The sequence below is a fragment of the Frigidibacter sp. MR17.24 genome (assembly GCF_037095655.1).
Classification (GTDB): Bacteria; Pseudomonadota; Alphaproteobacteria; order Rhodobacterales; family Rhodobacteraceae; genus Frigidibacter.
On record NZ_JBAWKE010000001.1, the window covers coordinates 1,370,686 to 1,479,104 of the forward strand.

The following is a 108,419-nucleotide window of genomic DNA, read 5'->3' on the forward strand; positions in this document are numbered from 1 at the left end:
AGGCTGGCAGCCACACCGGTCGAGCTGACGCCGAGCGCCGTGATAATCGCGCCGGAGATAGGGTCGCGGAGGATGCGCGCGTTTGGCGACAGCATGGTCGTGCCGCGCAGCATCTTCATCATCGGCGTCATTCGGCCACCCAGGCTGCAGTGATGTCTTCGACCGGCAAGAAAACCAGCCCATGGAGGCCGGGGTGCGCCGCGTGAGAGCCGACGCAGATCCCAAAGGACGCGCCAAGGATCCAGCGTGCCTCGACAGATCCCGGAGAAAGGACCAGCGCCCCGCGCGGCGGCACCGAGGTACAACGGCATAGGCGGGCATCAACCGCGGGTTCGACAGCATCGAAGCCGAACGCCTTGCGCAGCTCGTCAGCGCGCAGGAGCCGCCCGCGAGGGCCGAGGTATCGCCCAAGCCAGTCGTCGGCCCACCCGCGCCCGTGCAGCCGCAGCCAAGCGGCGTTACTAAAGGTCAGACAGTCGTGCTCGCCCGCGCGGAACGGCGTGTGACGAACTTCGCGCAGGTAGGCCTGCAATGCGTCCAGATTCACCCCGAACGCCCCCAGACAATGCTCTTGGCCTGCAGGTCGGCGACGTAGCTGAAGAAGGTGTCGCCGGGATACCGCGCCTGCTGGCTCTCGTGCGTGTAGCGACGCTCGCGTGCGCGTTGCAGCTCGACGAGCTTGCTGTCGACCACGAGCTCGATCGTGCTGGTCTCGCCCGCGTCCTGGATGGTCATCGTGTTCATCAGCCCCGAAAAGAGCGTGACGACATCGGGGACCGATATCTCGCCGAACATGATCCGGCAGCGGCGCCGCTGATACGGCTCGGCAAGCGCCAGCGCCACGATCTCGGAGGAGATCCCGGAAAGCGTGAGCGTCGAAGACTGCGCCGAGAGGTCACTGACCTCCTGCATGTCCCCGATCCCGAGGAGCGAACCCGCGCCGACGTAGTTCTGGCCTTGGATCTGTCGATCGCCGAATCCCGTCCAGATCCGGACGGGAGCCGTGTCGAAAAGCATCTCGACCGCGTGGTAGATCTGCACGGTCGGTTGGGTCAGCGCCGCGAGCAGCGTCCCGGTGATCGCGCGCGCCATCAGATCACTTCCATGGCAGTGAAGCTGATCGTGTCGAAGTGACGGGCAACGCCTTCCTGTGAGGACTGCGCGAGCCGGAAGTTACCTTGCGGGCGATCCAGCACGACAGTCGCGCCGGAAACCGAGCGGCGTAGGGCTGGCCAGATGTCGAGCTGGCCACTGCCGTCGCGGGACGCAAGAACGCGGTGCAGTGTCGCCGCGGCACCGAGACCAATCTGGATCATGTCCCCTGCCAGCAGCGTCCCCGTCATTGTGATCGTCGGCGTGGCGCTCTGTGCTGCTCCGGTCACTGTCGCAGCACTTGCACTGCCGCGCTTGATCCTGCCGCGCAGGCCGAGCAAGAAAGTGCCCGCCGGACCACAAAGCGCAGTGCGCCACGCCTCCCATTCCTGGAACTGCGCAATCGTCTTCGGATAGACGGTCACGTCTAGCTCCCAGCTCTGCGCAGGCCAGCGAAGGACCTGCTGCGCGCCAGTGAAGAGCGACCGGCTCACGACGACAGCATTGATCTCACGCGGCAAGGTCGTAACCACCCGGCAGACGTCGGGCATGGCGAGAGGATAGGTGATTGCCATTAGAGCCCCGGGGTTCCGCGCTTCTTCGCTTCGATCACGCCTGCGATGGTCTGCTGCTTGATCGTATTCGCCTGTTTCGCCATCTCGCGCCGGATGAACTCGTCACCATTGCCCTGCACGACGAAGGTCTGGTGAATCGTCGTGCTTCCGGCAGACCCGCCGCCCTGCGCCTGCACGCCGAGCTTGCCGTTTGCGGCCCGCGCTAGCGGCAGGATCGCCTCCGGCCCCGCCTCGCCCATCAGGCCCGTGCCATTGGCGAAGGGGAACAGCGTCGGCCTGCTGACCACCCGGCCCGAATAGGCCGAGATACCCGGGCCGCTCTGCACACCGCCCTTGGCATATGGCTTTGCAGCCCCCCCCCCGAAGATGCTGCCGAACAGCCCACCGAGGAGCCCCTTGCCCGAACCGCTGGCGAAGATGCCCTCGTTGAAGAAGGCGGCCTGCAGCGCGGCGCGGGCCAGCGACTGCGCGACGTTCTCCATGGCGCCGGCAAAACCGTCGCCAGCCACGATCCCATCGATCAGGCCACTCTTCAGGTCAGACTGGAACTGCGTCAGCATCTGAGCCCGATCAGCGGCCTTCTCCTGCGCCACGGCCATGTCGCCGATCTTCTGAGCCTGCGCTTCGATCTGCGCGTTGAGCGCATCGCCCACGGTCAGCCCCTTGGCCTTGGCCTCGTCGAGAAGCTTCCATTTCGCCTCAAGGAAAGCGACTTGCTCGCTGGTCTTTCCGATCAGCTCGATCTGACGCGTGAAGCGCTGGATCTCCTGCTCATAGACGCTGTCGGTCTCGCGCTTGGAGCGACCGCCGCCACGTTGGGAACTGCGGCCCCCGTCGAGGAAATCACCGAAGCTGTTCACATCGGGGCGCTGCGGACGAATGCTCCGGGAGGGTGCCGCCCCGGGCGTCGGGCGAGGCCCGAAGACGACGCTGGCGTCGCCGACGCCCTCTGCGCGGCCGGGCGCATACGCGCTGCCACTGTTCATGCTGCCGATCTGCACGCCGGCCTGCCGCTGCGCCTCAGCGACGGCTGCGGCGTTTCGGGCCGCAGCAGCGAAGTTGCTCGCGGCGAGATTGGCCGCGGCGGCGAGGCCGTTCGCGCCATCCGTCGAGGCCGCGAGCGCGGGCGGAATGAGGTTGACCGCAGCCAGGATCCCGTCAGCTCCCTCGGCGACCTTCGCCATTGGCTCCTGCATCGACGCCGCCGCTCCGGAGGCCTGAAGCATGGCCTCCTTCTGATCGACCATTTTCTGCAGGGCTTCGGTGATCTTGGTGATGATCGCGTCTTCTTCGGCCGAGATCCCATCCTTGGCCTCGGCGAGGGAGATCGTGACCGAGAGCAGTGCCTGCGTCGCCGCGATCTGGGCGTCGACATCACCGGTCGCGCCGGCAATCGCATCCTGCTGCCTGACGAACTCGCTGGTCAGCTGGCGCGCCTCGGCCCGCGCCTCCTTCTGCGCCGCCGTGAACGCGAACCCGATGTTCTGGTCGAAGAAGCCAGCGATGCCTTGGCGCAGGTCGCCGTCGCCCGCCGTTCCCATCATGCTGGCCAGAGAGCCCGCCAAGCCGTCGATCGCGCGTTGCGCCTGCTCGGCGCGGATCGACTGGATCTCTTTCGCGATCGCACTAACGCCCTTCGCCGCGACGCCGAAGCGCTTCTCCATTTCCTCGGTCGAGGTGTTGGCGAAATCGGTCGCCGCGCGGTAGTCGCTCAGGGCCTGTTCGACGCTCTTGATGGCGCCGTCCAGCGTCTTCGCCGCATCCTCTGATCCGCCCATGGCAGACGCCAGCGGCAAGAGGACAGCGGCAGCCACGCCAGCCAGCGCGCCGAAAGTCCCAAGGGGGCCAAGAATTTGGGGCAGCTGCTGCCCGAGAGCACGGAGCACACTGGTTCCGGACCCGATCTGAACGGCAAGGTCAGCGAACTGATAGCTCGTGTTCTGGATGATCTGCTGCTGACGAGCCGTGACCTGACCGAAGCGAGCCATGGACGTGCCGGCATCAGACAGGCCGGCCGTGACCTTGGCATTGGAATTGGAGAACTCCCGCGTGATCGTCGCATGAGTTTGCGCGACGACCTGCTGGGCCTTCTTCGCGCTCTGCTCCAGCTGCATGATGTTCGCCGTCATGGCGTAGGAGAGACTCTCAGCCATCCGTGAACCCTTCGATCCCGAGCTCGCGCAGGTGCTCATCGCTCATTTCGGTCGCGCGCGCGGGCGGCTTGCCGGTGTGGAACTCGGCGAAGCCTTCCAGGCATGCGGTGAATTCCCAGATCGTCATCTCATCGACCTGGCGGGGCGAGAACCCCATCTTCGCGCCGGTCCGGTAGAACTGGCTGAAGGTCAGCTTTCCGGGGGCGGCGTCATCGTCGCCCCCTCCGGCTCCCCCACGGGGTCGCCCTCCACACCGACGACAGCGGCGGCGAGGACATACTGCGCCGGGACCACGAACCGGCCGATCGGATGCGCCGAGAACATCCGGTCGACCAGCTCGCGCGCGGCCTTGGCGTCCATGCCGCCGCCGATCAGCCCGTGCCGAAGAACGGACATGGGCATATCCACGCGCCAGCTCCCGTAGGCGAGCGCGTTGATGATCTCCATCGGCCCGGCATCGCACTCGGACTGAATGGCGCGCAGCTCCCCGATCCGGAGATCGAAATCGTGCTCACCACCCACCCAGGTCAGCGTCGTCTTCATCAGGGTGCCACCTTCGCGGTGCGGGTCGGCGTGCCGTCGAACTGGATCGAGACGGTGGCCGTGATTTTCTGGCCCTTCGTCCGCTGGTGATCCAGCTGCGTCAGCAGTGCCGCGCCCGCCTCGTATTCGGTATCGCCGACCGCCGCGTTCACATGCTGGATGCGGATGTTCTTCGTCGAGGACGAGTAGAACCAGTCCATCATCGCCTGATGCGATTGCTGGGCCCAAACCGCCGAAACGTTCGTGAGCTGGACATCGAGCGCGCGCACCGACCGCTCGGTCTGGTACGGCAGGCTCTCATCGTCGCAGTCTTGGGGGGTCTCGACCGTGTCCACCTGCGAGGCGCGCGAGATGGTGAAGTCCATCAGGCCGCACATCTTTGCATAGGTGCCGGGGGTTTCGGTTTCGATCTCAAGCACCAAGTGCTCGAACTTTGCCGTGACGGGTGCGGCCATTTCACTTCTCCATGTCAAGAGGGCCGCTGATGGCGGCTGATGTCGTCTGCGCTGAGGGAAGCCTCAGCCCTTGTCGTCGGTGGCGACCAACGTCGCCGCGCCCGCCTTCACCGCCGCTTGGATGAAATCCTCGGGGAACTGCTGCGGCTCCGGCTTGGCCTTCGCCCCGAAGCCCAACGGGCTGTGCGGGCGCTTCCAGTGGAACTCGCGGGTGAAGATCGCTTTCGTCTGGCGGTTAGCCATTCCATGCCTCCTTGACGGCTTTCTGGACTGCTCTGTTCATGCGGATCCGGAAGGTCCGCGCCTTGGCCTGGATGGCCGGACGGAAGAACGGGTTGGCTCGCATCTTCGAGGTCCCGAACTCTTGGTAGAAGGCGTTGTTGCTGTCGTAGTCGCCGCCCCGACGCATGTCCCTCCGCCGGGTCCCTGACGACCGAGCCTGCCGTCGGGCCGTCGCCGAGTTGCCCGCGTAGATTGTGATCGTCATGTCGGCGAGCTCGGCAGTCTTCATGGACCCAAAGACCATCGCCCCCTTCGGCGGAGTGCCCCAGGTCCATCGGATCGAGTCGGCTAGATCGCCCGTATCCTTGGGCACTCGCTTGACCATTTCGCGGACCAAGTCTCGGGCGTTTTGCTCCATCACCCGCCGGGCTGTTTCGCGGACAACCTTCGGCAGGTTCCGCAATCTGGCTTGCAGCCTTGAGTGCTGATCCGCCATGCTTCCCCAACCTTCTTAGGAGCCAGAAATGACCGCCCTTCGGATCATCGCCTGTGTCTGCTTCGCTGCCGCCGTCGGGAACCTTGTGCTGCTCTACGGCGCCGAAGAACTGTTCTTCCTCGGGGCAGCGATGATCTCCGCTATTGCCGGCGTCTTCATCCTTGCGGCCGATCGCGCGCTCGTGCTTCTGGCTGGCATTCACGGGGCACTGGTCGTGAAACCCGAAATTGCGATCGATGAAGGCCTGCCGCGAGACGCACAGAACACCGCCTTCAGCCTCGCCGATCTCGAACGGAAGATCTCTGCCGCGAAGGCAAAGCAGGCCTAGCTCTCGGTTTGCGCCTCGACCTCGATGATCCCATGCGCCACGCCGTCGCTTGGATCCGGGATCGCCCGGCACAAGCCCACGGTGAGGCTGACCAGCGCCTCGGTCCCGGGCATCGAAAGCTCGGCGCCGTGAAGCGCGGACGCGACCGCAGCCATGATCACCTTGCAGCCGCGCTGACTGCCGCTGTCCTGCGTCCATACGTCGATCTGGATGTCGTGGACCTCGGCGTCGATGCAATCCGCGTCATCCTCGATCGAGCCGCTGGGGCCGAGGCTGATGTAGGGATAGGCCACTCCCACAGGCGCATTGTCATAGATCCGCGCGCCTACCAGCGCCCACACCGCCGCATCAGCCTCCAGCGTCGCGACGATCAGATCCTGCAGGGCGACTGCCGCACTCACGTCTCGTTCCCTCCCTGGACGGTCAGCCAGACCCACTGCCGGTCCGAGACCGTGTCCGCTTCGACAATCGCGTAGTCGATGGACTGGCGCACGTCGCGCAGGCGCCAGTCGGTGGTGACGGCCCGGGCAGCCGCGCAGGACCGCAGCTTGACCTTGAACGTCGGCCGACCCTCCAGCCGTGCCGCCTCGACCGCTTCGGATCCACGGGCATAGATGAACTGTGCGCCAGAGCGATACCGCTCGGTTGGGACGGTGGTCGTCACGCCACCCGGACCGCGCGCCTCGACAGGCTCGAGGAGCGCGACGCGGTGTTGCATTGTGCCGGCACCCATCCTCGACATCAGAGGCTCCACCAGCGGACGGGATTAATCAGCGCCTCGAAGGCGAGCGGCGCGCTAGCCTGGCCCGAGGCGACCACTGCCTCTCTGTTCATGTACCAGTGCGCGACCAGCAGCTTGATCGCCATCACGATCACGGGCCTCATCCCATCTGACATCGCGCAGGTGAAGTCGATACGAAACGGACCTTCACCGGCGACATCCACGTAGGTGCCGAGACCATCGATCCCGGTGACGAAGTCGGACATAGGCGCTCCCGACTCGTCGCTAACCTCAATCGATACGACGTCAGGAAACGGCGATCGCACACAGCCAGCGTTATCGAGCGAAATTCGCCAGGTCTGCTCATTGATGCAGCGGCCGAGAATCCCGGTCCACGCATCAAGGTGCGCCACGGCCGCCCCCTCATACGCCACGATCAGCGCGTCATCGTCGCTGAAGTCAACGTTGAGGTGCGCCTTCAGCTCGTCGAGCGGAACGACGGGCGTAGCGGGAGCCGCGACGCAAACAGGGGTCATCAATTCGCGGCCTTCTTCTTCGCCGCTTCGACCGTCAGCTTCTCGGCCTCGGCCTTCGTGGCCTCGGCGGCGCGCGCCGCCTCGCCGGCCTTGCGCTGCTCGACGGCCTCCTGCGCGGCCTTGGCCTGCGGCGTCAGGCCACGCACCCAGTGCTTGCTCTTTTCAAGCTTCTTGGCCGTCGCCTCGTCCACCTGGACCGGAACGTGGGCCATGGCCCGCCCGTAGTCGCCGGTCTGCGACCGGGTCGGCGTCATCGTCACGAGTTTCGACATGATCGAGATCTCCTCAGGGGGAAGGACCGGCGCAGCCAGTGCCGCGCCGGCCGGGGATCAGGCGAAGGTGAAGTCGCCGTGGATCAACGCGGCCGGGCGCTTCACCGCCAGCGCCAGGCGCTTCTCGGCGCGCACCGTCAGCATGTTCTTGACGAAGTTGTCGCGGTCCTCGCTCGAGATCAGCACCTCGGTGTCCATCCGGTCGTAGATGGTCGCGGCCGCGCGGAACGCGCCGGCGAGGAACTCGTTCGCGGCGATCCCGAGGGTGGGCACCACCGAACGGCCCCAGAGCGTCGGACCGGCGATCTGCAGCGGGTTGGCCATGATGTACCAGCCGGCCGTGTCCTTCGTGGTCTCGATCTGCGCCCAGTCGATCTCGTTCATCACGATGCCATCGGCCGGGTAGAGCGCGAGGCTCGCTTCGAGCAGCGCGAAGCGGATCCGGTCGATGCGGGTCGCGCCGGCCGGTTCATAGGTGCCGCCATAGGCCGAGGCCTCGGTGATCAGGCCCGACAGGTGCGAGCCCGTGCCGTCGCCGGTCAGGATCTCGGCCTCCTCGGCGAGGTCGAGGCCATAGACCAGCTCGTTGTCGATCTCGCCCTGCAGCTGCGGCGCGTCGTCGAGCGCCTGGCGCGCCACCGGGATCCAGTGGGCGATCGTGCGGACCATCGCGTCGGCCTGCTCCCAGGTCAGGTTGCTTTCCGGCTTCAGCGCGCCTTCATCGACGATCGCCGCATTCAGCACCCGCGACGCCATCCGGGCGTATTCGACCGCGTTCGAAGTCGTGGTCGAGCGCGACAGCAGGTCACGGACGAACACCTTGCGGCGCGGCAGCGCGACGATCTCGGTCTCACGCTGGGGCACGATCAGGCTGCCGGCCGAGGTCGAGCCGGAGGTGATCGCATTCTGCACCGTCATCGTCATGGTGCCCTTGCCATTGAAGGCCTTCACCTGGTCACTGGCCGCGATCATCTGGCCCAGCGACTGGCGCGCCCCCTCGCCCGGCCGGCGCCCGGCGATGCGCTGCTCGACCTCGAGGCTGCGCGAATCCATCTCCTCGATCCGCTGCTGCAGCTTTTCGACCGAGCCCTGCAGCGCATGCTGCGTGGTCAGCAGCTCGTCGGCGCGCGTCTTGGTCTCGTCCGAGAGCGTGCCGGCGCGCTTGGCCTCCTGCATCGCGGTCTCGGCGGTCTTGTTCACATCCGAGCTGATCCGGGTCAGCTCGGATTTCACCTGCTTGAGCAGGTCTTCGATGTTGCCGGTCCCGCCTTCGGCGCGGACGGTGCCGCGAACGGCGGACGGCATGGAGCAGGCCAGTGCCGCGAGCGACACGACCGGCATTGCGAGGCGTTTCATGGTGATCTCCGATCAGATGGATCTTGCGAAGGAAAGGAGGCTCTGAACCCCCGCGGTGACCGCAGCGTCCTGCATGCTGGTCGGGGCAGCGCCTCGCGTGCCCTTGAGCGCCGCGAGCAGTTCGCGGCCCTCGGATCTGGACATGCCGGCCCGCTGGGCCAGAACGTCGAACTTCTTCTCGGCCCGCGCCGAGGCGGTCCGGGCGTCGGTCGCCTCCGCCTCGCTCAGCTCGTCCGCGGCGAGGAGCGCGTCGGCGAAGCCCTGCTCCACCGCCGCACTGCCCGCGATCCAGGTCTCGCGGTCCAGCATCTTGCCGATGTCAGCGACCGGGAGCCCGCTGCGCGCGGCGTAGATTTCCTGCGAGACGCTGTCGAAGGGCTCGAGCCAGTCGGCCACCTCGCGCAGCGCGTGCCGGTCGCCGACCGCGAGCACCCAGGTGTTGTGGATCATCAGGAAGCCGGCGCGTGCGATGCGTACCTCGTCCCCCGCCATCGCGATGACCGAGGCGGCCGATGCCGCGACCCCGAGCACGCGCACGCTGACCTTGGCCTTGTGCTCGCGCAGGGCGTTGTAGATGGCGAGCCCTTCGAAGAAGTCCCCGCCGGGGCTGTTGATGTTCACCACCACGTCGCGCTGGCCGATCGCGCGCAGCGCCGCCGTGACTCGCTTGGCGGTGACGCCCTCGCCCCAGTAATCCTGGCCGATCACGTCGAGGATCGAGATCGAGGCGTCGGCCTCGCCATCGGCTGCCCGGACGTCGGGGTTCCAGCGCTGCAGCGCCTTCGTGCTCACGTCGCTGCGCACGCCGCCGCGCGCGGTCACGTCCGCCTTCGGCAGGGACCGGATCGTCATTGCTGTCGCTCCTTGCTGAGATCCCCGAGCGGGGCCATGGCCGTCTGGGCCGTCAGGTCGTCGGCGTCTTCGCGCCGCGCCAGGTTGAGCTTCTCGCGCGCCTCGTTGCGCGAGATGATGCCGTTCGAGACCAGCTTGGTGAGGAACTCGGCCTTGGCCTTGCTGTCCATCTGCAGGATGCCCTCGCGGTTGAACTCGACATAGCGGCCCACGCGCTGGCCCGGCGGCAGCAGGTCCTTGCGGACCCGCGCCTCGATCCGGCGCAGGAGCGGGTTCAGCCCGAGGTTCATCCAGGCCAGCAGGATCTGCTCGACGCCCGTCCCCCACATGGTCTGGCCATCGCCCGCGTGTCCGATCACGATCGGCGGGACACCGAACCAGCGGCAGATGTCCTCGATCGCGAAGCGGCGCGTCTCAAGCATCTGCGCGTCCTCGGGGTTGAGGGCCAGCGGCTGGAAGTCGAGCCCCGCCTCGAGGACCATCACCTTCCAGGCCGCTTCCGACGACTGGTAGTTCTGCAGCATCTCGCGCACCTGCTGGCGCTGCACCGGGTTCAGCGTCTGGCCCGCCTTCAGAACGCCCGAGATCTGCATGCCGTTGGAGAAGAGCTTCCCGGCGGATTCTTCTGCCGAGAGCGCGGTGCCGAGACTGTCGATCCCGAACCGGACCGCCGACAGGCCAGCGTCGCCGCCAAACCCGAAGCCCTTGACGTGGAAGATCTTGTCCCGGGGCAGCACCTCCGGCTTGCCGCGGTCCATCACCTCGTACATCAGCTCGTTGTCGCTCTTGCGGCGGATCGGCGTGACGCAGTTCGCCGCGATCGGCGACAGCGCCGACAGCCGTGCCCCGGTCATGGTCCGCTCGGCGTAGCAGTTGCCGTTGACCAGAAGCCAGGCGACCTGCCCCTCCCAATGCTCCATCGCGGTCTGGTCGGCGTTCGGCGAGACGGTCAGGACCTCGGCGAAGGCGTCGCTGATCACTTCGCGCGAACCATTCGAGCGCTTCTCGTAGGTCGCGAGCGGCAGCGCCGAGATCACCTGCGCCGTCTGCCTCACGCAGGCCCAAACCGCCGAGAGCTGCATGGCGCTGTCGACGGTCACGCGCTTGCCCGACGCGGCGGAGCGTCCGAAAAGGCGCGACCACGCCGAGCCGTCGGAAAGCTCGAGCCGCTTTTCCTTCTCGGCATCGTAGACGGCATTGCGGACACGCGCCGGGAGCCGGGCCGCGAGGCGGGAGGCCATCGACATCAGCAGACCACGATCGGGTCGGAGAGGAAGGCGTCGAGGCTCTCGCGCGCCTGCGGATTGAGGAACATCAGCATGGCAGCGTTGAAGGCGGCCATCAGCGGGTCGATCTTCGCGGCACCCGAGGCCTGCTTGGTCACCATGTAGTTGCTCCCTACCAGCTCCTGCCGGGCATTCCCGACGGCCCAGTTCATGATCGGCTGATTGCCGTGCAGCAGGCGGCGCCCTTCGAGCTGCAGCGGCATGGTCGAGATCGCGGTCTGAAGCGCCCAGCCCTGCTTGACCGCCGTCACAAGCGGCTGGGTCATGCCCCGCTGTTCGAGCGCGTCCATCAGCAGCGCGATCGCGGCGCTGTCGAGGCCGATGCCGTTCTGCTCAGGCAAAAGACCGCTGCCCATGACCTGCGCGCAGAGTTCCGCGGCCTCGGCCGCCTGGTCTTCCCCCGTCGCCACCACCCGCAGGTCGCCAGCGCGTTCGAAGTCCCGCAGCTGAGGCACTATCTGCTTGCGCGCCTCGAACACGCTCGGGCGGGCCCAGGCTCGTCCCCATAGCAGCCAAGCGCGGTCAGTGCGGCGGCGCCCAATGACCGCCAAGGCCGCCAAGTCGTCAGCGCCGCCCCAGTCGCCGCCGATCGTGCAGACCTCGCACTGGTCCAGCAGCGATTGCAGCGTCAGCCCGGGCTCGACCGCCTTCTCCCAGTGCGGCGCGCCCGACCAGCTGTCGCTGTTGAAGCCGACGCCCATCTCGACGTTCAGGTGCTGCGACGCGAAGAGCGCAACCGCATCCGGCCCCGCGACCTCCGCCTCGGCGAGCTTCTCGCGCAGGTAGTCGATCGAGACCGACCGCTCCAGGTTCGGGTTCACCAGCCCCCATGTTTCCTCTTCGCGCCAGTCGCCCGACTGCTGCATCGACGCCGGCAGCTCGTAGAGCACCGGCAGGATCGGCAGAGCGATCTTGCCGTCACGCACGCCGCGCGCCAGCGCCAGCCGACGCTTGAACTCGCCATGCGGCTGCATCTTCGACTGCGTCGTGATCTCGAGCAGGAAGCCCTCGGGCCGGGCCGCGAGGCCGCCTTCGAGTTCGAGATAGACGCCGGGTGCCTTCGCCTTGTGGCCGAGGACGTGGGTCTCGTCGACAAGCACATAGGCCGCCTTCGAACCGGTCACGACGTCGCCATCGGCCGACAGGATCCGGATCGTGGCGCCGGTGTTCATGTGCACGATCGTCTTCGAATGCGACTTCACGTCGAAGATGCCGCCGCTCTCCTTGTCGAGCCGCGGGTCGAGCTTGATGATCCCGGCCGCCTGGCTGAAGGCGATCTCGGCAATCTTCTGGGTCTCGGCGATCAGGATCGCCTCGGCGTTCGGCCGCTCGTTCAGGATGGCCGCGGTCACGATGATCGCGGCCGAGATCGACGACTTTCCGTTCTTCTTCGGGATCATCACGAAGAACTGCCGGATCATCCGGCGCCGGGTGGTCGGATCGTAGGCGCCGAAGACCGCCCGCACCAGGTCGAAGATCCACTCTTCGCAGACCTCGCCCAGCGTCGGCGTCCCGATCATGTCGGGCACGCGCAGGCTCTTGAACACCCGCAGCGCCTTGTCGGCGACCGGCGTGAAGAGCGGCAGATCCGGAATCAGCGACCGCCCCTCGACGATCCGCTGTTCCCAGTCGGGGCATGCCGTCGACCACGGTCCGGCGTCGAGCGCCATCAGTGCCAGACCCCGGGTGTCAGATCCGGGTCGCCGTCGGCCTGCTCGGCCGCGGCGCGCCGTGCGGCTTCCTTCTTCCCGATCGGCTCTTCCGGCTTCTTGCCTTCGCCGCCCAGCAGACGCTGCTCGGCGAGATGGCGGTCCCGCTTCTCGAGGATCTTCCCGAGTTCCTTCAGCGCGCCGACGTTGCCGCGGTTCGCTTCATCGGCCAGGACCTTCGCCCGCCAAAGCTCGAACCGCGTCCGCTGCATCGGCGCCGCCTGCAGCTCGGAAAAATAATACTTCCGCAGCGTGGGCAGCGAGATGTGCAGCCCCTGCGCGATCTCCTCGGGCTTGTAGCCCATCGCCAAGCCCATGATGACCTTGTCTGCGTTCGATTTGGACCAGCAGTGAGAGGGCCGCCCACGGCGCCCGGAGGGCAGCGTGACGACATCACCGAAGAGGTCTGTAGTCAGATTTTCGCTACCCAAAGAAAAAAATCTCCGCGTGAGGGGGACGCGGGTCTAGGCCGGAAGGGGTCCCGGACTTTTGACCCACCCCCCCCGGTTGGTGGTCGACACCGTCCGCCCCGGTGCCGGGGTGCAGCCGCCGCTCCGGCCGCCGCTTCGGGGCGTCGCACCGTCCGTCGCGGTTCAGGCGACGTCAGGCACGGGCGGACCCGCTCGGTACTTCATTTCTTTGGCGGCACCTCGGGCGCGGGAGCGCCGCAGCCGACGCAGGTGCTGCCGCCGGTCGCCGACCGGCCGCAGTACCGACACGGCAGGGCCAGGGCCGGAGGCGACGCACTCGGTTGCCGAAGGCCGAGGCTCATCGGCGCTTCTCCTCGCGCTGCTTGTCCCGGTCGTGGCACGGCTTGCACAGGCACTGCAGGTTGCCCGCGTCCCAGAACAGCGCCTCGTCGCCCCGGTGCGCGACCGTGTGGTCGGCGACCAGTTGCGAGGTCACTCCCTCGAGCTTGCCGCAGCGCTGGCAGGTGAACTGGTCGCGCACGAGGATCGACCAGCGCAGCTTCTGCCAGCGCGATGTCTTGTACCAAGCGCGCCAGCGCTGCTCGGCATCCCGCCGCGCGTGACGCTCCCGCTCGGTGGTCGGGCTGGGCGCGGCCAAGCGGGACCGTGCTGGCGCCAGCCGCGACGGCATGCTGCGCAGTCGGCCCATCAGGTCACCATTTTCAGGAGGATCAAAGCAGAACGCCCGCCGGTCTGATGACCTGCGGGCGCACCTGTAGATGATGGCAAGAGTTGTGCCAGCGGCTGAACTAAGCGTCAATCCATAATCGGTCACGCATCATCGCGGTAGCCCTGCATTCGATCCAGAGCTGCGCGCAGAGCCGCCCGAAGCACCTCGAGGTTCTTCGAAGCCACCGACCAGCCATGCTGCTTCAGCACCCACGACAGCGGCTTCTCACCGAGGCACACGCTGTCGACCAGCACACGGCTGGTGATGATCGTGGCACCGGGCCGCGCCCGCATCGAACGTGTCGACGGCCGGACCCGCCTGACGGCCATCGCGGTGCCACCACCGATCCGCCGGTGCAGCGCATCGAGCACCCGTCCCTCCTGCACGTATGCGTCGATGAACTCGCCACCCTTGCCCCCAGAGGCGCGGGCCTGCGCCTCGAGCGAGCTGCAGCGCACACCGCCGGCAGCGTGCCGCTCGGTCAGGTCGCGGTAGAAGCGCCCCATCGAGACCTGGGCATGCGTGAACGGCGCCTCAATCGGCGCACCGCGGGCAGCGCGCAACGCCTGGCGCTCCATTTCGTCCCAGACGTCGGCCCGGCGCACCGCATCGCGGCCGAGCCAGTTGAGCGAGCGGCGCTCGTAATCCTCGGGGCGCTTCGGCTCGGCGACCGAGGCCTTGGGGACGAGCACCTCCTCCCGGAAGAGACGCATCGTGCCACGGGCCGGCGCCGCGATGATCTCGGGGCCGCAGGCCTCGGGCGGCGTCGCCCGGGCGATCATGTCGCGCAAAAGCTTTTGCTCGCGCGCCACGCTGCTCGCCGACTGCAGTGCCGACCACTCGACATAGCGCCGCCAGAGGTCGGCGACCGGATCGAACCCCACCTGTGCTGTCATGGCCATGGTCATGCTGCGCTGCCCTCTCGTTTCTTGTTTCCGGCCTCGACGATCTCCCGAGCGACCGCCTCGTCGCGCCGGTAGGCCGCGAGCCAGGCGGTCTCTTCGGGTGACGGCTCGACGCGCTCGCGGATCAGCTGGATCCGGCGGGTGTTCTGCCCGGCCCGCTCCGCGATCGCCCGGCGATCGGTCGGCCCGGGCGGCACGCCCCTTTGCACCAGGAAGCGGTACAGCTCGACCAGAGTGCCGTCGGCCACGGCCTTCGGGCCCTCGATCGAGGCAAGCCAGCTGTTGAAGATCCGGGACTCGCGCGCCGGCGGCGCCTGCAGCCCATGCGCCATGTGCCGCACCACGACCTCGGCCGGCCAGAGCCCGTCCTTCGCCACGCCCATCAGCAGCTCGGCCAGCGTCACCAGGTTCTCGGCATCCATGTAGGCCAGCCCCTCGGCCAGCCGCTTCTTCGTCGCCTCGTGCACCTCGCTCGTCACACGGCGGGGCCGCTGCAGCCCGGCCTCGTCCAGCCGGTCGATCAGCAGCTCGCGCACCAGCGTCTTCCCGCTCTTCGCCTCACCGTCCATGGTACCGCCCCTTTTCTCAGCCTGTTCCCGCGCCGCGTTTGCCGCCCTGCGGGGGTTGAAAGGTGTTCTGTGTTGTCCGGTCCTGTGTTGTCCTGTCCTGTAGGGCAATTGCAGTTCCGGGCCTGAAATTGCGGTGAAATGCGACTGAAACTTGCTGCAAGCTTGCTGCAATATTTCAGCCGATTTCACCGCCCGTGCGCGTGGCTTCCACCGTCCGTCCCGCCGACGATCCGCGGCACGCCGATCATCTCGAGCGCTGCCATGACGTTCTCGTCGGTGATGTAGAGATTGCTCGTGTCGAGCCAGTCCGCGACCGAGGCGATCACCTCGCGGTTGCCCGCCAGGCGCTTCTGCCCGAGGGCGGCCAGCTTCTTCTTCACCCGGCTGCGCGTGACCGCGAGCTTCGCCGCCTCGCGCCCCTGCTCGCGCCCCGACTTGCGCTTCCACATCCGCTCGACGATCGGGATGATGAAGGGATGGCCGAGCCGGTCCTGGGCGCGGTCCTCGTCGTCGCCGACATGGACCGGCACCCAGCCGTGCAGCGCCCAGCGCTTGGCCTGTTCCCAGCCTGCGGCGTCGCCGGAGTACCGGGCGAGATCCATCAGCTCGAGGTCGTCGCTCGGCAGCGTGCCCGCGGGGTCCTGGACGAAGCTCTCGGTCCAGAGCAGCAGCGCGGTCGCGATGTCCTCGCGCCGGCCCTCGCGGATCGCGCCCGCGACGAGCCGCGACTTCAGCAGCCGGTGGATGTGAAGCTCGAACCACTCGTGGTTCGACAGAGTCTCGCCCCAGCTCAGCGGATAGAAGATCGTGGTGAAGCTAGTCGTCGTGCCCGTCATGCTGCCCCTTCCCTCTCGCATCGCGCTCTCTGCGGAGCGCTTCCATGGTCAATCCGCACCGCGCCGCCTCGGCCTTCACGCCGTGCAGCACCGTCGTGTGGTCGCGCTTGAGCGCCCGTCCGATGACCGCGTACGGAAACCCGAGCATCCAGGCGCGGAACATGACCCGCTGCCGCACGCGCGCGACGACCGCCTCGCGGCGCTGGCCGATGATCCAGTCCGCCGGGAAGCCGGTCTCGGCCGCGAAGGCGTCGATCACGAGCCGCACGCCAAGCTCGGGCACGGCTGCGACCAGGGCCGCGCGATCCTCGTCGGTAAAGAGCGTGGCGCCGTTCATCGGGCCACCTCGGAGCGGTGCAGGCCCCGTTCGCGCAGTCGCCGTGCGATCGCCGACAGCTCGGCCGCCATCTGGGGCGGCACGGGGCCGCTAGCAAACGGCCGACCGGGTCCCCCCGGCACCTCGCGATTGCGCAGCGCGAAGAAGGTCACGCCGGCGGTTTCGCTGAGTTCGAGGTCGACGGGACCAAGGCGGAATCGCTCTTTCATGCCGCCGCCTTTCGCCGCGCCCACCAGCGCCGGGGCATGCCACCGTCGCGGTTCTCGGGCTTGCGGCACAGGCACGGCTGATCATCCGCGCGCAGGCGGTTCAGCGCACCGATCACCGCGTTGCGCGAGCGGCCGAGGCGATTGCCGATCGCCTGCATGCTCGCGCCGTCCTCGCGCCATTCCAGCATCTGCAGCAGCTGCTGATCCGTGAACGCCTGGCCCGCCATCACCGCGGCCCTCCCACGAAATCGTAGATCACCGCCTGGCACCCAAGCTCCCATGACCGGTGTTCGAGCCACTGTCGGGCCTCGCCCCACTCGCCCTTGTCCAGCAGCTGCGGCGCGACCTGCCGGACGTGGGCGAAGGCCGCCAGCCGGTCGGCCAGCTGCAGCCACGCGGCATCCGCGCGCGTCAGCAGCGGCGCGACGCACAGCTCGCGCAGCGCCTCGGCCTCGACCTCGGCATGGGCCCCGGCGATTTCTGGATGCGCCTCCTTGAACGGCGCCGGCAGGTCACCGACGAAGGGCTCGCCGCAGTCGTGATGCGCCGCGGCGCGGATCAGGTCCAGCGAGGGATCGGGATGGATTGCCAGCAGGATCTGCACGACCCGGCCATGATGCTCGGCCAGCGTCTCGCGGATATGGGCAAGGTCGGGGTTTGCGTGCCAGCGCGTGCAGTAGCCGCCGCGCAGGATCGTTTCGAGGCGCTCGGCAGGGGTCATGAGCGCCCCCCAACAAACAGTGGGCGCCTACGACCCCTTGACGCAACGGAACACAGCGTCTGTTTATATGGTGTCCGGGCAGGGAGATTCATCTCCCCGCCCGGTCGGCGAAACCGCTCCGTTTCTCCCAGAGCGGATCCTCCCGCGGAACGCAGGGCTGCAACCCTCGAACCGCACATAGCCACGAAAGGAGTTTTCCGATGGCTACTCGTCACCCTGTGACAGGGGTACTTCTTAACCTGCGAGAGATCAGTCGCAAGAGCCTCAGCGAACGCGAGGCCCTGACCGCGAAGCTTCTCCGCGCGGACGGTCACAAGATCCAGGACATTGCCGGAATGTTGGGCACGAACCAGGGTCGCGTGGCCGAAGCGCTTCAGCTCGGGCGCAATGCGCCGCCCGGTCAGGGAACGCTGATCTGACCCGACCAGCGATCGGGGATGTCTGGACGACCACGGGCGGCCGGCTGCCAGGGCCGCCCGTGTTTTATTCTGGCCTGCCGAGGAAAGCGCGCGCGAGCCGAAGCCCGTGCGCCAGTCCAACAGGGAGGTCTTCGGGGCCCGGCCGGCGCGCGACAACGAGGGATCGCAGCTGCGCACCGACCGGCTGGCCGCTTGATCATCACCCCGAACGGCCAGTTCGAGACCCGCGCACCCGGCGCGGGAAGAAAGGCCCCCGGCGGCGAGGAGACCGCCGGGGGAGTTGGCGTCCGAGGCAGTCTCGGCGCGAACCAAAAGCTTTTGCGCGAGGGTCGGCATCACACCTCCCCCATCATGTGCGCGGTGAAGGCCGGGCCCCAGAGCGACACCGCCATCAGCACCGTCTCGCCCGCCGGTCGGTGCAGACCGTCGAACCAGTTGCGGGCGCATTGGTGGGTGACGCCGAAGGCGACCGCTGCCTCTTCCGGGCGGCGGAACTGGCGCCGGACCCACGCACCCCAGCGCTCAGCCATGACCGCCCGCAGATCGAACGGATCGAGGTCGAGCGTCAGCCCGGGCGCGCGGGCGAAGCCGTGCGCGGCGCGGGCCGAGGCGCGGGACCGGCCGCGACCGTCAAGCGGGTTTGGCCGGATGCTTGCCCTGCCAGTTTCGCGCACAGCTGGCGAAGACGGGTGCAGAGCAACAGCGGAGGTGCGGAGTGAACGGGTCATTGACGACCTTCCTCGACGGAATCAGAACGGAACATCGCCGCGAGATCGGGGCGAAGCTCTTCGGGGTTCACGCCGAGCACCCTCGAGAAGACGGACAGCTTGTCGGCGGCGATGCGACGTTTGCCGCCTTCGATCAGGCTCAACATGGATCGAGAAATGCCGACGGCGGCGCAGATCTCCGCCCGGCTGAGGTCATGGTCGCTGATGTGCTTGGCGAGGTTCATTGCCCCGCCAGTTTTACACTATGTGAATTTTACATCAAGTGAATTTTCACTCTATGTCTCTGGACCCGCCAGTGAGCCATTGGCACCCCAAGCCTATGAGATTCCGGCTCCGTCAGTTCCGTGACGCCAATGGCTTCACCCAAGAGCAAGTCGCCGAAATGCTGGACATTTCGGTGTCGCTCTACAACGGCCTCGAGAACGGCAAGCGCCGGATGAACGCCGACTACATCGAGGGCGCGGCCCGCATCTATCATGTGCGGCCGAGCGATTTGATCGACGAGGATCCCGAGACTGTCGCTGTACCAGGCAAGGTCGGCGCCGGCGCTCAGGTCTACGCCATCGACGACCACGCCAAAGGCGAAGGCCTCTACCGCGTCGCCTGCCCACCGCAGCTTTCGCCGCACGGCATCGTTGCGGTTGAGGTGGAGGGTGACAGCATGCTGCCAGTCTACGCGCCCGGTGACGTGCTCTTCTACACCCGCGACACGGTCGGCGTACCTACCGAAGCGCTGGGGCGCATCTGCGTGGCCGAGGACGACCAAGGCCGCACCTGGGTGAAGCAGGTCAAGCTCGGTAGCGCGCCGGGGTGCTTCAACTTGGTGTCGATCAACCCATTCATCGGCACGAACATGCATGACGTGGCGCTCAACTGGGCCGCACCGGTCCGCCTTCACCTACCTAAAGACCTCGTGAGAAAGATCTGAAAATCAGTACCGCGCGGCACGTTTCATTTGTTTACTGTAAGGAAGCATATATCTTGGCAAAGACACCAGATCACGAGGCCGCTCGACGCGCTCGCGAGCTTCAAGAACAAGCGCGACAGCGGCTGGTTCGAGAGCAGATCGAGCGCCGAACCCACATTGGAAATTCGAAGGGATCCGGATTTGATGAAGTGTCAAGGACCCGACCAGCCCCAAGGAAAGCCGAGGGTGGAGGCGGCGAGCAAGATTGATCACGTATATGAGATGCGGTGCGATGCAGCGCGGTCGGCGCGGTATCACCGTGCTCGGGAAAGGTTCTTTCAGGACTGGTCCAATCGCTTTGCATTCATATCGTTGATAAGCGGAACCGCCGTTGCAGGGTCGCTCTTAAGCCAATCCCCGACATGGCTTTCCCTGATGTTCGCGTTCCTCGTCGCGTCCGCGCAGGGCATCGATCTGATCGCCCAAACCGGCCCGAAGGCTCGGATCCACAACGGCCTGGCTTCCGAATTCATTGGCTTGGAGAAGTTGTTGATCACAAACCCTGATATGAGCCCTGACGCTTGCAGGTCCATAGAGGCCGAGATGAAGCAAATTGAAGCCAGAGAACCCCCGATCAAGCGCTATCTGGACCTGATTTGCCACAACCAAGTAGCCCGCTCTCTTGGGTCTGACGACATCGAGAAGCTCTCATGGGCGCAACGTCGCTTCGCTCACTACCTCAAGGGAGACGGCGCCTTGCAAAGCTAAGCCTAGGAACCACGCACCTCTCTTCCGCCCCGCCTTGTGCGGGGCTTTTTCATGCGCCGCAGGGAGCGCCCGACGGTACAACATAGGTAATTTCACTTTATGTGAACAAGGATCTTGATTTAGGTTTTACACTATGTAAATCTCGCCCCGTCACCCTGATGGAGGCCCCCAGCCCATGACCGACAATGACAACCGTCCGCCCAGCAACAAGGTCGCCGCGGCGCGAGCCCTGCTGACCGGACCCTACTGCCCCACCCAGGCCGGCGTCGAAGCCCGCGCCCGCGCCATCCGCACCCTGCAGGCGGCCCGTCGCCCCGACATGCCGCGGTTCCGGATCCCGCCGTCGCGGGGGGACGCGGCATGAGCTGGGCGCACCCCATCGACCAACGCGGCCGGGTGATCCCGGCCGCCGGCCGCTCCGCAGCCGCGCTCGCCTCGCTCAGCGTCCAGCGCGCGCCGCGCCCGATGCCGCAGACGATCATCCTGATGGTCACGCTGGCCGCGGCGCTGTTCCTTGGCGTCGCGATCGCCGAGGGCACCACCGCCACCTTCACCGCCGTGAACGCGGCCCGGCTGGAGGCACGCTGATGCTGCGCCGCCTGATGGATCGCCTCCGCGACTGCGACACCGATGCGCTCGAGGACATCGAGACCGCTTGCCTCGTGCTGCTGATCATCCTCGGCGGCGTGGCGCTCTACCTCGGCAAGCTGCTGCTGACCGCACCGATCACCTTGCCCTGACCATTCCAACCCGGCGCCTCCCCGCGCCGGCGCCCGCGGCCCCTCCCGACATCCCAGCCGCGGGCGACTTATCCGGCCCGGAACCCCTCCCCCCGGGCCGCACCACCCCGGCGGCCGCGTGAGGCAGCAGCGGACCGCCGGGGCTCCAAAAGCTTTTGCGCAGAGCCGCCACCACCGGCAGGCCGCGCCCCGTCACACGAACTCGGCGCGCTGGGCGCCGACGCCCGCGGCTGGATAGCGCCAGCCTGTCGCCGGAAGGCGCGCCGCGGGCTCAACCTCTTCGACCGGGAGATCCCGATGACCGCACCCGCCCGCATTGGCGAACAGAAGGAGCGCCGCCTCATGGCCCGCCAGGAGATCAACTTCCTCGAGTTCATCCAGACGTTCCGCCGCGGCGAGCTGCTGGCCGAGGGCGACAAGATCCTCAACGAGATGATCGACGCCATCCGCGAAACCGGCGGCAATGGTTCGATCACCATCAAGCTGCCGTTCAAGGTGAACAAGGCCGGCCAGATCGAGTGCGATCCCGCCTTCACCGTCACCAAGCCGCGCCGCCCGCTTGGCACCGGCATCTACTACGCGACCGACGACGGCCGCCTGACCCGCCGAGATCCGAACCAGAAGGACTGGGTCGACGATCTCGATGATCGCCGCTCGGGCCGCGACGACTGACCCCTTACCGGCAACAGGAGACCCTCATGCCCCCCCGCCAGATCGACCAACAGGCCGCCGAGCCCGACCTCTCCCCGATCCACGCGCTCGACGCGGCGATCGATGCCGCGCGCAAGGCGCAGCCGCTCGTTTCGACCGCCGACGGCCGCGAGTTCGCCCTGATCCATGACCGTCATGAGCTTCGGGAAATCCAGAACCCCCACCGCCTGCCCCCGTTCGTGAACCAACGCGTGACGTTGGATACCCGCCGTGCGCTGGTCGACTACGCGAACCGCTTCCGCGATGGGCGCTCGATCATCGTTGCCGACTACACCGCAGGCAAGATCCACGCCTATCTCGACTGGCACCGCCCCGGCGATGAAAGTGACGTCGGCGCAAAGCCCGAGGCCTGCAAGCACGTCGCGACGCTGGCGATCCTGCCGTCCGAGGAGTGGACGCGCTGGGACAAGATGGAAGGGGCCCTGCACCCGCAGGCGACTTTCGCCGCCTTCCTCGATGAGAACTCGGTCGACATCGCGTTCCCGGAAGCCGCGACCATGGTCGAGATCAGCAGGGATCTGGAGGCCACCACCGGGCAGTCCTTCAAGTCGTCGACCCGCTTGGAGAACGGGGACCGGGCCTTCCGCTTCGAGACCGAAACGCGGGTGACCAACCAGGTGACCGTCCCGACGGTCTTCATGCTGAACATCCCTCTCTACGAGGGGGAAGGGCCGATGGAGCTGCGCGCGGCCTTCCGCTACCGGCCGACGCCGGAAGGCCTGCTGCTCGGCTTCGAGTGGCGGCGCGTCGAGTACCAGCGCCGCGCCCACTTCGCCGAGATCGCGACGAAGGCGGCGGAAGATACCGGCCTGCCCGTGTTCCTCGGCCGCGCCACCTGACCGGAGCGCCGGCGGCACACCCCGCCGCCGGCCAAATCGCAGCGCCGCAATGCGCAACCGCCCCACCGCTGGTTCCTGGCTCATCCCGGCCCTCGCCGCCGGCCTGACCCTCTGGGCCGTCTTCCTTATCTGGATCCTGACATGACCCGCACCACTCCAACCGATTTCGAGATCAATCAGGACCGGGCGAAGCTCGCGAAGGCGCGCAAGGCCGACTGGATCGGCGGCGTGCCGACCTCCCGCGACCTCCTCGCGATCGACCGGCAGATCGCGCATGAGCGCGGCATGACGCTGGCCGAGGTTCAGGCGGTGCCGAGCATGCTCGTGGCGGTGGACTGATCATGCCTTCGACATCCCCCTTCGACGTCCGCGACCTGAAGTTCGGCGAGAAGCTGAAGGCCCGCCTCGAGGCGGATGCCGAGGCGATCCTCGAGCAGACCCTGCACCGCACCCGCTGGCTCGTGAAGGACCGCGACGCGCTGGCGGATGAGCTGCGGCGCATCGTGTGGCGCGAACTGCGCCAGGACAGGAGCGAGATCGATGCTTGACGCCACCGCGTTTGACCCACGCCCGATGATCATCGACAGCTTTGCCGGCGGCGGTGGGGCCAGCACCGGCATCGAGCTTGCCCTCGGCCGCAGCCCCGACGTGGCGATCAACCACTCGGCCGCTGCGCTGGCGCTGCACGAGGCGAACCACCCCGAGACGATCCACCTCGACAGCAACATCTGGGACGTCGAGCCGCGCGAAGTTGTCGGGGGCCGCCGCGTCGGCCTCCTGTGGGCCAGCCCGGACTGCAAGCACTTCTCGAAGGCCAAGGGTGGCGCCGTCCGTGACCGCAACATCCGCGATCTCGCGTGGGTGGTCGTCGACTGGGCCGAGAAGGTGCAGCCCGAGGTGATCCTGATGGAGAACGTCGAGGAGTTTCAGACCTGGGGCCCGCTGGGCGAGGACGGGCAGCCGATCCGCGAGTTCGCCGGGATCACCTTCATGGACTGGATCAAGCGGCTGAAGCGCGCGGGCTACAAGGTGCAGCACCGCGAGCTGCGCGCCTGTGACTTCGGCGCGCCGACGATCCGCAAGCGCTGGTTCCTCATCGCCCGGCGGGACGGCCGACCGATCGTCTGGCCTAAGCCCACGCACGGCGACCCGAAGTGCGCGGCGGTGAAGCGCGGCAAGCTGCTGCCCTGGCGCACCGCCGCCGAATGCATCGACTGGTCTCTGCCCTGCCCGAGCATCTTCGACAGCAAGGCCGAGGTCTGGGCGAAGCACGCGCTGCGCGCCGTCCGGCCGCTGGCCGCCAACACGCAGGCCCGCGTCGCCCGGGGCGTCGCCCGCTATGTGCTCGGGGCCGACCGGCCGTTCCTCGTCAACCTGACGCATGGCGGCCGGGTCGAGGACGTCGCAGAGGCGTTCAGGACCATCACCGGAGCGCACCGCGGCGAGAAGGCCGTCGTGGCGCCCGCACTGGCGACCTACTATGGTCACGGCGGCCAGCGCGGCACGCGGGCGGCAGACCTCGCGGACCCGCTGCGAACCGTCACCGTCGAGAACCGGCACGCACTCATTGCGCCGAGCCTCACCCGCTTCAACGGCGGCGCGACGGGCAGCGATCTGCGCGACCCGGCCCCGACCGTCACCGCGAACAGCTGGATCAAGCGCCCAGGCGGCGCGGCCCCGCTTGGGATCCTCGCGCCCAGCCTTCTGAGCCTGAAGGGCACCGACCGCCGCGACAGCGCCGCCATGGCGCCGCACCCGACCGTGCTGGCCGGCGGCGGGCACTCGGCCGTCCTCGCGCCGGTCCTGACCTATGCCCAGCAGGGCGGCGCCAACCGCGCCGCCGACGCGCCGAGCCACACGATCTGCGCCAGCACCAAGGATCAGAACGCGGTGATCGTCCCGTTGATGGTCCAGACCGGCTACGGCGAGCGCCAAAGGCAGGCTCCGCGCGCGCTGGATCCGCACCAGCCGCTCGGCACGGTCGTCGCAGGCGGGGTGAAGCACGCGGCCTGCGCCGCCTTCCTCGCCCAGCACAACAACGACAGCCGGCGGATCGGCGGCGTGAACCCCGGCCGGGCCGCCGACGAGCCGATGGCCACGATCACGGCGAGCGGCAGCCACCAGATGCCGATCGCGGCCTTCTTCGCGAAATACTACGGCACCGGCGACGGGGCCCGCATGGACGAGCCCGCGCACACCGTCACGGTCCGCGACCGGTTTGCCCATGTCGAGGCCGCGCTCAGCGCACCGCCCTTCACCGCCGTGCACGAGGCCCGGGCCCGCGAGGTGGCCGAATTCCTCCGCGCGCACGACGCTTGGGATGGCGGCGAGTTCGTCACGCTCGAGATCGACGGCGCGACCTTGGTCATCGTCGACATCGGCATGCGCATGCTCACCCCGCGCGAGCTTTTCAACGCTCAGGGCTTCCCGCCGGACTACGTGATCGATGGCGCGTGGAAGGAAGACGAGTCGTGCCAGTGGTCGTTCACCGGCTTCCCGAAGGACGTGCAGATCAGCTGCTGCGGCAACAGCGTCTGCCCGCCGCTGGCACGCGCCATCGTCGCGGCCAATTGCGGGCATCTGGCCGAAGAGGCGGTGGCGGCATGACCTGTCCGACGCGCCCCGCCCTGCGATGGCACGGCGGGAAATGGCGCCTAGCGCCTTGGATCATCGCGCACCTTCCGCCGCACCGAACCTACGTCGAGCCCTTTGGCGGCGCGGCTTCTGTGCTGCTGCGCAAATCTCGGAGCTACGCCGAGGTCTACAACGATCTGGACGACGAGCCGGTGACCCTGTTCCGGGTCCTGCGGGATCCGGCGTCGGCCGAGCTGCTGCGTGAGCAGCTGCGCATCACCCCGTTCGCGCGGGCCGAGTTCATGGGGGCCTACGAGCCGACCGACGATCCGATCGAGAAGTCGCGCCGCTTGATCATCCGCAGCTTCATGGGCTTCGGGTCAAATGCACATGCCAGCGCCGAGAAGGGCCATCGCTCGACCGGCTTCCGCGCCAGCAGTTCGCGCAGCGGCACGACGCCGGCTCATGACTGGGTCAACTATGCCGAGGCGCTGCCGGCTTTGATCGCCAGGCTGCGGGGCGTTGTCATAGAATCTCGGCCGGCGATCGACGTCATGCGCCAGCACGATCGGGTGGACACGCTGCACTATGTCGACCCGCCCTATCTCCACAGCACCCGGGCGCAGGGGAACAAGTACGACCTCGGCTGGCGGATGTACCGGCACGAGATGACCAACGATCAGCACGCCGAGCTGCTGGCGTTCCTCACGGCAGCCGAGGGGATGGTGGTCCTCTCGGGCTATCCCGCGCCACTTTACGACCAGCGCCTCGAGGGCTGGCGGCAAGTGGAAACGGCCGCTCGCGCTGATGGCGCTCTGGCGCGGACCGAGGTGCTCTGGATCAACCCGCGCGCGGCCGAGGCCCTCGACGCTGAAGCGCTGCCGCTGTTGGCTGGGGGTGCCGCATGACCCACTGGCGCACCCGCCCCATCCCACCCGCCGACAACCGCGCGCGGATACGCTTCAACCAGCCCGCGCTGCAGCGGATCGTGGCCGAGGCGATGGCTGCGAGGATGCCCGAGCTGGTCTTCGACCCGACCGACGTGACCTTCGAGGCGCTCGAGAGCGGCTCGATCATCACGACAGCCGTCGGCAGGTCCGGGCTGCGCCAGCCCCAGGAGTGCAGCAGCGATGGCTGACGGGCCTCTGATCCTGACCTGCACGAAGACGGGCCGCTGGTGGCCCTGCGCCAGCCAAGAAGCCGCGGCGCGGGCCGCAAGGCGCCTCGGGCTGAAAGACTACGAGATCTCGGGAGGGACAGCATGAAGATCAAAGCCGAGATGGGCCACCGGTCCAGCGTCGTCGGGAACACAGTCCACCTGCTCGCCGAGAGCGGGCAATTCGCCGGCCAGGTGCTGATCATGGGGCAGATGGACGAGCTGCGGACGGTCGCCGTTCAGGAGCGCCTGTTGCGCGTGATCTGCGAGGCGATCAATGCGGATCGCGGGCGCGACGAGGCGCTCCGCGCGGCAATCGACTGCATTCGCGCGCACACGCCGGGCGAGCCCTGGAAGGGCGAGGACATCGCAGACGAGAATCCAGTCGAGCCGATCGACGAGGCCATCGCGCGCGTGCTGAATGCGGTGGTAAAGGGCGAGCCGGTCTTTGCCACCCTCACGCGACGATCGCCGCCGCGGCCACCTTCTCGGGTGATGGGAGACCAACCGTTCGTCGACGGCGCTCGCGCGCAAACCATGCTGCGGGACTTCAACCGCCTCCGCGCCGCCATCCGCCGCCACGACAGCTTCGCGGCCGAGGCGGCATGGGACAATTGCGAGCGTTGGGTGGACCAGCTGCGGCCCGTCACCGGTGCCGCCGGGCCGAAGGAGGTCTGACATGGGCCGCCAGCGGCACGAGATGACCTTTGCGCCACGCCTGCTGCCGTCGCCCATTGCGGCGGCCTACCTGGGCGTGTCCGAGAGCCTGCTGCGGACGCTCGACATCCCGCGCGTGACCCTCAACAGCAAGCGGCTCTACGATCGCCTTGACCTCGACGACTTCGCCAGCAACCTGCCGAAGGAAGGGGAAGCCGAACAGCGGGGCGAGAACACATGCGACGCGGTGCTGCGCAAGCTCACGGGTCGCTCGTGAGGCTCAAGCATATCAAGACGATCCGCAAGCCGAGCGGGCTCGTCCTGCGCTATCTGGCAGTGCCAGGGAAGAAGCTGGTGCGCCTGCCAGATTCGCCGCTCGACAGCCCCGAGTTCCTCGACGCCTACGCCCGCGCCATGCGGGATGCCAAGCCGGCGCAGAAGGGCCGCCCGGTCGCCTCCGGATCGATCGCCGCCGCCATCATCGCCTACCAAAAGAGCGACGCTTTCCTTGCGCTCTCCAAGGCGACCCGCGACGACCGCCGACGGATCCTGTCGAAGATCGCCGATCTCTGGGGGGAGACGCGGCTGGCGGACCTGCGGCCAGACCACGTGGAAGGCGACTTGTCGGTCCTCGCGCCCTTCGCCTCGAACAACCGGTTGAAGGCGTGGCGCGGCCTGACGAAGTGGTGCAAGGCAAAAGGCCTCTGCCAGCTCGACGCTGGTCTCAACGCCGAGCGCCGCACGATGCCGAAGACAGACGGGCACGTGGTCTGGACAGCAGCCGATGTCGAGGCCTTCCGAAGGCATTGGGCGATCGAGACGGCACAGCGTCTGGCGATGGAGCTGATTTACTGGACCGCTGCCCGATCGTCCGACGCGGTCAGGCTCGGCCCTGGGATGGTCGACTACAAGGGATGGCTTGTCTTTCGGCAGCAGAAGACCGGCGGCGAGGTGGCGGTACCATTCGACCGCGCCCTCCCGCCCTTTGCCGCGGACTCGGCCCACGACCTCGACAGGCTCAAGGCCTGCATCGACGCCGCGCCCCGCCACATGACGTGGATCATCACCGAGCGCGGGGCGGCCAGATCTGTGAAGGCCTTCAGCCAGTGGTTCGCCGCCGCGGCAAGGAAGGCCGGCGTCTCCGAGAAGACCGCCCACGGTCTGCGGAAGGCACGCGCCACGTACCTCGCAGAAGCCGGCGCAACGACGCACCAGATCGCCGCCTGGACCGGGCACGATACGCTCTCCGAAGTCGAGCGATATTCGAAGGCAGCCGAGCGGCGCAGGCTGCTTTCTGGACCGGAAGAGGAACAGAAATTGGAAACCGAAGCGCGCCGGTTGCCAAAAATCGGCAAATAATCCAACAAAATCAGTGGACGTTTTGGTGAATGGCGAGCCGTGGAGGACTCGAACCCCCGGCCGGCCGCTTAGAAGGCGGCTGCTCTATCCAGCTGAGCTAACGGCCCATTCCTGGCGAAGGTGTATCATGCAGAGGGCAAGTGCAAGTCAATGCACCTTCTCGCCACCCGTCCCGGCCCGCCGGCGGCCGCGCCCAAGCCTCCGGCGCCCGAGGGTCCGACGCCAGAGTGTCCGGCAGGCGGGCGCGGCCCGGGCGGGCGCGGCGCTCAGACCTCCATCGTCGCGCGCACGGCGCGTCCCCAGCGGGCGTAGCGCGCGGCGCGGGTCGGCGCGTCCATCGCCGGCGTGAAGCGCCGCTCGAGCTTCCAGGCGCGGGCGAATTCCTCGGGCCCGGGATAGAGCCCCGCCGCCATGCCCGCGACCCAGGCCGCGCCCAGCGCCGTGGTCTCGATCACCTCGGGCCGGTCGACATCGGCGCCAAGGATGTCGGACAGGAACTGCATCGCGTAATCCGAGGCGACCATGCCGCCATCGACCCGCAGCACGTCCCCCGCCCGGCGCGCCTGGCCGGTGGCGGCGATGTCGCGGTTCATCGCCTCGAGCAGGTCGCGCGTCTGGTAGCCCACGCTTTCCAGCGCCGCCTTCGCCAGCTCGGCCGGGCCCGAATTGCGCGTCAGCCCGAAGACCGCACCCCGCGCCTGCGGTGCCCACCAAGGCGCGCCGAGGCCGGTGAAGGCCGGCACCAGCACCAGGTCCTGCTCGGGATCGGCGGCCTCGGCCAGCGCCTGCGTCTCGCGCGCCTCGCGGATCGAGCGCAGGCCGTCGCGCAGCCACTGCACCACGGCGCCGGCGATGAAGATCGACCCTTCGAGCGCGTAGGTCGGCGTGCCGTCAAGCTGGTAGGCGATCGTCGTCAGCAGCCGGTTCGACGAGGTCACGCGCTCGGGCCCGGTGTTGAGCAGCGCGAAGCAGCCGGTGCCATAGGTCGATTTCAGCATCCCGGGCCGGAAGCAGGCCTGCCCCAGCGTCGCCGCCTGCTGGTCGCCGGCCACGCCCCGGATCGGGATCGGCCGGCCGAAGAGATCGGGCCGCGTGGTGCCGAAATCGCCGTTGGTGTCGCGGACCTCGGGCAGCATCGACATCGGGATCCCCAGCCGGTCGCAGATCGTGCGCGACCAGCGGTGATGCGAGATATCGTACAGCATCGTGCGGCAGGCATTGGTGGCATCGGTCGCATGCACCCGGCCGCCGGTCATCCGCCAGATCAGGTAGCTGTCGACCGTGCCGAAGGCGAGCTTGCCCGCGCGGGCCCGGTCGCGCGCCCCCTCGACCGTGTCGAGGATCCACGCCAGCTTGGTGGCCGAGAAATAGGGGTCGAGCAGCAGCCCGGTCTTGTCGCGCACCACCTCCTCGAACCCCTCGCCGGCCAGGCGCGCGCACAGATCGGCCGTGCGGCGGTCCTGCCAGACGATGGCATTGGCGACCGGGCGGCCGGTCTCGCGGTCCCAGACCACGGTGGTCTCGCGCTGGTTGGTGATGCCGATCGCGGCGATGCCCTCGGGGTCGATGCCCGCGCGCTCGATCGCGGCGCGGCAGCTGCCGGCGACGGTCGACCACAGGTCGGCGGGGTCGTGCTCGACCCAGCCCGAGCGCGGGTAGATCTGCGGGAATTCCTCCTGCGCCGAGGCGACGACCTGCATCGTCTCGTCGAAGATCATCGCGCGCGACGAGGTCGTGCCCTGGTCGATGGCTAGGATATGCGGCATCTGTCCTCCCTCGTGCCCTCGGTGCGCCCGCCCCTGCGCCGGGCGCGCACCGACCCAGCGCCCGGCGGACGGATCAGGTTCCCTTCGGCCGTCCGTGTCCATCGGCGGCGGACGGGGTCGCCTCCTGCGGCCCTGCCCCGCCTGGCCCCGCCCCGCCAAGCCCGGCTTCGGCGGCGGCGGCAAGGGCGGCCTTGCCCGCGGCCTCCGCCTCGATCGCGGCCAGCCGCTCGGCGATGAAGCCGCGCAGCACGTCGACCTGCAGAGGCGACAGCCGCAGCCCCAGCTTGGTGCGCCGCCAGATCACGTCCTCGGCGGCGCGGGCCCATTCGCGGGTGATCAGCCAGTCGACCTCGGCCTCGGTCAGCGTCGCGCCGAAATCGCGGCCCAGGTCCTCGGCCGCCGTCGCGGTGCCCAGGATCGCCCGCGCCTCGGTGCCGTAATGGCGCACCAGCCGCTCGGCCCAGGGCTCGGTCAGGAACGGATAGTCGCTGCGCAGGCGCGAGATCACCGCGGGCTGCTCGGCCGGGCCGAAATCGCCGCCCGGCAGGGTGACGCGCGCGGTCCAGGCCGGGCCCATGGTGAAGAAGGGCGCGAACTTGTCGACGGCGCGTTCCGCCAGCCGCCGGAAGGTGGTGATCTTGCCGCCGAAGACGTTCAGCACCGGCGCCCCGCCATCGGTCGCGTCAAGGCTGAGCACATAGTCGCGCGTCGCCGCCGTCGCCGACATCGCGTGGTCGTCGTAAAGCGGGCGCACCCCGGAATAGGTCCAGACCACGTCCTCGGCCGTGACCGGCCGGCGGAAGTACTGCGAGGCGAAGGCGCAGAGATAGTCGCGTTCCTCGGGGGTGCAGACCGGGCTGCCGGGGGCGCCGGTGTGGTCCTTGTCGGTGGTGCCGATCAGGGTGAAGTCCTGCTCGTAGGGGATGGCGAAGATGATCCGCCCGTCCTCGCCCTGGAAGAAATAGCACTTGTCGTGGCCGAACAGCCGGCGGGTGACGATGTGGCTGCCGCGCACCAGCCGCACGCCCTCGGACGAGGGGGTGTGGATGCGGTCCTTGAGCACCTTCTCGACCCAGGGACCCGCGGCATTGACGAGCGCGCGCGCCATGTGGCGCCGCCGCCCGCCGGGGCCGACCGTGGTCACGGCCCACAGGTCGCCGACGCGCCGCGCCTCGGTCACCTCGGTGCGCACGAGGATCTCGGCGCCGCGCGCCGCCGCGTCGCGGGCGTTCAGCACGACAAGGCGCGCATCCTGCACCCAGCAGTCGGAATATTCGAAGGCGCGGGCAAAGCGCGGCTGCAGCGCCATCCCGGCCGGATCGGCGCGCAGGTCCAGCACGCGCGTCCCCGGCAGCGTCGCCCGCGGCGCCAGCCGGTCGTAAAGCGCAAGGCCCAGCCGGATCAGCCAGGCCGGGCGCCGGCCCTTCATCCAGGGCATGATCCGCGACAGCAGCCGCGAGGTGGGCGTGTCGCTGTCGAACCGCATCTCGGGCGAGAGCGGCAGCACGAAGCGCATCGGCCAGCTGATGTGCGGCATCGCCGCCAGCAGCGTCTCGCGCTCCTCCAGCGCCTCGCGCACCAGGCGGAACTCGAAATACTCAAGATAGCGCAGCCCGCCGTGGAACAGCTTGGTCGAGGCCGACGAGGTCGCCTGCGCCAGGTCGCCCTGTTCGGCCAGCCGCACCGACAGGCCGCGCCCGGCGGCATCGCGCGCGATGCCGGTGCCGTTCACGCCGCCGCCGATCACGAACAGATCGACCGGCGCCTCGGTCTCGGGTCCGGTCCCGGTTCCGGCGACCGTTCCGGCGGCTGTCCCGGGCATGGGTCCGGGCGCGCTCCGGGGCTCGGTCCGGGTCCCGGGGTCTGGCTGTGTCATCTCGGCACTCCTTGGGCCCCCCTCCCTTTGACCGGAGGCGCGCCGGAATGTCAAAGCCTCGCCGGGTGCGGCGCCGCGTCACCCTGTCACGAGGTCGAGCGTCATCCAGTGCCCGGGCGCGAACATCTGCGCGACATGGGTGATGGCGCGGCCCTCGCGCCAGGTCGTGCGCTCGACCGCCAGCAGCGCCGTGCCCTCGGGCACGCCGAGCTGGCGCGCGGCATCCGCCGGCGCGGGCAGCGCCGCGATGCGCATGTCGCCCTCCGAGAAGGGCATGTTCTCGACCAGCCACTCGTTGGCGCTGACCTCGGCGAAATCGACGGCCAGGATCGCGGGCACCACCTCGGGGTCGATCCAGCGATCCTCGAAGGCGAAGGGCGCGTCGTCGGCCAGGTGCAGCGAGACCGCGTGCAGCGCCGTCGCCTGCGCCCGCAGGCCCATGCGCGCGGCGATGGCGGCGGGCGGGCGGCAGACCTCGCGCAGGATCAGCCGGTGGCCATAGCGGCGCCCGGCCTCGACCACGTCGCGGTGCAGCACCGGGATCTTCATCCCCGCCCGCCCCACCGGCGCCAGCGCAACGCGGGTGCCGGCGCGGCGGCGCCGCTCCAGCACGCCGGCCTGCGCCAGCTCGCGCAGCGCCCGGTTCACCGTCGCGCGGGCGCAGCCGAATTCGACCGCGAGGTCGGCCTCGTTCGGGATCGGGTCGCCCGGGCGCCAGGCACGGTCGCGGATGCGCCGCAGCACCTCGTCGCGGATCGCCTGCCACGAGGCCAGCACCCGCTCGGGCGCCGGGCTGTCGGCCGCCCCGCTCAGAGCAGCCCCCTCAGCCGGGTGACCAGCGCGCCGTAGCGCGCGGTGATCGGCGCATGGGCGACGTGGCGGCCGCCGGTGACGATGTGGCGCCCGGCCGACCACAGGTCGCTGACCAGCCGGTCGTCGCCCTGGAAGGCGAAGCTGTCGAGAAGACGGTCCCCCGACAGGCCCAGCAGTTCTCCCGCCCCGGTGTCGAGCGCCACGAGATCGGCCCAGAGCCCCGGCGCGATCGCGCCCGAGGCGCGCCCGGCGGCCTGCGCGCCGCCCGCCGCCACCGCCTCCCACAGCCGCCGGCCGGTGGAGCGTTCGGGCGTGGCCAGCACCGCCCGCGCCCGGTCGCGCAGCCGCTGCGAATATTCCAGCGTCCGCAGCTCCTCGGACAGCGAGATCCGGATGTTGCTGTCCGACCCGATCCCGATCGCACCGCCCGCGCCCAGGAACCGGACGCCGTCGAAGATCCCGTCGCCAAGGCTCGATTCGGTGATCGGGCACAGCCCCGCCACCGCGCCCGAGGCCGCCATCGCCAGCGTCTCCTCTGCCACCATCTGCGTGGCATGGATCAGGCACCAGCGCGCGTCGACCGGCGCGTTCGCCAGCAACCACTCGACCGGGCGCGCGCCGCGGTGCGCGATCAGCTCGTCGACCTCGGCCTGCTGCTCGGCCACGTGGATATGCACCGGCCCGTCCCCGGCCAGCGGCAGCACCGCCGCAAGCCCCGCCGGGTCGGCCGCGCGCAGCGAATGCGGCGCGATGCCCAGCCGGGCGTCGGGCGGCAGCGCGGCCAGCGCGCGGGCGGCGCCGTCATGCAGCGCGGCGAAGGTCTCGGGCGTGTTGAAGAACCGGTCCTGCCCGGGCGCGAGCGGGCGCAGGTCGCAGCCGCCGTACTGGTAGAACACCGGCAGCAGCGTCAGACCCAGCCCGGTCTCGGCCGCCGCGGCGGCGATGCGCCCCGACAGCTCGGCCCGGTCGGCATAGGCGCCACCCCCGGGCGCGTTGTGCAGATAGTGGAACTCTCCGACCGCGGCATAACCGGCCTCGGCCATCTGCATCTGCACATAGGCCGCGATCACCTGCACCTCGTCGGGGCCCAGCTGATCGAGGAAGCGGTACATCAGCCGCCGCCAGGTCCAGAAGCTGTCCGCGGGATCGGGGCCGCGCGCCTCGGTCAGCCCGGCCATGGCGCGCTGGAAGGCGTGGGAATGCAGGTTCACCGGCGCGGGCAGCAGCGCGCCGCGCCGCGCCGCGCCCGCCGGCGCCTCGGCCCCCGGGGTCACCGCGGCGATCCGCCCGGCGTCGTCCAGCCGCACCAGCACGTCGGCGGCCCAGCCCCCGGGCAGCAGCGCGGTCTCGGCCCAGATCTCGGTCATGTCGTCACGGCCTCCAGCCGGATCAGAAGGCAGGCGCCGGGGCCGGTCGCGACCTCGTCGCCCGGGTCGAGCATCAGCGTGTCGAAGCGCCCCAGCATCACCCCGTCGACCTGCATCGGCTCAAGCGCGAAGACCGCGCCGGGGCCCTGCAGCGCCGCGGGGTCGCGGGCGGGCGTCACCGAATGGGCGAAGGCGCCGCGCCGGGTCATCACGTTCAGGTCGGTGATCGGCCCCTCGATCAGCGCGGCATGGGTGGGCACGTCGCCGGGAAAGGCGAAGGGCCGGCCCGGCAGCAGCACCTCGGCCTCGTCGGTGCCGATCGCCAGCACCAGCCCCGCGCCCTCGATCACCGTCAGCGTGCGGTCGATGCCCGGGAAGGTCGAGAACGGCCCCGTGGCCATGACCGGCGCCATCGACAGCCGCCAGTCGAAGGGCGCGGCCGGTTCGGGCGAGGCGGCGCGCGCGATCTCGCGCGTGACGCCGCCGCCGTTGACCCAGGGCTGCTCGGCATAGCCGTCGGCGGGCAGATGTCTCATGCACGCCCTCCGGTCGGGGCTGCGGGGCGGTGGCGATGGAACATCTGGCACATCCTTCGGGAGGGCGGAGGGGGCGGGCCCCCTCCGGAAAGGAGTTGATCGCGCGTCAGTTCCCGAGGATCCCGGGCAGGCGCAGCCCGTGTTCGATGGCACAGTCGCGCGCGATGTCATAGCCCGCATCGGCATGGCGCATCACCCCGGTGGCCGGATCGTTCCACAGCACCCGGCCGATCCGCCGCGCCGCCGCCTCGGTTCCGTCGCAGCAGATCACCATGCCCGCGTGCTGGGAAAAGCCCATGCCGACGCCGCCGCCATGGTGCAGCGACACCCAGGTCGCGCCGCTCGCGCAGTTCAGCAGCGCGTTCAGCAGCGGCCAGTCGCTGACCGCGTCCGACCCGTCGCGCATCGCCTCGGTCTCGCGGTTGGGGCTGGCGACCGAGCCGCTGTCGAGATGGTCGCGGCCGATGACGACCGGGGCCTTCAGCTCGCCCTTCGCCACCATCTCGTTGAACGCGAGGCCCAGCCGGTGCCGGTCGCCGAGGCCGACCCAGCAGATCCGCGCCGGCAGGCCCTGGAAGGCAATGCGCTCGCGCGCCATGTCCAGCCAGTTGTGCAGGTGCGGGTTGTCGGGGATCAGCTCCTTCACCTTCTGGTCGGTCTTCCAGATGTCCTCGGGATCGCCCGAGAGCGCGGCCCAGCGGAACGGCCCGATGCCCTTGCAAAACAGCGGCCGGATGCAGGCCGGCACGAAGCCCGGGAAGGCGAAGGCACGCTCGAACCCTTCCTCCAGCGCGATCTGGCGGATGTTGTTGCCATAGTCGATCGTGGGCACGCCCGCATCGTGGAAGCCGACCATCGCCTCGACATGGGTGCGCATCGCCGCGCGGGCGGCGCGGTTGACCTCGTCCGGCGCGGTCTCCTGCTTCGCGCGCCAGTCGCCCAGCGACCAGCCCAGCGGCAGGTAGCCGTGGATCGGATCGTGGGCCGAGGTCTGGTCGGTGACGATCGCCGGGCGCGGACCGCCCTGCTTCATCCGCGCCAGAAGCTCGGGGAAGATCTCGGCGGCATTGCCCAGAAGGCCCACCGACTTCGCCTCGCCCTTGGCCGACCACTCTTCGATCAACGCCAGAGCTTCGTCGAGAGTGCGTGCCTTTTCATCGACATAGCGGGTACGCAGGCGAAAATCGATCCGGCTCTCGTCGCATTCGACGGCCAGGCAGCTGGCCCCCGCCATCACCGCCGCCAGCGGCTGCGCGCCGCCCATGCCGCCCAGGCCCCCGGTCAGGATCCACTTGCCCTTCAGATCGCCGCCATAATGCTGCCGGCCGGCCTCGACGAAGGTCTCGTAGGTGCCCTGCACGATGCCCTGCGCGCCGATGTAGATCCAGGACCCGGCGGTCATCTGGCCGTACATCATCAGCCCCTTGCGATCGAGCTCGTTGAAATGCTCCCAGTTGGCCCATTTCGGCACGAGGTTCGAATTCGCGATCAGCACCCGCGGCGCGTCGGCATGGGTGCGGAACACGCCCACGGGCTTGCCGGACTGCACCAGCAGCGTCTCGTCATCCTCCAGCGTCTTCAGCGTCTCGACGATCTTGTCGAAATCGGCCCAGCTGCGCGCGGCGCGGCCGATGCCGCCATAGACCACCAGGTCGTGCGGCCGCTCGGCGACGTCGGGATGCAGGTTGTTCATCAGCATCCGCATCGGCGCCTCGGTCAGCCAGCTTTTGGCGGTGATCTCGGGGCCGGTGGCGGGGAAGATGTCGCGGGCGTTGTGGCGCGGATCGGTCATTGTGCACGTCCTTTGGCAAGCGCGGGGGCCAGCCCGGCAATGGCTTCGAGAAGGTCTTTCAGGACCGGCCGCAGCTTGGCGGCCTTGGCGGGGTCGTAGGCGAAGGGCTGGGTCTCCGAGACGAGATGCGTCGACTGCGCAAGCTCCATCTGGATCGCGTGGAAGCCCTCGGCGGGGCGGCCCCAGTGGCGCGTGGTCCAGCCGCCGACGAACCGGCCGTTCAGCACGTGGTCGGTGCCGCCGACCGCCTGCATCGCCGCGGCCTCGATCTCGGGCGCGCAGGTGGTGCCATGGGCGGTGCCCACATTAAGATCGGGCAGCTTGCCGTTGAACAGGAACGGAATATGGCTGCGGATCGAATGGCAGTCATACAGGATCGCCACCCCGTGCCGGTCACGCACGCGGTGCATCTCGGCCGCCAGCGCGGCATGGTAGGGGGCGTGGAACAGCTGGCGGCGGCGCTCGATCTCGGCGGAGTCGGGGGCGCGGGTCCAGATCGGGTTCGCGTCGAAATCGGTCAGCGGCACGAGCCCGGTGGTGTTCTGCCCCGGATAAAGGCTTTCGCCCGTGGGATCGCGGTTCGCGTCGATGCCATAGCGGTGGAACCCCGCCCGCACCACCGTCGCGGCGGGCAGCAGGCCCGCGTAGAGACGCTCGATGTGCCAGTCGGTGTCGTCGAGACCGCGGCCGCGGTCGTTCAGATCGGCGAGGATCTCGGGCGGCAGCCAGGTGCCGACATGCGGCATCCCCAGCACCAGCGGGCCATCGCCCCGCTCGACGGTGACAACCTGTGTCATTCAGCCCTCCAGCCCGGGCAGGAGATCGGCGACCGCGGCGATGATCTCGCCACTCGATACCATCACTTTTGCAACATTCAGGTCGGGCGCCATGAAGCGGTCCTCGGTCAGGCTGTCGATTTTCGAACGGATCGCCGCGATCACCGCCTGAAGCCCCGGCGAGGTGGCGAGCGGGGCGCGGAACTCGATGCCCTGCGCGGCCGACAGCGCCTCGATCCCCAGGATGCCCTCGAGGTTGGCGACCATCGGGCCCAGCCGGCGGGCGCCGTGGCAGGCCATCGAGACATGGTCCTCCTGGTTGGCCGAGGTCGGCGTCGAATCGATCGAGGCCGGGTGCGCGCGCTGGCGGTTCTCGCTCATCAGCGCGGCCGAGGTGACCTCGGCGATCATCAGGCCCGAGTTCAGCCCCGGTTTCGCCGCCAGGAAGGCCGGCAGGCCGAAGCTGAGCGCGGGATCGACCAGAAGCGCCACGCGACGCTGCGCGATCGAGCCGATCTCGGCGATCGCGAGCGCGAGGATGTCAGCGGCGAAGGCCACCGGCTCGGCATGGAAGTTGCCGCCCGACACGACCGAGCCGTCCGACAGCACCAGCGGGTTGTCGGTGACGGCATTCGCCTCGGCCTCCAGCGTGCGGGCGCAGTGGCGGATCAGGTCAAGCGCGGCGCCGTCGACCTGCGGCTGGCAGCGGATGCAGTAGGGATCCTGCACGCGCTCGTCGCCGTCGGCATGGCTGGCGCGGATCTGGCTGCCGTCCAGAAGCGCGGCAAGGCTGGCCGCGGTGGCGATCTGGCCGGCATGGCCGCGCAGGGTGTGGATTTCGGGATGGAACGGCGCGGTCGAGCCCATCGCGGCATCGGTCGACAACGCGCCGGTGACCAGCGCCGTCTGCAGGCAGCGATGCGCGCCGAACAGCCCCGCCAGCGCCAGCGCGGTCGAGGTCTGGGTGCCGTTGATCAGCGCCAGCCCTTCCTTCGCGGCCAGCGTCACCGGCGAAAGCCCCGCGCGCCCGAGCGCCGCGCGCGCCGGCAGGCGCTGGCCGTCGACATCGGCCTCGCCCTCGCCCAGCATCGCCGCGGCCATGTGCGCCAGCGGCGCGAGATCGCCCGAGGCGCCGACCGACCCCTGTTCCGGGATCACCGGCATCACCCCGCGCGCCAGCATCGCCTCCAGCAGCGCAGTCACCTCGGGGCGCACGCCCGAGGCGCCGCGGCCCAGCGAGATCAGCTTGAGCGCCATGATCAGCCGCACCTCGGCGTGGCCCAGCGGCGCGCCGACGCCGCAGCAATGCGACAGGATCAGGTTGCGCTGCAGCGTCGCCACGTCGGCCGCGTCGATGCGGATCGAGGCGAGTTTGCCAAAGCCGGTGTTGATGCCATAGACAGCCTCGGTCCCGGCGGCGATCTCGGCGATGCGGGCGGCGCCGCGGGCGATGGCCGGCGCGGTCGAGGGGCACAGCCGCGCAGGCGCCGCGTCGCGCCAGATGGCTTCCAGCTGCGCCAGCGTGACGCTGCCGGGGGTCAGGGTGATCATGCGATCTCTCCGCGGAAGATGCGGGTATGGGCGGGGCGGAAGCCGATCCAGTAGACCAGTTCCGCCGGGCTGCCGATGTCCCACAGGGTGAAGTCGGCGCTCTTGCCGGGCTCGATCGTGCCGGTCTCGGGCAGGAGACCGGCGGCACGGGCGGCCTCGCGCGTGGTGGCGGCAAGGCATTCGGCCACGGTCAGGCGAAAGAGCGTGGCCCCGAGGTTCATCGTCAGCAAGAGCGAGGCGAGCGGCGACGAGCCGGGGTTGAGGTCGGTCGCGAGCGCCATCGGCACGCCGGCCGCGCGCAGGGCGGCGACCGGCGGGTGTTGGGTTTCGCGGATCGCGTAGGTGGCGCCGGGCAGCAGCACCGCGACCGTGCCCGAGGCCCGGATCGCCGCGACGCCGTCCGCATCGAGATATTCGATATGGTCAACGCTGAGCGCGCCATACCCGGCGGCAAAGGCCGATCCGTTCGAATTCGACAATTGTTCCGCATGCAGCTTCACCGGCAGGCCCAGGCTGCGGGCGCGGTCGAAGAGTGGGCGAAGCTCGTCGGGGGTGAAGGCGATGCGCTCGCAGAAGGCGTCGACCGCATCGACGAGCCCGGCGGCATGCGCGGCCTCGAGCCCCGGGATCGCGACCTCGGCGATGTAGTCGGCGTTGCGGCCCTTGTAGGCGGGCGGCGTCGCATGGGCGGCGAGCCAGCTTGTCGTGATGCGCACCGGCCGCAGCCCCGCGAGGCGGCGGGCCGCGCGCAGCATCGCGATCTCGGCCTCGATCGACAGGCCGTAGCCGGACTTGATCTCGATGCTCGAGGTGCCCTCGGACAGCAGCGCGTCCAGCCGCGGCAGCGCCTCGGCCACCAGCTGGTCCTCGGTGGCGGCGGCGGTGTTCCTCACCGTCGAGGCGATGCCGCCCCCTGCCCGCGCGATCTCTTCGTAGCTGGCCCCGTCGAGGCGCATCTCGAACTCGCGCGCGCGGTTGCCGGCGAAGACGAGGTGGGTGTGGCAGTCGACGAACGAGGGCAGCAGCCAGCGGCCCTGGCAGTCGGTCACGGGCAGGTCGCTGAAATCGGGCGGCAGGTCGGCCTCGGCACCGACCCAGGCGATGCGGCCGCGCTCGACCGCGACGGCGCCCGCGGCGATCGGTTCGGCTCCCTCGGCCATGGTCAGGATCCGCGCATTGGTCCAGACGCCGGATGTCATGATGCCCCCTGCAATATGTATATACATATTGATGCGGATTCGCCTGCCCCCGTCAAGGGGGCACGCGGGATGTCAGGCCATGGCGGCGGCGATCGCCTCGGCGCGCAGCTCTTCGGTCAGCTTGAGCCGCAGCTCCGAGAATTCGGGGGCGGATTTCAGCGTGTAGGTGCGCGGATGGGCGAAGGGCACCGGGGTGATCGACTTGATGCGCCCGGGCCGGGCCGACATCGTCACGACGCGGCCGGCCATGAACACGGCCTCTTCGATGTCGTGGGTGACGAAGATCACGGTCTTCTTCTCGCGCTCCCAGATGCCCAGCAGCAGTTCCTGCATCAGCGATCGGGTCTGGTTGTCGAGCGCGCCGAACGGCTCGTCGAGCAGCAGCACGCGGGGCTGGTTGGCCAGCGCCCGCGCGATGGCGCAGCGCTGCTGCATGCCGCCCGACAGGTGCCGGGGCCAGTGGTTCTCGAAGCCGCGCAGGCCGACGCGGTCGATGTAGGTCTCGACGATCTGGCGGGTCTTGGCGGCGGGCAGGCCCTTTTCGCGCAGCCCGAAGCCGATGTTCTGGCGCACGGTGAGCCAGGGGAACAGCGTGTAGCTTTGAAACACCATGCCGCGGTCGGCGCCGGGGCCGGTGACCGGCTTGCCGTCCAGCGTGATCGTGCCCGTGGTCGGCGTGTCGAGCCCCGCGACCATGCGCAGCAGCGTGGACTTGCCGCAGCCCGAGGGCCCGAGGATGGTGACGAAGTCGTTTTCGTCCAGCGCGAGATCGGTGGGTTGCAGCGCGGTGACCGGCGCGCCGCCGCGCACGCCGGGAAAGACGCGGCTGACGCCGCGGATGTCCAGAAGGCTCATGCGTATCTCCAGGCGAAGGCCCAAAGGTTCAGGCGGCGGAAGACGAGGTCGGTGATCAGGCCGATGACGCCGATGACGATGATGCCGAAGATCATCTGCCCCGTGGCCATCAGCGCCTGGGCGTTGATGATCATGTAGCCGATGCCCGACGAGGCGCCGATCAGCTCGGCCACGATGACGTAGGTCCAGGCCCAGCCCAGCACCAGCCGCAGCGTCTCGGCGATCTCGGGCGCGGCGGCGGGCAGGACCACGCGGCGCAGGATGCCCGACTGGCGCGCGCCGAGCGTGTAGGCGGCCTCGACCAGGTCGCGGCGGGTGCCGGCGACGATGACCGAGATCATCAGGATCAGCTGGAACACCGAGCCGATGAAGATCACCAGAAGCTTCTGCGTCTCGCCGATGCCGGCCCACAGGATCAGGAGCGGCACGAAGGCCGAGGCCGGCAGGTAGCGGGCGAAGGAGATGAAGGGTTCGAACAGCGCCTCGATCGGCTTGTAGGCGCCCATGGCGATGCCCAGCGGCACCGCGACCACGGCGGCCATGCCGAAGCCGCCGAAGACCCGCCAGGCGGTCATGCCGATGTCCTCGGCGAAGCCGCGCCTGGACAGCAGCCACCAGCCGTCCGCCAGCATCTTCTGCGGCGAGGCCAGGAAGGTCGGCGTGACGATGCCCGTGGCGGTGACGAACCACCAGGCGGCGATGAAGAGGATGAAGAACAGAAGGCCCAGCGCCACGCGGCGGCGCGGATGGATCGGGTCGAGCGGTTTCATGCGGGGGGTCCGGTGATGCCCCCGGGTGCGGACCCGGGGGACGATCCTGTCAGTCGAGATACTGGGTGTCGACCAGGGTCGAGACGTCGGGCGCGGTCTGGATCAGCCCGGTCTTGACCAGCAGGTCGGCGGCCTCGGTCGCGAAGGTGACGTATTCGTCGGCGAAGAAGGTCTTCGCGGCGTCGAGCGACTGCCATTCGAGATAGCCGGCCGAGGCGCCGAACTGCTCGGCGGTCTGGTTCACGTCGGCGCCCATGATCCCGAAGGCCTTGTCCTTGTCCGAGGCGATCATGGCGAGCGCGTCGGCATAGGAGGCGGCGATGGCCTTGGCGGCCTCGGGGTGGTCCGACAGGAAGTCGGGGGTGCAGCCGAAGGTGTCCATCACCGCCGGGTAGTCGAGCGTGGTGGCGATGATCTTGCCGGCGTCCTTGGCCTCGCGCACCGAGGACAGGTAGGGCTCGTAGGTCATGGCGGCGTCGTTCTGGCCGGCGATGAAGGCCTGCGCGGCGGGACCGGGTTCGAGGTTGACCACGGTCACGTCGTCGATCGACATGCCGTTCTTGGCCAGGATCCAGTTCAGGTAGAAATAGGGCGAGGTGCCGGGGGCCGAGGCGGCGACGGTCTTGCCCTTGAGGTCGGCGATGGTGGCGATGTCGTTCCGGACGACCATGCCGTCGGCGCCGTGCGACTTGTCGAGCTGGAAGATCTGCGTGGCCTTCACGTTGTTTGCGTCCCAGATCAGCCAGGTCTCGACCGTGGTCGCGGCGCACTGGATGTCGCCCGAGGCGAGCGCGAGCCCGCGCGAGGCCTGCGGGATCTTGGTCAGGGTGACGTTCAGCCCGTGCTTCTCGAAGATGCCGGTCTCCTTGGCCAGCGTCAGCGGCGCGAAGCCGGTCCAGCCCGACAGGCCGATCGACACGTCGGTCATGTCCTGCGCCGCCGCGGGCAGCGCCGCGGAGAAGGCGGTCAGGGCGGCAAGGCCGGCAGGGGCCAGCAGTCTGGTGGCGGTCATGGTCCGAATCCCCGTTGTCGTTTCCGATGGGAATGCAACCAACCGCTGCCGGTTTTGTCTATACAAAAGCCCCCGCCACCGGCGCTGACGGTGCGCGCCTGCCCGGATCATGGGCGGGCTGCGGCGTCAGGTGGCGCCCGGGATGCGCGACCAGCGCAGCTTGGGGGTGGCCAGCGCGGCATTCGGCACGCCCGGCCCCTGCAGCAGTTCCTTGGCCAGCGGCCCCTGCCCGCGCGGGATCACCCCGGCCGACATCGCCAGCGACAGCATCCCGCCCGCGATCGCCGTCGCCGCCGAGGTGCCCGAGAAATGGCAATAGTAGGACCGGTAGTCGAGCACCGCCCCCGCCTCGGTCGCGAGCCCGGTGAAGGCCGAGCCGTTGTAGCCGGCCCGCCCCGGCACGTCGGTCGTCACGATTTCCAGCGGCGAGTAGGTGCTGGCCGAGATGTCCCGGGTCGTCGGCACGCTGTCGATCGCCCCGGCATAGCCGCTGCCCTGCTCCCAGGCGCGGAAGCCGGCGCTGTTGGGGTCGAGCCGCGCGATCCGCTCGTCCAGCCGCTCGCCGTCGCCCGAGGGGGCGAAGACGGTGACCGGCGTCCCGGTGCCACCGGCGCTGAAGGCCGAGGGCTGACCGGTCGAGGCATGGGCGCCGACGGCGATGATGCCGTTGCCGGGCGCGGCGAGGCTTGCGGGATAGGCCATGCGCTCCTCGCCGGAATTGCCGGCCGCGCACAGGATCGGGATCGTCTTCGAGATCTCGAGGATCAGCGCCTCGAGCACCTGCCAGCCGACGATCTCGGCGGCGGCGAGCCCGACGCCGAGCCGGGCCGAGAGCCGCTCGCGCAGGTCGGCGGGCTCGCCCGGCAAGGGCGGAGTGACCGCGGCCGGGGCCGGCACCTCGCGCGCGAGCACGATCAGGTCGGCGCGGATCATCCAGGCGTAGAGCAGCGCGAGGATCAGCTGCTCGGGCTCGGGGTCAAAATGGGTCGAGACCGGCACGATCCGGCAGTAGGGATCGACGCCGGCATAGGCGAAGCCAAGCCCCCCGGCCGGCGCCGGCAGCGCGAGCGGGGTGCCGCCGGGCAGGTCCATGAGCGTCGGGCCGACCATCGGCACCTCGGCCGCGGCGCGCGGGCGGGCGCCGATCAGCCCGGCCATCGCCGTGCCATGCGCCGAGAAGCTGGCGCGCGTGGCCGGAAACACGGTGCCCGGCCGCGGCGCCGGGTCCTGCCCCGCGGCATGGGCCGCGCGCAGCCCCTCGGCAAGCCGGTCGAGATAGGGCTGCGCGGCCGCGATCGGCGCCGGGCGCGCGGCCGCGGGCGCAAGCTCGGGCGGCAGCGCCGGGCCGGGGCGCGGGAAGGCGCCGTGGCGGGCCGAGAACAGGTCGAGCGCGAGCCCGCCCTCGATCGCCGGGGCGAGGTTGGGGTGGTCCATCGCGACCGAGGTGTCGATCAGCGCGACCCGGGTCGGGGGCGGCGCGCCGGGCGCGGCCCGCGCCGTCTCGACCTTGACCCAGGCCGGGGCGGCGAAGGTCGCCGGATCCTCGATCACCCCGATCTCGAACAGGTGCCACAGCGCGTGGTAGGCCGGGTAGCGCCCCGATCCGCGGGTGCCCGGGCTGGGCGCGTCGAGTTCCGCCATCACCGTCTCCTAGAGCCATTCCGCGCGGGCGCGCAGCATCTGTTCTTCCAGCACGATCTCGTAGACCGGCACCATCATCCGCGCGAGATCGTGGCCCGCGCGGCTGTCCGACGGGTAGTGCACCCCCGCCCATTCGCGGTTCTCGGCGATGCGGCGGGCCGAGTGGAACAGGGCCGAGATCCCGGGATGCTCGGGGATCACCCGCGCCATCACGAAGGCGATCGAATAGGACTGGAACGAGTGGTTCGACGGGTAGGAGGCATGGCCCGGCACCGCCACGAAGGGCTTGAGCTGGGGATTGACCTCGGAGGGCCGCGGGGCGTCGTAGCGGGCCTTGTAGCGCAGCCCCACCGTCTCGGCGAGCCAGACCACCGTCAGCATCAGCGCCGTCGTCTCGGGCATGGCATCGTCGCTTTCGATCCCGAGCGGACGCAGGTAGCCCGACAGCTCGAGATCGACCTGGCCCAGGATCTCGTCGCGCCGCGCGGCCTCGGCCAGGGTGTCGAGCAGGGCGCGGCGCGCGAGCAGGTCGAGCGTCTCGGCCATCAGGCCCGAGGGCGCGGGCGGCAGCGCGAGCGGCAGGTCGATCCAGGCGGGCGCGAGCCGGTGCAGCATCTCCAGCTCGCGCCAGGGGGCGAGGATCTGCGCGCCGCCGAAGCCGCCGCCCTGCCCGGTCCGGCTGCCGCCCAGCACGCGGTTGCGATTGCGGTTCCTGTTGCGATTGCGGTTTCGGTTGCGGTTCAGCGCCCCGGCCGCGCCGCTGCCGCCCGCCGCGATCGCCGCGACCTCGGTCACGTCCGAGGGCGCCGGGCCCGCGGGCGGCGACGGGGCGACGGCGCCGGCCGGGCTCACCAGCTCGAAGCTGTCGCCCACCGACAGCAGCCAGGTCGCCGCGAGAAGGTCGCTGAAGTATGGCATGTCCCGGTCTCTCCGTTCAGATCCCCGCCCCAGATCGCACCTCAGATCCCACCTCAGATTCCGGCCCGCGCGAGGCCCGCGCGCAGAAGCTGGCGCGCCTCGGGCACGACGATCGACATCCGGGTCTGGTCGGCCCAGTCGGTCGAGAAGCTGGGATCAAGCCGGCGCACCTTGCCCAGCAGCGCCTTGGCCGCGTCGGTCTGGCCGCCATGCGCGAGGCTGACGGCGGTGTAGCGCATCACCGGCGGATAGTCGGGCCGCTGCGCCAGCACCGACTGGCCGATGGCCGCGGCCCCGTCGAAATCGCCCTGCAGCGTGGCGATCATGCATTGCGTGGTCTCGTAGCTGAAGCGGATCGGGCTGCCGCCGCCCAGCCGCACCGCGCGCGCCGCCGCCTCCTGCGCGGCGGTGAACCGCCCGGCATAGGCGCGGTGCAGCGCGAGGTGATCCCAGGCGAAGGCCGAGCGCGGCGACAGCTTCAGCGCCCGCGTGAGCCAGTCGTCGGCCCCGTCGCGATCGTGCAGGATGAAGCCCGTCGCATGGCCCGCCAGCGCGCAGGCCAGCCCGTTGCGCGTCGTGCGCATCGGGTCTGCGGCGATCAGCTCCAGCGTCTCGGTGCGCAGGTCCTCGTCGAACCGTCCCCAGCTTTCGGCCACGCGGAAGGTGTTGAGATAGGCCGCGAGCGACAGGTAGATCGCGTCCCCCGTCCGGTCCCAGCTTTCGTCGATCTGGCGCCGCAGCCCCTCGAGCGCGCCGTGGTCGCACTGGAACATGACCGTCATCGCGTGGAACGGGCTGACGGTCGCGCCGCCGTCCGCGCGGGCGCGCAGCTGCTCGATCGTGTCCGCCGCCTGCACCACGACATCGGCGAAGAAGCCCGCCGCCGTCTCGCCGATCGGGCCCGCGAAGGCGCCGTCAAGCTGCACCTCGCTCGACCAGGCCATCTCGCGGCAGCCCTGCCCCAGCGCGACGATGCGGATCGAGCACCAGTCGCCCTCCTGGTAGAGATGCAGCCGCAGGTACAGCGCCGGCTCCTCGATCGGGCCGGCCATCTCGATCTCGCCGCCCAGCTCGCGGTAGTCGAAGATCACCGCGCCAAGATCGTCGCGCAGGCTCAGCGCCAGCCGGTCGAGCACCGCGTCCGCGAGGAACCGTGCCCGCACGCCCCCGCCCTGCAGCACCGGCAGCAGCAGCCCCAGGATCGGCCGGTCGGGATCGCGCTCGCCCGGCATCAGCAGCAGCGGCTCGGCCGCGGGGGCCGGGCGCGGCGCGGGCGCGGGCTCGCTCAGCCGGGTCTCGATCCGGTCGCACCAGTAGCTGCGCTGGCTGCGCAGCCAGTCCTCGAATTCCTCCGCCGCCCCGCCCAGCCGCGGGTTCAGCCCCTCGAGCACATCGGGGATCTCGCCGCGCAGGGCGAAGGGCAAGGGCCCGCCACGCTCGAGCGTCAGCAGGTCGACGACCAGCGCGTCGAGCGACAGCGTGACCGAGGTCTCGTCCGTGGCCAGCAGCGAGGGCGAGAGCGCGCCGAGGCTGCGGCGCAGGCCGTGCAGCGCGGTGCGCAGGCTTTGCGCGGCAAGGCTCGGGTCCTTCTCGGCCCAGAACAGGTCCTGAAGGCGGACGCGGGTGACGGTGCCATGGGGCGCAAGGGCAAGCACCGCGAGAATCGCGCGCTGCAGGCCCGGGCCGGGGGTGACGTCGCGCCCCTCGGCATCGACAAGGCGCAGGGGACCCAGCAGGAAAAGGCGCAAACCGCCCCCTGCGAGCCCGCTCTGGGTTCGCCCGCCACCACTCATCCCGTACACCCTGACACCAAGGCAATTCACCGAACGAGGGTATGCTAACGGACTTCCGAGCCCGCGCAAAGCGGGCTCGGATGCCGGGGAGAGCGATCCCTGTCTGGGTAAGGACAGAGCTGTTTTCGAAATCACAGGGACGCTCCGGAAAATGTCTTTGGTCTAAATCCTGGCCTTGCAAAAAGCCGCCCCGGGGCAAGAGGCCCCCCGGGGCGACAGAGAGGGAGCAGGGAAATCTCCCTTTAACAGGCGCAACGGCGGGCCGAGGGCAGCGTCAACATGCCGGGGTGCCGCCGACACCGGCCCCCCGACAAGACCGGGGTTTGCAGACCGGCACCCGCACGTGCCGCCCCTCCGCCCCGGTCCGGAACTCGTCACCACACTGCGGTGCCACCCTCGGTTCCGTTTCGCCCCATCACCCTGTCCCGGGGCCGTGAGCGCAGCGTTAGGGAGCGGCCGGTCCACGGCGCAAAACGCGAAATTTTTAACAACCGACTGTTCGAACACCTAAGTTTTTTTCAGCATCCCCCGACGTGTCGCCGCCCGCGGCCCCCGCCCGCTCACGCCTGCTCACGCCCGGTCGCGGTCCGCTCACGCCGTACCCGGCGCCGCTCACGCCGGGATCGGGCCCGCTCACGCCCGGGCCGCCCCGATCCCGCGGGCCGCGGCCCGGCGCGACTCTGGCCGAATCGGCGCTTGGCGAGGCGGGGCGAACAGGGGCGGTCGCACGCGGGGGCGACCCGGGCCATGCGGGGCCGTCGCAATTCCGTTTCATCCCGGCCCTAGGCTTTGGCACGGGTGCCGCCACCATCCCCCGGCGGCACCGTTCCGGGCCGGGGTCGCATGCCCCCAGTGCCGCGTCGCGTCCCCGCCACGACGCCCCGGCCCGGTCCGCCCCGCCCTCCCGCCCGCGCCGGTACCGGCCAGACCCACCCCGTCACCCGCCGGCGGGGCTGGACCGCCCCCGCCGGCGCCCCTAAGGTCGCGCCCGCAACCGGCACGGCCGCTGCCCGGCCGGGGCACGGGCCCCGCGCGCGACGACCGACCTTCACGAGGATCCGACACATGGCATTTGGCACCAACATCCGCACCTTCTTCGACGGCCGCTGGCACGAGGGCGACATCGCGGTGATGAAGGCCGCCGACCACGGGATCTGGCAGGGGTCTTCGGTCTTCGACGGCGCACGCTATTTCGAGGGGATCGCGCCCGATCTCGACGCGCATTGCGCCCGCCTCAACCGCTCGGCCGAGGCGCTGATGATCGAGCCGTCGATGGCCGCGGACGAGATCACCGCCATCGTGCGCGAGGGGCTGAAAGCCTATGGCAAGGACCAGCCGGTCTACATCCGGCCGATGTACTGGGCGATCCACGGCTCTGACCTGGGCGTGGCCCCGGCCGCGGGCGCGACCGGCTTCGCCATCAGCCTCGAGGAGGTGGCGATGCCGCCGGCCGAGAAGGCGACGACCCTGACCACGACCAGCTTCCGCCGCCCGGTGCTGGCCGACAACGTCTGCAACGCCAAGGCCGGCTGCCTTTATCCCAACAACGCGCGGATGCTGGTCGAGGCGCAGCGCAAGGGCTTCGGCAACGCGCTGGTGCAGGACGCGATGGGCAATGTCGCCGAAAGCGCGACCGCGAACGTGTTCATGGTGCGCGACGGCGTCGTCTTCACGCCGATCGCCAACGGCACCTTCCTGTCGGGCCTGACGCGGGCGCGCCACATCGCCAACCTGCGCGCCGACGGGGTCGAGGTGGTCGAGGCGGTGCTGACGCTCGAGGATTTCCGCGCCGCCGACGAGGTGTTCCTGTCGGGCAACTTCGCCAAGGTCACGCCGGTCTCGGCCTTCGACGACCGCCGCTATGGCGACAACCCGGTGACGAAGCGGGTCCGTGCGCTCTACTGGGACTGGGCGCATTCAGCCGAGGCCCGCGCCGCGGCCGCCGCCTGAGAACCTGACAGACCGAAAGCCTGACGGCCCGGCCGCTGCGCGCGCCCGGGCCGGCTGCGCTGGACCGCAGGGCACGGCGCCGGACGGCCCGTGCCCGGTGCATGCGCCAGGCAGTGTCTCGGGCCGGGCGGCGACACCGGGGCCGCAACCTGCCCGCAGGGGCAAGGTGCCGACCGAACAGCCCGTTGCCCCACCTTCACCGGCAACGATGGCTGCGGCGCGCTTGCGCCGCCGGAACCGTCCTCCCGCCCGAACCGGGCGGGCGACGGCCGCGGCCGTGGACGGCACGGCGGCCATGTGACGAAGCAGACCGGCAGCATGGACCGGCGACGCGACCCCGTGCCCGCCCGCGCCTGCCCCGCGCCGGGGCGACCGGTGCGAGCGGGTTTGCACGCCCGCCGCAGGCTCGTATACTGCGCCCAGAATGACCCTACGAGAAGCCGTCTCGCAGAGGGACGGCAGGGAGACCCCCCGATCATGCGCAAATTCCTCGTCGTGCTCGACGACACCCGCGAATGCCTGAACGCCATGCGCTTCGCGGCGATGCGCGCGGCCCATTCCGGCGGCGGCGTCGTGATCCTCGCGGTGATCCCGCCCGAGGAATACGGCCACTGGATGGGCGTGGCCGAGATCATGCGCGCCGAGGCGCGCGAGCGGATCGAGGCGCATTTCGAGGTCTTCGCGAAATGGATGCGCGACCGGCAGGGCATCGACCCCAGCCTGATCGTGCGCGAGGGCGAGGCGGTGACCGAGATTCTCGCCACCATCGCCGAGGACCCCGAGATCGGCATCCTCGTGCTGGGGGCGGGCACCGACAAGTCGGGCCCGGGCCCGCTGGTGACGCAGATGTCGCGCAACTCGGGCTCGCTGCCCTGCCCGATGACGGTGGTGCCGGGCGACATGTCGAAAGAGCGGCTCGAGGCGATCACCTGAGCCGCGGATCGGCGAGGGGCCGGCCGGGGCCGTGACGCGGGCGGCGGTTGCGCGACTGCCGCGACGGACCCGTGCGAAAGCGATCCGCTGACGGCCCCGAAGCGCCCTGCGGGTCACGGCCGGCGACGGGCGATGTCACTCTGCCAAGAGGGCGGCGCGCGGGGATGCCGGTCCGCCACGTTGGGGCCGGCCGGACGCGACAGCCCGGCCGGGGCCGCGCCGCGCGGGGGCGTCGTGCGGCGCGGCGCATCCTGCGCTGGCGGGGCGCCGGACCGAGGGCGCGCCGCCCCTCAGCCCAGCGCCGCGCGCAGCCGTGCCCGCAGCGGCGCGACATGGGCATTGCCCTCGAGGATCGCCGCGACCAGCTCGGGCGGGTCGTCGCGCACCATCGCCAGCGCCGCGGCCAGCGCCTCGTAGCTGCGCGTGGCCAAGGGCGTGCCGCCCTCGATCCCGCCCAGCATCCGCGCGACCATATGCACCACGCCCTGCGTCAGCGCGACCTCGCGGTCATGCGCCTCGGGCGTGCGCCGGATCGCCCGCAGCCCCAGCCCGCGCAGCGCCCGCGCCACGCCGCGCCACTCGCCCCGGACCGGGCACAGCACCACCCGCCCGCCGCGCAGGCCGGCCCCGAGGCTCGCCGGGCCGAACAGCGGATGCGTCGCCAGCACCGACACCCCGGGCGGCAGGATCGCCGCCATCAACCGCGCCGGCCCCTCCTTGACCGAGCCGACATCGGCCACCAGCGCCCCCGGCCGCACCAGCCCCGCGATCGCGCGCAGGCAGTCCTCGAGCGCGGCGACCGGCACCGCCAGCACCACGATCGGGCAGCCCGCGACCTCGGCGGCATCGCCGAGCGCGAAGCCGTCGGCCGCCGCCCGCGCCGCGGCCGCGGGCGCGGGGTCGTGCACCACGATGCGCGCCCGGTCGCGCAGGCCAAGCGCCACCAGCCGCCCGAAGGCGCCATAGCCGAACAGCCCCAGCCGGGGTGCGGGATCGTCGAAGGCGGTGTGGTCCATGATCGGCGGGTCCTATCAGGGGCCGCCCGCCGGGGCCGGGCCCGGGGGGCCCACCCTCCCGTCACGCCGCCGCCGGACCGGGCAGCGGGGGGTGCAATGGTCCACCGCTGCGACTAGCGCAGCGCGTAATAGCTCGAAACGGGCATGGACCGGGTGTTCATGGCGCAGCCCTAGCGCCCCGGCCGCGCGCGGTCAACGCCGCGCTGCGCCCCCTGCCCGCCCCGCCGCCGCCCCGCCCTGCCGCCTTAGAACGGTTCCAAACCTTGACCCGCGCCCGGCAAGGGCGCATATCGGGGGCCAACCCGGAGGGCTTGCCGATGTTCATCCAGACCGAATCCACCCCGAACCCCGCGACGCTGAAGTTCCTGCCCGGCCAGACCGTGCTGGATCTTGGCACCGCCGATTTCCCCTCGGCCGAGGCGGCGCAGAAATCGCCGCTGGCGCGCCGGCTGTTCGCGGTCGAGGGCGTGACGGGCGTGTTCTTCGGCACCGATTTCGTCACCGTGACCAAGGCCGAGACGCTGGCCTGGGACCACCTCAAGCCCGCGCTTCTCGGCGCGATCATGGAGCATTTCCAGTCCGGCGCCCCGGTGATCGAGGGCGAGGGCGCGCCCTCGGGCGGGCATGCGATGCATGACGAGGCCGACGAGGAGATCGTGACCCAGATCAAGGAGCTGCTGGACACCCGCGTCCGCCCGGCGGTGGCGCAGGACGGCGGCGACATCACCTTCCACGGCTTCGACCGCGGCGTGGTCTACCTGCACATGCAGGGCGCCTGCGCGGGCTGCCCTTCGTCGACGCTGACGCTGAAGATGGGCATCGAGAACCTGCTGCGCCACTACATCCCCGAGGTGCTGGAAGTCCGCCCCGTCGCGGCCTGATCGCCCGCCGCCCCGGTGCGGGCGACCCCGGTGCGGGCAAGCGGCGGACCAATGACCGGCGCTGCAAAGACCCGCGCGCCAGCAGTCGGCGCGCCCAAGACCCGAGCCCCCAGCAGATGACGCCCCCCCTGATCCTGTCCTTCGACACCTCGGCCGCGCATTGCGCGGCCGCGCTGCTGGAGGGCGACCGGCTGGTCGCGCTGCGCACCGAGGAGATGGCCAAGGGCCAGGCCGAACGCCTGATGCCGCTTCTGGCCGAGATCCTCGCCGAGGCCGGGCGCGACTGGCACGATCTCGCGGCGATCGGCGTCGGCATCGGGCCGGGCAACTTCACCGGCATCCGGATCTCGGTCGCCGCCGCGCGCGGGCTGGCGCTGTCGCTGGGGATCCCGGCGATCGGGGTCTCGACGCTTCAGGCGCTGGCCGAGGCCGGGCCGCGGCCGATGCGCGCCGCGATCGATGCCCGGCGCGGCCACCTCTACCTGCAGGGGTTCGGCTGCGCGCCCGCCGCGCCGCTGATGACGGCCGAGCCGCCGGCCGCGGACGCGCCGCTGATCGGGCTCGACACCGCGCCGGCCCTGCCCCTGCCCGAGGCCGTCGCCCGCATCGCCGCGCGCCGCCTCGCCGACGGCGACCCCGGCCCCCGCCCCGCGCCCCTCTACCTGCGCGAGGCCGATGCCGCCCCCGGCGCGCCGCCGCCGCAGCTGATCGGATGACGCCCGAGGCGCTGGCGCGCGCCCATGCCGAAAGCTTCACCGCCCCCCCGCCCTGGAGCGCGGCGGCCTTCGCCGGGCTGCTCGACGATCCGGCCTGCTTCCTGCTGGCCGAGGGCACGGCCTTCGTGCTGGGCCGGGCCGCCGCCGGCGAGGCCGAGCTGCTGACCATCGCCGTGCCCCCCGCCCTGCGCCGGCAGGGCATCGCCGGGCGGCTGGTCGCGCAGTTTCTCGCCGCGGCGCGGGCGCGGGGCGCCGGGACCGCCTTTCTCGAGGTCGCGGCGGGCAATGCGGCCGCGCGCGCGCTCTACCTGCGGGCGGGCTTCGCCGAGGCCGGGCGGCGGCCGCGCTACTATCGCCACCCCGACGGCCGGACCGAGGACGCGCTGGTGATGTCGCGGCCGCTGGATGGCGGGGCTTTGCCCACAAGTGGTTGACGCGACTGCCGCGCCGCGGAATCCGGCTTGACCGGTCCGGGGCTTCCGGCTCTGATCCCGGGCATGTCCAGAGGCCGCCACCGCAGCAACAAGGCCGGCCCGACCAGAGACAACGGGAGAGTTCCATGACCCTGATGACCAAGATTCTTGGCGCGACGGCGCTGGTCGTGATCGGCGCGGGTGCCGCATCGGCCGATCCGGCGCTGATCTACGATCTGGGCGGCAAGTTCGACAAATCCTTCAACGAGGCCGCCTTCGCCGGCGCCGAGCGCTGGAAGGAAGAGACCGGCGGCAGCTACCGCGAGCTGGAGATGCAGTCCGAGGCCCAGCGCGAGCAGGCGCTGCGCCGGCTGGCCGAGTCGGGCTCGAACCCGATCGTGATGACGGGCTTTGCCTTCGGCGACGTGCTCAACACCGTCGCCCCCGACTATCCCGACACCAAGTTCGCGATCATCGACATGGTGACCGAGCAGCCCAACGTCGAGTCGGTCGTCTTCACCGAGGAGCAGGGCTCGTACCTCGTCGGCATGATGGCGGCGATGGCCTCGAAGACCGGGACCGTCGGCTTCATCGGCGGCATGGACATCCCGCTGATCCGCAAGTTCGAATGCGGCTATGCCCAGGGCGTGATGGCTGCCAAGCCCGACGCCAAGGTCGTGGCCAACATGACCGGCACCACGCCCGCGGCCTGGAACGACCCGGTGAAGGGCGGCGAGCTTGCGCGCAGCCAGAAGAGCCAGGGCGCCGACGTGATCTATGCCGCCGCCGGCGGCACCGGCATCGGCGTGCTGCAGGCCGCGGCCGACGAGGGCATCCTGTCGATCGGCGTCGACAGCAACCAGAACCACCTGCACCCGGGCAAGGTGCTGACCTCGATGGTCAAGCGCGTCGACAACGCCGTCTACGACGCGTTCAAGGCCGGCGCCGATCTCGAGCCGGGGGTGAAGGTGATGGACCTCGCCGCCGGCGGTGTCGGCTATGCGTTGGACGACAACAACGCGCCGCTGGTCACCGACGAGATGAAGGCCGCCGTCGACGAGGCCGCCGCCAAGATCGCGAGCGGCGAGATCAAGGTGCATGACTACATGGCCGACAACACCTGCCCGGTGAACTGACGGCATGGCCCCCGGAACGGCTGAAGCGATGGCGGGGGACACCCCCGCCATCGAGCTCGTCGGCATTTCCAAGGCCTTCGGCCCGGTGCAGGCGAACCGCGACATCTCGATGCGCGTGGCGCCGGGCACGATCCACGGCATCATCGGCGAGAACGGGGCCGGAAAGTCGACGCTGATGTCGATCCTTTACGGCTTCTACCGCGCCGACAGCGGCACCATCCGCATCGCCGGCCGCGAGACCCAGATCCCCGACAGCCAAGCCGCGATCCGCGCCGGCATCGGCATGGTCTTCCAGCATTTCAAGCTGGTGCAGAATTTCACCGTCCTTGAGAACGTCATCCTCGGGGCCGAGGGCGGCGGGCTTTTGCGCCCGTCCCTCGCCCGCGCGCGCGCCGCGCTGAAAAAGCTGGCCGAGGATTACGAGCTCGAGGTCGACCCCGACGCCCGGATCGAGGACCTGTCGGTCGGCCACCAGCAGCGGGTCGAGATCCTCAAGGCGCTGTACCGCGACGCGCAGATCCTGATCCTGGACGAGCCGACGGGCGTGCTGACGCCGGCCGAGGCCGACCACCTGTTCCGGATCCTGCGCGGCCTGCGCGAACAGGGCAAGACGGTGATCCTGATCACCCACAAGCTGCGCGAGATCATGGAGATCACCGACACCGTCAGCGTCATGCGCCGCGGCGAGATGACCGCGACCGTCCGGACCGCCGAGACCGGGCCCGAACAGCTGGCCGAGCTGATGGTGGGGCGCAAGGTGCTCTTGCGCGTGGCCAAGGCGCAGGCGACGCCGGGCGAGACGGTGCTGTCGGTGCGCAACCTGTCGGTGACCGACGCCCAGGGCGTGCGGCGGCTGAAGGACGTCAGCTTCGACATCGCCCGCGGCGAGGTGCTGGGCATCGCCGGCGTCGCCGGCAACGGCCAGTCAGAGCTGCTCGCGGTGCTGGCCGGCATCCACCACCACGGCGAGATCACCGGCGAGATCACCCTCAATGGCCGCCCGCTCGAGCTGACGGGGCGCGGCGCCGACGCCCGCGCCCGGCGCGGCGCCGGCATGGGCCACGTGCCCGAGGACCGCCATCACCTGGGCCTGATCCTCGACTTCACCGCCTGGGAGAACGTGGCCTTCGGCTATCACCGCGCGGGTTATGGCACCGGGCCGCTGATCGACCAGCGCGCGCTGATCGAGGACACGAAGGCCAAGATGGAGCGTTTCGACGTCCGCCCGCCGCTGCCCGCGCTGGCCGCGAAAAGCTTCTCGGGCGGCAACCAGCAGAAGATCGTGCTGGCGCGCGAGATCGAGCGCGACCCGGACCTTCTGCTGGTCGGCCAGCCCACCCGCGGCGTCGACATCGGCGCGATCGAGTTCATCCACCGCCGCATCATCGAACTGCGCGACGCCGGCCGCGCGGTGCTGCTGGTCTCGGTCGAGCTGGACGAGATCTTCGCGCTGTCGGACCGGGTCGCGGTGATGTTCGACGGCGCCGTGATGGGCGAGCGGCAGACCGCCGCCACCGACGAGCGCGAACTGGGCCTGCTGATGGCGGGGGTCGCCGCATGAGACAGCCGCTGCCGCAATGGGCCGACGTGGCGCTCGTGCCGGTGCTGAGCCTGCTCGCGGCCTTCCTGATCTCGGGCCTCGTGATCCTCGGCATCGGCGAGGACCCGGTCGAGGCGCTGAACACCATGGTCGTGGGCGCGCTCGGATCGGCCTATGGCTGGGGCTACACGCTCTATTACGCGACGAACTTCCTGTTCACCGGGCTTGCGGTGTCGGTGGCGTTCCGCGCGTCGCTGTTCAACATCGGCGGCGAGGGGCAGGCGGGGATCGGCGGCCTCGGCGTCGCGCTGGTCTGCCTCGCGCTGCCCTGGCCGCACTGGGCGCTGGCGCTGCCGGCGGCGATGGTGGGCGGCGCGGTCTTCGGCGCGGCCTGGGCGGCGATCCCGGCCTGGCTGCAGGCGCGCCGCGGCAGCCACATCGTGATCACCACGATCATGTTCAACTTCATCGCCGCGGCGGTGCTGAACTACATGCTCGTCAACGTCCTGCGCCCGGTGGGCAGCATGGACCCGGCGACCGCCCGCTTCCCCGAGGGCGCGGGCCTGCCCACGCTGCACAACATCCCCGGCCTCTCGGCGGTCTTCGGCCCGAACACGCCCGCGAACATCACCTTCTTCATCGCCCTCGCCGCCTGCCTCGGCGTCTGGCTGCTGCTGTTCCGCTCGCGCCTGGGCTACGAGATCCGCGCCTTCGGCAAGTCCGAGCCCGCCGCGGTCTATGCCGGCATCTCGCCCACGCGGATCACGATGATCGCCATGCTGATCTCGGGCGGGCTGTCGGGGCTGATGGCGGTCAACAACGTGATGGGCGAGGCCGAGCGGCTGGTGCTGAACTCGGTCGAGGGCGCGGGCTTCATCGGCATCGCGGTGGCGCTGATGGGGCGCAACCACCCGTTCGGGGTGCTGCTGGCCTCGCTCCTGTTCGGCTTCCTCTACCAGGGCGGGGCCGAGCTTGGCCTCTGGACCTCAATCCCGCTGGAACTCAGGACCGTGGTGCAGGCGCTGGTGATCCTGTTCACCGGGGCGCTCGACCAGATGATGCGGATGGCGGTCGAGCGCGTCTTCGCCCTGTTCCGCCGGAGGACCGCGTGATGGACACGACCACCCTGCTGGTGCTGGCCGACAGCACGATCCGGCTGGCGATCCCGCTGCTGTTCGCCTGCCTCGCGGGCCTGTTCTCGGAACGCGCCGGGGTCTTCGACATCGGGCTCGAGGGCAAGATGCTGATGGCCGCGATGCTGTCGGGCGCGGTCGCCTACACCACCGGCCATGTCTGGCTCGGGCTGCTTGCGGGGGTCGCGGGCTCGATGGTGCTGGCGGCGCTGCACGGGCTGGCCTCGATCACCTTCCGCGGCAACCAGCTGATCTCGGGCGTGGCGATCAACTTCCTGGCCTCGGGGCTGACGGTGCTGATGGCGCAGGACTGGTTCCAGCAGGGCGGCCGCACCCCGGCGCTGTCGGGCGACGCGCGGTTCAACGCGATCACCCTGCCGCTGGCCGAGACCCTGCGCCCGGTGCCGGTGATCGGCCCGATCTACGCCGAGCTGATCTCGGGTCACGCGGTGCTGGTCTACATCGCGGTCGCCTGCGTGCCCGCGACCTGGTGGCTGCTCTACCGCACCCGCTTCGGCCTGCGCCTGCGCGCGGTGGGCGAAAACCCGGGCGCGGTCGACAGCGCCGGCGTCTCGGTCGCGGGGCTGCGCTACGGCGCGGTGCTGATCTGCGGCCTGCTCGCGGGGCTCGCGGGGGTCTATCTCGCCACCGCGCTCTCGGCGGGCTTCGTCAAGGAGATGACGGCGGGGCGCGGCTACATCGCGCTCGCGGCACTGATCTTCGCGAAATGGCGCCCCTTCCCCGCGCTCGGCGCCTGCCTGCTGTTCGGCGCGCTCGAGGCGGTGTCAAACCGCTGGCAGAACATCGACCTGTTCGGCGTGGTGCTGCCGATCCAGTTCATGCAGGCCCTGCCCTACATCCTGACCGTCATCATCCTGGCCGGCTTCATCGGCAAGGCGGTCCCCCCCCGCGCCGGAGGCGAACCCTATGTCAAAGAGCGCTGAGAACGCCCTGCTCACGCCCGAGGCGCTGGCCGCGCGCATCCATGCCGTCGCCGGGATCGCGCCCGTGGGCACCGCGCTGGTGCTCGGCTCGGGTCTCGGCGGCATGGTCGAGGCGGTCGAGGGCGTGCAGATCCCCTATGCCGACCTGCCGGGCTTTCCCCATGCCGGCGTCTCGGGCCACAGCCCGAAACTCGCCATCGGCACGATCGGCGCGACGCGCCTCGCGGTGCTGGGCGGGCGCGAACACTACTACGAACGCGGCAACCCCGCCGCGATGCGCCTGCCGCTCGAGACGCTGAAGGCGCTTGGCGTCACCCGGCTGATCCTGACCAATGCCGCGGGCTCGCTGCAGCCCGACATGCCGCCCGGATCGCTGATGCTGCTGTCGGACCACATCAACTTCTCGGGCCTGAACCCGCTGATCGGCGAGCCGACGGATGCGCGCTTCGTGCCGATGACCGCCGCCCATTCGCCCGCCCTGCGGGCCGCGCTGCGCGCCGCCGCCACGCAGGAGCAGGTCGAGCTGCACGAGGGCGTCTACGCCTGGTACTCGGGCCCCAGCTTCGAGACCCCGGCCGAGATCCGCGCGATCCGCACCCTGGGCGCCGATGCCGTCGGCATGTCGACCGTGCCCGAGGTGATCCTCGCGCGCTTCCTCGGCCTCGAGGTCGCGGCGATCTCGGTCATCACCAACATGGCGGCCGGGATGTCGGACGAGAACATCAGCCACGAGCACACCAAGGCCATGGCCCCCCTCGGCGCCGCGAAGCTGGCCCGGGTGCTGACCCGGCTTCTGGCCTGACCGCGCGCGCTTTCGCATTGGTCCAAATATCCCGGGGGGCCGCGGAACGCGGCGGGGGCAGAGCCCCCTCGGCACCCCGGAATAAAACACGACTGATCACATAGGGTTAAGCGGGCTGAAGCCTTGGCGACACGCCCGGTCCGGATTGCGGCATCATGGTTTGACAACCGCCCGATTCGCGCGAAATGGGAGGCGCAGACACCGCGCGCTCCCACCCGCTCTCCGGACAGGCCAGATGCAGATCTACCTCCCCATCGCCGAGGTCTCGGTGAACGCTTTCCTCCTGCTCGGCCTTGGCGGCATCGTCGGGCTGGTCTCGGGCATGTTCGGCGTCGGGGGCGGCTTCCTGATCACGCCGCTGCTGTTCTTCGCGGGCGTGCCGCCGGCGATCGCGGTCGCCACCGGGGCGAACCAGGTCGTGGCCTCGTCGGTCTCGGGACTGCTGGCGCATATCCGGCGCAAGGGCGTCGATTTCCGCATGGGCTGGGTGCTGCTGGCGGGGGGCATGACCGGGTCGGGCCTGGGCATCTTCCTGTTCAACCTGCTGTCGCGGCTGGGGCAGATCGATCTCGCGGTGCAGCTGTGCTACGTGGTGTTCCTCGGCTCGGTCGGGATGCTGATGTTCCAGGAATCGCTGCGCGCGATCCTGCGCCAGCGCAAGGGTCCGCAGCAGCTGCCCAAGCGCAAGCAGCACGGCTGGGTGCACCGGATGCCGCTGAAGATGCGCTTCCGCGCCTCGGGGCTCTACATCTCGGTGATCCCGCCGTTCCTCGTCGGGCTGGGCGTGGGGGTGCTGGCCGCGATCATGGGCGTGGGCGGCGGCTTCGTCATGGTGCCCGCGATGATCTACCTGCTGGGCATGCCCGCCAAGGTCGTCGTCGGCACCTCGCTGTTCCAGATCCTGTTCGTCTCGGGCTTCACCACCTTCATGCATGCGCTGACCAACCAGTCGGTGGACATGGTGCTGGCGCTGCTGCTGATCGTCGGCGGGGTGATCGGCGCGCAGATCGGCACGCAGGTCGGCGCGCGGCTCAAGGCCGAGCAGCTGCGCATCCTGCTCGCGCTGCTGGTGCTCGCGGTCTGCGGCAAGCTCGCGCTCGAGCTGCTGCTGACGCCGGCCGATCTGTATTCCGTGGTTCCGAAGGGGCGCGCCGCATGATCCGCCGCCTCGCCCGCTCGCTCTGCCTGCCGCTTGCGCTCTCGGTGGCGCCGCTCGCCCCGGCGCCGCTTCTGGCCGAAGAGGTCGTCGCCGGCCTGTCGCAGAACCGCATCGCGATCGACACCACCTTCACCGGGTCCGAGATCCTGGTCTTCGGCGCGGTCAAGCGCGAGGAGCCGATCGCCGAGGCGCCGCCGCTGCAGGTCATCGTCACGCTCGAGGGCCCGCAGGAGGAACTGACGGTGCGGCGCAAGTCGCGGGTCGCCGGGATCTGGGTCAACACCGATCAGGTCGATGTCGACCACGCCCCGAGCTACTATGCCGTCGCCACCACCGCGCCGCTGCGCGAGGTGCTGACCGACACCGAGGACCTGCGCAACTCGATCACGATCAACCGCGCGATCCGCTCTGTCGGCGCCACGATCGAGGGCGCGCCAAGCTTCGTTCAGGCGCTGGTGCGGCTGCGCGAGGACGAAGGCGCCTACGAGCTGGACGAGGGCGCGGTCGAGCTGGCCGAGGACACGCTGTTCCGCACCCGCTTCCGCCTGCCCGCCAACCTGCGCGAGGGCGACTATCGCGCGCGGATCTTCCTGACCCGCGGCGGCCGGATCGTCGACGCGCACGAGACGGTGGTCGACGTGCGCAAGGTCGGGCTCGAGCGGTGGCTGTTCGTGCTCAGCCGCGAGCAGCCGGCGCTCTACGGCCTTCTCGCGCTGATGATCGCCGCGCTGGCGGGCTATGCCGCCTCGGCGGGCTTCGCCTGGCTGCGCCGATAGCGACCGGACGCCCATCGGCAGGACAGTCAGGCCGGCAGGATGATAGTCAGGCCGCGCGGCGACGCTTGCCCCGCGATGTCGCGCGATTCCTGCTCCGCGGCTGCCCGTCGGGACCGGCGCGGCAAGGCGCGCCGTGGCCGGTCATGACGCGGTGATGCGGCATCGCGCGCCGGGTGCGGCCCGCCTGCGCCGCCTGCCCCGCAAGTCGCGGTCAGAACGCCTTGAAGGTCATCGTCGTCAGCGTGCGGCTGATGCCCTCGATCCCGAACAGCTGCTCGTTCAGGTAGTGGCCGACATCGGCATCGTCGGGCACGTAGACCTTGGCGATCAGGTCCCATTCGCCCGAGGTCGAGAACAGCTCGGACACCACCTCGCGGTCGTAGATCCGGTCGGCGACCTCGTAGGTCTTGCCGGGGTCGCAGCGGAACTGCACGAAAACGCAGCGCATTGGGGTCTCCTGATCTGTCCGGGCGCAGGATAGGCGCGCGCCGGCGCGGGAACAATGCCCCCCGCCCCCCGTTCGGTTTTCGTCGCGCATCCCTCCCCCCCGATGCGCCCGAGCCAGCCGGAAGGATCCTCCCATGCCGCCAGCCCTGCACGCCCTCGCCATCGCCTCGCTCGCCGCCGGCCTCCTCTGCGCCGCCTGGATCGCGCTCGACGTCCGGCGACGACCGCCGCAGATGTGGATCATGGCGCTGGTCTGGCCGCTGTCGGCGCTGTTCGGCAGCCTTGCGGTGCTGGCGCTGTACCTCGGGGCCGGCCGCGCACCGAGGGCCGCGGACCAGCATCAGCACCATCACCACGGGCAGCACCCGGACCACCACCCGCACCACGGCCACAACCAGGGCCCGCCGGCGCTGCTGGCGGTGGCCAAGGGCGCGCTGCACTGCGGCAGCGGCTGCACGCTGGGCGACATCCTCGCCGAGACGCTGGCCTTCCTGTTCCCCGCCGTCGCGGTGGCCTTCGGCTGGCACTGGCTGTTCGCCGACAGGATCTTCGCCGTCTGGGTGCTGGACTTCATCCTCGCCTTCGGCTTCGGCGTCGCCTTCCAGTACTTCGCCATCGCGCCGATGCGGAACCTTGGCCTGCGCGAGGGGCTGAAGCAGGCGATGAAGGCCGACGCGCTGTCGCTCACCGCCTGGCAGGTGGGGATGTACGGCTTCATGGCCATCGCGCATTTCTGGCTGTTCCCCGTCGTCATCGGCAGCCCGCTCGGGACCGACAGCCCCGAGTTCTGGTTCATGATGCAGATCGCCATGGCCTGCGGCTTCGTCACCGCCCTGCCGGTCAACAGCTGGCTGATCCGGCGCGGGATCAAGGAGGCGATGTAGCCCTCATCCCAAAGCACGATCCCGCCCCCGCGCGCATTGACAGCCCCCGCCCCGGCGCCAAGGCTTCGCCCCGGGGCGCGGCCCGGAGATCGGGCCGCACAGAGGAGGAGAGAGCATGGGCGGGATCATCGAGTGGGTGCTGGAAATGCGGATCCGTCCCGGCGCGACCGGGACCTATCCCGCGCTGATCGCCGAGATGGCCGAGGCGACGCAGGCGAACGAGCCCGGCGCGCTGGTCTACGAATACTTCCTGACCGCGGACGGCACCGGCATCACCGTGGTCGAGCGCTACGTCGACAGTGACGCGGCGCTCGTGCACCTCGACACCTTCGGCAAGCGCTTCGCCGAGCGGTTCCTGGCCGTGTTCGAGCCGGTGCGCCTGACCGTCTACGGCCCGGCGAGCGAGGCGCTGCGCGCGGCACTCGTACCCTTGGGCGCCGCGCACCTCGAGCGGGTCGAGGGCTTCTCCCGCTAGGCCTCGGCCTCGTCCGCCGACAGCGTCAGCGTCGCCGCGGGCTTGGGCAGGTCCTCGGTGGTCAGCCCGCCCGTCGGCCGCGACAGCCGGTTGCGCACCACCCAGTGCAGCCGGTGCTCGGCCCGGGTGATCGCCACATAGGCGAGCCGCTTCCACAAGGGCACCCCGGCCTCGGACCGACCAGCCCGCGCCGCGGCCCAGAGGTCGGGCGCGAAGACCTGCACCGTGCCCCATTGCGAGCCCTGGGCCTTGTGGATCGTCACCGCCGCCCCGTGCAGGAAGGCCGCGCCCATCCGCGCGGCATAGGGAATGAACGGCTCTTCCTCGTCGGGCAGCTCGATCTTGATGATCGAGGCGGCCGAGACCCGCGGGTCCTCGGAGCCGATGACATGCAGCCGCGAGAAGCCGGGCTTCTTGCCGGGGCCGAGCCAGATCACCTGCGCGCCCTTGATCAGCCCGCGCGCTTCCAGATCGATGCGCTTCTTGCGATGCTTCAGCGGCAGTTCGATCCCGTCGCAGATCAGCGGCTCGCCGGGCAGCAGCGCATCCTTCGGCGCGTGATAGGCGCCGCGGAAGGCCTGGATCAGGCGGATCCGCGTCTGGTTGCGCCACACCAGCACCGGCGAGCGCGCCATCAGGTCGCTTTCCACCCGTTCGGCCCAGACCACGCGGTCGTCGCGCCGGGCCGCGTCCTCGACCATCCGCTCGAACCCCTCGAAGGTCAGGCTCTCGTCCGCGAGCGCATGGGCGAGGTCGAGGATCGGGTTGTCCTCGGCCTGGCGGTGGATGCGGTTCAGCACCAGCCGCTGGCCCTCGGGCAGCCGGTCGAAGGCCATCGCGCCGGACTGGTTCACCGGGGCAAGCTGCGCGGGGTCGCCGAACATCACCAGCGTCGGGAAGATCTCTTTCAGGTCCTCGAACTGCCGGTCGTCGAGCATCGAGCTTTCGTCGATGAAGCCGATGTCGAGCGGGTCCTCGCGCCGTTTCCAGCCGCGGATGAAGTCCGACCCGCGCAGGCCCGCCGCCGCCAGCGCGCCCGGGATCGACTTCATCTGGTCGTAGAAGGCCTTGGCACGGTCCAGCGCCTGGTCGGTCAGCCCCTCGATCACCGGGCGCTCGCCCTGCCCGGCCAGCCATTCGGCGATGCGCTCGTATTCGGGATCGTAGACCGGGGTGTAGAGGATGCGGTGGATCGTCGTCGCCGGCACCCCGCGCGAGCGCAGGACGCTCGCCGCCTTGTTGGTGGGCGCCAAGATCGCGAGCGTGCGGCGCTCTTTCTTCTTCTTGCCCTCGTAATCGCCCGAGATCACCTCGACCCCGGCCTCGGCCAGGGTCTTGGTCAGCTCCGACAGCAGCAGCGTCTTGCCCGAGCCCGCCTTGCCGACCACGGCCATCACCGTGCCCGCATGGCCCGGCGGCTCGACCGTGCCGTCGTGCAGGTCGATGCCCGCGCGCGACAGCGCCCCGGCCAGCCGGTCCCAGGCCTCGGCCTGGTCCTCGGACAGCACGGGTTTCACCCGGGCGGGCAGGCCCGCGTCGGGGCGGGCGTCTTGGTTCGAGAACAGGTCCTGCGGCATGGCCGGACCCTAGCGGCAAAGCCCCGCCTTCGCCAGAGCGGCCGGCCCGCGCCGGCGGCTGCGGTACACGCCACCGGGAGGGGGCCGCGGGAAGGGGCCGCGCATCGGGACCGCACGTCGCCGCCTTCGGATCGGCGCCGCCAGTGCGGCCAGTGCCGCCAGTGCGCCGCCGCCGTCAGGCCCGCCGGTCGAGACTGTCGCCGAAGGGCTCGGCCGGGCTTTCGGCGGCGCTCTTGCGGGCGATCTCGGCCTCGGCCTCGGCGCGCGCGGCCTCCAGCTGCGCGACGAGACGTGGCATGTCGTTCGCATCGGCGAATTGCGACAGGTCCCGAAGGACGTCGATCATCCAATCATAGCTCATGGCCGATCCGGCAAATGCGTCAGGACACCAATAGTGCCCCCTACCCTCTGCCGGATCGGTAAATATCGCCAGCGATTTTGGCCCGGCCGGTCGCGACCGGGCCCCGCCGTCAGCGGCGTCCCGCCTCCAATGCGTCCTCGAAAGTGCGCAGGCCCGGGCGCGGCGACTGCACCAGCACCGACATGTTCCCCGGCTTGTGCTGGTTGCGGTACATCTTCATGTGCGCGGCCGGGATCTGCTCCCAGGGGAAGACCTCGGACATCGCCGGATCGAGGCGACGCTCGATCATCAGCTTGTTGGCCGCCGAGGCCTGCTTGAGATGCGCGAAGTGGCTGCCCTGCAGGCGCTTCTGGTGCATCCACATGTAGCGCACGTCGAAGGTGCAGTTGAACCCGCTGGTCCCGGCGCAGATCACGACCATGCCGCCCTTCTTCACCACCAGCGTCGAGACCGGGAAGGTCGCCTCGCCCGGGTGTTCGAACACCATGTCGACGTTCACGCCCTTGCCGGTGATGTCCCAGATCGCCTTGCCGAACTTGCGCGCCTCTTTCAGCCAGTCGTTGTACTCGGGCGTGTTGACCTTGGGCAGTTGCCCCCAGCACTTGAAGTCCTTGCGGTTGATGACGCCCTTGGCGCCCATCGACAGCACGAACTCGCGCTTGTCCTCTTCCGAGATCACGCCGATGGCGTTCGCGCCAGCGGTGTTGATCAGCTGGATCGCATAGCTGCCAAGCCCGCCCGAGGCACCCCAGACCAGCACGTTCTGCCCGGGCTTGAGGTCGTGGGGCTCGTGCCCGAACAGCATCCGGTAGGCGGTGGCCAGCGTCAGCGTGTAGCAGGCGGCCTCTTCCCAGGTCAGGTGCTTGGGCCGCGGCATCAGCTGCTGCGCCTGCACCTTGGTGAACTGCGCGAACGAGCCGTCGTGGGTCTCGTAGCCCCAGATCCGCTGGCTGGGCGAGAACATCGGGTCGCCGCCGTTGCAGTCCTCGTCGTCGCCGTCGTCCTGGTTGCAGTGGATCACGACCTCGTCGCCGACCTTCCAGCGGGTGACGCGGTCGCCGACCTTCCAGACGATCCCCGAGGCGTCGGACCCCGCGATGTGATAGGGCTGCTTGTGGCCGTCGAAGGGGCTGATCGGCACGCCAAGGCCGGCCCAGACGCCGTTGTAGTTCACGCCCGCGGCCATCACGAGGACCAGCACCTCGTTCGAATCGATCTCCCAGGTGTCGACGACCTCGACCTGCATGGCGGTGTCGGGCTCGCCGTGGCGCTCGCGCCGGATCGCCCAGGCGTACATCTTCTTCGGGACATAGCCGAGGGGCGGCATCTCGCCGATCTCGTAGAGGTCCTTCTCCGGCGCCTCGTAGGGCGCGATCTCGGTCTGCTGGTCCAGGGCCATCACTCAAAAGCCTCCCTTTGGCGTCCTGCCGCGGCGCAGAATCATGCGCCGCATCTGCAACAGAGGTAACCGACGCCGCCGCAACATTGCAATACGACGGAAGTCGGTTTTGTAATTTTCTGTCTCGCACAATTATTGCGCGAGGAAGATCCGAGGGGCCGCGACCTGACGTCACGGCAGTTGCCGGAAAATCCGGTCAGCCGCATCATAGCATGGAAGACGCCGCGACGCGGCGAATTGACAGGGACATATTATTACCCTTAAGACCCGATCAATCGTAATATTGTTGCCGCAACAATCCGAGGCCGCCATGACCGACAGCCTGAATCCCGCAGCTCCCAAGCCCGATTCCAAGCCGGTGCGCGACAAGCCCTGGCTGTTTCGCACCTATGCCGGCCATTCGACCGCCGAGAAGTCGAACGCGCTCTACCGCGCGAACCTCGCGCGCGGGCAGACCGGGCTGTCGGTCGCCTTCGATCTGCCGACGCAGACCGGCTACGATTCGGACCATGAACTGGCGCGGGGCGAGGTCGGCAAGGTCGGCGTGCCGGTGGCGCATCTGGGCGACATGCGCGCGCTCTTCGACGAGATCCCGCTCGAGGAGATGAACACCTCGATGACGATCAACGCGACCGCGCCCTGGCTGCTGAGCCTGTACATCGCGGTGGCCGAAGAACAGGGCGCCGACATCTCCAGGCTGCAGGGCACGGTGCAGAACGACCTGGTGAAGGAATACCTGTCCCGCGGCACCTACATCTGTCCGCCGAAGCCCTCGCTCGCGATGATCACTGACATCGCGGCCTACACGGCGGTGCACCTGCCGAAGTGGAACCCGATGAACGTCTGCAGCTACCACCTGCAGGAGGCGGGCGCGACGCCCGAGCAGGAGCTGGCCTTCGCGCTGGCCACTGGCATCGCGGTGCTCGACGACCTCAAGGCCAAGGTCCCGGCCGAGGGGTTCCCGGCCATGGTCGGGCGCATCTCGTTCTTCGTGAACGCGGGCATCCGCTTCGTGACCGAGATGTGCAAGATGCGCGCCTTCACCGAGCTGTGGGACGAGATCTGCCAGGCCCGCTACGGCATCGAGGACGAGAAGTACCGCCGCTTCCGCTATGGCGTGCAGGTCAACAGCCTGGGCCTGACCGAGCAGCAGCCCGAAAACAACGTCTACCGGATCCTGCTGGAGATGCTGGCGGTGACGCTGTCGAAGAACGCCCGCGCCCGCGCCGTGCAGCTGCCCGCCTGGAACGAGGCACTGGGGCTGCCGCGGCCCTGGGACCAGCAGTGGTCGCTGCGGATGCAGCAGATCGTCGCCTACGAGACCGACCTGCTGGAATATGGCGATCTCTTCGACGGCAACCCGGTGATCGCGGCCAAGGTCGAGGCACTGAAGGCGGGCGCGCGGGCCGAGCTGGACCTGCTTGACGGCATGGGCGGGGCGATCGCGGCGATCGACTACATGAAGGCGCGGCTGGTCGAGTCGAACGCCGCCCGCATCGGCCGGATCGAGGACGAGGAGACCATCGTCGTCGGCGTGAACCGCTGGCAGCAGGGCGAGGCCTCGCCGCTCGTCGATGCCGAGGGCGGGATCATGACCGTCGACCCGGCGGTCGAGGCCGACCAGATCGCCCGGCTCGCCGCCTGGCGCGCGGCGCGCGACGAGGGCCGCGTGCAGGCCGCGCTTGCCGCGCTGAAGGCGGCGGCGGCGGCGGGCGACAACATCATGCCCGCCTCGATCGAGGCCGCGAAGGCCGGCGCGACCACCGGCGAATGGGCCGGCGTGCTGCGCGCCGTGCACGGCGAATACCGCGGCCCCACCGGCGTCTCGAAGAACCCGTCGAACCGCACCGAGGGGCTGGAGCCGATCCGCGACGCCGTCGACACGGTCTCGCAGAAGCTGGGGCGCCGGCTGAAGTTTCTGGTCGGCAAGCCGGGGCTCGACGGCCATTCCAACGGCGCCGAGCAGATCGCCTTCCGCGCCCGCGACTGCGGCATGGACATCACCTATGACGGCATCCGGCTGACGCCCGCGCAGATCGTCGCCGCGGCCGAGGCCGAGGCCGCGCATGTCGTGGGCCTGTCGATCCTGTCGGGCAGCCACCTGCCGCTGATCGCCGAGGTGATGGAGCGGATGGCGGCGGCGGGTCTTGGCCAGGTGCCGGTCGTGGTCGGGGGCATCATCCCCGACGAGGATGCCGCGAAGCTGCGCGCCATGGGCGTCACCCGGGTCTACACGCCCAAGGACTTCGAGCTGAACCGGATCATGATGGACATCGTCGCCCTCGCCGCGCCCGAGCCCGCGGCGGCGTGACGGATCGAATCGGAAGGCGCGCCCCGCGCGCCTTCCGCGCCAAAGGCCCGGCCGATTGCGCAAAATGCTTTCTTCAACCTATGGATGTTCTTCACTCGCCCGCCTAATCGGTGGGCTTTTTTAACACTGTTTCGCGCAAGATGATTGCGACCGAAAAATGGCGACAGGGCGACGGGATTGCGGAACAAAGGCCCTGTCAGCGGGTTCCCGCCGACACGACCCGTGTGGGGGAGGAGGGCAGGACGTCGCCCTTTTCGTCAATATCCGGCGCACCCGCGCCCCATAGGTACAACAGGAGCTACATGAAACACGTCGCCCTCGCCGCGATCCTCGCCGTCGCCGCCCCGATCACCGCCTCCGCCGCCACCATTCCGCTCACGCTCTCGGCGTCCGATCTTTCGGCCACCGGCAGCGGCAACATCACGAGCGGCGACCCGCTCGTCTTCGAGATCACCTCGTCGATTGCCGCAACGCTGTCGTTCGTCGTCACCTCGTCGGGCGCGTACACCGACATGACGACCGTGACCTATGTCATCGGCAACAACGGCACCACCTCGGCTCCGATCAGCTTCGCGGTCCAGGGCAACGCCGGCAAGCCGCTGTCGTCCTCCGGCGCGATCGATTTCTTCGACGTCGCCAGCGACGGCGGCCTGACCACGCTGACCTTCTCGGCGAACCTGCCGAGCAGCCGCGTCGTCGGCGTCACCGTCACCGCCGACGCCACCCCGGCCCCGGTTCCGCTGCCGGCCGGCGTCGCCCTGCTGGGCACCGCCCTCGCGGGCCTCGGCGTCATGAAGCGCCGCCGCAAGTCGGCCTGAGCGCCGCGCAGACCCGACCTTCCGCCGGCCCCGGCGGAAGCGTCAGGAACGGCCGCCCCCCAGGGCGGCCGTTTGCGTTCCGGCCCCCGGCGCGCGGTGCCGGCCCCGATGGACGCCCCCCGCCGCTTGCGCTATCACCCGCGCGACCCCAGCGGAGGAAGACATGTCCGGCCACGGCGCCCCGATCCCGATGATTGCCCGCAAGTCCGGGCCGCTTTCCGGCACAGCCGAGATCCCCGGCGACAAGTCGATCAGCCACCGCGCGCTGATCCTCGGCGCGCTCGCCGTCGGCCGGACCGAGGTGACGGGCCTGCTCGAGGGCGAGGACGTGCTGGGCACCGCCGCCGCGATGCGCGCCTTCGGCGCCGAGGTGACGCGCCACGGCCAGGGCCACTGGACGGTCGAGGGCGTCGGCACCGGCGGCTTCGCCGAACCCGCCGACGTGATCGACTGCGGCAATGCCGGCACCGGCGTGCGGCTGATCATGGGCGCGATGGCGACCTCGCCGATCACCGCGACCTTCACCGGCGACGCCTCGCTGCGCAAGCGCCCGATGGGCCGGATCACCGATCCGCTCGCCCTGTTCGGCGCCCGCGCCTTCGGCCGGTCGGGCGGGCGGCTGCCGCTCACCCTCGTCGGCGCGGCAGACCCGGTGCCGGTGCGCTACACCCTGCCCGTCCCCTCGGCGCAGGTGAAGTCGGCGGTGCTGCTTGCCGGGCTGAACGCGCCCGGCGAGACCGTGGTGATCGAGCACGAGCCGACCCGCGACCATTCCGAGCGGATGCTGCGCGGCTTCGGCGCCGATCTCTCGGTCACGCGCGAGGGCGGCCAGTCGGTCATCACCCTGCAGGGCCAGCCCGAGCTTCGCGCCCAGACCGTGGCAGTGCCGCGCGACCCCTCCTCGGCCGCCTTCCCGGTCTGCGCGGCGCTGGTCGTCGCGGGGTCCGAGATCCTCGTGCCGGGCGTCAGCCAGAACCCGACCCGCAACGGCCTCTACCTGACGCTGGTCGACATGGGCGCCGACATCGCCTTCGAGAACCCGCGCGAGGAGGGCGGCGAGCCGGTCGCCGACCTGCGCGTGCGCGCCTCGGCGCTGAAGGGCATCGAGGTCCCGGTCGAGCGCGCCGCTTCGATGATCGACGAATACCCGGTGCTGGCCGCGATCGCGGCCTTCGCCGAGGGCAAGACGGTGATGCGCGGCGTCAAGGAGCTGCGGGTCAAGGAAAGCGACCGGATCGACGCGATGGCGCGCGGGCTCGAAGCCTGCGGCGTGCGCATCGAGGAAAGCGAGGACATGCTCGCCGTGCACGGGATGGGCGCGCAGGGCGTCCCCGGCGGCGGCACCTGCGCCACCCATCTTGACCACCGCATCGCGATGGCCTTCATGGTTCTCGGCCTTGCCGCCAACGCTCCGGTGACGATCGACGACGGCAGCCCGATCGCCACCTCGTTCCCGGCGTTCGAACCGATGATGACCGGCCTCGGCGCCACGATCGAGCGCCGCCCCGCCTGAGCCCGCGGATGCCTCCGGCGGGGATATTTGGGCCAATGCGAAAGCGCGGCCGACTTTGCCCGAATATCCCCCGCGGAGGGCCCGCCTCCGCCCCCGTACCCGCCACGCCGACCGCCCGCAGGAGGGTCTCGCCATGATCTTCACCGTCGCCATCGACGGCCCCGCCGCCGCCGGCAAGGGCACGATCAGCCGCGCCGTCGCCGCGCGCTTCGGCCTCGCCCATCTCGACACCGGCCTGCTCTACCGCGCCGTCGGTGCCCGGGTCACGGCGGGCGAGGATCCGGCGGCGGCCGCCCGCGACCTTCGGCCCGAAGATCTCGCGCGCGGCGACCTCCGCACGCTCGAGGCGGGCGCCGCGGCCAGCCGGGTCGCCGCCCTGCCCGAGGTCCGCGCGGCGCTCGTCGACTTCCAGCGCCGCTTCGCGCGGGCCGGGGGCGGCGCGGTGCTCGACGGGCGCGACATCGGCACGGTGATCTGCCCCGAGGCCGAGGTGAAGCTTTATGTCACCGCCAGCCCCGAGATCCGCGCGCACCGCCGCTGGCTCGAGACCGGCGGCGATCCCGCGGCAGTGCTGGCCGAGGTCCGCGCCCGCGACGCCCGCGACATGGGCCGCGCCGACGCGCCGCTGCGCCCGGCCGCCGAGGCGGTGATGATCGACACCACGGACCTCGGCATCGACGAGGCCGTCGCCCGCGCCTGCGCCGAGATCGCGGCGAAGCTGCCAACCGCCTGACCGGCGCCCGATCTGGCCCGATCTGGCCCGATCCGCACCCGTCGGGTCGGCGTCGGATCGGCGTCCGCTGCGCGCCCGGCCCCTTGGCCCGCGCCGCGGCGCGCCCCATCTTGGGCAGATGAGACGCCGCACCCTCCCCCTCGTGCTTGCCATGGCGGCGCTGCTGCCCGGCCTCGCCGGCGCCGCCGGCCCCGGGGCCGCGGCCGGACGGGGCCTTCTGTGGAACCGCTCGGGCCTGCCGGCCGGATTGCCGATGGTGCTGCAGTTCGATCCCGGCGCCGACTGGGTGGTGACGCTGCGCGACCCCGGCACCGGCCGCGACGTGCTGGCCGCCGGGGCCTCGGGCACGAGCCCGCTGCGGGTGCTGGTGCCCCCCGGGCGCTGGACGGTCCAGGCCGCGCCCGCCCAGCCCGACGGGACGGAAAGCGCGGACGGAACCACCCGCGCGACCGGACCCGACGAGGCGCGGACGCGCGATCTCGGCACGCTCGACTTCGGCCCGGCCGGCGTCGCCCGCCGCGGCGGCTGGCGGCTCGACCTGCGCGGCGGCGGTGCCGAGGCCCATCCGACCGCGCTGTGCCAGGATGCGCTGGCCGGCACCGCCCTGCCCGACCGGGCCGAGCCGCCCCATGACCCGGCCCGGCGCAGCCTGCTTCTGCGCGCCCCCGCGCCGGGCGACCTGCCGCGCACGCTGCGCGACCTGCGCGATCCGCCGCGCCAGCTGCCGATCGCCGCGCCCGAAACGCGCCGAGTGCAGCGCCCCTGCGACTGACGACCGCGACTGACGACCGCGACTGACGACCCGGCAGGCACGCCCCGCAGCCGCCCCCCCGCGCGATCCGCCAACCGATCCGCCACGCGATCCGGGAAGGCCGGTTTTCCTTGCGTCGCGCGGGTGCAGGGACTATATCGCCCCCGTCCGGACGCCAGCCGCCGGGCGGAGCATCGGGGTCGGGCCAAGGCTGTCGGCCCCTTTCCGCTATCCGCCCGCCGGCCCTTCCGGGCGAGCCACCAAAGACCTGCGGAGCCAACCGCACGGCCAGAGAAACCCGTAAAGGAAACCACACACGCATGTGCGCCAAAGCCACCATGGAAGAATTTGAAGCCCTCCTTCAGGAGAGCTTCGAGATCGACACCCCCGACGAGGGTTCGGTCGTCAAAGGCAAGGTCATCGCCATCGAGGCGGGCCAGGCCATCATCGACGTCGGCTACAAGATGGAAGGCCGCGTCGATCTGAAAGAGTTCGCCAACCCCGGCGAAGCTCCCGAGATTTCGATCGGCGACACCGTCGAAGTGTATCTCGACCGCGTCGAGAACGCCCGCGGCGAAGCCGTCATCAGCCGTGAGAAGGCCCGCCGCGAGGAAGCCTGGGATCGCCTGGAGAAAGCCTACGAGAAGGAAGAGCGCGTCGAGGGCGCGATCTTCGGTCGCGTCAAGGGCGGCTTCACCGTCGACCTCGGCGGCGCCGTGGCCTTCCTCCCCGGCTCGCAGGTCGATGTGCGCCCCGTGCGCGACGCGGGCCCCCTCATGGGCATGAAGCAGCCGTTCCAGATCCTGAAGATGGACCGTCGCCGCGGCAACATCGTTGTCTCGCGCCGCGCCATCCTGGAAGAATCGCGTGCCGAACAGCGCGCCGAAGTCATCGCCCGCCTGTCCGAAGGCGAAGTGGTGGACGGCGTCGTCAAGAACATCACCGAATACGGTGCGTTCGTTGACCTCGGCGGCGTCGACGGCCTGCTGCACGTGACCGACATGGCCTGGCGCCGCGTCAACCACCCGAACGAGATCCTGAACATCGGCGAGACCGTCAAGGTCCAGGTGATCAAGATCAACAAGGAAACCCACCGCATCTCGCTCGGCATGAAGCAGCTTCAGGCCGACCCGTGGGATGCCGTGGAGCGCAACTACCCGATGGCCTCGGTCCACAAGGGCCGCGTGACCAACATCACCGACTACGGCGCCTTCGTGGAGCTGGAGCCGGGCGTCGAGGGTCTGGTGCACGTTTCGGAAATGTCGTGGACGAAGAAGAACGTCCATCCCGGCAAGATCGTCTCGACCTCGCAAGAGGTGGACGTCATGGTCCTGGAGATCGACACCCAGAAGCGCCGCGTGTCGCTCGGTCTCAAGCAGACCATGCGCAACCCGTGGGAAGTCTTCGCCGAGACCCACCCGGTCGGCACCGTCATCGAAGGCGAAGTCAAGAACATCACCGAATTCGGTCTGTTCATCGGCCTCGACAACGACATCGACGGCATGGTGCACCTGTCGGACCTCAGCTGGGAACAGCGCGGGGAAGACGCGATCCAGAACTACCGCAAGGGCGACGTGGTCAAGGCCGCCGTCACCGAGGTCGACACCGACAAGGAGCGCATCTCGCTCTCCATCAAGGCGCTCGACGCGGACACGTTCTCGGATGCCGTTGACGGCGTGAAGCGTGGCACGGTCATCACCACGACCGTCACCGCGATCGAGGATGGCGGCATCGAGGTCGAGTACAACGGCATGAAGTCCTTCATCCGTCGTTCGGACCTGTCGCGTGACCGTTCGGAACAGCGCCCCGAGCGCTTCCAGGTCGGCGACCACGTCGACGCCCGCGTCACCAACGTGGACTCGAAGACCCGCCGCCTGGGCCTCTCGATCAAGGCGCGCGAGATCGCCGAAGAGAAGGAAGCCGTGGAACAGTACGGCTCGTCCGACTCGGGCGCCTCGCTGGGCGACATCCTCGGCGCCGCGCTGAAGAACCAGAACAACTGATCCGGTCCCCGGACCTGATCCCACGTTCGACGAAAGGCCCCGCCCCCGTGGCGGGGCCTTTTGCATTCCCCGGGGTCTGTCCCCGGTTCCGTCCCGGGTTCTGCGCGCCCACGCGCGGATGGCGGGACATCGACGCATCACTGCTCATGTATGCCGAGTCCGAATTGCGAAACGGAACCGAACCGCCCCCCTTGTGCGTTCACGGGGAAATCCCCGCGAATACAGCGGCTTTCCTGTTTCTTGGCGATGAGAAATTGCCTATAGTCCGCAAACCGTGATCCGGGAGATTTCCCGCATCCGGCACCCGGGAGGCCTGAATGATCCGTTCGGAACTGATCCAGAAGATCGCAGACGAGAACCCTCACCTGTTCCAGCGCGATGTCGAGCGCATCGTGAACACCATCTTCGACGAGATCACCGAGGCGATGGCCCGCGGTGACCGGGTCGAGCTTCGCGGCTTCGGCGCGTTCTCGGTCAAGGGGCGCGACGCGCGCACCGGCCGCAACCCGCGCACCGGCGAAAGCGTCGATGTCGAGGAAAAGCACGTGCCCTTCTTCAAGACCGGCAAGCTGCTGCGCGATCGGCTGAACGGACTGGAAGGCTGACCCCCGGCGGTCTAGGTTGACCCGGGCAACCGCTCGCACGATCCGACCTGGGAAGGCTGACACGATGATCCGATACCTGCGCATCGCGCTGACCGCGCTCGTGGCGCTTGTCCTGCTGGTGCTGGCCCTGGCCAACCGCGACCCGGTGGCGCTGCGGCTGCTGCCCGGCGACATGGGCGCGTTCATGGGGCTTGGCGCGGGCATCCAGATGCCGCTGTTCGTGGTGATCATCGTCGCCGTGCTGCTGGGCCTTGCCGTCGGTTTCACCTGGGAATGGGCGCGCGAGTCCGGCCACCGCAAGGCCGCCCGGTCGCATGCCCGCCAGGCCGCGCAGCTCAAGCGCGAGGTCTCGACCCTGCGCACCGAGACCCAGCGCCCGCAGGACGAGGTCCTGGCCCTGCTGGAAAAGCCCGCGGCCCGCTGACATGGCCACCCGCGTCAAGATCTGCGGCCTGACGACGCCCGAAAGCCTCGCCGCCGCCATCGAGGCCGGCGCGCGCTATGTCGGCTTCGTCTTCTTCCCGAAAAGCCCGCGCGCGATCGACATCGCCCGCGCCGCCGCGCTGGCGGTCGAGGTGCCGCCGGGCGTGGCCAAGGTCGCGCTGGTGGTCGATGCCGACGACGCCACGCTCGAGGCGATCACCGCCGAGGTGCCGCTCGACATGCTGCAACTGCACGGCCACGAGAGTCCGGCCCGCGTGGCCGAGATCCGCGCCCGTTTCGGTCTGCCGGTGATGAAGGCGCTCGGCGTCGCCACGGCCGCGGATCTCGACGCGATCGCGGAATACGAGGCGGTGGCAGACCAGCTTCTGATCGACGCCAAGGCACCGAAGGACGCGGCCCTGCCCGGCGGCAACGGCATCGCCTTCGACTGGCAGCTGATCGCGGGACGGGCCTGGAAGAAGCCCTGGATGCTCGCGGGCGGGCTCACGCCCTTCAACGTGGCCGAGGCGGTGCGCCTGACCGGCGCGCGTCAGGTCGACGTCTCCTCGGGCGTCGAGACCGCGCCGGGCGTCAAGGACGACGGCCTGATCCGCGCCTTCCTCAAGGCCGCCGGGTGAGCCGCAGAGTGAGCCGCCGGAGAAACCCCAGGTGATCCGCTTCCGCGACGCGACCGAGGCCGACCTGACCGCGATCCTCGCGCTTCTGCGCGACGACACGCTCGGCGCCGCGCGCGAGGCGGCCGGCGACCTTGCCCCCTATCGCGCCGCCTTCGCCCGCATCGCCGCCGCGCCCGACCAGCAGCTGGTGGTGGGCGAGGATGCCGCGGGCGCGATCGTCGCCACCTGCCAGCTTTCGGTGCTGCCCGGCCTGTCGAACGCGGGACGGATTCGCGGCCAGATCGAGGCGGTGCGCGTCGCCTCGCACCTGCGCTCGCAGGGAATCGGCGCCGCGCTGATGGCCGAGGCCGAGCGGCGGCTGCGCGCGGCCGGATGCGGCGTGATGCAGCTCACCACCGACCGCTCGCGCACCCGCGCGCATGCCTTCTACGAAGGGCTCGGCTTTACCGCCACGCATATCGGGTATAAACGCACTCTGACCTGACGAGGAGCGCGCGACATGGCCGAAGATCTCATCAACAGCTATCGCAACGGCCCCGACGACACCGGGCGGTTCGGCATCTTCGGCGGCCGGTTCGTGTCGGAAACGCTGATGCCGCTGATCCTGGCGCTGCAGGCGGAATACGAGAAGGCCAAGACCGACCCGTCGTTCTGGGACGAGATGAACGACCTGTGGAAGCACTATGTCGGCCGTCCTTCGCCGCTCTACTTCGCGCCCCGCCTGACCGAGCATCTGGGCGGCGCCAAGATCTACCTCAAGCGCGAAGAGCTGAACCACACCGGCAGCCACAAGATCAACAACGTGCTGGGGCAGATCCTGCTCGCGCGGCGGATGGGCAAGCAGCGCATCATCGCCGAGACCGGCGCCGGCCAGCACGGCGTGGCCACCGCGACGGTCTGCGCCAAGTTCGGCCTGAAATGCGTCGTCTACATGGGCGCCCACGATGTCGAGCGCCAGGCGCCGAACGTCTTCCGCATGCGCCTGCTGGGCGCCGAGGTCGTGCCGGTGAAATCCGGCCGCGGCACGCTGAAGGACGCGATGAACGACGCGCTGCGCGACTGGGTGACCAACGTGCGCGACACCTTCTACTGCATCGGCACCGTGGCGGGCCCCCACCCCTACCCGGCGATGGTGCGCGACTTCCAGTCGATCATCGGCCGCGAGACCCGCGAGCAGCTGCAGGAACAGGAAGGAGAAGGCCGCCTGCCCGACACGATCGTCGCCGCCGTCGGCGGCGGGTCGAACGCGATGGGCCTGTTCCACCCGTTCCTCGACGAACCCTCGGTGCGCATCATCGGCGTCGAGGCCGGCGGCAAGGGCGTCGACGAGCGGATGGAGCACTGCGCCTCGCTCACCGGCGGCCGCCCGGGCGTGCTGCACGGCAACCGCACCTACCTGCTGCAGGACGAGGACGGGCAGATCCTGGAAGGCTACTCGATCTCGGCCGGGCTCGACTATCCGGGCATCGGCCCCGAGCATTCCTGGCTGCACGAGACCGGCCGCGCGCAATACGTGCCCGCGACCGACGCCGAGGCGCTCGCCGCCTTCCAGCTGCTGTGCGAGACGGAAGGCATCATCCCGGCGCTGGAATCGAGCCATGCCATCGCCCACGTGATGAAGATCGCGGGCGACCTGCCGAAGGACCACATCATCGTGGTCAACCTCTCGGGTCGCGGCGACAAGGACATCTTCACCGTCGCCAAGCACCTCGGCTTCGAGATGAAGGTCTGAGCCGCGCGCGGCACGACCGGACCGACGGGGGCGCCTTCGGGCGCCCTTTTTCGTGCCCTAGCCCACCGGCCCCAGCCCGCCGGCCCTAGCCCGCCGGCGGTTCGATCGCGCTGTCCTGCAGCACGTCCAGCGGCACGACCTCGAGCGCGCGGGCATGGGTGGCGGCAAGGTTCACCTTCGGCGCGCAGCCCTCGTCATGCGCCTGCAGGAAGCGCGCCGCGCACAGGCACCAGCGGTCGCCGGGCTTCAGGCCGGCAAAGCGGAACTCGGGCCGCGGCGTCGACAGGTCGTTGCCCACGTATTTCGAGAAGGCGAGGAATTCCGCCGTCAGCTCGACGCAGACGGTGTGGCTGCCGCGATCCTCGGCGCAGGTGTTGCAATGGCCGTCACGGAAGAAGCCGGTGACCGGCATGAACGAGCAGGGTTCGAGCCTCGTGCCCAGCACGTTGATCGGGTCGTCCTTCTGCATCGTCCTCTCCCTTCGGGCCGGCCACGGCCGCAAGACTAGCCCCTGACCGGCGGAGGTAAAGTTAAACCCGCCCCGTTCAGCGGAACCGCTCGGCAAGCTTGCGCAGCAGGCTCTCGGGGCTGGCTGGCGCCGGATCGGCGGCCGGCGTCGAAGGCCCCGAAGCGGGGCCGGAAGCCGCACCAGAGGCCGGTTCAGGGGCCGGGCGTGCAGGTGGCGCCGCGGGCGGCATCCGCGGCGGCGCGGCCTCGGTCTCGCCGGGCTTCGGCCCCGCGGCCCGTGCCGGCCGCGCGCCCCCGCCCTCCGCGCCCTCCGCGCCGGCCGGCCTCGGTCCGGTGCCGGTGCCCGACCGCGGCGGCGCCACGCGCAACGACACGGCGTTGAGGAACTTCGCCCCCTCGCCCGCCGCCAGCGCCGCCGCCCCGTCCGAGATCCCGCGCATCATGTCGTCAAGCCAGCCGGCCTCGGCCTTGGCGAAATCCTGCAGCACGTAGCCCGCGACCCGGTCCTTGTGGCCAGGATGGCCGATCCCCAGCCGGACGCGGTCATAGGCCTCGCCGATGTGCTGGTGGATCGAGCGCAGGCCGTTGTGCCCGGCATGGCCGCCGCCGGTCTTCAGCCGCAGCCGGCCGGGGGCCAGGTCCAGCTCGTCGTGGAACACCACCACCTCGGCGGGGGTCAGCTTGTGAAAGCGCATCGCCTCGCCCACCGCCTGGCCCGAGAGGTTCATGAAGGTCGCGGGCTTGAGCAGGATCACCTTCTCGGATCCCAGCCGACCCTCGGCGACCTCGCCCTGGAACTTCGACCGCCAGGGGGTGAAGCCGTGATCGGCCGCGATGCGGTCGAGCGCCATGAAGCCGATGTTGTGGCGGTTGCCCGCGTATTTCGCCCCGGGATTGCCGAGACCTGCGAAGAGTTTCATGTCCGGGCCTCCGGTCCCCTGGGATCGCGGGCCGCGCGGGCCCCGTCCCTATCTGACGGCGAAGCGCCGGGTCATCAACCCCGGCCGGACCGGCGCCAGACGAAAGCGGGGGCCCGAGAAACGAAAGCGGGGGCCCGAGGGCCCCCGCTTCGATCCGTGACACGCTGCGCGAGGATCACTCCTCGGCGGCGCCCTCGGCAGCCTCGGCCGCGATCAGGCCCGACGGGGCCGCGATGTTGGCGATGACGAAGTTGCGCTTGATGGTGGGCACGCAGCCCGCCGGCAGCTTGATGTCGTCGATGTGGATCGTCGCACCGATGTCGAAGCCCGAGAGGTCCACGGTGATGTGGTCCGGGATGTCGCTCGCGGTGACTTCCATCTCGACTTCGGGGCGCACCACGACCAGCGTGCCGCCACGCTTCAGGCCGGGGGCCTTCTCGTGGTTCTCGAAGGTGACGTGGATGTAGAGGTTGATGCGCGAGTTGCGGTGCAGGCGCATCAGGTCGACGTGGGTCGGAAGGTCCTTCACGACGTCACGCTGGACGCCGCGGCAGATCACGCGCACGTCGTCCTGACCCTCGACCTTGAGGTTCCACAGCGTCGACAGGAAGCGGCCTGCCTTCAGCTTCTTCAAAAGGTCGTTGAACTTGAGGTTCAGAGCGAGCGGCTCTTTGCCGTCGCCGTAAACGATGCCAGGTACGTAGCCCTCACGACGAGCTTGACGAGCGGCCCCCTTGCCTGTCCCCGTCCGCACCTCGGCGATAAGATCCGGAATCTCACCAGCCATTGGTATTCTCCATAATGCTGTTACCGCGGGACATCCTCCAAGGGTGCATGCCCGCAAGGCCGCGCCTATAGACCGGATGGGGGCGGAAGGAAAGGGAAATCGGCAGGCGGATGGGGCCCGGGCCCGCCGCGCGCACCGCGCGGGCCTGCCTGCGGTGTCGGGGTCCGCAGTGTCGGGGTCCGCGGTGTCGGGGCCGGCTCGGCGGTGGCCGGCAGGGAGGGGGCTCCGCCCCCGCGCGTGCCGCGCTCCCCCGGGATATTTGGACAAAGTCGAGCGAGGGGCCGGGCGGACGCGGGCGGCAGGGCCCGGGTGCGGCGGCTTGTGGGGCAGCCTGCGCGGCGGCTTGCGGGGCGGTTTGCGTGGCGGCGGGGGGCGTGGTAGCGCGGGCGGGCGGTCCTTCCTCGAGGTGTGTCATGTCCTTGGTCCCGGTGCAGCGCCCGGCCCTTCTCGTCGCCTGGCAGCCGGCGCTGGCGCTGGCGCTCTGCGGCATGGCGATCGGCAGCTTCTCGGCCTCGATGCCCGACCTGAAGGCGCGCGCGGGCGCGGGCGACGGCGAGACCGGGATCGCGCTGATCGCCGCCGCGGTCGGGGGCATGGCGGCGATGCATTTCGGGCCGGCCTTCGCCGCCACCGCCGGGCGGCGGGTGCTGGGGGCGGCGGGGCTGCTGGCGGCGGCGGCGGTGCTGGCGCCGCTGCTGGGCACCGGCCCCTTGGCGCTCATCCCGGCGCTGATGCTGTTCGGCGCCGGCGCCTCGCTGCTCGACATCGTCGGCAACCTCGTGGTCGCCGAGCAGGAGAGGACGAGCGGCCGGCGGCTGATGAACCTGGCCCATGCCTGCTATTCCTTCGGCTTCGCCGGCGCCGCGCTCGCGACCTCGGCCGCGCGCGCGGCGGGTCAGGGGCCGGCGCAGATCCTGCCCGTCGCGGCGGGGCTGATCGCACTCGGCGCGCTCGCGCTGCCGCGCGGCCCCGCCCCCGCGCCCGAGGCGCAGGAGGAGGGCGGCGGCGGCGGCCTGCCCTGGGCCGCCGTGCTGCCCGCCGGCGGCATCATCTTCGCCGCGATCATGGGCGAGAACGCGACCGAGGCCTGGTCGGCGCTGCACATCGAGCGCACGCTGGGCGCCGCCCATGGTGCGGGCAGCCTCGGGCCGACGCTGTTCGGCCTGACCATGGGCAGCGCCCGGGTCGGGGCGCACCTGGTCGCGGGCCGCGTCGGCGAGACGCGGCTGGTGGGCGGGTCCTGCCTGCTGGCCGTCGCGGGGGTGATCGCCGTCGCGCTCGCGCCCGTGCCCGCGGTGGCGATGGCGGGGGTGGTCGCGGCCGGCGCGGGGCTGGCCGTCGCCGTGCCCTCGGCGGTGTCGATGCTGGGGGCGCGGGTCACGGGCCGGGCCCGGGCGCGGGCGATCTCGCGCGCGCTCACCATCGGCTATACCGGCTTCTTCGTCGGCCCCTCGCTGATCGGCTTCGTGGCCGAGCTTGCGGGCCTGCGCGCGGCCTTCCTCGCCGTCGCGCTGACAATCGCGCTGGCGCTGCCGGCCGTGCGCGCGCTTGCCCGGGTGCGGGCCGGGGCCTGAGGCCCACGGGATCGATGCAGATCGCGGCTCCGGGGTGCGCCTAACGCCCCGTCCTCAGGCGAATTCCTCGAAGAACCCGGCGGGGATCATGAGGTTGTGACGCCCGAGCGCCGCCACGTCGCGCTCGCCGCACAGCGCCATCGTCACGTCAAGCTCGCGCGCGATGATCTCGAGCGCCGCCGTCACCCCCGCCTCGCCCATCGCGCCCAGCCCGTAGACGAAGCTGCGCCCGATCATCGTGCCGGTCGCGCCCAGCGCCAGCGCCTTCAGCACGTCCTGCCCCGAGCGGATGCCGCTGTCGAGCCAGACCTCGCAGCGCCCGTCCACCGCCGCGACGATGCCGGGCAGCATCCGGATCGACGACAGCGCCCCGTCAAGCTGGCGCCCGCCGTGGTTCGACACCACGATCGCGTCGGCCCCGAACGCCGCCGCCTTTGCCGCGTCCCCGGCATCGAGAATGCCCTTCAGGATCACCTTGCCGCCCCAGCGGTCGCGGATCCGCGCGACCTTGTCCCAGTCCAGCCGCGGGTCGAACTGCTCGGCCGTCCAGGAGGACAGCGACGACAGGTCCCCGACCCCCTGCGCATGGCCGACGATGTTGCCGAAGCTGCGCCGCTTCGTCTGCGCCATCTCATAGGCCCATCTCGGCTTGGTCGCGATGTTGAGGATGTTGGCCAGCGTCGGCTTCGGCGGCGCCGACAGGCCGTTCTTGATGTCGCGGTGCCGCTGGCCCAGGATCTGCAGGTCGAGCGTGATCACCAGCGCGTCGCAGCCCGCGGCCTTGGCGCGGTCGACCATGCGGTCGACGAAGTCGGTGTCGCGCATCACGTAAAGCTGGAACCAGAACGGCGCCTGCGTCGCCCGCGCCACGTCCTCGATCGAACAGATCGACATCGTCGACAGCGTGAAGGGCACGCCGAAGTCGCGCGCGGCGCGGGCGGCCTTGATCTCGCCATCGGCGGATTGCATGCCCGTCAGCCCGACCGGCGCCAGCGCCACCGGCATCTTCACCGCCCGCCCCGCCATGCGGCCCGCGATGCTGCGCCCCGACATGTCGACGGCCACCTTCTGGCGCAGCCGGAGGCGCGCGAAGTCGGTGGTGTTCTCGGCGAAGGTCTGCTGGGTGTAGCTGCCCGATTCCGCGTAATCGTAGAACATCCGCGGCACGCGCCACCGGTAGAGCCGGCGCAGATCCTCGATGCAGGTGATCTTGCCCATCATCCCCTCCCCTGGATTGGTCAGGTTGTCTTACCGCCCGGGGGCGGGCCTGTCCATCGCGGGCGGACCGCGGGCCGGTCGAGACGGCCCCGGTCAGGCGGCGTCAGGCCGGCTCGGAGCGGGCGCGCGCGGCGGCCAGATCGAGAAAGGCCGCCTCGGCCCGGGTCGGCGGGCGCTCGCGGTGCGACAGCGCGGCGAAGGCGCGCCCGGCCGCGGGCAGGCCCGGCACCTCGACCAGCCGGCCCGTGGCCAGGGCCTCGGCGGTGACCAGCCGCGACAGCACCGCCGCACCCCCGCCCGCCAGCGCCGCCGACAGCACCGCCTCGTTCGAGCCGAAGACCAGCGCGCCGGCCAGGTCCGCCAGCGCCACCCCCTGCCCCGCCAGCAGCGCCTCGGCCAGCGCGCGGGTGCCCGAGCCGGGCTCGCGCAGCAGCCAGGGCCCGGCCGCCAGCGCCGCCGGCCCGGGCGCCGCCGCGGCCCAGGGATGGTCGGGCGTGACCACGGCCGACAGCCGGTCGCCGCCCACCGCGCGCCGGCGCAGCAGGTCCGAGGCGACCGGCCCCTCGACGAAGCCGAGGTCGGCCTGCATCGTCTCGACCGCGCGGGCGACGGCGGTGGTGTTGGCCAGCGTCAGCTCGACCGTCAGGCCGGGATGGGCGCGGTGGAAGGCGACCACCAGCCCCGGCAGCCACCACGTCCCCAGCGTCTGGCTGGCCGCGACCCGCAACGACCCGCGCGCAAGACCCGCGGCATCGGCCAGCGCCCGCTCGGCCGCGGCAGTGCGCGCCAGCACCGCGCGCGCCTCGGGCACGAAGGCGCGGCCGGCCTCGGTCAGCACGATGCTGCGCCCGACCCGGTCGAACAGCCGCACCGCGTGCCGCGCCTCGAGCGCGCGGATCGCGGCCGAGGTCGCGGACTGGGTCAGGCCCAGCACCTCGGCCGCGCGCGTCATGTGCTCGCGCTCGGCCACGGCCAGGAAGATGCGCAACTGTTCCAGCGTCATGGCGCCACGCTAGACGCCCGCGCGCAGGCTGACCAGCGCCAGCGCCCCCGCGGCGATTCCGACCCAGGCCAGCGCCGCCAGCGCCAGCGGCGCCGCGCCGCGGGCCCTCAACCCGGCGACATGGGTCTCGAAGCCCATCGCCGCCATGGCGACCGACAGCAGCGCCACCGCCACCCGCGCGATCCCGCCCAGCACCGGCGCCGGCACCAGCCCGGTCGAGGCGACGAGCATCGCGGCAAGAAAGCCCAGCACGAACCACGGGAACGGCGCCGGACCCGCCGCCGCGCCGCGCCGCCGCGCGGCAAGCGCGAGCCCCGCGACCAGCGGCGCCAGCATCGCCACCCGGGCAAGCTTGGCGATGGTCGCGGCCTCGCCCGCCTCGGCGCCGCGCTGATAGCCGGCGGCGACCACCTGCGCGACCTCGTGGATCGCGGCGCCGGTCCACAGGCCGTAGTCGGCCGGCGCCATCGACAGCGCCGCGCCGATCAGCGGGAAGGCCAGCATCGACAGCGTGCCGAACAGGGTGACGCAGGCCACGGCATAGGCCGCGTCCTCGTCGCGCGCCCGGACCACGGCGTTGACCGCCAGCACCGCCGAGGCGCCGCAGACCGCGGTCCCCGCCGCGATCAGCGCGGCCAGCCCCGCGTCGACCCCCATGCGCCGGCCAAGCGCCCGCGTGCCCGCGAAGGTCAGCCCGAGGCTCGCGGCGATGATCGCAAGCCCCGAGATGCCGACGGCGCCGACCTGCGCCAGCGTCAGCTGAAAGCCCAGCAGCACCACCCCGGCGCGCAAGAGCCGCTTCTGCGCGACGCGCGCCCCGGGCCGCAGCACCGCCACCGCCCCCGGCGCCGCGGCCTCGATCGCCGCGCGCAGCCCGAGCCCGATCAGGATCGCGAGGATCAACGGGCTCAGCACCCCGAGCCCCGGCAGCCGGTTCAGCGCGACGGCCACCGCGCCGACGGCCGCGGCGCCGGCAAGGCCGGGCAGCGGCGCAAGCCCGGGCGGAACGGGCGGAACGGGCGGGCGGGAGGTGTCGGGGATCTGTGCCATGCCCGGCAGCCTAGCCGCGCGGGGATCAACTCATCCAACGCATTGATCTTGGACAATCGATCGATTCAATCGATGGATCAGTCCCAGCCTCTTGCGGGCGCCCAAGGCGCGCCCCTTCCCGTGCCGATGCCGGTCCCCTCTCGGCGAGCGGCGAAAAGGCCCCGACAGGACGCCACGGGCGGCGGTTCGCGGACAGCGGAGAAAACCCCGCCCGACAGGCGGCGGAACGATCCCGCGACGAGCGGCGCCCGCAACGGCACAGGGGCCGAGGGCCGTGTCAGATCAAGGGGTTGGAATTGGTGGCGAGGGGGGGACTCGAACCCCCGACCCCGTGATTATGAGTCACGTGCTCTAACCAGCTGAGCTACCTAGCCACCGTGGCGCGGTCTCTAGAGAAGCCTGCGGACAGCGTCAAGCGCATTCGTCGGAAAATCGACCGCCCGGCACATCCAACCGCATCCGGACCCGCCGGCCAGCGATCCGCGCCCCCCTTTGGCCGGGGCGCGGCACAGTCACCACACACAGTTGGACCGCACGGTCAGAACACCGTCACCGGCGTCCCGATCGGCACCTGTTCATACAGCGCCATCACATGCTCGTTCACCATGCGGATGCAGCCGTTCGACACCGACGAGCCGATCGACTGCGGCTCGGTCGTGCCATGGATGCGGATCGCGGTGTCGTGGCCATCCTGATAGAGGTAGAGCGCCCGCGCCCCGAGCGGGTTGTTCGGGCCCCCGGGCATGCCGTCGGCATATTTGCCGTAATGCGCCGGGTTGCGCTCGATCATCTCGGGCGTCGGGCGCCAGCTGGGCCATTCGACCTTGCGCGCGATCTCGGCCCGGCCGCGGAACTGCAGCTCGGCCCGCCCGACCGCCACGCCGTAGCGCATCGCCATCCCGGGCTTGAGGATGTGGTACAGGAAGTAGCGGTCCGACAGCACGTAGATCGTGCCCGGCGGCAGGTCGCGGCGCACCCGCACCGCCTGCGGCAGGAATTCCGGCGCGATCGGCGGCAGCGCCGCCGGTTCGGGCGCGGCCCGCGCCGCGCCGGCCGCCAGCCCGCCCGACAGGGCCGCGGTGCCCGCAGCCACCCCGCTCAGCGCCGAGACCAGGAAGCCGCGGCGATCCATCCGTTCGATCTTCATCGTTTCCGCTCCGTTCCGTTCCAATTCCCCAACGGGCGAGATTCCGCACAAGTTCCCGTGAGCGCGCGAAAATTCGCCCAAACGACACGTCGGTCGCACCCCTGCACCGCCGTTGCACAGCATAGGCTGACGACTCGTTGCGCCGCAGCCCGGACCAGTGCCCCGCGCATCATTCTACCACATCACGCCCAATTCACGGGCACGTGAGCACAATTCTTCGGCAAAACCCGGCTCTCGCCACGAATCCTTGGCAGGATCGAAGCGGCCCAATGCGGCAGGATTGCGACCCCCCGGCGGCGGGGTGCATCACCCTTGGCAGGACCGGGCGCAGACCCGGCCACCGGGGGGAAACGGAAGCAGGGCTCGCGCCGCGCGCGTGGTTCGCACCGACGACCCAGGAAACATGTGTGTCACGACCGCCCGCGCCTGGAGAGGCTCGTTCACGAGGGGTGCGGTCGCGACGGGTTTGAGAGGGAAGAACCATGGCACTCACCACCAGGACGATGATCGGCGCGGGGCTGGCCTCGCTGTTGATGACCACGGCGCTGCACGCGCAGGAAGACACGATCAAGGTCGGCATCCTGCACTCGCTGTCGGGCACGATGGCGATCTCGGAGACGACGCTGAAGGACGCCATGCTGATGCTCATCGAAGAGCAGAACGCCAAGGGCGGGCTTCTGGGCAAGAAGCTGGAACCGGTCGTCGTCGACCCGGCCTCGGACTGGCCGCTGTTTGCCGAAAAGGCGCGCGAGCTGATCGACCAGGACAAGGTCGCGGCCGTGTTCGGCTGCTGGACCTCGGTGTCGCGCAAGTCGGTGCTGCCGGTGTTCAAGGAACTGGATTCGATCCTGTTCTACCCGGTGCAGTACGAGGGCGAGGAATCCGAGCGCAACGTGTTCTACACCGGCGCCGCCCCGAACCAGCAGGCGATCCCGGCCGTCGACTACCTGATGAACGAGGAAGGCGTCGAGCGCTGGGTGCTCGCGGGCACCGACTACGTCTATCCCCGCACCACCAACAAGATCCTCGAGGCCTACCTGCAGTCCAAGGGCGTGAAACCCGAGGACATCATGATCAACTACACGCCGTTCGGCCACTCGGACTGGCAGACGATCGTGTCCGACATCAAGGGCTTCGGCTCGGCCGGCAAGAAGACCGCGGTGGTCTCGACCATCAACGGCGACGCCAACGTGCCGTTCTACAAGGAACTGGCGAACCAGGGCATCAAGGCCGAGGACATCCCCGTCGTCGCCTTCTCGGTCGGCGAAGAGGAACTGGCCGGTCTCGACACCGGGCCGCTTGTCGGCCACCTCGCGGCCTGGAACTACTTCGAGAGCGTGGACACCCCCGAGAACGCCGCCTTCATCGACGCCTGGCACAAGTTCACCAAGAACGACAAGCGCGTCACCAACGACCCGATGGAGGCCCATTACATCGGCTTCAACATGTGGGTGAAGGCGGTCGAGAAGGCCGGCACCACCGACAGCGACGCGGTGATCGCTGCCCTGCCGGGGATCGAGGTCCCGAACCTGACCGGCGGCACCTCGACCATGCTGCCCAACCACCACATCACCAAGCCGGTGCTGGTCGGCGAGATCCAGGACGACGGCCAGTTCGACGTGGTCTGGGAAACCGATGACCTGGTCCCCGGCGACGCCTGGACCGACTTCCTGCCGGAATCGGCGATGCTGGAATCGGACTGGGTGACGCTGAACTGCGGCAACTACAACACCGAGACCAAGACCTGCGGCGCGACCAACTGATCGCCCTGCCGGTCTGACCAGGGGCGCGGGCCGCACCGCGGTTCGCGCCCCGACGAATTTCCCGCCCACGACGTCCGCCCCGGCACCTGCCCCCGGCGCGCGCCCCCGTCCCGCGGCTCCGTCCCGCGACGGGCGCCGCTGCCGGCGCCGGGCACCGTCCGCCCGACAATCCCACAGGGCCGCCGCCCGCCTGCCCGACCGGGCAGCCGCCGGGCCCCGCGCCCGCGGCCGAGGTATCCCCATGCGGCTCCTGCGTACCCTCGCCGCCGGTCTCCTGCTCGCCTGCCCGAGCCTGCCGGCCCTTGCCCAAAGCTTTGACGACCTCGTCCGCGCCCTGCCCGAGGGCAGCTATTCGGCCCGCGGCGCGGTGGTCGAGGACATCGCCCGCACCGGCGACGCGCGCGCCGAGGCCGTGCTCTCGGCGCTGCTCGAGGGCGAGCTGGGCGTGATCGAGGACACGGGCCAGGTGCTGACCACCGGGCGCGCGCCCGCCGATGCGCTGACCGGCGCCGCGGTCGACAAGGCCGCCGCCGACGGCGCCGAGCGGATCCGCGTCAACAACGCGCTGCGCCGCACGATCCGGGCGGCGCTCGGGGTGCTGACGCTGGGCAGCCCCGACCCGGCCAAGCGCCTCGCCGCGGCCGAGGCCGCCTACCGCGCCCCCGACCCCGAAAGCCTCGAGACGCTCGACGCCGCCATCGCGGCCGAAACCGACGGCGGCGTGCGCCGGGCGATGGAGGAGGCGCGCGCGGTGGCGCTGCTGCAGACCGACGCCGCGACCGCGGACAAGCTTGCCGCGATCGACACCGTGGCCCGGCGCGGCGACAGCTCGGCGCAGCAGGTGCTGAACCCGATCGCCGCCGGCGCGGATGCCGATCTGGCCGCCGCCGCCGCGCAGGCGCTCGAATCGATCGAGCGGGCCCAGGCGGCCTGGGGCTTTGCCCAGAACATCTGGTACGGGCTGTCGCTCGGCTCGGTGCTCCTGCTGGCCGCGATCGGGCTGGCGATCACCTTCGGCGTCATGGGGGTGATCAACATGGCGCATGGCGAGCTGGTGATGCTCGGCGCCTACACGACCTACGTGGTGCAAGAGGCGATCCGCACCCACGCGCCCGGCCTCTTCGGCTGGTCGCTGCTGATCGCGGCGCCGCTCGCGTTCCTCACCGCCGGCGCGGTGGGCGTCGCGATCGAGCGCGGCATCGTCCGCCACCTCTACGGCCGCGCGCTCGAGACCCTGCTCGCCACCTGGGGCGTCAGCCTGATCCTGCAGCAGGCGGTGCGCTCGATCTTCGGGCCGAACAACCGCGAGGTCGGCAACCCGTCCTGGATGTCGGGCGCATTCGACCTCGGGCAGATGACCGTGACCTGGAACCGGCTCTGGATCCTCGTCTTCGCGCTGGCGGTCTTCGCGACGCTGCTGTGGGTGATGAAGCGCACCTCGGCCGGGCTGCAGATGCGCGCCGTCACCCAGAACCGCGCCATGGCCTCGAACATGGGGATCCGCACTCCTTACGTCGACGCGCTGACCTTCGGCCTCGGCGCCGGCATCGCGGGACTCGCGGGCGTCGCGCTCAGCCAGATCGACAACGTCAGCCCGAACCTCGGCCAGGGCTACATCGTCGACAGCTTCATGGTCGTGGTCTTCGGCGGCGCCGGCAACATCTGGGGCACGCTCGCGGGCGCCTTCTCGCTCGGCATCGTCAACAAGTTCCTCGAACCCTATGCCGGCGCGGTGCTTGGCAAGATCATCGTCCTCGTCGCGATCATCCTCTTCATCCAGAAACGCCCGCGCGGCCTCTTCGCGGTCAAGGGCCGCTTCGTCGATGGCTGATCCCCTGCCCCCCTCGACTTTGTCCAAATATCCCGGGGGTCCGGGGGCAGAGCCCCCGGCCTCGGCCACCCGCACCACCGGAGCGCAAGCATGACCGGCCTCATCGACCGCCGCATGGGCATCTTCCTCGCGGGCCTCTTCGTCCTGACCGTGGCGATCCCCGGGCTCAACCTCGCGACCGCGGGCGCGGCCGTGCCCGACTATCTCGTGCCCCTGCTGGGCAAGTACCTGTGCTACGCGCTGCTCGCGGTCGCGCTCGACCTGGTCTGGGGCTTCTGCGGGATCCTGTCGCTCGGCCACGGCGCCTTCTTCGCGCTGGGCGGCTACGCGATGGGCATGCACCTGATGCGCGAGATCGGGCCGCGCGGCGTCTACGCCAACCCGATCCTGCCCGACTTCATGGTGTTCCTGAACTGGGACCGCCTGCCCTGGTTCTGGTGGGGCTTCGACAGCTTCCTCTTCGCCTGCGCGATGGTGGTCATCGTCCCCGGGGCGCTCGCCTTCCTGTTCGGCTGGTTCGCCTTCCGCAGCCGGGTGACGGGCGTCTACCTGTCGATCATCACCCAGGCCATGACCTTCGCCCTGCAGCTGGCCTTCTTCCGCAACGAGATGGGCTTTGGCGGCAACAACGGCCTGACCGATTTCAAGGACGTGCTGGGCTTCAACCTGCAGGCCGACACCACCCGCGCCGGGCTTTTCGTCCTCTCGGCTCTGGCGCTGGCCGGGGGCCTCGTGATCGGGCGCTGGATCACCACCTCGAAGGCCGGCAAGATCCTCGTGTCGATCCGCGACGCCGAAAGCCGGACCCGGTTCATGGGCTACCGGGTCGAGGGCTACAAGCTCTTCATCTTCGTGGTCTCGGCGATGATGGCGGGCGTGGCGGGCGCGCTCTACACGCCGCAGGTCGGCATCATCAACCCCGGCGAATTCGCCGCCGCCAACAGCATTGAAATCGTGATCTGGGTGGCGCTCGGCGGGCGCGGCACGCTGGTGGGCGCGGCGATGGGCGCGATCCTCGTGGCGCTGGCGAAGTCGCTGCTCACGGGCTGGTTCCCCGAGTTCTGGCTGTTCGCGCTGGGCGCGCTCTTCATCATCGTCACCCTCTACCTGCCCAAGGGCGTGCTTGGCCTGATCGAGGGCACGTTCGGCGCCCGCGCCCGCGCGCGGTCGCGCGCGCTGGAAAAGGGCATGACCCCGGATGAAAGGGCCAAGGCATGAGCGTCCAGCTTCTTCTCGACGGCGTGAACCGCAGCTTCGACGGCTACAAGGCGATCAACGACCTCAGCCTCGCGATCGACAAGGGCGAGCTGCGCGCCGTCATCGGCCCGAACGGCGCCGGCAAGACCACGATGATGGACATCATCACCGGCAAGACCCGGCCCGACTCGGGCGGGGTGTGGTGGAACCAGTCCGTGGACCTGACAAAGATCGACGAGGCGGGCTCGGCGCGGCTCGGGATCGGGCGCAAGTTCCAGAAGCCCACCGTGTTCGAGACCCATTCGGTCGAGGAGAACATCGCGCTGTCGCTGAAGGCGCCGCGCGGGGTCTTCGCGACGCTCTTCCACCGCCGCACCCGGGCCGAGGAGGCGCGGATCACCGAGCTGCTGGAGCTGGTGCGCCTGGCCGACGACCGCAAGCGCCCGGCGGCGGATCTGAGCCATGGCCAGAAGCAGTGGCTGGAGATCGGGATGCTGCTGGCGCAGGACCCCGAACTGCTGCTGGTCGACGAGCCGGCGGCGGGGATGACCGATGCCGAGACCATGCGCACGGCCGAGCTTCTGCGCTCGCTCGCGGGCCGGCACACGGTGATCGTGGTCGAACACGACATGGACTTCGTGCGCGCGCTGAACTGCCGGGTGACGGTGCTGCACCAGGGCCATGTGCTGACCGAAGGATCGCTCGACCACGTGTCGGCCAATCCCGAGGTCGTCGAAGTCTACCTGGGGCGCTGAGACATGCTTGAGATCAAGGACATCGACGTCTTCTACGGCGCGGCGCAGGCGCTGCGCGGCGTCTCGGTCGGGGCGCAGGCGGGGCGGGTGACCTGCGTGCTGGGCCGCAACGGGGTCGGCAAGACCACGCTGATGCGCGCGATCACCGGGCGCCAGCAGATCCGGTCCGGATCGATGCGCTGGGAGGGCGCGGACCTGTCGCGCCTGCGCCCCGAGGCCCGCGCCCGCGCCGGCATCGCCTTCGTGCCGCAGGGGCGCGAGATCTTCCCGCTGCTGACGGTGAAGGAGAACCTGGAAACCGGCTTCTCGCTCTTGCCCCGGCGCGAGCGGGTGATCCCCGAGGAGGTCTTCGGCCTGTTCCCCGTGCTCAAGGAGATGATGGGCCGGCGCGGGGGCGACCTGTCGGGCGGCCAGCAGCAGCAGCTGGCGATCGGGCGGGCGATGGTGATGCGGCCGCGGCTTCTGGTGCTGGACGAGCCGACCGAGGGCATCCAGCCCTCGATCATCCAGGACATCGGCCGCGCGATCAAATACCTGCGCGACCGCGGCGACATGGCCATCGTGCTGGTCGAACAGTTCTTCGACTTCGCCCGCGACCTGGCCGACGACTTCATCGTGATGGAGCGCGGCCAGGTGATCCGCGCGGGCGGGCGCGCCGATCTTGAGGGGGACGAGGTGCGCAACCTGCTGACGGTGTGAGGAAAAGGAAGGGCGGGGGGAGGCGCGGCCTCCCCCCGCGCCCCCCTGCGCCCGGCGCCCCTGCCCCGCGGAAGCGCTTGACGGCGACAGGCGCAAGGCGTTGCGTGGCAGCGCCAGTCTCGCCAACGCGCAGGAGCCGCGCCATGACCGTCCACCGATCCGCCGACCCATCCCACCGCAGGCCCGCAGGATATTCCCTGGCGCAGATCGCGCTGCACTGGATCATCGCCGGCCTCGTGCTGTGGCAGCTGGTCTTCGGCGAGGCCATGGCCCATGTGCATGACGATTTCCTCGAGGGCCGGTCGTCGGACCCGTCCGAGGTGGCGCAGGCGACGCTGCACTGGTGGATCGGGCTTGCCGTCCTCGGGCTGGTGGTGCTGCGCCTCGCGCTGCGGCTGGGACGCGGTGCGCCCGCCCCCGCCCCGGGCCCGGCCTGGCAGGTCCGCGCCGCGACCTCGGTCCACCACCTGTTCTACCTGCTGCTGGTCCTCGTGCCGCTGACCGGGCTTGCCGCCTATTACCAGTGGCTGGGCCCGGTGGGCGAGCTGCACGAGCTGGCCAAACCGGTGTTCATCGTGCTGATCGCCCTGCATGCCGCCGCCGCGCTCTGGCACCAGTTCGCCGTCCGCGACGGCACGCTGATGCGCATGGTGCGGCCGCGCTGAGACGGCATGCCCTTCAGACCTGAGCCGTCAGCCGCGCCCCGCCGGGGCCGCGGCCGACCGGCCACGGAGACACCGCGATGACCGAGCAGATCAGCTTCACCGTCGAGGGCATGCACTGCGCCTCGTGCACGGGCCGGGTCGAGCGGGTGCTGGCCAAGCTGCCGGGCGTGTCCGAGGCCAGCGTGAACCTCGCGACCGAGACCGCCCGCGTGCGCTATGACCGGCGCACCAGCCCGCGCCGGATGAGCGAGGCCGTCGCCAAGGCCGGCTTCCGCCTGCGCGGGGCCGAGGCGCGGCTGGCGATCGAGGGCATGACCTGCGCCTCGTGCGCCCAGCGCATCGAGCAGGCGCTGGCCGAGGCGCCCGGGGTGATGGCGGCGAGCGTGAACCTCGCCACCCGCAGCGCGGCGGTGACCTATGTCCCCGGCGCGACCTCGCCGACCGAGCTTGCGCGCCAGGTCTATCAGGCCGGCTACCGTGCGCAGGCGCTCGCCGGCAACGCGCCGCCGCGCGATCGCAGCGACGAGGTCCGGGCCGAGATCGCCGATCTGAAGTCGCGCGCGGTGACGGCGATCGTGCTGGCGGTGCCGGTGGTGGCGCTGGCGATGGCCACGCATGCGATACCGGCGATGCATCACTGGCTGATGACACCGCCGCGCGAACTGGGGGCCAACATCGTGCAGTTCTCGCTGACGGTGCTGATCCTGGCCGGGCCGGGGCGCGACTTCCTGCGCATCGGGCTGCCCGCGCTGGCCCGTGGCGCGCCCGAGATGAACAGCCTCGTGGCGCTTGGCGCGCTTGCCGCCTTCCTGTTCTCGACCGTGGTGACCTTCGCCCCCGGCCTGCTGCCCCCCGCCGCCCGCGCGGTCTATTTCGAGGCCGCGGCCGCGATCGTGGCGCTGATCCTCGTCGGGCGCTGGCTCGAGGCGCGGGCGCGCGGCCAGGCCGGCGAGGCGATCCGGCGGCTGGTGGCGCTGCGCCCGCCGACCGCGCGGGTGCTGCGCGGCCGCCACGAGATCGAGATCCCGGCGGCGGAACTCGTGCCCGGCGACCTCGTGCGCCTGCGCCCCGGCGAGCGGCTGGCGGTCGACGGCGAGGTGACCGAGGGCAGCGGCTGGATCGACGAATCGATGCTGACGGGCGAGGCGGCGCCGGTCGAGAAGACCCCGGGCGCCGCGGTCACCGGCGGCACGGTGAACGGGCGCGCGGCGCTGACGATGCGGGTGACGCAGACCGGCGCCGACACCCGGCTGTCGCGGATCATCAAGCTGGTCGAGGAGGCGCAGGCGACCAAGCTGCCGGTGCAGGCGCTGGTCGACCGCATCACCCGCATCTTCGTGCCGGCGGTGCTGGCGATCTCGGGCGCGACCTTCGCGGCCTGGCTGGTGCTTGACGGCGACCTCGCCCATGCGCTGGTCGCGGCGATCTCGGTGATGATCATCGCCTGCCCCTGCGCCATGGGCCTTGCGACCCCGGTCTCGATCCTGGTCGGCACCGGGCGCGGGGCAGAGCTGGGGGTGCTGTTCCGCCGCGGCGACGCGCTGCAGCGGCTGGCCGGGGCGCGGACCGTGGCCTTCGACAAGACCGGCACCCTGACCGAGGGGCGCCCGCGCCTTGTCACCCTGCTGCCGGCACCGGGCGGCGGCGCCGGGGCGGACCGGCTGCTCGCGCTCGCCGCGGCGGCCGAGGCGCGCTCGGAACACCCGCTGGCGCATGCGATCACCGCCGCCGCCGCCGAGCGGGGGCTGGCGCTGCCGCGGGCCGAGGCGGTCACCGCCCTTCCCGGCCGCGGCCTCTCGGCCATGGTCGGGGGCGAGCCGCTGCTGGTGGGCTCGGTCGCGCAGATGGCCGAGGCCGGGTGCGACCTCGGGGCGCTGGCGCCCGAGGCCGAGGCCGCCGCCGCGCGGGGCGAGACGGTGGTGATCGTGGCGCTGGCCGGCCGGGTGCAGGCGCTGCTGGGCATCGCCGACGCGCCGCGCGCAGGTGCGGCCCCGGCGGTGCAGGCGCTGGCGCGGCAGGGGCTGACGGTCGCGATGATCTCGGGCGATGCGCCGGCGACGGCGCAGGCGGTGGCGCGGGGGCTCGGGATCGGCCGGGTCCATGCCGGGCTTCTGCCCGAGGGCAAGCTCGCGGCGCTGGCCGGGCTGCCGGGCCCGGTGGCCTTCGTCGGCGACGGCATCAACGACGGCCCGGCGCTGGCCGCGGCCGAGGTCGGCATCGCCATGGGCGGCGGCACCGACGTCGCGATCGAAAGCGCCGACGTGGTGCTGGTCTCGGGCGATCCGCGCGGGGTCGCCACCGCCATCACCCTGTCGCGCGCGACGCTGCGCAACATCCGCCAGAACCTTGGCTGGGCCTTCGGCTACAACGTGGTGCTGATCCCGGTCGCCGCCGGTGCGCTTTATCCGGTGAACGGGATGCTGCTGTCGCCGGTGCTGGCGGCGGCGGCGATGGCGCTGTCCTCGGTCTTCGTGGTCGGCAACGCGCTGCGCCTGCGCCGGGCCGGCTAGGGGCCGACCTGCGCGCCCGAGGCGTCGGGATTGGTGAATTCGGCCTCGATCACGATCTCGACCGCATCACCGACCCCGAGCGTCGTCCCCGGCGCCGGGATGCCGAAGCCGATCCCGAAATCCGAGCGGTAGAGCGTGCCGCGCGCCGAGAAGCCGATCCGCGCCCCGCCCGGGTCGAAGGCCTGCGGCGGGTAGCCGCCGTTGTAGGTGACGCGCAGCGTGATCGGCTTCGTCACCCCGTGCAGCGTCAGCGCGCCGGTCACGGCGGCCCGGTCCGGCGCCACCTGCCGCACCCGGGTGGTTTCGAAGGTAATGTCGGAAAACTGCGGGGCATCCAGGAAGTCCGGTCCGGCGATGATCGCGTTCATGTCGAAATCGTCCGACCGGATGTTCGTCTCGACCGAGGCCGGATCGACGCGCGCGGTCAGCCGCATCGCCTCGGGCTGCGCCGGGTCGAAGTCGAGATCGGCGCTGATCGCGGTGAACTGCGCGGTGAAATAGGAAAACCCCAGGTGGTTGACGCGGAACAGCAGGCTCGCATGGGCGGGGTCGAGCGCGAAGCGCCCCGCCTGCACCTCTTGCGCCAGCACCGCACCCGGCGCCAGCGCCAGCGCCACCACCGTCAGCAGTTTCAGCATCGTCCCCCCCCCGGTTGACCCAGGGTCAGGTTCCGCAGCCGCGCCCCGCGCTGTCAATCGACAAGCGCGTCATCACCAGCGCAGGCCATAGCGCAGCGCCTCGAAGATGCCGGCATGGATGTTGCGGGCATGGACCGCGTCGCCGATGCGGTAGAGATCGAAGGCGCCGGCGGGATTGCGGGCCGGGAACACCGCCCCCCGCCCCGCGGTCAGCGCGGCGTAATCCACCGCGCCGAGGTTGCGGCTGCCGGGTTTCAGCGCATGGTACAGCTCGTCCAGCGCCATGGTGCCATGCTCGACCACCAGCTGGTCGACCTCGCGCTCCTCGACCACCTCCTCGGCGAAGTCCGACCCGAGGCTCACCACCAGCGCGTTGCCGGCGCGGCGCACGCCCTTCAGCCGGCGGTGCTGCGTGATCCGTGCCCCGCCCCGGTGCAGCGCCGCCAGATAGGGCACGATGTTCATGCCGCCCATGTCGGGCGACAGCATCCGCTCGGGGCTGACCAGCTCCAGCTCGACCCCCGCCGCCGCCAGCCGCTCGGCCGCGCCGATCCCGGCATGGGCGCCGCCGTCGTCATAGACCATGACCCGGCCCTGCGGCTTCGCCTCGCCCGAGATCACGTCCCAGCTCGACACCGTCAGCTCCATCCCCCCGGCCTCGGGCGGCTGCGGCAACCCGCCGGTCGCCACCACCACGACGTCGGGCGCAAGCGCGGTGACGTCCGCCGCCTCGGCATAGGCGTTGTAGCGGATCTCGACGCCCAGCCGCTCCAGCTCCGCCAGCCGCCAGTCGACGATCCCGATCATCTCGCGCCGCCGCGCGAGCGACGACAGCAGCCGCACCTGCCCGCCCGCCTGCGGCGCGGCCTCGAACACCGTGACCTCGTGCCCGCGCTCGGCCGCGACCCGCGCCGCCTCGAGCCCGGCGGGCCCGGCCCCGATCACCACCGCCCGCCGCGCGGTTTCGGCCTTCGGGATCTCGTGCGGCATCGTCGCCTCGCGGCCGGTGGCGGCATTGTGGATGCACAGCGCCCCGCCCCCCTCGTAGATCCGGTCGAGGCAATAGGTCGCGCCGACGCAGGGCCGGATCCGATCCTCGATCCCCGCCTGCACTTTTCGGACAATATGCGGATCGGCGATATGGGCGCGGGTCATCCCCACCATGTCGAGCTTGCCGCTCGCGATCGCGTGGCGCGCGGTGGCCACGTCCGGGATCCGCGCGGCATGGAACATCGCGATCCCCGTGGCTTGCCGAACCTCGCCCGCGAAGTCGAGATGCGGCGCAGAGGCCATGCCCTGGATCGGGATCACCTTGGTCAGGGCGGCGTCGGTATCGATGTGGCCACGGATCAGGTTGATGAAATCGAACTTTCCAGACGATGCGACACGGCGCGCGATCTCAAGGCCCTCGGCCTTCGAGATCCCCTGCTCCATCTGCTCGTCCGCCACCATTCGGATGCCGACGATGAAGTCGGGCCCGACCGCCGCGCGCACCGCGTCGATCACCGCGTCGCTCAGCCGCATCCGGTTTTCAAGCAATCCGCCCCACTCGTCCTCGCGTCGGTTCGTCGCCGGCGACCAGAACCCGTCCAGCAGGTGGCCATAGGATTCGATCTCGATCCCGTCGAGCCCGGCCGCCTGCATCCGCTGCGCCGCGGCGGCGAAATCGGCGATCACCCGCTCGAGATCCCAGTCCTCGGCCTGTTTGGGGAAGCTGCGATGCGCCGCCTCGCGGACCGGCGAGGCCGAGATCACCGGCAGCCAGTCGCCCTTGGCCCAGCCGGTGCGGCGGCCAAGATGGGTAAGCTGGATCATCACCTTGCAGTCGTGTTCGTGGCAGTCGTCGGCCAAGGCCTTGAGATACGGCACGATTTCATCGCGATAGGCCTGCAGGTTGCCGAAGGCCTCGGGGCTGTCCTGCGACACCACCGCCGATCCCGCGGTCATCGTCAGCGCGATCCCGCCCCGGGCCTTCTCGCGGTGATAGAGCCGATAGCGCTCGGTCGGCATCCCGTCCTCGGAATAGGCCGGCTCGTGCGAGGTCGACATCACGCGGTTCTTGAAGGTCAGGTGCTTCAGCCGCCAGGGCTGGAGAAGCGGGTCGTTCGACATCGGCGGTACTCCATCAGATGCGTCGATGCTGCACTGCCGGGGACGATTGGCTCTGGTCAATCCGCGTCAGGTTTCGGACAAGTTGCGGCGTCTGGCCAAGGACTTCGCGATGACCGAGCTTCTGGAAACCCTGCGCGCCCTGCTGGGCCCCGCCCATGTGCTGACCGGCGACGACGCCGCCGGCTATACCCGCGACTGGACAGGCAAATATGCCTGGACGCCGCTGGCCGTGCTGCGACCGGCCGACACCGGGGAGGTGGCCGGGGTGATGCGCGCGGCCGATGCCGCGGGGGTTGCGGTGGTGCCGGTCTCGGGCAACACCGGCCTTGCGGGCGGCACCCATGCCGAGGGGCAGCTGATGCTGTCGCTCGAGCGGCTGAACCGGATCCGCGAGATCCGCGCCGGCGCGCGGGTCTGCATCGCCGAGGCGGGGGTGGTGCTGGCGCAGGTCCACGCGGCGGTGGCCGCGCACGGCCTGAGCTTTCCGTTGAGCTTCGGCGCGCAAGGCTCTGCCAGGGTTGGCGGATTCGTCTCGACCAATGCCGGCGGCTCGAACGTGGTGCGCTATGGCAATACCCGGGCGCTGGTTCTGGGGGTCGAGGTGGTGCTGGCCGACGGGCGGGTGCTGGACCTGATGGGGGCGCTGCACAAGGACAACACCGGCTATGACCTGAAGGACCTGATCGTCGGGGCCGAGGGCACGCTGGGCATCGTCACCGCGGCGGTGCTGAAGCTGGTGCCGGCGCCGGTCGCGCATGCGACGGCGATGGTGGCCCTGCCGGACCTGACGACGGCGCTGGGGCTGCTGAACCGGCTGCAGGGCGAGAGCGGCGGGCTGGTCGAGGCCTTCGAATTCATGCCCGATCGCTACTGGCGGCGGATGGCGCGATTCCGGCCCGACATCGCCTGCCCCTTCGCCGAGGTCCCGCCGGTCACCGTGCTGGTCGAGCTTGGCTCGGCCGCGCCGGCGGCGGGGGTGCCGGGGCCGGATGGCAGCCTGCCGCTGACCGCGGATCTCGAGGCCGCGCTGGCGGCGGCGATGGAGCGGGGCGAGGTGCTGGACGCGGTGATCGCGCAGTCGGGGCAGCAGCGACGGCAGATGTGGGTCACGCGCGAGAGCGCGGCCGAGATCACCCTGAACGTGGTGCCGATCGTCGATTGCGACGTCGCGCTGCCGCTGGACCGGATGCAGGCCTATCTTGACGCGATGGCGCCGCGGCTGGCGGCGATCGATCCGGGGGCCGACCTTCTGTACATCGCCCATCTGGGCGACGGGAACTATCACTACACCGTCTATCCGACGACCGGCGATCCGGCGGTGATCGAGGCGATTCGGCTGGCGATCGGCGAGGAGGCGGTGCGATTGGGCGGCTCGTTCTCGGCCGAGCATGGCATCGGCCTGTCGAAACAGGCCGAGATGCGGGCGCTGAAATCGCCGGTGGCGCGTGACGTGATGCGCGCGATCAAGGCCGCGCTTGACCCGAAGGGCCTGCTGAATCCGGGCAAGACGATCGGCTGAACCGCCCCGCCCCAATCAGCCGACCAAGGCGCCCGCAGTCCGCCCGCCCCGGCCCACACCGGCCGGATCGCGGGTCAGAACGGCCTGATCGCGCCGATCAGCAGGACGACCAGCGCCAGATTCACCCCCAGCGACAGCCGCAGCACCAGATCGCGGTCGAGCCGCCGCGGCGCCTCGCCCCGAGGGCGCAGGCGGCCCGAGGGTTCGTAGATCCGGCCCGAGACCGAGCGGCGGTCAGCCTCGGCATAGGGCGGCTGCATCATGGGTGGCATGGCGGAACTCCTCACAACTGGCGCAGACATCACAGCGGCCTCCTCCTTAAGCTTGGGTAAAGAAGACGCGGTGAATGCGGCGAAATTCGGGACGATCCACAGGTTTCGCGAAACGATGCACAGCCCTGCGGCGCACCGGCCGCATCGGGAGGCCGCCGGCCGGGGACGGCCGGCCCGCGATGGCCGCTCGGTGACGGCCGCTCAGTGACCGGCGAGGAAGCCCGGACCCGCCTGCCCCAGCAGCTCGTGCGCGAGGGCCGCGCCAAGCGCCGCGCCGTCGTCGGCCGCGCCCTCGGTCTCGCCGCGGATCACCGCGGAGCCGTCGGGACGCAGGATCTCGCCGCGCAGCCGCAGCCGGTCGCCCACCAGCTCGGCGAAGCCCGCGATCGGGGTCTGGCACGAGCCGTCGAGCGTCGCGAGGAAAGCACGCTCGGCCGCGAGCCGCAGGCCGGTGTCGCGGTCGTGGATCGGCGCGATCAGCGCCGCGGTGGCGGCGTCGTCGGCGCGCAGCTCGATCCCGATCGCGCCCTGCGCCACCGCCGGCAGCATCTCCTCGGGGGCGATCGCGGCGCGCGGCACGTCGGTCATGCCCATCCGGTTCAGCCCGGCCATGGCAAGGAAGGTGCCGGTGGCGACGCCGTCCTCGAGCTTGCGCAGGCGGGTCTGCAGGTTGCCGCGGAATTCGACCAGCTTGAGGTCCGGCCGGCGATGCGCAAGCTGCGCGCGCCGGCGCAGGCTCGAGGTGCCGACGATCGCGCCCTGCGGCAGGTCGAGGATCGAGCGGTGGGCGAGCGAGACGAAGGCGTCGCGCGGGTCCTCGCGCGGAAGGTAGGCGCCCATGGCCAGCCCCTCGGGCAGCTGGGTTGGCATGTCCTTCATCGAGTGCACCGCGATGTGCAGCGCACCCGAGGCAAGCCCCTCCTCGATCTCCTTGGTGAACAGCCCCTTGCCGCCGAGCGCCGAGAGCGCCCGGTCCTGCACCCGGTCGCCGGTGGTCGAGATCGCGACGATCTCGAAGGCGGCCTCGGGCAGGCCATGCGCGGCCATCAGCCGGTCGCGGGTCTCGAAGGCCTGGGCAAGCGCCAGCGGCGAGCCGCGGGTGCCGATCTTCAGCGGGGCATCTGGCGAGGGCATGTTCATGCGCACCGCTTAGCGCCCGGCGCCCCGTCGCGCAACGGGGGCCACGCGGCGGGCGGCATGCGAGAGGGCGGAGGCGGGCCCGTGGAGCGCGCAGGCGTCGCGCGGCTTGACACCCCCCCGCCCCCCGGTCTTGAAGGGCGGGCCAGAGGAGTGCCCGATGACCCAGACCCCGACCGCCGCTACGAGCCGCCCGACGAAGACGATCCTGCGCGCGCTGGCGGGCGAGCGGCAGGCGGTGCCGCCGGTCTGGATGATGCGCCAGGCCGGGCGCTATCTGCCCGAATACCGCGCGACCCGGGCGCAGGCGGGCGATTTCCTGTCGCTGTGCTATGCGCCCGAACTTGCCGCCGAGGTCACGCTGCAGCCGATCCGCCGCTACGGCTTCGACGCGGCGATCCTGTTTGCCGACATCCTGCTGGTGCCGCAGGCGCTGGGGCTGGACCTGTGGTTCGCGCCCGGCGAGGGGCCGCGGCTGTCGACGGTGACCTCGGCTGCCGATCTCGCGGCGCTGAAGCCCGCCGCGGCGATCCACGACACGCTCGCCCCGGTCTACGAGACGGTGCGGATCCTGTCGCGCGAGCTGCCGGCCGAGACGACGCTGATCGGCTTCGCGGGCGCGCCCTGGACGGTGGCCACCTACATGGTCGCCGGCCGCGGCACCCCCGACCAGGGGCCGGCGCATGCGTTCAAGGCCGCAGACCGCGCCAGCTTCACGGCGCTGATCGACCGCATCACCGAGGCGACGATCGACTATCTGTCGATGCAGGTCGAGGCCGGGGCCGAGGTGGTGAAGCTGTTCGACAGCTGGGCCGGCAGCCTGACGGGCCGGGATTTCGACGACTTCGCGCTCGCGCCCGCGCGGCGGATCATCGCGGCGCTGAAGGCGCGCCACCCGGGCCTGCCGGTGATCGCCTTCCCGCGCGAGGCGGGCCCGCGCTACGAGGGCTTCGCCCGCGCGGTCGGGGCCGACTGCGTGGCGCTCGACAACTCGGTCGACCCGGCCTGGGCGGCGGCGCAGGTGCAGCGCGACGGCTGCGTGCAGGGCAACCTCGATCCCCGGCACATGGTGACGGGGGGCGCGCCGCTGGTCGAGGCCACCCGCGCCGTGGTCGAGGCGTTCCGCGGCGGGCCGCACATCTTCAACCTCGGGCACGGGATCACCCCCGATGCCGATCCCGAGAATGTCGCGCTGATGATCGAGACGATCCGGAACGGCTGAGGGTCAGGGTACCCGAGGGCGGACCGGGGGCCAGCCCCCGGACCCCCGGGATATTTGGACAAAGTCGAGAGGCGAGGTGTTGGAGAGGCCGCGTGTCGGGGCGGCCCGTCGCGGCGCGGCCTGTGTAGGGGCGGCCCGTGTAGGGGCGGACCGTGTCGGGGCGATCAGGTTTCGGGCAGCATCCGGCGCAGGAGCGCGCGCGCTTCGGACCAGCCGGCGACGCCCTTGGCGGGGCGCACCTCGACGTCGCGGATCATGCCGAATTTCGCGACGAGCCCGGGCCGGATCGAGACGCGGATCAGCCCGTCGGCGATGTCGATCGCCTCGATCGCGTCATGGGCGCCGAAGATCTCGTCCGAAACCTCGAGCCAGACCGGGCCGGTGCCCGGGGCGCCGTCCTGCTGGAACAGGATGTAGCCGTCCTCCTCGTCCTCGGAGACGGCGAAGCCGACGATCGTGTTCTCGGCATCGGTCTCGGCGGTGCAGATCTCGGCGCGGATCTCGATGTCGGCCATGGCGGGGCTCCGGGTCCTGTGGGTGTCGCGGGCGGTTCGGCGGCCCAGATAGGGCGGCGGCGGCGGCGGCGCAAGGGTCAGAGCTTGAGCGCGAGCCAGAGCGCGACCGGCACCAGCGAGAGGCTGAGCGCGCGGCGCAGCGCCCGCTCGGTCGTCGGGGTCTCGAGCAGGCGCCGCGCGAAGCCCGCGAGCGCGACGATCGCGGCATGGATCGCGGTGGCGGTGGCGACATAGGCCAGGGTCAGGGTCAGCGTGCCGTCGGGCCCGGCCAGGAAGGCGGGCAGCACCGAGAGGTAGAACACCGCCGCCTTGGGGTTGAGCAGGTTGGTCACGAGGCCGCGGCGGAAGGCGCGCCGGGCCGAGACCCGCGTGGCCCCGGCCGGGCCGCCGGCGCTGCGCCAGCCGTCCCAGGCGAGGTAGAGCAGGTAGCCGACCCCGGCCCAGCCCATCGCGTGGTAGAGCGCAGGGCTCGCCGTCACCGCCGCCGCGGCGCCGAGCGCCGCCGCAAGGCCGATCGCCCCCAGCCCCAGCGCCACGCCCGCCACCGCCGCGAAGCCCGGCCGGCGCCCCTCGGTCGCGGCGACGACGGCGAGCCAGGCCATGTTCGGCCCCGGCGTGAGCTCGATCAGCGCCGAGGCGAGCAGGAAGGCGGCGAGCGTGTCGGAAGAGACGCCGCCCAAGGGGTCAGATCCACTTCGCGAGCGGCGGCAGGCTCATCAGCACGGCATTCGCATCATGGCCCGATTCCAGCCCGAACTTCGTGCCGCGGTCGTAGACGAGGTTGTATTCGGCATAGAGCCCGCGGTGGACGAGCTGGGCCTCGCGGTCCTCGGGGGTCCAGGGGATTTCGCGGCGGCGCTCGACCAGCGGCTGGAAGGCGGGCAGGAACGCCGCGCCGACCGCGCGGGTGAAGGCGAAGTCGGCCGCGAAGTCGCCGGTGTTGAGGTCGTCGTAGAAGATGCCGCCGACGCCGCGGGCCCGGCCGCGGTGCGGGATGAAGAAATATTCGTCCGCCCAGGCCTTCAGCCGGGCGTAGCGGCCGGGCTCGGCCGCCTCGCAGGGGGCGGCGAGGGTGTCGTGGAACCAGGCCGTGTCCTCGGGGTAGGCGAGGCAGGGATTGAGATCGGCGCCGCCGCCGAACCACCAGGCATGCGGGGTCCAGAACATCCGGGTGTTCATGTGCACCGCCGGCACGTGCGGGTTGCGCATGTGCGCCACCAGGCTGATGCCCGAGGCCCAGAACCGCGGGTCCTCGGCCATGCCGGGCACGCCGCGCGCGGCCATCGCCTTCTGGGCCCGCTCGCCGAGGCTGCCGTGCACGGTCGAGACGTTGACGCCGACCTTCTCGAACACCCGGCCCTCGCGCATCACGCTCATCAGCCCGCCGCCGGCATCGCCGCCGTCGGGCGCGGTGCGGCGGGTCTGCGACAGCTCGAACCGGCCCGGGGCGCGCGCCTCGGCGCCATGGGCGGGGCCGTCCTCGAGCGCCTCGAAGGCGGCGACGATCCGGTCGCGCAGGCTGCGGAACCAGGCCGAGGCCTCGGCCCGCTCGGTGGCGAAGGCGGCCGCGGTTTCGGAAGCTTCGGTCATTGGGGGCGGTCTCCGGCACTCGGTCGCATCGGCCCTGACTAGCACCGCGCCCCCGCCCGGCCAAGACCCGCGCGACGGTGCGGCAGGCCGCGGCGGGCGCCCGGCCCGCGAGCGGGCGGGCCGGCAGGGCGATGCGGCGGCCTTCGCCGCGCGGGCGTTCGGGTTTGCCTGCCGGGGCCGGCGATCCCGGTCCATCCGACCGGCGGCGCTGGCGGGGCGCGTGCACGCGCGGGCGGTGCCTGCCGACAGCCCCCCCGCGCCCTGCCCGCAGGCCCTGTCCTGCGCAAGGGGGACGTCATTCCCGTCGTCCCCGTGCCTGTCATCCCCGGCGCGCCCGGGCAAGGGCCCGCGCGGCGGGGCCGCGGGCCGCCGCGCCGCCCGGTCTGCGCGCAGGCGGGCGGACAGGGCAATGCGACGGTCTTCGCCGCGCGGGCGCTCGGTTTGGCCCGCCGGGGCCAACGATTCCGGTCCGTGCGACCGGCGGCGCTGGCGGCGCTGGCGGGCGCGCGGGCGGGCGCGTCCGGCCGGGATGTCGCCCTGCCGTCGCGACCCCCGGCCCGCCCGCCGGCGTCCGTCCCCTTGCCGGGGTCGCCTCAGCGGGCTGCTTGGCGGGGCCGGTCCCCCGCCGCCTCCGCGCGGTCTGCGCGAGGGGAGTGGCAATCGCCGCGCCGAGCGATATGATCGCGGCAACGGGCCGGCCCTCGGCCCGCCGGGAGGTCTGGAATCGATGCGTCACGCCCCGAAGCGCCGGGTGATCGCCGTGCTGGCGCCGCTGGCGCTGCTCGCGGCCTGCGCGACGCCCCCGCCCGAATGCCGCACCGACACCGTCACCCGGCTGCGCAGCCTCGACGCGCTGATCGCCGAGACCGAGGGCAATCTCGATCGCGGCTTTGCCCGGGGCGATGGCGCCACCGCGGCGGGGCCGCGGATCTCGACCGGGGTCTGCCTCGGATCGGGCGGGCGGATCGGGATGTCGGTCTGTTCCTCGGGCGGGACCGGCCGGGTGCCGGAGCGGGGCCCCCGCGCCATCGACCCCGCGGCCGAGCGCGCCAAGCTCGAGAGCCTGCGCGCCAGCCGTGCCCGCCTGCTTGCCGCCGACCCCAATGCCCTCGCCCTGTGTGGCGTCGCCCTTGCCGGGCGCTGAACCGATAGGTCCGATCCCATGCGCCTGAGCCCGCTTCTTGCCCTGCCGCTGATCCTTGCCGCCTGCGCCACGCCGCAGGAGCGCTGCATCGGCCGCGTCACCCGCGATCTCGACACGCTCGACCGGCTGATCGCCGAGACCCGGGCCAATGTCTCGCGCGGATTCGGCTACGAGACCTACCAGACGACGCGGACGCGCTGGGTGCAGTGCTGGGACCGCGACGTGGTGCGCGGCCGCGACGGCCGGCGCGAGGTGATCAGCGTGCCGCGGATGTGCCTTGACGATTATGTCGACACCGTGGAGCGGCCGGTGGCGATCGACATCGGCAGCGAGCAGCGCAAGCTTGACGAGATGGTGAAGAAGCGCGCCGAGCTGGCCAAGCGCAGCGCCGCCGGGGTGCAGGCCTGCCGGGTGCAGTATCCGGGCTGAGACCGGGGGCCGGACTGGCCGGCGTGGACGGGCCGGGATGGGCTGGCCGGGATGGGCTGGCCAGCGCGGACGGGCGGGGCCGGACAATCGGAGGCGGGCGGTCGCGGTCGTGGCCGGCCGGCGGGATCCGCCGCGGCATCGGCCGCGGGGCCCGCGGACCCGTCCGCCCGTCGGGCCTTAGGTCGGGCCGCCTCTCTCATGCGGGGTGCCGGCGGGCCGGGGCGCCCGCGTCGGCGCTTCGGCGAAGGGGCGCGCCGGGATGGGCGGCCCCTCGGTGGTCAGACTTTCAGTGGGCGGGCCTTCAGTGGGCAGGCACGCCGACGGGGTCGATCAGCGTGCGGCCGCCGTCGACGGTCAGGATCTGGCCGGTGACGAACGAGGCCGCGTCCGAGGCGAGGAACTGCACCGCCTCGCAGATCTCGGCGGCGGCGCCGATGCGGCCGAGCGGCGTGCCGGCGGCGATCTGGTCGCGCCAGTCCTCGTGTTCGCGCAGCGCGGTCTGCAGCGAGGCGCTCATCACGCTGCCGAAGGCCACGGCATTCACCCGGATCCGCTGCGGCGCATAGGCCACCGCCAGCGACCGCGTCGCCTGGTCGAGCGCCGCGACGGCGATCGAATAGGCCAGCAGCTCGGGCTGGGTGCGCTGGGCTGCGATGGTCGAGAGGTTGACGATCGCGCCCGCGGGGCCGGTCGCCTCGGGGTCGTCGGCGGCCTGCGCGGCCATCCGGCGCGCGACCAGCTGCGACAGCCGCAGCGTCGCGCCGAGGTTCTGGCGCAGCATCTCCTCGAGCGGGGTGTCGTCGGGCGACATCGGGTCCGAGAGCGCCATCTGGCGGCTGGCGTTGACCAGGATGTCGATGCGGTCGAAGGCATCGACCGTGGCCGAGATCAGGTTGGCCATCGTCAGCTTCTGGCACAGGTCGCCGGTGAAGAACCGCACCGGCCCCTCGTCGCGCGGGTAGTCGGAAAGCTCTGCCTCGAGCCGCGCCTCGTCGATGTCGACGAGCATCACGTTGGCCCCCTTCTCGACGAAATGCCGCGCGATGGCGAGGCCGACCCCATTGGCCGCGCCGGTGACGATCGCGGTCTTGCCGGATATCGAATAGCTCATGAAGGTCCCTGGCCGCGGTGCCATGCGGGGCACCCGAGCGGCATCTTAACGTGTTTCAGCGCCGGCCGCGACTGGCCGGCGCGCGCCGGGCCGGCGCTGTGGCCGCCGCGCCGCGCTGGCGCAGAGGCTTGGTGGCGAGGAACAGCTTGAAGCGGCCGTCGCCGCCGATCTGGCGATGCTCGAGGAAGGCCGCGGCCAGCTCGGCCTCGTAGGGCAGCTGGCGGTTGGCGACCATCACGAGGCTGCCCGAGGGCGCAAGCATCCGCGCCGCGGCGGCGATGAAGGCCGCGCCGAGGCCAGGCTCGGCGCTGCGGGTGCCGGCATGGAACGGCGGGTTCATCACCACCCAGTCGAGCGCGCCCTCGGGGCGCCAGCCGGTGGCGTCGGCCCAGTGAAAGCGGGCACGCGGGTCGGTGACATTCTCACGGGCGCAGTCGAGCGCGACCTGGTCGGCCTCGACGAGGTCGAGCCGCTTGACCTTCGGCTGCGCGAGCACCTGCGCCGAGAGCCAGCCCCAGCCCGCGCCAAGGTCGGCGACCTTGCCCGACAGCTCGGGGAGCGCCGCGGCGAGCAGCGCCGATCCCGGGTCGATCCCGTCGGCCGAGAACACGCCGGGGCGGGTGACGAAGCCCGGCGCCGCCTCGGACGCGCCGTGGCGCCAGTCGTCGAAGCCCGGGCCCGCGGACAGGGCCAGCGTGCGGCCATGGGCCTTGCTGGTCACCGCGCCGACCGCGGCGCCACGGCGGGCCAGCGCCTTCTGCATCGCCTCGATCCCGTCGGTCTTCTGGCCGTCGACCCAGACCGGCGCGCCGGGGGCGCAGCGGGCCATGGCCTCGGCGACCAGCGCCTCGGCGGCGGCGCGGGCGCGCGGGATCAGGACCAGCGCCGCGGCATGGCCCTCGCCCTCGGGCATGGCCGTGACCGCGAGGCCGCGGGCGGCGAGCGCCGCGTGATCGGGGGCGAAGGGCTGCACGAAGCGGCAGCGGCCAAGCGGCAGGGCCGAGAGGTCGGCCGCCGCGCCGGCGCCCAGCACGAGGATGGTCCCCTCGGCGGGAAGGGCCGCCCCGTCATCCAGGGCAAGGGTCAGTCTGCTGTCGGTCATCCGGTCCACGACCCGCGCGGCCCCTGCGGGGCCCGGCGCGGTGCCGTCATTCCTTTTCCATCGTGCATTGCAGCGGGTGCTGGTGACGGCGCGCGAAGTCCATCACCTGGGCCACCTTGGTCTCGGCGACCTCGAAGCTGAAGACGCCGACGACCGCCAGCCCCTTCTTGTGCACGGTCAGCATGATCTCGAACGCCTGGGCGTGGGTGAGGCCGAAGAACCGCTCCAGCACATGCACCACGAATTCCATCGGCGTGTAGTCGTCGTTCAAGAGCAGCACCTTGTAGAGCGGCGGGCGCTGGGTCTTCGGACGCGTGCGGGTGATGACCGAGGCGTCGTTGCCGGGGTCATTCGTCCCATTCGAATTGATCCAGGGTGTCTGGCTCACCGCTTCCGCTCCGTATCGGATTCGTCTTGTCGGGGTTCGAATGCCCAATATAGGCGCCTTGCGCCAGCGGGGAAGCCCCGCTTTGGTGCGAATCCGACCGAAACCGCGCTGCTTTCGTGCCGCGTACCCCCGATGACCCGTGACGGCGGGTGCCGATCCGCCCCGCCAGCCCCCCGAACCCGAGGCCCCCGATGACAGCTGCCCCCACCCTGGTCGCCTTCGATGCCGACGACACCCTGTGGCACAACGAGCGCTTCTTCCGCCTGACCCAGGACCGCTTCGCCGCGCTGCTGGCCGACCATGCCGAGACCGGCGATCTCGACGCGCGGCTGCTGGCGGCCGAGCGGCGCAACGTCGGCCTCTACGGCTTCGGGGTGAAGGGCTTCACCCTGTCGATGATCGAGACCGCCGTCGAGGTGACCGGCGGCCGCCTGCCCGGCTTCGTCGTGGCCGAGATCCTGGCCGCCGGGCGCGAGATGCTTGCCCATCCGATCGAGCTTCTGCCCCATGCCCGCGACGCGGTGGCCGCGGCGGCGGACGGCGGCCACCGGGTGATGCTGATCACCAAGGGCGACCTGCTCGACCAGGAGCGCAAGCTGGCGCAATCGGGTCTGGGCGAGATGTTCGACGCGGTCGAGATCGTGTCGGACAAGACCGCGCCGACCTACGCCCGGATCTTCGCGCGGCACGGCCAGCGCCCCGACCGGGCGATGATGATCGGCAACTCTTTGAAATCGGATGTCATTCC

Annotated in this window: 121 protein-coding genes and 2 tRNA genes (2 of these 123 only partly in view); 55 read left to right on the forward strand and 68 right to left on the reverse strand. The window is 70.6% G+C overall.

Translation table 11 applies throughout. The annotated features are described in order from the left end of the window. From V8J39_RS06450 to V8J39_RS06495, 10 genes are all read right to left on the reverse strand, one after another. Nucleotides 1–122: the 5' portion of a phage tail protein gene (locus V8J39_RS06450; protein ID WP_336460013.1), read on the reverse strand. The gene continues 3,034 nt to the left of window position 1, outside the view; the window shows 122 of its 3,156 coding nt (coding positions 1–122); the start codon lies at nt 120–122; its stop codon lies off the left edge, out of view. A gap of 5 nt (nt 123–127) precedes the next feature. Continuing rightward, nucleotides 128–547, reverse strand: a complete 420-nt coding sequence (locus tag V8J39_RS06455; RefSeq protein ID WP_336460014.1) for a DUF6950 family protein — start codon at nt 545–547, stop codon at nt 128–130. Continuing rightward, a complete protein-coding gene (locus V8J39_RS06460; protein ID WP_336460015.1) occupies nt 544–1,092 on the reverse strand; it encodes a hypothetical protein in 549 nt (182 codons plus the stop codon). The genes V8J39_RS06455 and V8J39_RS06460 overlap by 4 nt, the downstream gene beginning before the upstream one ends. After that, nucleotides 1,092–1,667, reverse strand: a complete 576-nt coding sequence (locus tag V8J39_RS06465) for a hypothetical protein (protein WP_336460016.1) — start codon at nt 1,665–1,667, stop codon at nt 1,092–1,094. Before V8J39_RS06465 ends, V8J39_RS06460 begins: the two co-directional genes overlap by 1 nt. Further along, the gene (locus V8J39_RS06470; protein ID WP_336460017.1) at nt 1,667–3,820 is read right to left on the reverse strand and encodes a phage tail tape measure protein; all 2,154 of its coding nucleotides are present in this window, start codon (nt 3,818–3,820) and stop codon (nt 1,667–1,669) included. The genes V8J39_RS06465 and V8J39_RS06470 overlap by 1 nt, the downstream gene beginning before the upstream one ends. Next, a complete protein-coding gene (locus tag V8J39_RS06475; protein WP_336460018.1) occupies nt 3,813–3,947 on the reverse strand; it encodes a hypothetical protein in 135 nt (44 codons plus the stop codon). The genes V8J39_RS06470 and V8J39_RS06475 overlap by 8 nt, the downstream gene beginning before the upstream one ends. 62 nt (nt 3,948–4,009) lie before the next feature. After that, the gene (locus V8J39_RS06480) at nt 4,010–4,363 is read right to left on the reverse strand and encodes a gene transfer agent family protein (RefSeq protein ID WP_336460019.1); all 354 of its coding nucleotides are present in this window, start codon (nt 4,361–4,363) and stop codon (nt 4,010–4,012) included. After that, nucleotides 4,363–4,818, reverse strand: coding sequence for a phage tail tube protein (locus tag V8J39_RS06485; protein WP_336460020.1), 456 nt, complete (start codon nt 4,816–4,818; stop codon nt 4,363–4,365). Before V8J39_RS06485 ends, V8J39_RS06480 begins: the two co-directional genes overlap by 1 nt. A 63-nt stretch (nt 4,819–4,881) precedes the next feature. Further along, nucleotides 4,882–5,061 (reverse strand): hypothetical protein, encoded by a 180-nt coding sequence (locus tag V8J39_RS06490; RefSeq protein WP_336460021.1) that lies wholly within the window; start codon nt 5,059–5,061, stop codon nt 4,882–4,884. Next, nucleotides 5,054–5,536 (reverse strand): HK97-gp10 family putative phage morphogenesis protein, encoded by a 483-nt coding sequence (locus V8J39_RS06495; protein WP_336460022.1) that lies wholly within the window; start codon nt 5,534–5,536, stop codon nt 5,054–5,056. The genes V8J39_RS06490 and V8J39_RS06495 overlap by 8 nt, the downstream gene beginning before the upstream one ends. Before the next feature lie 28 nt (nt 5,537–5,564). Between V8J39_RS06495 and V8J39_RS06500 the strand changes: the two genes are divergently transcribed. Beyond that, entirely contained in the window at nt 5,565–5,864 is a 300-nt protein-coding gene (locus V8J39_RS06500) for a hypothetical protein (RefSeq protein ID WP_336460023.1), read from the forward strand. Here the strand turns inward: V8J39_RS06500 and V8J39_RS06505 are convergent. The 17 genes from V8J39_RS06505 to V8J39_RS06585 all read right to left on the reverse strand — a co-directional run bounded on the left by V8J39_RS06505 (nt 5,861) and on the right by V8J39_RS06585 (nt 17,313). After that, nucleotides 5,861–6,265 (reverse strand): DUF3168 domain-containing protein, encoded by a 405-nt coding sequence (locus V8J39_RS06505; RefSeq protein ID WP_336460024.1) that lies wholly within the window; start codon nt 6,263–6,265, stop codon nt 5,861–5,863. The two genes, V8J39_RS06500 and V8J39_RS06505, sit on opposite strands and share 4 nt — an antisense overlap. Further along, nucleotides 6,262–6,606 (reverse strand): phage head completion protein, encoded by a 345-nt coding sequence (locus tag V8J39_RS06510; RefSeq protein WP_442902551.1) that lies wholly within the window; start codon nt 6,604–6,606, stop codon nt 6,262–6,264. Before V8J39_RS06510 ends, V8J39_RS06505 begins: the two co-directional genes overlap by 4 nt. Continuing rightward, nucleotides 6,606–7,121: a head-tail connector protein gene (locus V8J39_RS06515; protein ID WP_336460026.1), complete on the reverse strand. Its 516-nt coding sequence runs from the start codon at nt 7,119–7,121 to the stop codon at nt 6,606–6,608. The genes V8J39_RS06510 and V8J39_RS06515 overlap by 1 nt, the downstream gene beginning before the upstream one ends. Beyond that, nucleotides 7,121–7,393 carry a hypothetical protein gene (locus V8J39_RS06520; protein ID WP_336460027.1) on the reverse strand — a complete coding sequence of 91 codons (273 nt, stop codon included), beginning with the start codon at nt 7,391–7,393 and terminating at the stop codon, nt 7,121–7,123. The genes V8J39_RS06515 and V8J39_RS06520 overlap by 1 nt, the downstream gene beginning before the upstream one ends. Nucleotides 7,394–7,450: 57 nt before the next feature. Beyond that, nucleotides 7,451–8,749 carry a phage major capsid protein gene (locus V8J39_RS06525; RefSeq protein ID WP_336460028.1) on the reverse strand — a complete coding sequence of 433 codons (1,299 nt, stop codon included), beginning with the start codon at nt 8,747–8,749 and terminating at the stop codon, nt 7,451–7,453. Between the two features lie 12 nt (nt 8,750–8,761). After that, nucleotides 8,762–9,601, reverse strand: a complete 840-nt coding sequence (locus V8J39_RS06530) for a head maturation protease, ClpP-related (protein WP_336460029.1) — start codon at nt 9,599–9,601, stop codon at nt 8,762–8,764. Further along, on the reverse strand, nt 9,598–10,848 hold the full coding sequence (locus V8J39_RS06535) for a phage portal protein (RefSeq protein ID WP_336460030.1): 1,251 nt from the start codon (nt 10,846–10,848) through the stop codon (nt 9,598–9,600). Before V8J39_RS06535 ends, V8J39_RS06530 begins: the two co-directional genes overlap by 4 nt. Next, the gene (locus tag V8J39_RS06540; protein WP_336460031.1) at nt 10,848–12,557 is read right to left on the reverse strand and encodes a terminase large subunit; all 1,710 of its coding nucleotides are present in this window, start codon (nt 12,555–12,557) and stop codon (nt 10,848–10,850) included. Before V8J39_RS06540 ends, V8J39_RS06535 begins: the two co-directional genes overlap by 1 nt. After that, nucleotides 12,557–12,901 carry a hypothetical protein gene (locus tag V8J39_RS06545; protein WP_336460032.1) on the reverse strand — a complete coding sequence of 115 codons (345 nt, stop codon included), beginning with the start codon at nt 12,899–12,901 and terminating at the stop codon, nt 12,557–12,559. The genes V8J39_RS06540 and V8J39_RS06545 overlap by 1 nt, the downstream gene beginning before the upstream one ends. A gap of 463 nt (nt 12,902–13,364) precedes the next feature. Then, nucleotides 13,365–13,715 carry an HNH endonuclease gene (locus V8J39_RS06550; RefSeq protein WP_336460033.1) on the reverse strand — a complete coding sequence of 117 codons (351 nt, stop codon included), beginning with the start codon at nt 13,713–13,715 and terminating at the stop codon, nt 13,365–13,367. 122 nt (nt 13,716–13,837) lie between these two features. Continuing rightward, entirely contained in the window at nt 13,838–14,644 is an 807-nt protein-coding gene (locus V8J39_RS06555) for a hypothetical protein (RefSeq protein ID WP_336460034.1), read from the reverse strand. After that, the gene (locus V8J39_RS06560; RefSeq protein ID WP_336460035.1) at nt 14,641–15,210 is read right to left on the reverse strand and encodes a hypothetical protein; all 570 of its coding nucleotides are present in this window, start codon (nt 15,208–15,210) and stop codon (nt 14,641–14,643) included. The genes V8J39_RS06555 and V8J39_RS06560 overlap by 4 nt, the downstream gene beginning before the upstream one ends. A 185-nt stretch (nt 15,211–15,395) precedes the next feature. Then, entirely contained in the window at nt 15,396–16,046 is a 651-nt protein-coding gene (locus tag V8J39_RS06565; protein ID WP_336460036.1) for a DUF1376 domain-containing protein, read from the reverse strand. Beyond that, entirely contained in the window at nt 16,027–16,383 is a 357-nt protein-coding gene (locus V8J39_RS06570) for a helix-turn-helix domain-containing protein (RefSeq protein ID WP_336460037.1), read from the reverse strand. The genes V8J39_RS06565 and V8J39_RS06570 overlap by 20 nt, the downstream gene beginning before the upstream one ends. Continuing rightward, nucleotides 16,380–16,592 (reverse strand): hypothetical protein, encoded by a 213-nt coding sequence (locus V8J39_RS06575; protein ID WP_336460038.1) that lies wholly within the window; start codon nt 16,590–16,592, stop codon nt 16,380–16,382. The genes V8J39_RS06570 and V8J39_RS06575 overlap by 4 nt, the downstream gene beginning before the upstream one ends. Further along, nucleotides 16,589–16,819, reverse strand: coding sequence for a hypothetical protein (locus V8J39_RS06580; RefSeq protein WP_336460039.1), 231 nt, complete (start codon nt 16,817–16,819; stop codon nt 16,589–16,591). The genes V8J39_RS06575 and V8J39_RS06580 overlap by 4 nt, the downstream gene beginning before the upstream one ends. Next, entirely contained in the window at nt 16,819–17,313 is a 495-nt protein-coding gene (locus V8J39_RS06585; protein WP_336460040.1) for a YfbR-like 5'-deoxynucleotidase, read from the reverse strand. The genes V8J39_RS06580 and V8J39_RS06585 overlap by 1 nt, the downstream gene beginning before the upstream one ends. A 200-nt stretch (nt 17,314–17,513) precedes the next feature. On the opposite strand from V8J39_RS06585, the gene V8J39_RS06590 reads away from it, so the two are divergent. Next, complete coding sequence (locus V8J39_RS06590) at nt 17,514–17,732, forward strand: hypothetical protein (protein WP_336460041.1); 219 nt, start codon at nt 17,514–17,516, stop codon at nt 17,730–17,732. Between the two features lie 335 nt (nt 17,733–18,067). On the opposite strand, the gene V8J39_RS06595 is transcribed toward V8J39_RS06590, so the two are convergent. After that, nucleotides 18,068–18,460 carry a hypothetical protein gene (locus V8J39_RS06595; RefSeq protein ID WP_336460042.1) on the reverse strand — a complete coding sequence of 131 codons (393 nt, stop codon included), beginning with the start codon at nt 18,458–18,460 and terminating at the stop codon, nt 18,068–18,070. Further along, complete coding sequence (locus V8J39_RS06600; RefSeq protein ID WP_336460043.1) at nt 18,457–18,684, reverse strand: helix-turn-helix domain-containing protein; 228 nt, start codon at nt 18,682–18,684, stop codon at nt 18,457–18,459. Before V8J39_RS06600 ends, V8J39_RS06595 begins: the two co-directional genes overlap by 4 nt. Nucleotides 18,685–18,779: 95 nt before the next feature. Between V8J39_RS06600 and V8J39_RS06605 the strand changes: the two genes are divergently transcribed. The 15 genes from V8J39_RS06605 to V8J39_RS06675 all read left to right on the forward strand — a co-directional run bounded on the left by V8J39_RS06605 (nt 18,780) and on the right by V8J39_RS06675 (nt 28,171). Further along, nucleotides 18,780–19,388, forward strand: a complete 609-nt coding sequence (locus V8J39_RS06605; protein WP_336460215.1) for an XRE family transcriptional regulator — start codon at nt 18,780–18,782, stop codon at nt 19,386–19,388. Between the two features lie 414 nt (nt 19,389–19,802). Continuing rightward, nucleotides 19,803–20,135, forward strand: a complete 333-nt coding sequence (locus V8J39_RS06610; RefSeq protein ID WP_336460044.1) for a hypothetical protein — start codon at nt 19,803–19,805, stop codon at nt 20,133–20,135. A 175-nt stretch (nt 20,136–20,310) separates the two neighbouring features. Then, nucleotides 20,311–20,499 (forward strand): hypothetical protein, encoded by a 189-nt coding sequence (locus V8J39_RS06615; protein WP_336460045.1) that lies wholly within the window; start codon nt 20,311–20,313, stop codon nt 20,497–20,499. Continuing rightward, nucleotides 20,496–20,723, forward strand: coding sequence for a hypothetical protein (locus tag V8J39_RS06620; RefSeq protein WP_336460046.1), 228 nt, complete (start codon nt 20,496–20,498; stop codon nt 20,721–20,723). The genes V8J39_RS06615 and V8J39_RS06620 overlap by 4 nt, the downstream gene beginning before the upstream one ends. A 14-nt stretch (nt 20,724–20,737) precedes the next feature. Beyond that, on the forward strand, nt 20,738–20,875 hold the full coding sequence (locus V8J39_RS06625; protein ID WP_336460047.1) for a hypothetical protein: 138 nt from the start codon (nt 20,738–20,740) through the stop codon (nt 20,873–20,875). Between the two features lie 297 nt (nt 20,876–21,172). Then, entirely contained in the window at nt 21,173–21,547 is a 375-nt protein-coding gene (locus tag V8J39_RS06630) for a hypothetical protein (RefSeq protein WP_336460048.1), read from the forward strand. A gap of 26 nt (nt 21,548–21,573) precedes the next feature. Next, complete coding sequence (locus V8J39_RS06635) at nt 21,574–22,425, forward strand: DUF2303 family protein (protein ID WP_336460049.1); 852 nt, start codon at nt 21,574–21,576, stop codon at nt 22,423–22,425. Nucleotides 22,426–22,566: 141 nt separating this feature from the next. After that, a complete protein-coding gene (locus V8J39_RS06640) occupies nt 22,567–22,764 on the forward strand; it encodes a hypothetical protein (RefSeq protein WP_336460050.1) in 198 nt (65 codons plus the stop codon). Between the two features lie 2 nt (nt 22,765–22,766). Beyond that, the gene (locus V8J39_RS06645; RefSeq protein ID WP_336460051.1) at nt 22,767–22,973 is read left to right on the forward strand and encodes a hypothetical protein; all 207 of its coding nucleotides are present in this window, start codon (nt 22,767–22,769) and stop codon (nt 22,971–22,973) included. Beyond that, complete coding sequence (locus V8J39_RS06650) at nt 22,966–25,032, forward strand: DNA cytosine methyltransferase (protein ID WP_336460052.1); 2,067 nt, start codon at nt 22,966–22,968, stop codon at nt 25,030–25,032. The genes V8J39_RS06645 and V8J39_RS06650 overlap by 8 nt, the downstream gene beginning before the upstream one ends. Then, complete coding sequence (locus tag V8J39_RS06655) at nt 25,029–25,907, forward strand: DNA adenine methylase (protein WP_336460053.1); 879 nt, start codon at nt 25,029–25,031, stop codon at nt 25,905–25,907. The genes V8J39_RS06650 and V8J39_RS06655 overlap by 4 nt, the downstream gene beginning before the upstream one ends. Beyond that, nucleotides 25,904–26,137, forward strand: a complete 234-nt coding sequence (locus V8J39_RS06660) for a hypothetical protein (RefSeq protein ID WP_336460054.1) — start codon at nt 25,904–25,906, stop codon at nt 26,135–26,137. Before V8J39_RS06655 ends, V8J39_RS06660 begins: the two co-directional genes overlap by 4 nt. 123 nt (nt 26,138–26,260) lie before the next feature. Continuing rightward, a complete protein-coding gene (locus V8J39_RS06665; RefSeq protein ID WP_336460055.1) occupies nt 26,261–26,833 on the forward strand; it encodes a hypothetical protein in 573 nt (190 codons plus the stop codon). Nucleotide 26,834: 1 nt separating this feature from the next. Then, nucleotides 26,835–27,089: a DNA-binding protein gene (locus tag V8J39_RS06670; protein ID WP_336460056.1), complete on the forward strand. Its 255-nt coding sequence runs from the start codon at nt 26,835–26,837 to the stop codon at nt 27,087–27,089. Then, nucleotides 27,086–28,171 carry a tyrosine-type recombinase/integrase gene (locus tag V8J39_RS06675; protein ID WP_336460057.1) on the forward strand — a complete coding sequence of 362 codons (1,086 nt, stop codon included), beginning with the start codon at nt 27,086–27,088 and terminating at the stop codon, nt 28,169–28,171. Before V8J39_RS06670 ends, V8J39_RS06675 begins: the two co-directional genes overlap by 4 nt. Nucleotides 28,172–28,201: 30 nt before the next feature. Here V8J39_RS06675 and V8J39_RS06680 read toward each other — a convergent pair. The 16 genes from V8J39_RS06680 to V8J39_RS06755 all read right to left on the reverse strand — a co-directional run bounded on the left by V8J39_RS06680 (nt 28,202) and on the right by V8J39_RS06755 (nt 46,791). Beyond that, a tRNA-Arg gene (locus V8J39_RS06680) sits at nt 28,202–28,278 on the reverse strand. 159 nt (nt 28,279–28,437) lie between these two features. Beyond that, a complete protein-coding gene (gene glpK, locus V8J39_RS06685; RefSeq protein WP_336460058.1) occupies nt 28,438–29,937 on the reverse strand; it encodes a glycerol kinase GlpK in 1,500 nt (499 codons plus the stop codon). Nucleotides 29,938–30,010: 73 nt separating this feature from the next. After that, a complete protein-coding gene (gene glpD / locus V8J39_RS06690) occupies nt 30,011–31,759 on the reverse strand; it encodes a glycerol-3-phosphate dehydrogenase (protein ID WP_336460059.1) in 1,749 nt (582 codons plus the stop codon). Between the two features lie 132 nt (nt 31,760–31,891). Beyond that, nucleotides 31,892–32,590: a UTRA domain-containing protein gene (locus V8J39_RS06695; protein WP_336460060.1), complete on the reverse strand. Its 699-nt coding sequence runs from the start codon at nt 32,588–32,590 to the stop codon at nt 31,892–31,894. A gap of 32 nt (nt 32,591–32,622) precedes the next feature. Further along, nucleotides 32,623–33,993 (reverse strand): formimidoylglutamate deiminase, encoded by a 1,371-nt coding sequence (locus V8J39_RS06700; protein WP_336460061.1) that lies wholly within the window; start codon nt 33,991–33,993, stop codon nt 32,623–32,625. After that, nucleotides 33,990–34,529: a HutD/Ves family protein gene (locus tag V8J39_RS06705; RefSeq protein WP_336460062.1), complete on the reverse strand. Its 540-nt coding sequence runs from the start codon at nt 34,527–34,529 to the stop codon at nt 33,990–33,992. The genes V8J39_RS06700 and V8J39_RS06705 overlap by 4 nt, the downstream gene beginning before the upstream one ends. A gap of 106 nt (nt 34,530–34,635) precedes the next feature. Continuing rightward, on the reverse strand, nt 34,636–36,321 hold the full coding sequence (gene hutU / locus V8J39_RS06710) for a urocanate hydratase (protein WP_336460063.1): 1,686 nt from the start codon (nt 36,319–36,321) through the stop codon (nt 34,636–34,638). Continuing rightward, nucleotides 36,318–37,118: an N-formylglutamate deformylase gene (hutG, locus tag V8J39_RS06715; protein WP_336460064.1), complete on the reverse strand. Its 801-nt coding sequence runs from the start codon at nt 37,116–37,118 to the stop codon at nt 36,318–36,320. The genes hutU and hutG overlap by 4 nt, the downstream gene beginning before the upstream one ends. Further along, the gene (gene hutH, locus V8J39_RS06720) at nt 37,119–38,648 is read right to left on the reverse strand and encodes a histidine ammonia-lyase (protein WP_336460065.1); all 1,530 of its coding nucleotides are present in this window, start codon (nt 38,646–38,648) and stop codon (nt 37,119–37,121) included. Next, a complete protein-coding gene (gene hutI / locus V8J39_RS06725) occupies nt 38,645–39,847 on the reverse strand; it encodes an imidazolonepropionase (protein WP_336460066.1) in 1,203 nt (400 codons plus the stop codon). The genes hutH and hutI overlap by 4 nt, the downstream gene beginning before the upstream one ends. Nucleotides 39,848–39,919: 72 nt before the next feature. Beyond that, on the reverse strand, nt 39,920–40,702 hold the full coding sequence (locus V8J39_RS06730) for an ABC transporter ATP-binding protein (protein WP_336460067.1): 783 nt from the start codon (nt 40,700–40,702) through the stop codon (nt 39,920–39,922). Next, nucleotides 40,699–41,472: an ABC transporter permease gene (locus V8J39_RS06735; RefSeq protein WP_336460068.1), complete on the reverse strand. Its 774-nt coding sequence runs from the start codon at nt 41,470–41,472 to the stop codon at nt 40,699–40,701. Before V8J39_RS06735 ends, V8J39_RS06730 begins: the two co-directional genes overlap by 4 nt. A gap of 49 nt (nt 41,473–41,521) precedes the next feature. Beyond that, on the reverse strand, nt 41,522–42,484 hold the full coding sequence (locus V8J39_RS06740; RefSeq protein WP_336460069.1) for an ABC transporter substrate-binding protein: 963 nt from the start codon (nt 42,482–42,484) through the stop codon (nt 41,522–41,524). A gap of 126 nt (nt 42,485–42,610) precedes the next feature. Then, nucleotides 42,611–44,125 carry a S8 family serine peptidase gene (locus V8J39_RS06745; protein ID WP_336460070.1) on the reverse strand — a complete coding sequence of 505 codons (1,515 nt, stop codon included), beginning with the start codon at nt 44,123–44,125 and terminating at the stop codon, nt 42,611–42,613. Nucleotides 44,126–44,134: 9 nt separating this feature from the next. Continuing rightward, complete coding sequence (locus tag V8J39_RS06750; protein WP_336460071.1) at nt 44,135–45,043, reverse strand: phosphatase PAP2 family protein; 909 nt, start codon at nt 45,041–45,043, stop codon at nt 44,135–44,137. Between the two features lie 53 nt (nt 45,044–45,096). Further along, nucleotides 45,097–46,791, reverse strand: coding sequence for a tetratricopeptide repeat protein (locus V8J39_RS06755; RefSeq protein ID WP_336460072.1), 1,695 nt, complete (start codon nt 46,789–46,791; stop codon nt 45,097–45,099). Nucleotides 46,792–47,901: 1,110 nt separating this feature from the next. On the opposite strand from V8J39_RS06755, the gene V8J39_RS06760 reads away from it, so the two are divergent. Then, nucleotides 47,902–48,786 carry a branched-chain amino acid aminotransferase gene (locus tag V8J39_RS06760; RefSeq protein ID WP_336460073.1) on the forward strand — a complete coding sequence of 295 codons (885 nt, stop codon included), beginning with the start codon at nt 47,902–47,904 and terminating at the stop codon, nt 48,784–48,786. A gap of 477 nt (nt 48,787–49,263) precedes the next feature. Next, on the forward strand, nt 49,264–49,719 hold the full coding sequence (locus V8J39_RS06765; RefSeq protein ID WP_336460074.1) for a universal stress protein: 456 nt from the start codon (nt 49,264–49,266) through the stop codon (nt 49,717–49,719). Nucleotides 49,720–50,009: 290 nt separating this feature from the next. Here the strand turns inward: V8J39_RS06765 and V8J39_RS06770 are convergent, their stop codons facing one another. Then, nucleotides 50,010–50,735, reverse strand: a complete 726-nt coding sequence (locus V8J39_RS06770) for a prephenate dehydrogenase (RefSeq protein WP_336460075.1) — start codon at nt 50,733–50,735, stop codon at nt 50,010–50,012. A 317-nt stretch (nt 50,736–51,052) separates the two neighbouring features. On the opposite strand from V8J39_RS06770, the gene V8J39_RS06775 reads away from it, so the two are divergent. From V8J39_RS06775 to V8J39_RS06820, 10 genes are all read left to right on the forward strand, one after another. Beyond that, the gene (locus tag V8J39_RS06775; RefSeq protein ID WP_336460076.1) at nt 51,053–51,616 is read left to right on the forward strand and encodes a NifU family protein; all 564 of its coding nucleotides are present in this window, start codon (nt 51,053–51,055) and stop codon (nt 51,614–51,616) included. Between the two features lie 116 nt (nt 51,617–51,732). Beyond that, on the forward strand, nt 51,733–52,332 hold the full coding sequence (gene tsaB / locus V8J39_RS06780; protein ID WP_336460077.1) for a tRNA (adenosine(37)-N6)-threonylcarbamoyltransferase complex dimerization subunit type 1 TsaB: 600 nt from the start codon (nt 51,733–51,735) through the stop codon (nt 52,330–52,332). Beyond that, the gene (gene rimI / locus V8J39_RS06785; RefSeq protein ID WP_336460078.1) at nt 52,329–52,766 is read left to right on the forward strand and encodes a ribosomal protein S18-alanine N-acetyltransferase; all 438 of its coding nucleotides are present in this window, start codon (nt 52,329–52,331) and stop codon (nt 52,764–52,766) included. Before tsaB ends, rimI begins: the two co-directional genes overlap by 4 nt. A gap of 125 nt (nt 52,767–52,891) precedes the next feature. Then, on the forward strand, nt 52,892–53,881 hold the full coding sequence (locus V8J39_RS06790; protein ID WP_336460079.1) for a BMP family lipoprotein: 990 nt from the start codon (nt 52,892–52,894) through the stop codon (nt 53,879–53,881). A gap of 28 nt (nt 53,882–53,909) precedes the next feature. Next, entirely contained in the window at nt 53,910–55,442 is a 1,533-nt protein-coding gene (locus V8J39_RS06795) for an ABC transporter ATP-binding protein (RefSeq protein WP_336460080.1), read from the forward strand. Next, nucleotides 55,439–56,533 (forward strand): ABC transporter permease, encoded by a 1,095-nt coding sequence (locus tag V8J39_RS06800; RefSeq protein ID WP_336460081.1) that lies wholly within the window; start codon nt 55,439–55,441, stop codon nt 56,531–56,533. Before V8J39_RS06795 ends, V8J39_RS06800 begins: the two co-directional genes overlap by 4 nt. Beyond that, nucleotides 56,533–57,498: an ABC transporter permease gene (locus V8J39_RS06805; RefSeq protein ID WP_336460082.1), complete on the forward strand. Its 966-nt coding sequence runs from the start codon at nt 56,533–56,535 to the stop codon at nt 57,496–57,498. The genes V8J39_RS06800 and V8J39_RS06805 overlap by 1 nt, the downstream gene beginning before the upstream one ends. After that, the gene (locus tag V8J39_RS06810) at nt 57,482–58,300 is read left to right on the forward strand and encodes a purine-nucleoside phosphorylase (RefSeq protein WP_336460083.1); all 819 of its coding nucleotides are present in this window, start codon (nt 57,482–57,484) and stop codon (nt 58,298–58,300) included. The genes V8J39_RS06805 and V8J39_RS06810 overlap by 17 nt, the downstream gene beginning before the upstream one ends. A 235-nt stretch (nt 58,301–58,535) precedes the next feature. Then, nucleotides 58,536–59,459 carry a sulfite exporter TauE/SafE family protein gene (locus tag V8J39_RS06815; RefSeq protein WP_336460084.1) on the forward strand — a complete coding sequence of 308 codons (924 nt, stop codon included), beginning with the start codon at nt 58,536–58,538 and terminating at the stop codon, nt 59,457–59,459. Beyond that, nucleotides 59,456–60,235 (forward strand): TIGR02186 family protein, encoded by a 780-nt coding sequence (locus V8J39_RS06820; RefSeq protein ID WP_336460085.1) that lies wholly within the window; start codon nt 59,456–59,458, stop codon nt 60,233–60,235. Before V8J39_RS06815 ends, V8J39_RS06820 begins: the two co-directional genes overlap by 4 nt. Before the next feature lie 211 nt (nt 60,236–60,446). On the opposite strand, the gene V8J39_RS06825 is transcribed toward V8J39_RS06820, so the two are convergent. Then, a complete protein-coding gene (locus V8J39_RS06825) occupies nt 60,447–60,683 on the reverse strand; it encodes an Lrp/AsnC ligand binding domain-containing protein (RefSeq protein ID WP_336460086.1) in 237 nt (78 codons plus the stop codon). A gap of 133 nt (nt 60,684–60,816) precedes the next feature. On the opposite strand from V8J39_RS06825, the gene V8J39_RS06830 reads away from it, so the two are divergent. Then, nucleotides 60,817–61,566, forward strand: coding sequence for a DUF4396 domain-containing protein (locus tag V8J39_RS06830; protein WP_336460087.1), 750 nt, complete (start codon nt 60,817–60,819; stop codon nt 61,564–61,566). Nucleotides 61,567–61,681: 115 nt separating this feature from the next. After that, entirely contained in the window at nt 61,682–62,041 is a 360-nt protein-coding gene (locus V8J39_RS06835) for a putative quinol monooxygenase (protein WP_336460088.1), read from the forward strand. Here the strand turns inward: V8J39_RS06835 and V8J39_RS06840 are convergent. From V8J39_RS06840 to ccrA, 3 genes are all read right to left on the reverse strand, one after another. Further along, nucleotides 62,038–63,618 carry an ATP-dependent DNA helicase gene (locus V8J39_RS06840; protein ID WP_336460089.1) on the reverse strand — a complete coding sequence of 527 codons (1,581 nt, stop codon included), beginning with the start codon at nt 63,616–63,618 and terminating at the stop codon, nt 62,038–62,040. The two genes, V8J39_RS06835 and V8J39_RS06840, sit on opposite strands and share 4 nt — an antisense overlap. Before the next feature lie 175 nt (nt 63,619–63,793). Beyond that, nucleotides 63,794–63,979 carry a hypothetical protein gene (locus tag V8J39_RS06845; RefSeq protein ID WP_336460090.1) on the reverse strand — a complete coding sequence of 62 codons (186 nt, stop codon included), beginning with the start codon at nt 63,977–63,979 and terminating at the stop codon, nt 63,794–63,796. A gap of 109 nt (nt 63,980–64,088) precedes the next feature. Beyond that, nucleotides 64,089–65,378: a crotonyl-CoA carboxylase/reductase gene (gene ccrA, locus V8J39_RS06850; RefSeq protein WP_336460216.1), complete on the reverse strand. Its 1,290-nt coding sequence runs from the start codon at nt 65,376–65,378 to the stop codon at nt 64,089–64,091. Nucleotides 65,379–65,688: 310 nt separating this feature from the next. Here ccrA and V8J39_RS06855 point away from each other — a divergent pair, with 310 nt between their 5' ends. The 11 genes from V8J39_RS06855 (at nt 65,689) to trpB (ending at nt 76,905) form a co-directional block, all read left to right on the forward strand. After that, the gene (locus V8J39_RS06855; protein ID WP_336460091.1) at nt 65,689–67,689 is read left to right on the forward strand and encodes a protein meaA; all 2,001 of its coding nucleotides are present in this window, start codon (nt 65,689–65,691) and stop codon (nt 67,687–67,689) included. Between the two features lie 302 nt (nt 67,690–67,991). Further along, entirely contained in the window at nt 67,992–68,507 is a 516-nt protein-coding gene (locus V8J39_RS06860) for a VPLPA-CTERM sorting domain-containing protein (protein WP_336460092.1), read from the forward strand. Nucleotides 68,508–68,670: 163 nt separating this feature from the next. Beyond that, complete coding sequence (gene aroA / locus V8J39_RS06865) at nt 68,671–70,020, forward strand: 3-phosphoshikimate 1-carboxyvinyltransferase (RefSeq protein WP_336460093.1); 1,350 nt, start codon at nt 68,671–68,673, stop codon at nt 70,018–70,020. Nucleotides 70,021–70,153: 133 nt separating this feature from the next. After that, entirely contained in the window at nt 70,154–70,753 is a 600-nt protein-coding gene (locus tag V8J39_RS06870) for a (d)CMP kinase (RefSeq protein WP_336460094.1), read from the forward strand. A 118-nt stretch (nt 70,754–70,871) separates the two neighbouring features. Beyond that, complete coding sequence (locus V8J39_RS06875; protein WP_336460095.1) at nt 70,872–71,525, forward strand: hypothetical protein; 654 nt, start codon at nt 70,872–70,874, stop codon at nt 71,523–71,525. 209 nt (nt 71,526–71,734) lie between these two features. Further along, complete coding sequence (rpsA, locus tag V8J39_RS06880) at nt 71,735–73,507, forward strand: 30S ribosomal protein S1 (protein WP_442902565.1); 1,773 nt, start codon at nt 71,735–71,737, stop codon at nt 73,505–73,507. A gap of 317 nt (nt 73,508–73,824) precedes the next feature. Beyond that, complete coding sequence (gene ihfB, locus V8J39_RS06885) at nt 73,825–74,112, forward strand: integration host factor subunit beta (protein ID WP_336460096.1); 288 nt, start codon at nt 73,825–73,827, stop codon at nt 74,110–74,112. Nucleotides 74,113–74,176: 64 nt separating this feature from the next. Continuing rightward, complete coding sequence (locus V8J39_RS06890; RefSeq protein WP_336460097.1) at nt 74,177–74,536, forward strand: LapA family protein; 360 nt, start codon at nt 74,177–74,179, stop codon at nt 74,534–74,536. 1 nt (nt 74,537) lies between these two features. Beyond that, entirely contained in the window at nt 74,538–75,173 is a 636-nt protein-coding gene (locus V8J39_RS06895) for a phosphoribosylanthranilate isomerase (protein ID WP_336460098.1), read from the forward strand. A 31-nt stretch (nt 75,174–75,204) separates the two neighbouring features. Then, nucleotides 75,205–75,657, forward strand: coding sequence for a GNAT family N-acetyltransferase (locus V8J39_RS06900; protein WP_336460099.1), 453 nt, complete (start codon nt 75,205–75,207; stop codon nt 75,655–75,657). Nucleotides 75,658–75,672: 15 nt separating this feature from the next. Continuing rightward, nucleotides 75,673–76,905, forward strand: coding sequence for a tryptophan synthase subunit beta (trpB, locus tag V8J39_RS06905; protein ID WP_336460100.1), 1,233 nt, complete (start codon nt 75,673–75,675; stop codon nt 76,903–76,905). 85 nt (nt 76,906–76,990) lie between these two features. Here trpB and V8J39_RS06910 read toward each other — a convergent pair whose 3' ends face one another. From V8J39_RS06910 to V8J39_RS06920, 3 genes are all read right to left on the reverse strand, one after another. Further along, a complete protein-coding gene (locus V8J39_RS06910) occupies nt 76,991–77,374 on the reverse strand; it encodes a DUF2237 family protein (protein WP_336460101.1) in 384 nt (127 codons plus the stop codon). A 76-nt stretch (nt 77,375–77,450) separates the two neighbouring features. Continuing rightward, nucleotides 77,451–78,293, reverse strand: a complete 843-nt coding sequence (pth, locus tag V8J39_RS06915) for an aminoacyl-tRNA hydrolase (protein ID WP_336460102.1) — start codon at nt 78,291–78,293, stop codon at nt 77,451–77,453. A 175-nt stretch (nt 78,294–78,468) separates the two neighbouring features. Beyond that, nucleotides 78,469–79,080, reverse strand: a complete 612-nt coding sequence (locus V8J39_RS06920) for a 50S ribosomal protein L25/general stress protein Ctc (protein WP_336460103.1) — start codon at nt 79,078–79,080, stop codon at nt 78,469–78,471. Between the two features lie 413 nt (nt 79,081–79,493). On the opposite strand from V8J39_RS06920, the gene V8J39_RS06925 reads away from it, so the two are divergent. Further along, nucleotides 79,494–80,654, forward strand: a complete 1,161-nt coding sequence (locus V8J39_RS06925; protein WP_336460104.1) for an MFS transporter — start codon at nt 79,494–79,496, stop codon at nt 80,652–80,654. Nucleotides 80,655–80,708: 54 nt separating this feature from the next. On the opposite strand, the gene V8J39_RS06930 is transcribed toward V8J39_RS06925, so the two are convergent. From V8J39_RS06930 to V8J39_RS06950, 5 genes are all read right to left on the reverse strand, one after another. Next, complete coding sequence (locus V8J39_RS06930; RefSeq protein ID WP_336460105.1) at nt 80,709–81,872, reverse strand: alpha-hydroxy acid oxidase; 1,164 nt, start codon at nt 81,870–81,872, stop codon at nt 80,709–80,711. Between the two features lie 103 nt (nt 81,873–81,975). Continuing rightward, nucleotides 81,976–82,875 (reverse strand): LysR family transcriptional regulator, encoded by a 900-nt coding sequence (locus V8J39_RS06935; RefSeq protein WP_336460106.1) that lies wholly within the window; start codon nt 82,873–82,875, stop codon nt 81,976–81,978. 9 nt (nt 82,876–82,884) lie between these two features. Then, on the reverse strand, nt 82,885–83,925 hold the full coding sequence (locus V8J39_RS06940; RefSeq protein WP_336460107.1) for a YeiH family protein: 1,041 nt from the start codon (nt 83,923–83,925) through the stop codon (nt 82,885–82,887). 297 nt (nt 83,926–84,222) lie between these two features. Beyond that, nucleotides 84,223–84,299: transfer RNA gene (locus tag V8J39_RS06945), tRNA-Met, on the reverse strand. Between the two features lie 164 nt (nt 84,300–84,463). Continuing rightward, on the reverse strand, nt 84,464–85,072 hold the full coding sequence (locus V8J39_RS06950) for a L,D-transpeptidase (RefSeq protein WP_336460108.1): 609 nt from the start codon (nt 85,070–85,072) through the stop codon (nt 84,464–84,466). Between the two features lie 503 nt (nt 85,073–85,575). Here V8J39_RS06950 and urtA point away from each other — a divergent pair. The 7 genes from urtA to V8J39_RS06985 all read left to right on the forward strand — a co-directional run bounded on the left by urtA (nt 85,576) and on the right by V8J39_RS06985 (nt 94,492). After that, nucleotides 85,576–86,835, forward strand: coding sequence for an urea ABC transporter substrate-binding protein (gene urtA / locus V8J39_RS06955; RefSeq protein WP_442902566.1), 1,260 nt, complete (start codon nt 85,576–85,578; stop codon nt 86,833–86,835). A gap of 241 nt (nt 86,836–87,076) precedes the next feature. Then, the gene (gene urtB / locus V8J39_RS06960) at nt 87,077–88,666 is read left to right on the forward strand and encodes an urea ABC transporter permease subunit UrtB (protein ID WP_336460110.1); all 1,590 of its coding nucleotides are present in this window, start codon (nt 87,077–87,079) and stop codon (nt 88,664–88,666) included. Between the two features lie 90 nt (nt 88,667–88,756). Continuing rightward, nucleotides 88,757–89,884 (forward strand): urea ABC transporter permease subunit UrtC, encoded by a 1,128-nt coding sequence (gene urtC, locus V8J39_RS06965; protein ID WP_336460111.1) that lies wholly within the window; start codon nt 88,757–88,759, stop codon nt 89,882–89,884. After that, entirely contained in the window at nt 89,881–90,618 is a 738-nt protein-coding gene (gene urtD / locus V8J39_RS06970; protein WP_336460112.1) for an urea ABC transporter ATP-binding protein UrtD, read from the forward strand. Before urtC ends, urtD begins: the two co-directional genes overlap by 4 nt. A 3-nt stretch (nt 90,619–90,621) precedes the next feature. Then, nucleotides 90,622–91,317 carry an urea ABC transporter ATP-binding subunit UrtE gene (gene urtE / locus V8J39_RS06975; protein WP_336460113.1) on the forward strand — a complete coding sequence of 232 codons (696 nt, stop codon included), beginning with the start codon at nt 90,622–90,624 and terminating at the stop codon, nt 91,315–91,317. A gap of 143 nt (nt 91,318–91,460) precedes the next feature. After that, nucleotides 91,461–91,982, forward strand: coding sequence for a cytochrome b (locus tag V8J39_RS06980; protein WP_336460114.1), 522 nt, complete (start codon nt 91,461–91,463; stop codon nt 91,980–91,982). A 77-nt stretch (nt 91,983–92,059) separates the two neighbouring features. Continuing rightward, on the forward strand, nt 92,060–94,492 hold the full coding sequence (locus V8J39_RS06985; RefSeq protein WP_336460115.1) for a heavy metal translocating P-type ATPase: 2,433 nt from the start codon (nt 92,060–92,062) through the stop codon (nt 94,490–94,492). Here the strand turns inward: V8J39_RS06985 and V8J39_RS06990 are convergent. Next, nucleotides 94,489–95,130: a YceI family protein gene (locus V8J39_RS06990; RefSeq protein WP_336460116.1), complete on the reverse strand. Its 642-nt coding sequence runs from the start codon at nt 95,128–95,130 to the stop codon at nt 94,489–94,491. The two genes, V8J39_RS06985 and V8J39_RS06990, sit on opposite strands and share 4 nt — an antisense overlap. A gap of 72 nt (nt 95,131–95,202) precedes the next feature. Beyond that, entirely contained in the window at nt 95,203–97,242 is a 2,040-nt protein-coding gene (locus tag V8J39_RS06995) for an oxidoreductase (protein WP_336460117.1), read from the reverse strand. A 109-nt stretch (nt 97,243–97,351) separates the two neighbouring features. On the opposite strand from V8J39_RS06995, the gene V8J39_RS07000 reads away from it, so the two are divergent. Next, nucleotides 97,352–98,761 carry an FAD-binding oxidoreductase gene (locus V8J39_RS07000; RefSeq protein WP_336460118.1) on the forward strand — a complete coding sequence of 470 codons (1,410 nt, stop codon included), beginning with the start codon at nt 97,352–97,354 and terminating at the stop codon, nt 98,759–98,761. Between the two features lie 74 nt (nt 98,762–98,835). Here V8J39_RS07000 and V8J39_RS07005 read toward each other — a convergent pair whose 3' ends face one another. Continuing rightward, nucleotides 98,836–99,033 (reverse strand): hypothetical protein, encoded by a 198-nt coding sequence (locus tag V8J39_RS07005; RefSeq protein WP_336460119.1) that lies wholly within the window; start codon nt 99,031–99,033, stop codon nt 98,836–98,838. A gap of 201 nt (nt 99,034–99,234) precedes the next feature. After that, complete coding sequence (gene hemC, locus V8J39_RS07010) at nt 99,235–100,167, reverse strand: hydroxymethylbilane synthase (protein ID WP_336460217.1); 933 nt, start codon at nt 100,165–100,167, stop codon at nt 99,235–99,237. A 163-nt stretch (nt 100,168–100,330) separates the two neighbouring features. Between hemC and hemE the strand changes: the two genes are divergently transcribed. Beyond that, a complete protein-coding gene (gene hemE / locus V8J39_RS07015) occupies nt 100,331–101,392 on the forward strand; it encodes a uroporphyrinogen decarboxylase (protein ID WP_336460120.1) in 1,062 nt (353 codons plus the stop codon). A 164-nt stretch (nt 101,393–101,556) separates the two neighbouring features. Here the strand turns inward: hemE and V8J39_RS07020 are convergent, their stop codons facing one another. The 3 genes from V8J39_RS07020 to hemF all read right to left on the reverse strand — a co-directional run bounded on the left by V8J39_RS07020 (nt 101,557) and on the right by hemF (nt 103,497). Beyond that, the gene (locus V8J39_RS07020) at nt 101,557–101,907 is read right to left on the reverse strand and encodes a hypothetical protein (RefSeq protein WP_336460121.1); all 351 of its coding nucleotides are present in this window, start codon (nt 101,905–101,907) and stop codon (nt 101,557–101,559) included. 77 nt (nt 101,908–101,984) lie between these two features. Continuing rightward, nucleotides 101,985–102,587, reverse strand: a complete 603-nt coding sequence (locus V8J39_RS07025; RefSeq protein WP_336460122.1) for a LysE family translocator — start codon at nt 102,585–102,587, stop codon at nt 101,985–101,987. Between the two features lie 4 nt (nt 102,588–102,591). Then, nucleotides 102,592–103,497: an oxygen-dependent coproporphyrinogen oxidase gene (gene hemF, locus V8J39_RS07030; RefSeq protein WP_336460123.1), complete on the reverse strand. Its 906-nt coding sequence runs from the start codon at nt 103,495–103,497 to the stop codon at nt 102,592–102,594. A gap of 727 nt (nt 103,498–104,224) precedes the next feature. Between hemF and V8J39_RS07035 the strand changes: the two genes are divergently transcribed. Together V8J39_RS07035 and V8J39_RS07040 are read left to right on the forward strand one after the other, a co-directional pair. Beyond that, nucleotides 104,225–104,641, forward strand: a complete 417-nt coding sequence (locus tag V8J39_RS07035; RefSeq protein ID WP_336460124.1) for a hypothetical protein — start codon at nt 104,225–104,227, stop codon at nt 104,639–104,641. An 18-nt stretch (nt 104,642–104,659) separates the two neighbouring features. After that, the gene (locus tag V8J39_RS07040; protein WP_336460125.1) at nt 104,660–105,070 is read left to right on the forward strand and encodes a hypothetical protein; all 411 of its coding nucleotides are present in this window, start codon (nt 104,660–104,662) and stop codon (nt 105,068–105,070) included. 301 nt (nt 105,071–105,371) lie between these two features. On the opposite strand, the gene V8J39_RS07045 is transcribed toward V8J39_RS07040, so the two are convergent. Genes V8J39_RS07045 through clpS form a run of 3 tightly spaced genes read right to left on the reverse strand, consistent with a single transcriptional unit; the run spans nt 105,372 to nt 107,671 of the window. Further along, nucleotides 105,372–106,181 carry an SDR family NAD(P)-dependent oxidoreductase gene (locus V8J39_RS07045; RefSeq protein WP_336460126.1) on the reverse strand — a complete coding sequence of 270 codons (810 nt, stop codon included), beginning with the start codon at nt 106,179–106,181 and terminating at the stop codon, nt 105,372–105,374. Between the two features lie 55 nt (nt 106,182–106,236). After that, entirely contained in the window at nt 106,237–107,283 is a 1,047-nt protein-coding gene (locus tag V8J39_RS07050; RefSeq protein WP_336460127.1) for a class I SAM-dependent methyltransferase, read from the reverse strand. Nucleotides 107,284–107,329: 46 nt separating this feature from the next. Next, the gene (gene clpS, locus V8J39_RS07055; RefSeq protein ID WP_336460128.1) at nt 107,330–107,671 is read right to left on the reverse strand and encodes an ATP-dependent Clp protease adapter ClpS; all 342 of its coding nucleotides are present in this window, start codon (nt 107,669–107,671) and stop codon (nt 107,330–107,332) included. 191 nt (nt 107,672–107,862) lie between these two features. Here clpS and V8J39_RS07060 point away from each other — a divergent pair, with 191 nt between their 5' ends. Next, nucleotides 107,863–108,419 carry the 5' portion of an HAD family hydrolase gene (locus V8J39_RS07060; protein ID WP_336460129.1) on the forward strand. 151 nt of this gene lie beyond the right edge of the window, so only the first 557 of its 708 coding nucleotides appear in the window; the start codon lies at nt 107,863–107,865; its stop codon lies beyond the right edge, outside the window.

Bases quoted from the DNA above. Each gene is read 5' to 3' on its own strand.
- V8J39_RS06460 (WP_336460015.1), bottom strand. From the start codon at position 1,092: ATGGCGCGCGCGATCACCGGGACGCTGCTCGCGGCGCTGACCCAACCG.
- V8J39_RS06465 (WP_336460016.1), bottom strand. From the start codon at position 1,667: ATGGCAATCACCTATCCTCTCGCCATGCCCGACGTCTGCCGGGTGGTT.
- V8J39_RS06470 (WP_336460017.1), bottom strand. From the start codon at position 3,820: ATGGCTGAGAGTCTCTCCTACGCCATGACGGCGAACATCATGCAGCTG.
- V8J39_RS06475 (WP_336460018.1), bottom strand. From the start codon at position 3,947: ATGACGATCTGGGAATTCACCGCATGCCTGGAAGGCTTCGCCGAGTTC.
- V8J39_RS06480 (WP_336460019.1), bottom strand. From the start codon at position 4,363: ATGAAGACGACGCTGACCTGGGTGGGTGGTGAGCACGATTTCGATCTC.
- V8J39_RS06485 (WP_336460020.1), bottom strand. From the start codon at position 4,818: ATGGCCGCACCCGTCACGGCAAAGTTCGAGCACTTGGTGCTTGAGATC.
- V8J39_RS06490 (WP_336460021.1), bottom strand. From the start codon at position 5,061: ATGGCTAACCGCCAGACGAAAGCGATCTTCACCCGCGAGTTCCACTGG.
- V8J39_RS06495 (WP_336460022.1), bottom strand. From the start codon at position 5,536: ATGGCGGATCAGCACTCAAGGCTGCAAGCCAGATTGCGGAACCTGCCG.
- V8J39_RS06500 (WP_336460023.1), top strand. From the start codon at position 5,565: ATGACCGCCCTTCGGATCATCGCCTGTGTCTGCTTCGCTGCCGCCGTC.
- V8J39_RS06510 (WP_442902551.1), bottom strand. From the start codon at position 6,606: ATGTCGAGGATGGGTGCCGGCACAATGCAACACCGCGTCGCGCTCCTC.
- V8J39_RS06515 (WP_336460026.1), bottom strand. From the start codon at position 7,121: ATGACCCCTGTTTGCGTCGCGGCTCCCGCTACGCCCGTCGTTCCGCTC.
- V8J39_RS06520 (WP_336460027.1), bottom strand. From the start codon at position 7,393: ATGTCGAAACTCGTGACGATGACGCCGACCCGGTCGCAGACCGGCGAC.
- V8J39_RS06525 (WP_336460028.1), bottom strand. From the start codon at position 8,749: ATGAAACGCCTCGCAATGCCGGTCGTGTCGCTCGCGGCACTGGCCTGC.
- V8J39_RS06530 (WP_336460029.1), bottom strand. From the start codon at position 9,601: ATGACGATCCGGTCCCTGCCGAAGGCGGACGTGACCGCGCGCGGCGGC.
- V8J39_RS06535 (WP_336460030.1), bottom strand. From the start codon at position 10,848: ATGTCGATGGCCTCCCGCCTCGCGGCCCGGCTCCCGGCGCGTGTCCGC.
- V8J39_RS06540 (WP_336460031.1), bottom strand. From the start codon at position 12,557: ATGGCGCTCGACGCCGGACCGTGGTCGACGGCATGCCCCGACTGGGAA.
- V8J39_RS06545 (WP_336460032.1), bottom strand. From the start codon at position 12,901: ATGGGCTACAAGCCCGAGGAGATCGCGCAGGGGCTGCACATCTCGCTG.
- V8J39_RS06550 (WP_336460033.1), bottom strand. From the start codon at position 13,715: ATGGGCCGACTGCGCAGCATGCCGTCGCGGCTGGCGCCAGCACGGTCC.
- V8J39_RS06555 (WP_336460034.1), bottom strand. From the start codon at position 14,644: ATGACCATGGCCATGACAGCACAGGTGGGGTTCGATCCGGTCGCCGAC.
- V8J39_RS06560 (WP_336460035.1), bottom strand. From the start codon at position 15,210: ATGGACGGTGAGGCGAAGAGCGGGAAGACGCTGGTGCGCGAGCTGCTG.
- V8J39_RS06565 (WP_336460036.1), bottom strand. From the start codon at position 16,046: ATGACGGGCACGACGACTAGCTTCACCACGATCTTCTATCCGCTGAGC.
- V8J39_RS06570 (WP_336460037.1), bottom strand. From the start codon at position 16,383: ATGAACGGCGCCACGCTCTTTACCGACGAGGATCGCGCGGCCCTGGTC.
- V8J39_RS06575 (WP_336460038.1), bottom strand. From the start codon at position 16,592: ATGAAAGAGCGATTCCGCCTTGGTCCCGTCGACCTCGAACTCAGCGAA.
- V8J39_RS06580 (WP_336460039.1), bottom strand. From the start codon at position 16,819: ATGGCGGGCCAGGCGTTCACGGATCAGCAGCTGCTGCAGATGCTGGAA.
- V8J39_RS06585 (WP_336460040.1), bottom strand. From the start codon at position 17,313: ATGACCCCTGCCGAGCGCCTCGAAACGATCCTGCGCGGCGGCTACTGC.
- V8J39_RS06590 (WP_336460041.1), top strand. From the start codon at position 17,514: ATGGCTACTCGTCACCCTGTGACAGGGGTACTTCTTAACCTGCGAGAG.
- V8J39_RS06595 (WP_336460042.1), bottom strand. From the start codon at position 18,460: ATGACCCGTTCACTCCGCACCTCCGCTGTTGCTCTGCACCCGTCTTCG.
- V8J39_RS06600 (WP_336460043.1), bottom strand. From the start codon at position 18,684: ATGAACCTCGCCAAGCACATCAGCGACCATGACCTCAGCCGGGCGGAG.
- V8J39_RS06605 (WP_336460215.1), top strand. From the start codon at position 18,780: ATGAGATTCCGGCTCCGTCAGTTCCGTGACGCCAATGGCTTCACCCAA.
- V8J39_RS06610 (WP_336460044.1), top strand. From the start codon at position 19,803: ATGTTCGCGTTCCTCGTCGCGTCCGCGCAGGGCATCGATCTGATCGCC.
- V8J39_RS06615 (WP_336460045.1), top strand. From the start codon at position 20,311: ATGACCGACAATGACAACCGTCCGCCCAGCAACAAGGTCGCCGCGGCG.
- V8J39_RS06620 (WP_336460046.1), top strand. From the start codon at position 20,496: ATGAGCTGGGCGCACCCCATCGACCAACGCGGCCGGGTGATCCCGGCC.
- V8J39_RS06625 (WP_336460047.1), top strand. From the start codon at position 20,738: ATGGATCGCCTCCGCGACTGCGACACCGATGCGCTCGAGGACATCGAG.
- V8J39_RS06630 (WP_336460048.1), top strand. From the start codon at position 21,173: ATGACCGCACCCGCCCGCATTGGCGAACAGAAGGAGCGCCGCCTCATG.
- V8J39_RS06635 (WP_336460049.1), top strand. From the start codon at position 21,574: ATGCCCCCCCGCCAGATCGACCAACAGGCCGCCGAGCCCGACCTCTCC.
- V8J39_RS06640 (WP_336460050.1), top strand. From the start codon at position 22,567: ATGACCCGCACCACTCCAACCGATTTCGAGATCAATCAGGACCGGGCG.
- V8J39_RS06645 (WP_336460051.1), top strand. From the start codon at position 22,767: ATGCCTTCGACATCCCCCTTCGACGTCCGCGACCTGAAGTTCGGCGAG.
- V8J39_RS06650 (WP_336460052.1), top strand. From the start codon at position 22,966: ATGCTTGACGCCACCGCGTTTGACCCACGCCCGATGATCATCGACAGC.
- V8J39_RS06655 (WP_336460053.1), top strand. From the start codon at position 25,029: ATGACCTGTCCGACGCGCCCCGCCCTGCGATGGCACGGCGGGAAATGG.
- V8J39_RS06660 (WP_336460054.1), top strand. From the start codon at position 25,904: ATGACCCACTGGCGCACCCGCCCCATCCCACCCGCCGACAACCGCGCG.
- V8J39_RS06665 (WP_336460055.1), top strand. From the start codon at position 26,261: ATGAAGATCAAAGCCGAGATGGGCCACCGGTCCAGCGTCGTCGGGAAC.
- V8J39_RS06670 (WP_336460056.1), top strand. From the start codon at position 26,835: ATGGGCCGCCAGCGGCACGAGATGACCTTTGCGCCACGCCTGCTGCCG.
- glpK (WP_336460058.1), bottom strand. From the start codon at position 29,937: ATGCCGCATATCCTAGCCATCGACCAGGGCACGACCTCGTCGCGCGCG.
- glpD (WP_336460059.1), bottom strand. From the start codon at position 31,759: ATGCCCGGGACAGCCGCCGGAACGGTCGCCGGAACCGGGACCGGACCC.
- V8J39_RS06700 (WP_336460061.1), bottom strand. From the start codon at position 33,993: ATGACCGAGATCTGGGCCGAGACCGCGCTGCTGCCCGGGGGCTGGGCC.
- V8J39_RS06705 (WP_336460062.1), bottom strand. From the start codon at position 34,529: ATGAGACATCTGCCCGCCGACGGCTATGCCGAGCAGCCCTGGGTCAAC.
- hutU (WP_336460063.1), bottom strand. From the start codon at position 36,321: ATGACCGATCCGCGCCACAACGCCCGCGACATCTTCCCCGCCACCGGC.
- hutG (WP_336460064.1), bottom strand. From the start codon at position 37,118: ATGACACAGGTTGTCACCGTCGAGCGGGGCGATGGCCCGCTGGTGCTG.
- hutH (WP_336460065.1), bottom strand. From the start codon at position 38,648: ATGATCACCCTGACCCCCGGCAGCGTCACGCTGGCGCAGCTGGAAGCC.
- hutI (WP_336460066.1), bottom strand. From the start codon at position 39,847: ATGACATCCGGCGTCTGGACCAATGCGCGGATCCTGACCATGGCCGAG.
- V8J39_RS06730 (WP_336460067.1), bottom strand. From the start codon at position 40,702: ATGAGCCTTCTGGACATCCGCGGCGTCAGCCGCGTCTTTCCCGGCGTG.
- V8J39_RS06735 (WP_336460068.1), bottom strand. From the start codon at position 41,472: ATGAAACCGCTCGACCCGATCCATCCGCGCCGCCGCGTGGCGCTGGGC.
- V8J39_RS06740 (WP_336460069.1), bottom strand. From the start codon at position 42,484: ATGACCGCCACCAGACTGCTGGCCCCTGCCGGCCTTGCCGCCCTGACC.
- V8J39_RS06745 (WP_336460070.1), bottom strand. From the start codon at position 44,125: ATGGCGGAACTCGACGCGCCCAGCCCGGGCACCCGCGGATCGGGGCGC.
- V8J39_RS06750 (WP_336460071.1), bottom strand. From the start codon at position 45,043: ATGCCATACTTCAGCGACCTTCTCGCGGCGACCTGGCTGCTGTCGGTG.
- V8J39_RS06760 (WP_336460073.1), top strand. From the start codon at position 47,902: ATGGCATTTGGCACCAACATCCGCACCTTCTTCGACGGCCGCTGGCAC.
- V8J39_RS06765 (WP_336460074.1), top strand. From the start codon at position 49,264: ATGCGCAAATTCCTCGTCGTGCTCGACGACACCCGCGAATGCCTGAAC.
- V8J39_RS06770 (WP_336460075.1), bottom strand. From the start codon at position 50,735: ATGGACCACACCGCCTTCGACGATCCCGCACCCCGGCTGGGGCTGTTC.
- V8J39_RS06775 (WP_336460076.1), top strand. From the start codon at position 51,053: ATGTTCATCCAGACCGAATCCACCCCGAACCCCGCGACGCTGAAGTTC.
- tsaB (WP_336460077.1), top strand. From the start codon at position 51,733: ATGACGCCCCCCCTGATCCTGTCCTTCGACACCTCGGCCGCGCATTGC.
- rimI (WP_336460078.1), top strand. From the start codon at position 52,329: ATGACGCCCGAGGCGCTGGCGCGCGCCCATGCCGAAAGCTTCACCGCC.
- V8J39_RS06790 (WP_336460079.1), top strand. From the start codon at position 52,892: ATGACCCTGATGACCAAGATTCTTGGCGCGACGGCGCTGGTCGTGATC.
- V8J39_RS06795 (WP_336460080.1), top strand. From the start codon at position 53,910: ATGGCGGGGGACACCCCCGCCATCGAGCTCGTCGGCATTTCCAAGGCC.
- V8J39_RS06800 (WP_336460081.1), top strand. From the start codon at position 55,439: ATGAGACAGCCGCTGCCGCAATGGGCCGACGTGGCGCTCGTGCCGGTG.
- V8J39_RS06805 (WP_336460082.1), top strand. From the start codon at position 56,533: ATGGACACGACCACCCTGCTGGTGCTGGCCGACAGCACGATCCGGCTG.
- V8J39_RS06810 (WP_336460083.1), top strand. From the start codon at position 57,482: ATGTCAAAGAGCGCTGAGAACGCCCTGCTCACGCCCGAGGCGCTGGCC.
- V8J39_RS06815 (WP_336460084.1), top strand. From the start codon at position 58,536: ATGCAGATCTACCTCCCCATCGCCGAGGTCTCGGTGAACGCTTTCCTC.
- V8J39_RS06820 (WP_336460085.1), top strand. From the start codon at position 59,456: ATGATCCGCCGCCTCGCCCGCTCGCTCTGCCTGCCGCTTGCGCTCTCG.
- V8J39_RS06825 (WP_336460086.1), bottom strand. From the start codon at position 60,683: ATGCGCTGCGTTTTCGTGCAGTTCCGCTGCGACCCCGGCAAGACCTAC.
- V8J39_RS06830 (WP_336460087.1), top strand. From the start codon at position 60,817: ATGCCGCCAGCCCTGCACGCCCTCGCCATCGCCTCGCTCGCCGCCGGC.
- V8J39_RS06835 (WP_336460088.1), top strand. From the start codon at position 61,682: ATGGGCGGGATCATCGAGTGGGTGCTGGAAATGCGGATCCGTCCCGGC.
- V8J39_RS06840 (WP_336460089.1), bottom strand. From the start codon at position 63,618: ATGCCGCAGGACCTGTTCTCGAACCAAGACGCCCGCCCCGACGCGGGC.
- V8J39_RS06845 (WP_336460090.1), bottom strand. From the start codon at position 63,979: ATGAGCTATGATTGGATGATCGACGTCCTTCGGGACCTGTCGCAATTC.
- ccrA (WP_336460216.1), bottom strand. From the start codon at position 65,378: ATGGCCCTGGACCAGCAGACCGAGATCGCGCCCTACGAGGCGCCGGAG.
- V8J39_RS06855 (WP_336460091.1), top strand. From the start codon at position 65,689: ATGACCGACAGCCTGAATCCCGCAGCTCCCAAGCCCGATTCCAAGCCG.
- V8J39_RS06860 (WP_336460092.1), top strand. From the start codon at position 67,992: ATGAAACACGTCGCCCTCGCCGCGATCCTCGCCGTCGCCGCCCCGATC.
- aroA (WP_336460093.1), top strand. From the start codon at position 68,671: ATGTCCGGCCACGGCGCCCCGATCCCGATGATTGCCCGCAAGTCCGGG.
- V8J39_RS06870 (WP_336460094.1), top strand. From the start codon at position 70,154: ATGATCTTCACCGTCGCCATCGACGGCCCCGCCGCCGCCGGCAAGGGC.
- V8J39_RS06875 (WP_336460095.1), top strand. From the start codon at position 70,872: ATGAGACGCCGCACCCTCCCCCTCGTGCTTGCCATGGCGGCGCTGCTG.
- ihfB (WP_336460096.1), top strand. From the start codon at position 73,825: ATGATCCGTTCGGAACTGATCCAGAAGATCGCAGACGAGAACCCTCAC.
- V8J39_RS06890 (WP_336460097.1), top strand. From the start codon at position 74,177: ATGATCCGATACCTGCGCATCGCGCTGACCGCGCTCGTGGCGCTTGTC.
- V8J39_RS06895 (WP_336460098.1), top strand. From the start codon at position 74,538: ATGGCCACCCGCGTCAAGATCTGCGGCCTGACGACGCCCGAAAGCCTC.
- trpB (WP_336460100.1), top strand. From the start codon at position 75,673: ATGGCCGAAGATCTCATCAACAGCTATCGCAACGGCCCCGACGACACC.
- V8J39_RS06910 (WP_336460101.1), bottom strand. From the start codon at position 77,374: ATGCAGAAGGACGACCCGATCAACGTGCTGGGCACGAGGCTCGAACCC.
- pth (WP_336460102.1), bottom strand. From the start codon at position 78,293: ATGAAACTCTTCGCAGGTCTCGGCAATCCCGGGGCGAAATACGCGGGC.
- V8J39_RS06920 (WP_336460103.1), bottom strand. From the start codon at position 79,080: ATGGCTGGTGAGATTCCGGATCTTATCGCCGAGGTGCGGACGGGGACA.
- V8J39_RS06925 (WP_336460104.1), top strand. From the start codon at position 79,494: ATGTCCTTGGTCCCGGTGCAGCGCCCGGCCCTTCTCGTCGCCTGGCAG.
- V8J39_RS06930 (WP_336460105.1), bottom strand. From the start codon at position 81,872: ATGGGCAAGATCACCTGCATCGAGGATCTGCGCCGGCTCTACCGGTGG.
- V8J39_RS06935 (WP_336460106.1), bottom strand. From the start codon at position 82,875: ATGACGCTGGAACAGTTGCGCATCTTCCTGGCCGTGGCCGAGCGCGAG.
- V8J39_RS06940 (WP_336460107.1), bottom strand. From the start codon at position 83,925: ATGGCACAGATCCCCGACACCTCCCGCCCGCCCGTTCCGCCCGTTCCG.
- V8J39_RS06950 (WP_336460108.1), bottom strand. From the start codon at position 85,072: ATGAAGATCGAACGGATGGATCGCCGCGGCTTCCTGGTCTCGGCGCTG.
- urtA (WP_442902566.1), top strand. From the start codon at position 85,576: ATGATCGGCGCGGGGCTGGCCTCGCTGTTGATGACCACGGCGCTGCAC.
- urtB (WP_336460110.1), top strand. From the start codon at position 87,077: ATGCGGCTCCTGCGTACCCTCGCCGCCGGTCTCCTGCTCGCCTGCCCG.
- urtC (WP_336460111.1), top strand. From the start codon at position 88,757: ATGACCGGCCTCATCGACCGCCGCATGGGCATCTTCCTCGCGGGCCTC.
- urtD (WP_336460112.1), top strand. From the start codon at position 89,881: ATGAGCGTCCAGCTTCTTCTCGACGGCGTGAACCGCAGCTTCGACGGC.
- urtE (WP_336460113.1), top strand. From the start codon at position 90,622: ATGCTTGAGATCAAGGACATCGACGTCTTCTACGGCGCGGCGCAGGCG.
- V8J39_RS06980 (WP_336460114.1), top strand. From the start codon at position 91,461: ATGACCGTCCACCGATCCGCCGACCCATCCCACCGCAGGCCCGCAGGA.
- V8J39_RS06985 (WP_336460115.1), top strand. From the start codon at position 92,060: ATGACCGAGCAGATCAGCTTCACCGTCGAGGGCATGCACTGCGCCTCG.
- V8J39_RS06990 (WP_336460116.1), bottom strand. From the start codon at position 95,130: ATGCTGAAACTGCTGACGGTGGTGGCGCTGGCGCTGGCGCCGGGTGCG.
- V8J39_RS06995 (WP_336460117.1), bottom strand. From the start codon at position 97,242: ATGTCGAACGACCCGCTTCTCCAGCCCTGGCGGCTGAAGCACCTGACC.
- V8J39_RS07000 (WP_336460118.1), top strand. From the start codon at position 97,352: ATGACCGAGCTTCTGGAAACCCTGCGCGCCCTGCTGGGCCCCGCCCAT.
- V8J39_RS07005 (WP_336460119.1), bottom strand. From the start codon at position 99,033: ATGCCACCCATGATGCAGCCGCCCTATGCCGAGGCTGACCGCCGCTCG.
- hemC (WP_336460217.1), bottom strand. From the start codon at position 100,167: ATGCCCTCGCCAGATGCCCCGCTGAAGATCGGCACCCGCGGCTCGCCG.
- hemE (WP_336460120.1), top strand. From the start codon at position 100,331: ATGACCCAGACCCCGACCGCCGCTACGAGCCGCCCGACGAAGACGATC.
- V8J39_RS07020 (WP_336460121.1), bottom strand. From the start codon at position 101,907: ATGGCCGACATCGAGATCCGCGCCGAGATCTGCACCGCCGAGACCGAT.
- hemF (WP_336460123.1), bottom strand. From the start codon at position 103,497: ATGACCGAAGCTTCCGAAACCGCGGCCGCCTTCGCCACCGAGCGGGCC.
- V8J39_RS07035 (WP_336460124.1), top strand. From the start codon at position 104,225: ATGCGTCACGCCCCGAAGCGCCGGGTGATCGCCGTGCTGGCGCCGCTG.
- V8J39_RS07040 (WP_336460125.1), top strand. From the start codon at position 104,660: ATGCGCCTGAGCCCGCTTCTTGCCCTGCCGCTGATCCTTGCCGCCTGC.
- V8J39_RS07045 (WP_336460126.1), bottom strand. From the start codon at position 106,181: ATGAGCTATTCGATATCCGGCAAGACCGCGATCGTCACCGGCGCGGCC.
- V8J39_RS07050 (WP_336460127.1), bottom strand. From the start codon at position 107,283: ATGACCGACAGCAGACTGACCCTTGCCCTGGATGACGGGGCGGCCCTT.